The organism is Streptomyces sp. NPDC104581 (assembly GCF_055583685.1).
Window position 1 is genome coordinate 164,760 of record NZ_JBVJNN010000001.1, and the last position, 104,424, is coordinate 269,183.

Annotated in this window: 86 protein-coding genes, 1 pseudogene and 1 riboswitch (1 of these 88 cut by a window edge); of the genes and pseudogenes, 45 read left to right on the forward strand and 42 right to left on the reverse strand. The window is 72.1% G+C overall.

Annotated features, from left to right (window positions below; all coding sequences use genetic code 11):
- On the forward strand, window positions 1–793 hold the 3' portion of the coding sequence (locus tag ACZ61E_RS00715; protein WP_469696636.1) for a CE1758 family FMN-dependent luciferase-like monooxygenase. 305 nt of this gene lie to the left of the window's left edge; 793 of the gene's 1,098 nt are visible here — the last part of the coding sequence; its start codon lies off the left edge, out of view; it ends in the stop codon at window positions 791–793.
- A gap of 89 nt (window positions 794–882) precedes the next feature.
- Entirely contained in the window at window positions 883–1,506 is a 624-nt protein-coding gene (locus ACZ61E_RS00720; protein WP_469696360.1) for a CE1759 family FMN reductase, read from the forward strand.
- A 35-nt stretch (window positions 1,507–1,541) separates the two neighbouring features.
- Here the strand turns inward: ACZ61E_RS00720 and ACZ61E_RS00725 are convergent, their stop codons facing one another.
- Window positions 1,542–2,309: an SDR family oxidoreductase gene (locus tag ACZ61E_RS00725; RefSeq protein ID WP_469696361.1), complete on the reverse strand. Its 768-nt coding sequence runs from the start codon at window positions 2,307–2,309 to the stop codon at window positions 1,542–1,544.
- A 68-nt stretch (window positions 2,310–2,377) separates the two neighbouring features.
- Between ACZ61E_RS00725 and ACZ61E_RS00730 the strand changes: the two genes are divergently transcribed.
- Window positions 2,378–3,010 carry a TetR/AcrR family transcriptional regulator gene (locus ACZ61E_RS00730; protein WP_469696363.1) on the forward strand — a complete coding sequence of 211 codons (633 nt, stop codon included), beginning with the start codon at window positions 2,378–2,380 and terminating at the stop codon, window positions 3,008–3,010.
- A 39-nt stretch (window positions 3,011–3,049) separates the two neighbouring features.
- Here the strand turns inward: ACZ61E_RS00730 and ACZ61E_RS00735 are convergent, their stop codons facing one another.
- Complete coding sequence (locus ACZ61E_RS00735; RefSeq protein ID WP_469696365.1) at window positions 3,050–4,270, reverse strand: erythromycin esterase family protein; 1,221 nt, start codon at window positions 4,268–4,270, stop codon at window positions 3,050–3,052.
- Window positions 4,271–4,328: 58 nt separating this feature from the next.
- On the opposite strand from ACZ61E_RS00735, the gene ACZ61E_RS00740 reads away from it, so the two are divergent.
- Window positions 4,329–5,057, forward strand: a complete 729-nt coding sequence (locus ACZ61E_RS00740) for a TioE family transcriptional regulator (RefSeq protein ID WP_469696366.1) — start codon at window positions 4,329–4,331, stop codon at window positions 5,055–5,057.
- Window positions 5,058–5,162: 105 nt separating this feature from the next.
- On the opposite strand, the gene ACZ61E_RS00745 is transcribed toward ACZ61E_RS00740, so the two are convergent.
- The 3 genes from ACZ61E_RS00745 to ACZ61E_RS00755 all read right to left on the reverse strand — a co-directional run bounded on the left by ACZ61E_RS00745 (window position 5,163) and on the right by ACZ61E_RS00755 (window position 7,558).
- On the reverse strand, window positions 5,163–5,729 hold the full coding sequence (locus tag ACZ61E_RS00745) for a snapalysin family zinc-dependent metalloprotease (protein ID WP_469696368.1): 567 nt from the start codon (window positions 5,727–5,729) through the stop codon (window positions 5,163–5,165).
- Between the two features lie 135 nt (window positions 5,730–5,864).
- Window positions 5,865–6,521 carry a maleylpyruvate isomerase N-terminal domain-containing protein gene (locus ACZ61E_RS00750; RefSeq protein WP_469696370.1) on the reverse strand — a complete coding sequence of 219 codons (657 nt, stop codon included), beginning with the start codon at window positions 6,519–6,521 and terminating at the stop codon, window positions 5,865–5,867.
- Window positions 6,522–6,679: 158 nt separating this feature from the next.
- Window positions 6,680–7,558, reverse strand: coding sequence for a GNAT family N-acetyltransferase (locus ACZ61E_RS00755; protein ID WP_469696372.1), 879 nt, complete (start codon window positions 7,556–7,558; stop codon window positions 6,680–6,682).
- A gap of 154 nt (window positions 7,559–7,712) precedes the next feature.
- Here ACZ61E_RS00755 and ACZ61E_RS00760 point away from each other — a divergent pair, with 154 nt between their 5' ends.
- Window positions 7,713–9,050, forward strand: a complete 1,338-nt coding sequence (locus ACZ61E_RS00760; RefSeq protein WP_469696374.1) for a glucarate dehydratase family protein — start codon at window positions 7,713–7,715, stop codon at window positions 9,048–9,050.
- A 117-nt stretch (window positions 9,051–9,167) separates the two neighbouring features.
- The gene (locus ACZ61E_RS00765) at window positions 9,168–10,154 is read left to right on the forward strand and encodes a 2-hydroxyacid dehydrogenase (protein WP_469696376.1); all 987 of its coding nucleotides are present in this window, start codon (window positions 9,168–9,170) and stop codon (window positions 10,152–10,154) included.
- 28 nt (window positions 10,155–10,182) lie between these two features.
- On the opposite strand, the gene ACZ61E_RS00770 is transcribed toward ACZ61E_RS00765, so the two are convergent.
- From ACZ61E_RS00770 to ACZ61E_RS00790, 5 genes are read right to left on the reverse strand one after another with little or no spacing between them, the layout of a single operon-like run.
- A complete protein-coding gene (locus ACZ61E_RS00770; RefSeq protein WP_469696377.1) occupies window positions 10,183–10,896 on the reverse strand; it encodes a TSUP family transporter in 714 nt (237 codons plus the stop codon).
- Window positions 10,893–11,966: an ABC transporter ATP-binding protein gene (locus ACZ61E_RS00775; protein WP_469696378.1), complete on the reverse strand. Its 1,074-nt coding sequence runs from the start codon at window positions 11,964–11,966 to the stop codon at window positions 10,893–10,895. Before ACZ61E_RS00775 ends, ACZ61E_RS00770 begins: the two co-directional genes overlap by 4 nt.
- A complete protein-coding gene (locus ACZ61E_RS00780; RefSeq protein ID WP_469696380.1) occupies window positions 11,959–13,995 on the reverse strand; it encodes a dipeptide/oligopeptide/nickel ABC transporter permease/ATP-binding protein in 2,037 nt (678 codons plus the stop codon). The genes ACZ61E_RS00775 and ACZ61E_RS00780 overlap by 8 nt, the downstream gene beginning before the upstream one ends.
- Before the next feature lie 14 nt (window positions 13,996–14,009).
- On the reverse strand, window positions 14,010–14,939 hold the full coding sequence (locus tag ACZ61E_RS00785) for an ABC transporter permease (protein ID WP_469696381.1): 930 nt from the start codon (window positions 14,937–14,939) through the stop codon (window positions 14,010–14,012).
- Window position 14,940: 1 nt separating this feature from the next.
- Entirely contained in the window at window positions 14,941–16,587 is a 1,647-nt protein-coding gene (locus ACZ61E_RS00790; RefSeq protein ID WP_469696382.1) for an ABC transporter substrate-binding protein, read from the reverse strand.
- A 415-nt stretch (window positions 16,588–17,002) separates the two neighbouring features.
- Between ACZ61E_RS00790 and kdgD the strand changes: the two genes are divergently transcribed.
- Entirely contained in the window at window positions 17,003–17,923 is a 921-nt protein-coding gene (gene kdgD / locus ACZ61E_RS00795) for a 5-dehydro-4-deoxyglucarate dehydratase (protein ID WP_469696383.1), read from the forward strand.
- Window positions 17,920–18,897: a 2-hydroxyacid dehydrogenase gene (locus ACZ61E_RS00800; protein WP_469696384.1), complete on the forward strand. Its 978-nt coding sequence runs from the start codon at window positions 17,920–17,922 to the stop codon at window positions 18,895–18,897. The genes kdgD and ACZ61E_RS00800 overlap by 4 nt, the downstream gene beginning before the upstream one ends.
- A gap of 42 nt (window positions 18,898–18,939) precedes the next feature.
- Here ACZ61E_RS00800 and ACZ61E_RS00805 read toward each other — a convergent pair whose 3' ends face one another.
- The 4 genes from ACZ61E_RS00805 to ACZ61E_RS00820 all read right to left on the reverse strand — a co-directional run bounded on the left by ACZ61E_RS00805 (window position 18,940) and on the right by ACZ61E_RS00820 (window position 21,665).
- Window positions 18,940–19,446, reverse strand: coding sequence for a potassium channel family protein (locus ACZ61E_RS00805; RefSeq protein ID WP_469696386.1), 507 nt, complete (start codon window positions 19,444–19,446; stop codon window positions 18,940–18,942).
- A gap of 185 nt (window positions 19,447–19,631) precedes the next feature.
- Entirely contained in the window at window positions 19,632–20,540 is a 909-nt protein-coding gene (locus ACZ61E_RS00810; protein WP_469696387.1) for an aminoglycoside phosphotransferase family protein, read from the reverse strand.
- Between the two features lie 43 nt (window positions 20,541–20,583).
- On the reverse strand, window positions 20,584–21,141 hold the full coding sequence (locus ACZ61E_RS00815) for an EF-hand domain-containing protein (RefSeq protein ID WP_469696388.1): 558 nt from the start codon (window positions 21,139–21,141) through the stop codon (window positions 20,584–20,586).
- 155 nt (window positions 21,142–21,296) lie between these two features.
- Window positions 21,297–21,665: a low affinity iron permease family protein gene (locus ACZ61E_RS00820; protein WP_469696389.1), complete on the reverse strand. Its 369-nt coding sequence runs from the start codon at window positions 21,663–21,665 to the stop codon at window positions 21,297–21,299.
- 185 nt (window positions 21,666–21,850) lie between these two features.
- Here ACZ61E_RS00820 and ACZ61E_RS00825 point away from each other — a divergent pair, with 185 nt between their 5' ends.
- The 11 genes from ACZ61E_RS00825 (at window position 21,851) to ACZ61E_RS00875 (ending at window position 28,157) form a co-directional block, all read left to right on the forward strand.
- On the forward strand, window positions 21,851–22,147 hold the full coding sequence (locus tag ACZ61E_RS00825) for a gas vesicle protein GvpO (protein WP_469696391.1): 297 nt from the start codon (window positions 21,851–21,853) through the stop codon (window positions 22,145–22,147).
- 63 nt (window positions 22,148–22,210) lie between these two features.
- Window positions 22,211–22,687 (forward strand): gas vesicle structural protein GvpA, encoded by a 477-nt coding sequence (locus tag ACZ61E_RS00830; RefSeq protein ID WP_469696393.1) that lies wholly within the window; start codon window positions 22,211–22,213, stop codon window positions 22,685–22,687.
- Between the two features lie 3 nt (window positions 22,688–22,690).
- Window positions 22,691–23,404, forward strand: coding sequence for a GvpL/GvpF family gas vesicle protein (locus ACZ61E_RS00835; RefSeq protein ID WP_469696395.1), 714 nt, complete (start codon window positions 22,691–22,693; stop codon window positions 23,402–23,404).
- A gap of 43 nt (window positions 23,405–23,447) precedes the next feature.
- Window positions 23,448–23,705, forward strand: a complete 258-nt coding sequence (locus tag ACZ61E_RS00840; protein ID WP_469696397.1) for a gas vesicle protein GvpG — start codon at window positions 23,448–23,450, stop codon at window positions 23,703–23,705.
- 26 nt (window positions 23,706–23,731) lie between these two features.
- A complete protein-coding gene (locus ACZ61E_RS00845) occupies window positions 23,732–24,334 on the forward strand; it encodes a hypothetical protein (RefSeq protein WP_469696398.1) in 603 nt (200 codons plus the stop codon).
- A complete protein-coding gene (locus tag ACZ61E_RS00850) occupies window positions 24,327–25,514 on the forward strand; it encodes an SRPBCC family protein (RefSeq protein ID WP_469696399.1) in 1,188 nt (395 codons plus the stop codon). The genes ACZ61E_RS00845 and ACZ61E_RS00850 overlap by 8 nt, the downstream gene beginning before the upstream one ends.
- 36 nt (window positions 25,515–25,550) lie before the next feature.
- Window positions 25,551–25,985, forward strand: coding sequence for a gas vesicle protein (locus ACZ61E_RS00855; protein ID WP_469696401.1), 435 nt, complete (start codon window positions 25,551–25,553; stop codon window positions 25,983–25,985).
- Window positions 25,982–26,839, forward strand: coding sequence for a GvpL/GvpF family gas vesicle protein (locus tag ACZ61E_RS00860; RefSeq protein ID WP_469696402.1), 858 nt, complete (start codon window positions 25,982–25,984; stop codon window positions 26,837–26,839). The genes ACZ61E_RS00855 and ACZ61E_RS00860 overlap by 4 nt, the downstream gene beginning before the upstream one ends.
- A complete protein-coding gene (locus ACZ61E_RS00865) occupies window positions 26,836–27,129 on the forward strand; it encodes a gas vesicle protein (protein WP_469696404.1) in 294 nt (97 codons plus the stop codon). The genes ACZ61E_RS00860 and ACZ61E_RS00865 overlap by 4 nt, the downstream gene beginning before the upstream one ends.
- Window positions 27,130–27,174: 45 nt before the next feature.
- A complete protein-coding gene (locus ACZ61E_RS00870; RefSeq protein ID WP_469696406.1) occupies window positions 27,175–27,564 on the forward strand; it encodes a gas vesicle protein K in 390 nt (129 codons plus the stop codon).
- A 47-nt stretch (window positions 27,565–27,611) separates the two neighbouring features.
- Window positions 27,612–28,157 (forward strand): hypothetical protein, encoded by a 546-nt coding sequence (locus ACZ61E_RS00875; protein ID WP_469696407.1) that lies wholly within the window; start codon window positions 27,612–27,614, stop codon window positions 28,155–28,157.
- Between the two features lie 12 nt (window positions 28,158–28,169).
- Here ACZ61E_RS00875 and ACZ61E_RS00880 read toward each other — a convergent pair whose 3' ends face one another.
- The 6 genes and pseudogenes from ACZ61E_RS00880 to ACZ61E_RS00905 form a co-directional block, all read right to left on the reverse strand.
- The gene (locus ACZ61E_RS00880; protein WP_469696409.1) at window positions 28,170–28,595 is read right to left on the reverse strand and encodes an Asp23/Gls24 family envelope stress response protein; all 426 of its coding nucleotides are present in this window, start codon (window positions 28,593–28,595) and stop codon (window positions 28,170–28,172) included.
- A gap of 135 nt (window positions 28,596–28,730) precedes the next feature.
- Window positions 28,731–29,555 (reverse strand): hypothetical protein, encoded by an 825-nt coding sequence (locus ACZ61E_RS00885; RefSeq protein ID WP_469696411.1) that lies wholly within the window; start codon window positions 29,553–29,555, stop codon window positions 28,731–28,733.
- 143 nt (window positions 29,556–29,698) lie between these two features.
- Window positions 29,699–32,023: a 5-methyltetrahydropteroyltriglutamate--homocysteine S-methyltransferase gene (metE, locus tag ACZ61E_RS00890; RefSeq protein ID WP_469696412.1), complete on the reverse strand. Its 2,325-nt coding sequence runs from the start codon at window positions 32,021–32,023 to the stop codon at window positions 29,699–29,701.
- A gap of 162 nt (window positions 32,024–32,185) precedes the next feature.
- A riboswitch (cobalamin riboswitch) is annotated at window positions 32,186–32,407 on the reverse strand.
- A gap of 112 nt (window positions 32,408–32,519) precedes the next feature.
- Window positions 32,520–32,618: pseudogene (locus tag ACZ61E_RS00895) on the reverse strand (DNA polymerase III); the annotation flags it as partial.
- Window positions 32,619–32,814: 196 nt separating this feature from the next.
- Window positions 32,815–33,534, reverse strand: a complete 720-nt coding sequence (locus tag ACZ61E_RS00900) for a hypothetical protein (RefSeq protein ID WP_469696414.1) — start codon at window positions 33,532–33,534, stop codon at window positions 32,815–32,817.
- A 2-nt stretch (window positions 33,535–33,536) separates the two neighbouring features.
- Entirely contained in the window at window positions 33,537–34,148 is a 612-nt protein-coding gene (locus ACZ61E_RS00905; RefSeq protein ID WP_469696415.1) for an RNA polymerase sigma factor, read from the reverse strand.
- Window positions 34,149–34,708: 560 nt separating this feature from the next.
- Between ACZ61E_RS00905 and ACZ61E_RS00910 the strand changes: the two genes are divergently transcribed.
- Both ACZ61E_RS00910 and argB read left to right on the forward strand, forming a co-directional pair.
- Window positions 34,709–35,527, forward strand: a complete 819-nt coding sequence (locus ACZ61E_RS00910) for an SAM-dependent methyltransferase (RefSeq protein ID WP_469696416.1) — start codon at window positions 34,709–34,711, stop codon at window positions 35,525–35,527.
- Window positions 35,528–35,694: 167 nt separating this feature from the next.
- A complete protein-coding gene (argB, locus tag ACZ61E_RS00915; RefSeq protein ID WP_469696418.1) occupies window positions 35,695–36,573 on the forward strand; it encodes an acetylglutamate kinase in 879 nt (292 codons plus the stop codon).
- 68 nt (window positions 36,574–36,641) lie between these two features.
- Here the strand turns inward: argB and ACZ61E_RS00920 are convergent, their stop codons facing one another.
- Entirely contained in the window at window positions 36,642–37,175 is a 534-nt protein-coding gene (locus ACZ61E_RS00920) for a GNAT family N-acetyltransferase (protein ID WP_469696419.1), read from the reverse strand.
- Between the two features lie 276 nt (window positions 37,176–37,451).
- Window positions 37,452–37,664: an MbtH family protein gene (locus ACZ61E_RS00925; protein ID WP_469696421.1), complete on the reverse strand. Its 213-nt coding sequence runs from the start codon at window positions 37,662–37,664 to the stop codon at window positions 37,452–37,454.
- A 111-nt stretch (window positions 37,665–37,775) separates the two neighbouring features.
- On the opposite strand from ACZ61E_RS00925, the gene ACZ61E_RS00930 reads away from it, so the two are divergent.
- Window positions 37,776–38,879, forward strand: coding sequence for an alpha/beta hydrolase-fold protein (locus ACZ61E_RS00930; RefSeq protein ID WP_469696423.1), 1,104 nt, complete (start codon window positions 37,776–37,778; stop codon window positions 38,877–38,879).
- 46 nt (window positions 38,880–38,925) lie between these two features.
- Here ACZ61E_RS00930 and ACZ61E_RS00935 read toward each other — a convergent pair whose 3' ends face one another.
- From ACZ61E_RS00935 to ACZ61E_RS00970, 8 genes are all read right to left on the reverse strand, one after another.
- Window positions 38,926–40,629, reverse strand: a complete 1,704-nt coding sequence (locus ACZ61E_RS00935; protein ID WP_469696425.1) for an ABC transporter ATP-binding protein — start codon at window positions 40,627–40,629, stop codon at window positions 38,926–38,928.
- Window positions 40,613–51,658, reverse strand: coding sequence for an amino acid adenylation domain-containing protein (locus ACZ61E_RS00940; protein WP_469696426.1), 11,046 nt, complete (start codon window positions 51,656–51,658; stop codon window positions 40,613–40,615). The genes ACZ61E_RS00935 and ACZ61E_RS00940 overlap by 17 nt, the downstream gene beginning before the upstream one ends.
- A 65-nt stretch (window positions 51,659–51,723) precedes the next feature.
- Window positions 51,724–53,511 (reverse strand): ABC transporter ATP-binding protein, encoded by a 1,788-nt coding sequence (locus ACZ61E_RS00945; protein WP_469696428.1) that lies wholly within the window; start codon window positions 53,509–53,511, stop codon window positions 51,724–51,726.
- Window positions 53,512–53,555: 44 nt separating this feature from the next.
- Window positions 53,556–54,608, reverse strand: coding sequence for an iron-siderophore ABC transporter substrate-binding protein (locus ACZ61E_RS00950; protein ID WP_469696429.1), 1,053 nt, complete (start codon window positions 54,606–54,608; stop codon window positions 53,556–53,558).
- A 163-nt stretch (window positions 54,609–54,771) separates the two neighbouring features.
- Window positions 54,772–55,611, reverse strand: coding sequence for an ABC transporter ATP-binding protein (locus tag ACZ61E_RS00955; RefSeq protein ID WP_469696431.1), 840 nt, complete (start codon window positions 55,609–55,611; stop codon window positions 54,772–54,774).
- A 52-nt stretch (window positions 55,612–55,663) separates the two neighbouring features.
- A complete protein-coding gene (locus tag ACZ61E_RS00960) occupies window positions 55,664–56,851 on the reverse strand; it encodes a FecCD family ABC transporter permease (RefSeq protein ID WP_469696433.1) in 1,188 nt (395 codons plus the stop codon).
- On the reverse strand, window positions 56,848–57,906 hold the full coding sequence (locus ACZ61E_RS00965; RefSeq protein ID WP_469696435.1) for a FecCD family ABC transporter permease: 1,059 nt from the start codon (window positions 57,904–57,906) through the stop codon (window positions 56,848–56,850). The genes ACZ61E_RS00960 and ACZ61E_RS00965 overlap by 4 nt, the downstream gene beginning before the upstream one ends.
- A 76-nt stretch (window positions 57,907–57,982) precedes the next feature.
- Window positions 57,983–59,338 carry a lysine N(6)-hydroxylase/L-ornithine N(5)-oxygenase family protein gene (locus ACZ61E_RS00970; protein ID WP_469696437.1) on the reverse strand — a complete coding sequence of 452 codons (1,356 nt, stop codon included), beginning with the start codon at window positions 59,336–59,338 and terminating at the stop codon, window positions 57,983–57,985.
- 248 nt (window positions 59,339–59,586) lie between these two features.
- Between ACZ61E_RS00970 and ACZ61E_RS00975 the strand changes: the two genes are divergently transcribed.
- Window positions 59,587–60,534: a methionyl-tRNA formyltransferase gene (locus ACZ61E_RS00975; RefSeq protein ID WP_469696439.1), complete on the forward strand. Its 948-nt coding sequence runs from the start codon at window positions 59,587–59,589 to the stop codon at window positions 60,532–60,534.
- 98 nt (window positions 60,535–60,632) lie between these two features.
- Here ACZ61E_RS00975 and ACZ61E_RS00980 read toward each other — a convergent pair whose 3' ends face one another.
- Entirely contained in the window at window positions 60,633–61,292 is a 660-nt protein-coding gene (locus ACZ61E_RS00980) for a class I SAM-dependent methyltransferase (RefSeq protein WP_469696440.1), read from the reverse strand.
- 239 nt (window positions 61,293–61,531) lie between these two features.
- On the opposite strand from ACZ61E_RS00980, the gene ACZ61E_RS00985 reads away from it, so the two are divergent.
- Window positions 61,532–63,154, forward strand: coding sequence for an MFS transporter (locus ACZ61E_RS00985; protein ID WP_469696442.1), 1,623 nt, complete (start codon window positions 61,532–61,534; stop codon window positions 63,152–63,154).
- 90 nt (window positions 63,155–63,244) lie between these two features.
- Here ACZ61E_RS00985 and ACZ61E_RS00990 read toward each other — a convergent pair whose 3' ends face one another.
- From ACZ61E_RS00990 to ACZ61E_RS01005, 4 genes are all read right to left on the reverse strand, one after another.
- Window positions 63,245–63,772, reverse strand: coding sequence for a hypothetical protein (locus tag ACZ61E_RS00990; protein WP_469696444.1), 528 nt, complete (start codon window positions 63,770–63,772; stop codon window positions 63,245–63,247).
- 119 nt (window positions 63,773–63,891) lie between these two features.
- Entirely contained in the window at window positions 63,892–64,770 is an 879-nt protein-coding gene (locus ACZ61E_RS00995; RefSeq protein ID WP_469696446.1) for an ABC transporter permease, read from the reverse strand.
- On the reverse strand, window positions 64,767–65,381 hold the full coding sequence (locus ACZ61E_RS01000; protein WP_469696447.1) for an ABC transporter ATP-binding protein: 615 nt from the start codon (window positions 65,379–65,381) through the stop codon (window positions 64,767–64,769). Before ACZ61E_RS01000 ends, ACZ61E_RS00995 begins: the two co-directional genes overlap by 4 nt.
- Window positions 65,382–65,568: 187 nt before the next feature.
- Entirely contained in the window at window positions 65,569–66,936 is a 1,368-nt protein-coding gene (locus ACZ61E_RS01005) for a wax ester/triacylglycerol synthase domain-containing protein (protein ID WP_469696448.1), read from the reverse strand.
- 647 nt (window positions 66,937–67,583) lie between these two features.
- On the opposite strand from ACZ61E_RS01005, the gene ACZ61E_RS01010 reads away from it, so the two are divergent.
- From ACZ61E_RS01010 to ACZ61E_RS01040, 7 genes are all read left to right on the forward strand, one after another.
- On the forward strand, window positions 67,584–68,756 hold the full coding sequence (locus ACZ61E_RS01010) for an SDR family oxidoreductase (protein ID WP_469696450.1): 1,173 nt from the start codon (window positions 67,584–67,586) through the stop codon (window positions 68,754–68,756).
- Between the two features lie 30 nt (window positions 68,757–68,786).
- Window positions 68,787–70,370 carry a PfaD family polyunsaturated fatty acid/polyketide biosynthesis protein gene (locus ACZ61E_RS01015; RefSeq protein WP_469696452.1) on the forward strand — a complete coding sequence of 528 codons (1,584 nt, stop codon included), beginning with the start codon at window positions 68,787–68,789 and terminating at the stop codon, window positions 70,368–70,370.
- On the forward strand, window positions 70,367–76,621 hold the full coding sequence (locus ACZ61E_RS01020; RefSeq protein WP_469696453.1) for an SDR family oxidoreductase: 6,255 nt from the start codon (window positions 70,367–70,369) through the stop codon (window positions 76,619–76,621). Before ACZ61E_RS01015 ends, ACZ61E_RS01020 begins: the two co-directional genes overlap by 4 nt.
- 126 nt (window positions 76,622–76,747) lie before the next feature.
- A complete protein-coding gene (locus tag ACZ61E_RS01025) occupies window positions 76,748–83,314 on the forward strand; it encodes a beta-ketoacyl synthase N-terminal-like domain-containing protein (protein WP_469696455.1) in 6,567 nt (2,188 codons plus the stop codon).
- Between the two features lie 85 nt (window positions 83,315–83,399).
- Window positions 83,400–83,783, forward strand: coding sequence for a VOC family protein (locus tag ACZ61E_RS01030; RefSeq protein WP_469696457.1), 384 nt, complete (start codon window positions 83,400–83,402; stop codon window positions 83,781–83,783).
- Between the two features lie 110 nt (window positions 83,784–83,893).
- Window positions 83,894–84,532: a dihydrofolate reductase family protein gene (locus ACZ61E_RS01035; RefSeq protein WP_469696459.1), complete on the forward strand. Its 639-nt coding sequence runs from the start codon at window positions 83,894–83,896 to the stop codon at window positions 84,530–84,532.
- 79 nt (window positions 84,533–84,611) lie between these two features.
- Entirely contained in the window at window positions 84,612–84,887 is a 276-nt protein-coding gene (locus tag ACZ61E_RS01040; RefSeq protein WP_469696461.1) for a hypothetical protein, read from the forward strand.
- Window positions 84,888–84,964: 77 nt separating this feature from the next.
- Here ACZ61E_RS01040 and ACZ61E_RS01045 read toward each other — a convergent pair whose 3' ends face one another.
- From ACZ61E_RS01045 to ACZ61E_RS01055, 3 genes are all read right to left on the reverse strand, one after another.
- A complete protein-coding gene (locus ACZ61E_RS01045; RefSeq protein WP_469696463.1) occupies window positions 84,965–85,933 on the reverse strand; it encodes an SRPBCC family protein in 969 nt (322 codons plus the stop codon).
- A gap of 5 nt (window positions 85,934–85,938) precedes the next feature.
- Window positions 85,939–86,550, reverse strand: coding sequence for a hypothetical protein (locus ACZ61E_RS01050; protein WP_469696464.1), 612 nt, complete (start codon window positions 86,548–86,550; stop codon window positions 85,939–85,941).
- Window positions 86,551–86,640: 90 nt separating this feature from the next.
- On the reverse strand, window positions 86,641–87,096 hold the full coding sequence (locus ACZ61E_RS01055; protein WP_469696465.1) for an Asp23/Gls24 family envelope stress response protein: 456 nt from the start codon (window positions 87,094–87,096) through the stop codon (window positions 86,641–86,643).
- Between the two features lie 202 nt (window positions 87,097–87,298).
- Here ACZ61E_RS01055 and ACZ61E_RS01060 point away from each other — a divergent pair, with 202 nt between their 5' ends.
- The 9 genes from ACZ61E_RS01060 (at window position 87,299) to ACZ61E_RS01100 (ending at window position 91,885) form a co-directional block, all read left to right on the forward strand.
- Window positions 87,299–87,622, forward strand: coding sequence for a gas vesicle protein GvpO (locus ACZ61E_RS01060; protein ID WP_469696467.1), 324 nt, complete (start codon window positions 87,299–87,301; stop codon window positions 87,620–87,622).
- 41 nt (window positions 87,623–87,663) lie between these two features.
- A complete protein-coding gene (gene gvpJ / locus ACZ61E_RS01065) occupies window positions 87,664–88,128 on the forward strand; it encodes a gas vesicle protein GvpJ (RefSeq protein ID WP_469696469.1) in 465 nt (154 codons plus the stop codon).
- A gap of 3 nt (window positions 88,129–88,131) precedes the next feature.
- A complete protein-coding gene (locus ACZ61E_RS01070) occupies window positions 88,132–88,872 on the forward strand; it encodes a GvpL/GvpF family gas vesicle protein (RefSeq protein WP_469696471.1) in 741 nt (246 codons plus the stop codon).
- Between the two features lies 1 nt (window position 88,873).
- The gene (locus tag ACZ61E_RS01075) at window positions 88,874–89,128 is read left to right on the forward strand and encodes a gas vesicle protein GvpG (protein ID WP_469696472.1); all 255 of its coding nucleotides are present in this window, start codon (window positions 88,874–88,876) and stop codon (window positions 89,126–89,128) included.
- Window positions 89,125–89,520: a gas vesicle protein gene (locus ACZ61E_RS01080; RefSeq protein WP_469696474.1), complete on the forward strand. Its 396-nt coding sequence runs from the start codon at window positions 89,125–89,127 to the stop codon at window positions 89,518–89,520. Before ACZ61E_RS01075 ends, ACZ61E_RS01080 begins: the two co-directional genes overlap by 4 nt.
- The gene (locus ACZ61E_RS01085; RefSeq protein ID WP_469696476.1) at window positions 89,517–90,371 is read left to right on the forward strand and encodes a GvpL/GvpF family gas vesicle protein; all 855 of its coding nucleotides are present in this window, start codon (window positions 89,517–89,519) and stop codon (window positions 90,369–90,371) included. Before ACZ61E_RS01080 ends, ACZ61E_RS01085 begins: the two co-directional genes overlap by 4 nt.
- Window positions 90,372–90,375: 4 nt before the next feature.
- The gene (locus ACZ61E_RS01090; RefSeq protein ID WP_469696637.1) at window positions 90,376–90,585 is read left to right on the forward strand and encodes a gas vesicle protein; all 210 of its coding nucleotides are present in this window, start codon (window positions 90,376–90,378) and stop codon (window positions 90,583–90,585) included.
- Window positions 90,582–90,866, forward strand: a complete 285-nt coding sequence (locus ACZ61E_RS01095) for a gas vesicle protein K (protein WP_147874846.1) — start codon at window positions 90,582–90,584, stop codon at window positions 90,864–90,866. Before ACZ61E_RS01090 ends, ACZ61E_RS01095 begins: the two co-directional genes overlap by 4 nt.
- Window positions 90,867–91,549: 683 nt before the next feature.
- A complete protein-coding gene (locus ACZ61E_RS01100) occupies window positions 91,550–91,885 on the forward strand; it encodes a response regulator transcription factor (protein WP_469696478.1) in 336 nt (111 codons plus the stop codon).
- Between the two features lie 23 nt (window positions 91,886–91,908).
- Here ACZ61E_RS01100 and ACZ61E_RS01105 read toward each other — a convergent pair whose 3' ends face one another.
- The 4 genes from ACZ61E_RS01105 to lanKC form a co-directional block, all read right to left on the reverse strand.
- Window positions 91,909–93,801: an ATP-binding cassette domain-containing protein gene (locus tag ACZ61E_RS01105; protein ID WP_469696479.1), complete on the reverse strand. Its 1,893-nt coding sequence runs from the start codon at window positions 93,799–93,801 to the stop codon at window positions 91,909–91,911.
- Window positions 93,798–95,645, reverse strand: a complete 1,848-nt coding sequence (locus ACZ61E_RS01110; protein ID WP_469696481.1) for an ABC transporter ATP-binding protein — start codon at window positions 95,643–95,645, stop codon at window positions 93,798–93,800. The genes ACZ61E_RS01105 and ACZ61E_RS01110 overlap by 4 nt, the downstream gene beginning before the upstream one ends.
- 124 nt (window positions 95,646–95,769) lie before the next feature.
- Complete coding sequence (gene ramS, locus ACZ61E_RS01115; RefSeq protein ID WP_469696483.1) at window positions 95,770–95,898, reverse strand: mycelium formation morphogenetic lantipeptide SapB; 129 nt, start codon at window positions 95,896–95,898, stop codon at window positions 95,770–95,772.
- A 35-nt stretch (window positions 95,899–95,933) separates the two neighbouring features.
- On the reverse strand, window positions 95,934–98,744 hold the full coding sequence (lanKC, locus tag ACZ61E_RS01120; protein WP_469696485.1) for a class III lanthionine synthetase LanKC: 2,811 nt from the start codon (window positions 98,742–98,744) through the stop codon (window positions 95,934–95,936).
- Between the two features lie 355 nt (window positions 98,745–99,099).
- On the opposite strand from lanKC, the gene ACZ61E_RS01125 reads away from it, so the two are divergent.
- The 5 genes from ACZ61E_RS01125 (at window position 99,100) to ACZ61E_RS01145 (ending at window position 104,298) form a co-directional block, all read left to right on the forward strand.
- Complete coding sequence (locus tag ACZ61E_RS01125; protein WP_469696487.1) at window positions 99,100–100,470, forward strand: glycoside hydrolase family 18 protein; 1,371 nt, start codon at window positions 99,100–99,102, stop codon at window positions 100,468–100,470.
- A gap of 201 nt (window positions 100,471–100,671) precedes the next feature.
- Window positions 100,672–101,109 carry a VOC family protein gene (locus ACZ61E_RS01130; RefSeq protein WP_469696488.1) on the forward strand — a complete coding sequence of 146 codons (438 nt, stop codon included), beginning with the start codon at window positions 100,672–100,674 and terminating at the stop codon, window positions 101,107–101,109.
- Between the two features lie 149 nt (window positions 101,110–101,258).
- Window positions 101,259–101,705, forward strand: a complete 447-nt coding sequence (locus tag ACZ61E_RS01135; RefSeq protein WP_469696489.1) for a nitroreductase family deazaflavin-dependent oxidoreductase — start codon at window positions 101,259–101,261, stop codon at window positions 101,703–101,705.
- Window positions 101,706–101,924: 219 nt separating this feature from the next.
- On the forward strand, window positions 101,925–103,115 hold the full coding sequence (locus tag ACZ61E_RS01140; protein WP_469696491.1) for a Rieske 2Fe-2S domain-containing protein: 1,191 nt from the start codon (window positions 101,925–101,927) through the stop codon (window positions 103,113–103,115).
- Window positions 103,116–103,158: 43 nt separating this feature from the next.
- Window positions 103,159–104,298: a glycoside hydrolase family 43 protein gene (locus ACZ61E_RS01145; RefSeq protein WP_469696492.1), complete on the forward strand. Its 1,140-nt coding sequence runs from the start codon at window positions 103,159–103,161 to the stop codon at window positions 104,296–104,298.
- Window positions 104,299–104,424 lie beyond the last annotated feature (126 nt).

Below are 104,424 nucleotides of genomic sequence, written 5' to 3' on the forward strand. Positions count from 1 at the left end.
CGGCGGCCGGACCGATCTGATGCTGGGACGCGGGAACACCGGTCCCGTCTATCCCTGGTTCGGCCAGGACATCCGTCAGGCCGTCCCCCTGACCGTCGAGCACTACGGGCTGCTGCGGCGTCTGTGGCGTGAGGAGGTGGTCGACTGGGAGGGCCGGTTCCGTTCGCCCCTCCAGGGCTTCACCCTCGCGCCCCGACCGCTGGACGGCATCCCGCCGTTCGTCTGGCACGGTTCCATCCGCACGCCCGAGGTCGCGGAACTGGCCGCCTTCCACGGAGACGGGTTCTTCGCGAACCACATCTTCTGGCCGCCGTCGCACACGCGGAAGATGGTGGAGACGTACCGGCAGCGCTTCGCGCACTACGGGCACGGCTCACCGGAGGCCGCCGTCGTCGGCCTCGGCGGGCAGGTGTTCATGCGCCCCAACAGCCAGGACGCGGTCCGCGAGTTCCGGCCGTACTTCGACAACGCGCCGGTGTACGGGCACGGGCCGTCCCTGGAGGACTTCGGCTCGCTCACGCCCCTGACGGTCGGCTCTCCCCGGCAGGTGATCGACAGGACGCTGGGTTTCCGCGAGTACGCGGGCGACTACCAGCGGCAGTTGTTCCTCCTGGACCACGCGGGACTGCCGCTCAAGACCGTGCTGGAACAGCTGGACCTGCTGGGCGGGGAGGTGGTGCCGGTCCTCCGTGAGGAGTTCGCCGTCGGCAGGTCGCCGGAGGCGCCGGCTGCCCCCACGCACCAGTCGCTGCTGCGGGAACGTGACCAGAGAGCGGCGAAGGCGGAGCCGTGACGGGCGCGACGCGGAACTCGGCGGACGGAAGAGGGAAGCCCGACCGGAGCGCCCGCCAGGGCGCCGGCGGAAGTGGGGAGTTGACCGCGGTGACGACCACCCGACTGACGATCATCTCCGGCGGGTTGCGGGAGCCGTCGTCGACGCGCATGCTCGCCAACCGCCTCGAGGCGTCGGTGCGTGAGGAACTCGCCGCCGCCGGTGTCACGGTCGAGTCGTCGTTCGTCGAACTCCGTCCACTGGGGCACGCGATCATCGACTCGATGTTCAGCGGATTCCCCTCCCCGCCGCTGGAGAGGGCGTTCGACACGGTCGCGGACGCCGACGGGGTCATCGCGGTCACCCCCGCCTTCAACGCCTCGTTCAGCGGACTGTTCAAGTCGTTCTTCGACGTGCTCCCCGAGGAGACGCTGTCGGACATGCCGATCCTCATGGGCGCCACCGGCGGCACCGAACGGCACTCCCTGGTCCTCGAACACGCGCTGCGGCCGATGTTCTCGTATCTGCACGCCATCGTCTCCTCACGTGGTGTCTACGCCGCCACCGACGACTTCGGGCCGCGGGCGGACGGCGCCGGCCTGGGCGAACGCATCGCCCGGGCGGCGTCCGACTACGCCAGGCTCGTCCGGGGGTGCGGCTCACACCGCCGGCGTGACTCCTTCAGCGAGGACACCGCGGCCATGGAACGGCTCCTCGGCGGCGGCCGGCCCTGAGCCCGCGCCCGGCTCGTCGACACGGGTCACCGAGGTCAGACGCGCGGGCCGAGGAACAGGCCGCCCGTCACGTCGATGACCTGGCCGGTGATCCAGCGTGCGGCGTCGGAGGCGAGGAACGCCACCACGTCGGCCACGTCGTCCGGTCCGCCCAGCCGGTCGAGCGCCGTCAGTCCCGTGATGAGTTCGGGGACGCCCGGCCCGTCGAAGGACGATCCGTTGGTCGCCGTCAGGGTGGCGCCCGGCGCGACCGCGTTCACCGTGATTCCCCGCACCCCCAGCTCGTTGGCCAGGGTCATGCTCATCGTCTCGACCGCGCCCTTCGTCATGGCGAAGGACGTCTGCGTGGCGTTCGCCATCCGGGTCGCCACGGACGAGAGCGTGATGACGCGGCCACCGTCACGGAGCAGGGGTAACGCCCGCTGGATGATGAAGTAGGGCGCTCGCACGTTCACCGCGAAGAGGTGGTCGAACTCCGCCCGCGTGGTGACTCCCAGCCGCCCCGCGGGCACGGCCGCCGCGTTGTTCACCAGGATGTCGAGCGGTCGCCCCGCGAGACCCGCCTCGACTCCCGCGAAGAGCGTCTCGACGTCGTCGTCCGCGCCCAGCTCCGCGCGCACGGCGAACGCGCTTCCGCCGTCGCGTCCGATGGCGTCGACCGTCGCCGTCGCACCGTCCTTGTCGGTGCCGAAGTGCACGGCGACCGTCGCCCCCTTGGCCGCCAGCCGGGCCGCGATCGCCTGCCCGATCCCGCGCGAGGCCCCCGTCACCAGCGCCGTCCTGCCGGCCAGATCGTCAGTCATCAGAACCACCCCATTCCGGTAGTGACTACCAATCTGGTAGTGACTACCACCGAGGTAGTGTCTACCATGTGACCGACCAGCACTCAACCTTGCGGGCGCAGCGACGATCCGAGACGCAGCGCATGATCCAGGGGCACGCGGTACGGCTGTTCACCGAGCGGGGTTACGACGCCACGGCCGTGACCGACGTCGCCGCGGCCGCGGGCGTCTCCCCCATGACCGTCTACCGGCACTTCCCGACGAAGGAGGACCTCGTCCTCTTCGACCGGAACGGCGGGATCGTCGGCGAGCGGATCGCCGCGTCGTCCGCCGGGCACCCCCTGGTCCGCCGGATCGGCGACGCGCTGATCGAGTCGGCCACGATCCTGACCGGCGGCGCCCACGGGGGCGCGCCGACGGCGGACGAGCGTTTCCTGCTGGCCCGCCTGCGGCTCATGATCTCGACGCCCGCCCTGCGGGCCAAGCACCTGGACAACCAGTACGTCCTCCAGCGGGCGATCGTCGACGGTCTGGGTGACGAGGTCGGCGATCCCGACACCATGTTCCGCGCGCAGGCGGCGGCGAGCGCCTGTCTGGCCGTGATGCACATGGCAGTGATGCGCTGGGCCGAGGACGACGGGCGGACCGACCTCCCCGGCCTGATCGGGCAGGCGTTCGCCGCCGCCTTCGGTGACGGCGTCTTCGACGCCGGTCGGCGCTGACGGCTGACGGCTGACGGCTGACGGCTGACGGCGCCACTCTCACAGCACGCCCTGGCCGGCGTCCTCCGGTACGTCCTTCAGGAACACGATCCCGTCCGTCGTGGGCAGATGCGCCGGATGGAGCGGGAAGTAGCCGAAGTAGGGGGACACCCGGGGGACGGGGCGCGTGTCGCCGAGGGCGGTGGCCAGCCGGCCGGGATCGATGAGGCAGCTGTCCCCGGGGAGCCCGTACAGGACTCCTTCGAGGGTGTCCGGCGCGGGGGCGTCCACCCCCTGGTGCCGCATGGTGCCGATGCCCATGGCCAGGAAGGCGTACTCCTCGCCGAGCCGGGCGCTCACGATCGCGCCCGCGCTCCACCACTCCAGCCGCAGGCCCCCCATCCGCATCGAGCTCATCTCCCGCTGGAGATGGGCGTTGTGGGCGTGGACCAGCACCGGTCCGCGCCCGGCGAGGGCGATCAGGTTGTCGGCCATCATCTGGTCCCGCACACCGACCAGCCGGGTCATACGGCCCGGTGAGGTGTCGGCCATCCAGAAGTGGTAGCGCAGCAGGCCGAGGGCGGTCCGGCCGTGCAGACGCGCCCGGTCCCACTCCTCCCGCGAGGTCGCGGCGATCAGCTGCGGCGTCCGCTCGTCGAACAGTGACGACAGGTCGTCGGCGAGGACCCGCAGTTCGTACGCCTCGGCCGACTCCCCCGCGGACGCCGCCGGGTCCGTCATCGCGGCCGGATCGGTCCACCGGCCGTCGGCTCCGAGCAGGCGGTCGAGCGTCTCCGCGGTGCAGGGGAGCAGCTCCGGGGCCACCTCGGCGGCCAGATAGGCGTGGAGTGCGGTGAGTGCCTGCCGGGGGCTCGCGGCGCCGGTGATCTCCAGCGGACCGTCGAAGCCGGCGAACCGCACCCGCTCGGAGGCGGGCCTGCCCTCGTTGTACGCGCGTGCCCAGCGCACGAGTTCGCGGTTGGCCGCGGACGCGCCGAACCCGTGGCTGAACCCGTGCTCCATGACCTCGTCGAGGGTGCCCGTGCCCGAGGTGACGTAGTCGTCCACGACCAGGCCCCTCAGACAGTCGCTCTCGATCGCGATCGTCCGGTACCCCTCCTGTTCGACGAGCTGGCGGAAGAGGTCGTTGCGCAGGTCGAGCGGAGCGTCCACACCGTGGGTGGGCTCCCCGAGGGCGAGCACCCGGGGCCGGGACGGAAGCAGTCCCAGGACGGCGGAGGCGTCGACGGCCAGGGCGATGTCTTTACTGTCGGTGACCATGCCTTCAACGGTATCGTTGAACCTCCCATTGAAACTTTCCCGCGATATCGTGGGTCTCGTGGCACCAAACCCTCAAAACGGCAGACAGCTCAGACCGGTCGACCTGGCCCGTCGGCACGGTCTGTCCACGCAGGCGGTCAGGAACTACGAGGAGGCCGGCATCCTGCCCGCCGCCGACCGCACACCGCACGGGTACCGCGCCTACACGCCGCTGCACGCGCTGGCCCTGGCGGCGTTCCTCGCCCTGGTGCCGGGCCATGGTCACCACATGGCGACGTCGATCATGCGGGCCGTGAACGAGGGCGGGACGGACGAGGCGCTCCGCCTCGTCGACGAGAGCCACGCCCAGCTGCTCGACGACCGGCGGACGCTCCTGGCCGTGGAGAACGCCCTGCGTGATCTGGGGTCCGGGGCGCCGCCCGTGGCGGCGGCGGCCGGGCCGGGCGGCACGTTCGTCGGTCAACTGGCGCGGGAGCTGGGAATCCGGCCCGCGACGCTGCGCAAATGGGAACAGGCGGGGCTGGTACGGCCCCGCCGCGACCCGCTGACCGGGTACCGGGTCTACGACGAGGCGGATGTACGGGACGCCCGGCTGGCGCACCAACTCAGGCGCGGGGGCTATCTGCTGGAGCAGATCGCCCCGCTGCTCGCCCAGGTGCGCGCGGCCGGCGGGCTGGAGCCGCTGGAGGCCGCGCTGCACGACTGGCACGGCCGGCTGTCCGCGCGCGGGCGGGCGATGCTGAGCGGCGCCGCCGAGCTGGAGACGTACCTGCGCGAACGCCGCTGACACGACGGCGGACGGGCCGACGCCGCGCGCGACGCCGTACGCCCCGGAACGCGGATCGCGTTCCGGGGCGTACGGTCACATCCGCCCGGCGTCCCGGGTGGCGGTTCAGTCCACGAGCACGGTGTTGAGCGGCACCGCCCCGGCGTTCGGCGCGAACCGTCCGCCGAAGTTGCGCTCGACCTCGGACTTCTCGGCCGCGTTGGGGTAGGCGTTGGTGCAGCCGGTTCCCGCGCTGGAACCGGACATCAGGCTTGTGCAGGGGCCGGGCTTGCGGTCCGGCAGCCCCAGGATGTGGCCCAGTTCGTGCGATGAGATGCGGATCGTGTTGTGCCCCTCGTTCACGGCCTGACGGCCGATCCAGACGGTTCCGTTGCCCAGCGACGTGGTGAGCGCGCGGGGCCAGCCGTTGTCCGCCAGGACGCGTATGTTGGCGGACTGGCCGGACGCCACGGGCCGCAGTTCGACGGCGTCGACGCTCTCGTTCCAGATCGCCGCGCCCCGGTCGACCGCGGACCTGAACTCCGCGGAACCGCTGGCGTCGTAGGTGACCACACGCGCCGCCACCGCCCGGTCCGCTTCCGCGGTGGGAGCGGCCACGGCCTGGCCACCCAGCAGGGAAGCGGTCAGGGCCACGGCGGCGGCGAGCGCGCCGGTCAACTTACGGATGTGCATGGTCGACCTCCTTACGTCAGAGACAGTCGTGCACATGACATAACTTCCACTGCTCACTGCCCACGGACGGCCGACACCAATCCGTCAATCCGGCGCCCCGCGACACGGGCCCGAAACTCGCCCCCACACTGCGGGTCAGCCGAGCACGAACGGCATCTCCCGCCCCAGCGCGCCCAGTTGGGACTTCTCCGCATCGGTCGGGGCGCGCCGTCCGGTGCCGACCAGCAGCACGTCCGCGTCGGAGAACGACGCGGGGAACGGGGCTCCCGCGATCCGCTCCAGCGTCTCGCGGGTCCGGGCGAGCCCCTCGGCGGGCGGACCCGGCACCTGCGGCAGGTGCGCGACCAGGTCGAGGTGGTGAAGTGTCCACTCCGGTACGTACGCGCGGAGGTAGTCACCCGCGGTGAGGACCATGTCCTGGGTCGAGACCCGCAGACCCGGGTCGGCGAGTCCGGCGGCGCGGCCGGCGGCGGAGCCGACGTCGTCGAGGTGGAACTTGAGCAGCGCCGGGTCCCCGTACGCGGCGGCCAGCCGCACGGTCAGGGCGTCGAGCGGGTCGTCGCCGGCCGGCGGGGTCCGGGTGACACGCCAGTAGGTCACGGAGTCATGGGTCGGTTCCGTGCCGGCGGGGGTCACGAGGGTGATCAGGACGTCCTGGGCGTCGATGACCAGATGACAGACCAGATCCCGCACGAGCCAGCCCGCGCAGCCGGACGGCTGCGCGAAGTCCTCGTCGGCGAGTTGGGCGACCGCCGTGCGCAAGGCCGCCCAGGAGGCTGAGAATTGATCCACGTCGGCAAGGTAGTGCGGCGGCACGGCGGTGGACAAGCGGCGTCGAACCGCGCGCGTCGCCCGCCGCGCGGTCACACCGGGGGCGCTGAAGTCCTCGGCGCCGCCGGCTGCCCCGCCGTACCGGACGCCCCCTGCGGGGCAGCCGGCGGACGGAGCTCTCACAACACGCCCCGGGCGGCCCGGTACCGGTCCCGGACCTCGGGCAGGGCCACGAAGCCGGCCGACGCGTAGGTGGCCACGCCACCGGTGTTGGCGCTCGGGGTGCAGACGAGCGCGCTCGACGAACCCAGTCGCCGCAGCTCCGCGGCCGCGGCGACGGTGATCGCCGTGCCGTAGCCGTGCCGGCGGTGTGCCCGGTGCACGCCCATCGGTTCGAGCAGACCGGGCCGCCCCGGACCGGCCGACCACACCGTCACCGCGGCCACCGCTTCGCCGTGGCCGTCGTACGCGAGCAGGCACCGGGCGTCGGCGTACGGCGAGCCCCCGGCCATCGCGTGCCAGCCCTCGTCCGTGAACCCCGATCCGTCGAACGCCGCCCGGTGCACCGCGACATATGCGTGTGCCCGCTCCGGCCCGGCCACCTCGATCCGCGCACCCGGATCCTCCACCGGCGCGGTGAGGTCACGGCGCAGCGGCGTCCACGGCTCGTCGGTGTCCCAGCCCTCCTCGCACAGGAGGTCCTGGACGAGCGCGCCCATCGGCGCCTCGACGTTCACCCGTCCCCCGGGCAGCACACCGCGCTCCGGAACGGTCATGTCCGTGACCAACCGCCGGGCAAGTTCCTCGTCCTGGTGGGCGTCCGGCGCGATCGTCATCCGCAGCAGTCCGGGGCCGTCCAGCAGTCCGACGGCGAGTATCCGGCCGTCCCGGCGCCAGGTCCTGACCGCCGCCGCCGTCGCTTCCACGCCCGTCCGCCAATACCAGCCCAGGTCTCCCGGATGCAGCTGCGTGGGCGCCCCGTCGTCCTGCCACTCGCGCAGCGCGTTCACCGCCCCGGTCAGCCCGTCGGCTCCCGGTGTGTCCAGCGCGATCGTCATGCGCCCGATCACACACCACCGCACCGGCGGTCCGCATCCGGTTTCCGGGCGTCAGGGACCGTCCGACACCCCCTTGCTGCGATCTCCATAGTTTTCATTTGTGAGTGCCGTCTACACATGTGGACGAAAGACGGTTAGGCTGCGGCCGTAACCCATGCACGCCGACGGCTACCGCCCGTCGTATCCACCGGAGGTCAGGGTGCGCGACCCACAGGACAACGAGCCGCACCGGATCAGGGACATACGTCTCACGCCCGTCGCGTTCCGTGATCCGCCACTGCTCAACACCGTCGGCGTCCATGAGCCGTTCGCCCTGCGGGCCGTCGTCGAGGTCGTGACCCATTCCGGGCTGACCGGGCTCGGCGAGACGTACGGGGACCTGGCCCATCTGGAGCGGCTGCGGCTCGCGGCCGCCGAGCTGACCGGGGTCGACGTCTGGCACGTGCAGGAGATCGCCCGCCGGATCGCGGTCGTCCTGGCCGCCGACACGGACAAGGCCGGCCACGGCATGAGCGGCATGGTCACGGGAAGCCGGACCGCCGACCGCGTGCTGTCGCCGTTCGAAGTGGCGTGTCTCGACATCCAGGGCAAGGCGATCGGACGGCCGGTGAGCGACCTCCTCGGCGGAGCCGTCCGGGACCGGGTCGACTACAGCGCCTATCTCTTCTACAAGTGGGCGGGGCATCCCGGTGCGGAGCCCGACGAGTGGGGCGCGGCGCTCGATCCGGACCAACTGGTCGCGCAGGCGCGGCGGATGATCGACCAGTACGGCTTCACGGCGATCAAGCTCAAGGGGGGCGTGCTGCCGCCCGAGGAGGAGATCGAGGCGATCAGGGCCCTGCGCCGGGCCTTCCCGGGTCATCCGCTGCGGATCGATCCCAACGCGGCCTGGAGCGTGGAGACATCCATCCGGGTGGGCAGGGAACTCGACGGTGTGATCGAGTACCTGGAGGACCCGACCGCCGGGATCGGCGGCATGGCCGAGGTCGCGCGGGAGGTGCCGATGCCGCTCGCCACGAACATGTGCGTGGTGGCCTTCGACCAGCTCAGGCCCGCCGTCGCCGAGGACGCGGTGCAGGTGGTCCTCTCCGACCACCACTTCTGGGGCGGTCTGGGCCGTTCCCGTACGCTCGCCGGTGTCTGCGACACCTTCGGCCTGGGCCTGTCGATGCACTCCAACTCGCATCTGGGCATCAGCCTCGCGGCGATGACGCATCTGGCGGCGGCCACCCCCAACCTCAACTACGCCTGTGACACGCACTGGCCGTGGAAGAGCACCGACGAGGACGTCGTCGTGCCCGGCGCGCTGACCTTCCGGAACGGATCGGTCGCGGTGCCGACCGCACCGGGGCTGGGTGTGGAACTCGACCGCGACGCCCTGGCGCGGCTGCACGAGCAGTACCTCGCGTGCGGTATCCGCAGCCGCGACGACACCGGGTACTACCGCCGTACCACCGAACCGGCCTTCGACCCCACCCCGCCGCGATGGTGACGGCGCGGCGGGCCGCACCGCGAAAGGACGCACCGCGCAGGAACGCACCACGAACGACGGGGCGGCGAGCGGTCGTCGGGTCGTTCGTCCGGGGGGCGTCATGAGTGAGGAGACGCCATGAGAATCGTGCTGACCGACCCCATCCTCACCCGCTTCTCCGACGAGCTGACACGTGGCGGCACCGACGGGCACGACTGGGAGTTCCTCGCCGACCGGCCGGACACCCAGGTCGCGGGCCGGCTTCCGGACGCCGACGTACTCGTGGCGTCCCGGCTGACCGCTCCCGTGGCCGCCGCAGCCGGCCGGCTGCGGCTGGTGCATGTCACCGGCGCCGGGTACGACCGGATCGCGATGGACGCGCTGCCGCCCGGCACCGCCGTGTGCAACACCTTCCACCACGGCCCCTCCATCGCGGAGCACGTCGTGATGACCACGCTGATGCTCTCCCGCGGCGTGCCGCGCGCGGAGCGGCTGATGCGCGAGGGGACCTGGGAGTCGGTCGCCGTGGACCCGGGCGTCGCCCTGGGCACCACACTCGCGGGCCGTACGGTCGGTGTCGTGGGGCTCGGCGAGATCGGCCGGCAGGTGGTGCGGGCGACGAACGCGCTGGGCATGCGGGCGCGCGCGGTACGGCGCGATCCGCGGGCGCCCCTGCCGACCGGCGTGCGGCTGGACCGGGTCGACGGCGAGGAGGGGCTCGACGACCTGTTGGCGGGTTCGGACGTCGTCGTCCTGACCGTGCCGCTGTCGGCGGCCACGACCGGTCTCATCGGGGCGGCGCGGCTCGCCTTGATGCGCCCGCACGCCCTGCTGGTCAACGTGGCGCGCGGCCCGCTCGTCGACGAGGACGCGCTGTACGACGCGCTGTCCGCCCGGCGGATCGGCGGCGCGGGGCTGGACGTGTGGTGGGGCCACCCCAAGGACGGGGACGGCGCGCGCGGCCACACCCGCCCGTTCCACACGCTCGACAACGTCGTGATGACACCGCACCACTCCGGCCACACACGGGAGACGTTCGCCGACCGGGCGCGCGAGATCGCCGACAACGTCGGCCGGCTCTCCCGGGGCGAGCCGCTGACGAACGTGGTGCGCGGCGGGCGCTGAGTACGGCATCGGTCGACGGGCCCGTCGGTCAGAGGAACTGACGGGCCGTCAGTAGTACGGCGCCCGCCACCGCCAGCACCGTCGCGACGGCTCTGGCCCGGCCGACGTTCAGCTTGTCGGACAGCGGTCGCGCCAGCAGTACGCCCCCGGCGGCGGCCGGGGCCAGCAGCGCCGAGTAGCGCAGGCTGTCGCCGTGCACCGCGCCGACAGCCGCGAGCGCGGCCAGACTCATCAGCGAACCGGCGAGGAAGAACCCGCTCATCGTGGAGCGCAGCTCCGGCCCCGTCATGCGCTGCCAGACCAGCGCCATCGGCGGACCTCCGATGGAGGTCGCCGTCCCCATCAGGCCCGACGCCATGCCCGCCAGCGCCACGGCGCGCCTGGTCGGCGCCGGGCGGAAGCCGCGGACGCTGGCGACGACCCCCACCACGACCACACCGGCGACGCAGAGCGCCAGCCACCGCGCGGGCAGCAGGGCGACCAGCGCGGCGCCCGCGATCACCCCCGGTACCCGGCCGAGCAGCGCCCACCCCGCGCCCCGGAGGTTGACGTGCGCGCCGTCCAGCAGCAGTACGGAAGCGGTGACCGCGGTGGAAAGCAGCAGCACGACGGGGACGAGGGGCGGCGCGACCAGCGCGATCACGGGAGCGGCGAGCAGCCCGAGGCCGAAGCCGATCGACACCTGGAACAGCGTGCCCAGCAGGACGACCGCGGAGAGCAGCGCGAATACCGGCAGGCTCACCTGTCCGCCGATGCCGGGCCGGCCGCCGCTTCCCCACCGCCCGCCGGCCCGGCGACCGCCGCCCCGGAGTTCAGCGGGAAGTGGCACAGGCCCTCGTGCGAACCGTCGCGCACACTCACCGGTGGCTCCTCCTCGGCGCACTTGGCGACCGCGTGCCGGCACCGGGTACGGAACCGGCAGCCCGACGGCGGATCGAGCGGCGAGGGGATCTCCCCGCTCAGCAGTACGCGGTCGCCGCGCGGCGGCGCGCCGGAGACGTCCAGCGCGGGGGCCGCCGACATGAGCGCCGATGTGTACGGGTGGACCGGGCGCTCGAACACCTCCTCGGTGGCGCCGTGTTCGACGACCTTGCCGAGGTACATCACGGACACCCGCTCCGCGACGTGCCGGACCACCGACAGGTCGTGCGAGATGAACACGTAGGAGACCTGGAGCCGCCGCTGGAGATCGGAGAGCAGGTTGAGCACCTGCGCCTGCACCGACAGGTCCAGCGCGGACACCGGCTCGTCGCACACGATCAGATCGGGATCCAGGGCCAGGGCGCGGGCGATGCCCAGCCGTTGGCGCTGGCCGCCGGAGAACTCGTTCGGGTAGCGGAAGGCGTCGGAGGCCCGCAGCCCGACGAGGTCGAGCAGTTCGCGTACCCGGGTCTCGCGGGCCCGCGCGGTGGGTGCCAGGTCCCGGTGGCTTCTCCACGGCTCGCCGATGATGTCGGCGGCCGACATGCGGGCGTTGAGCGAGGCGAAGGGGTCCTGGAACACCATCTGCACCCGCCGGCGCCAGGCGAGCAGCTCCTTCTTCCGCAAGGAGAAGGGGTCTGTCCCGTCGAAGCGTACGGTCCCGGAGTCCGGCCGCTCCAGCAGGAGCAGCACCCGGGCCAGGGTGGACTTCCCGCAGCCGGACTCGCCCACCACCCCGAGCGTCTCACCCCGGCCGAGGCGCAGATCGACGCCGTCCAGCGCGGTCAGTCTGTTCTGTCCCGCGGCGTTGCGCGGGACGCGGAACGTCTTGGTCACCCCGGTGACCTCCAGCAGCGGGGCGGATGTCCCGGAGGCGGCGTTCTCAGGCACGGGTGAGCTCCTCGGAGAAGTGGCAGGCGACCGCGCGGCTCGCCCCGTCGTCGGACACCAGCCGGGGGCGTTCCTCGGCGCAGCGTTCCCTGGCGAGCGGGCAGCGCGCCTGGAAGACGCAGCCCGGCGGGACCGCGCTCAGCTCGGGCGGGCTGCCGGGGACGGCGGGCAACGGCCCGCCCCTCTCGGCGTGTTCGGGCACCGAGTCGAGCAGGCCCTTGGTGTAGGGGTGGCGGGGACGGGCGAACACCTCACGTACCGGGCCGGTCTCCACCACATTGCCGGCGTACATGATCGCGACGTCGTCGGCGCGTTCCGAGACCACGGCGAGGTCATGGGTGATCAGCAGGACCGCCATGTCGCGCTCGGCCTGGAGGTCCCGCAGCAGCTGCATGATCTGCGCCTGCACGGTGACGTCGAGCGCGGTGGTGGGTTCGTCGGCGATCAGTACGTCGGGGCCGAGCGCGACGGCCATCGCGATGAGCAGCCGCTGGCGCATACCGCCGGAGAACTGGTGCGGATACGAGCGGGCGCGGGCGCGCGGCTCGGGGATGCCGACGGTCTCCATCAGCTCGATCGCCTTCTCCCGCGCCAGGCGCCTGGACAGGCCGTGATGGATACGGAAGGGCTCGCCGAGCTGTTTGCCCACGGTCTGGACGGGGTTCAACGCGGTGAGCGCGTCCTGGAAGACGATCGACAGCACGGGCCCGGCGAGCCGTTTGCGTGCGGTGGTGCTCAGCCGCAGTACGTCGGTGCCGCCGACCCGGATCGCTCCGCCGACCACGTCGGCGACGGGTTCCAGCAGCCCGGCGATCGACTGCGCGGTCATCGACTTGCCGCAGCCGGACTCGCCGAGCAGCGCCAGGGTACGTCCCTTGTCGAGGGTGAAGCCGACCGAGTCGAGGGCGCGGACGGTGCCGGAGGGCGTACGGAGGTCGACGCTGAGGTGCTCGACCTCCAGCGCGCGTCGGCTGCCGCCGTCCCCGGCGGCCGTCTCGGCGGGCAGCGCGGCCCCGGACGGCTCGGGCGTCTTCGCCGTGTCCGTCGCGGACACCGGCAGGGCGGGCCGCCGCGTGCCGTCGTGCGCGGCCGGCCGCCGGCGCTTCTTCCTGGGCAGTGTCAGCCGCCAGCGCTGCGCGGGGTCCGTCGCCAGCCGCACCCACGCGGCCAGCACGGTGGCCGACACGGTGGTCAGGACGATGGCGAGTCCGGGCAGTACCGCGATCCACCAGGCCGTCTGGAGGTACTGGCGTCCCTGCGCGACCATCAGTCCCCAGCTGATGTCAGGCGGCTGGATGCCGATGCCGAGGAAACTCAGGGACGACTCGGTCAGCATGACGAAGCAGAAGTCGAGGGTGGCGACCGTGAGGAGCGTCGGCATGGCGATCGGCAGGATGTGCCGGTGGATCGTCGGCCAGGTGCCGGTGCCGAACGTCCGTGCCGCGTCCACGAAGAGACGGCTCCTGAGTTCGGCGCCCTCGGCGCGTGCGGTCCGCAGATAGACCGGTATCCGGGCCAGCGCGAGGATCAGCACGAGGTTCGTGGCGCTGGGCGCGAAGACGTAGAGGACGACGACGGCGAGCAGCAGGGAGGGGAAGCTGAGGATCACGTCGGCGACCCGCATCGCGGCGCTCTCCCGCCAGCCGCCGCGGTAGCTGGCCCACATACCGATCGCGGAGCCGATCACCAGTGAGCACACCACGGCCGGCAGGGCGACGGACAGGGTGGTCGCGGCCGCCTCGATCAGCCGGGCCAGCACGCTGCGGCCGAGGACGTCCGTGCCGAGCAGTCCGTAGAAGCCGTGGTCGAGGGAGGGCGGGCGCAGCGAGGCGGCCAGGTCCTGCCGTACGGCGCGGTCGCCGATGAGCAGGGGGCCGAACAGCGCGATCAGGAAGACCAGTGCGAGCAGTACGGCGGCGACGGCCGCGATCCGGTCCCTGCCGAGGAGCGTCCACCAGCGCGGTGGTCGGCTGCCGGGGGTGGCGGTACCGGTGGGCGGTTCGGCGGTGGCGGTGACGGTGGTGGTCATCGTGGCTCCTTGGGTCACGCCGGTACCGCCTGTCGGACGCGCGGGTCGAGCAGCGCGTAGCAGACGTCGATGAGGATGTTCAGGGCGAAGATCGTCAGGGCCGTGAGCAGGACGGCCGCCTGGAGAACGGCGAAGTCCCGCTGGAGGATCGAGTCGATCATGAGCTTGCCGATGCCCGGCCAGCCGAAGATCGTCTCGACGACCACCGCTCCGTTGACGAGCCCGATCGTGAGGTCGCCGGCGACGGTGAGGGCGGGCGTGATCGCGTTGCGCAGGGCGTGGCCGAAGATGACCCGCTTCTCGCCGGCGCCCTTGCTGCGGGCCACCTTGACGTACGGCGCGGAGAGCGCGGCGACCATGGCACCCCGCACCACCTGGACGAGCACGCCGAACGGGCGGATCAGCAGGGTGGCGATGGGCAGGATCCATACCTCGGGACCGCCGGAGACGCCGGAGGTGGGCAGCACGGCCAGGTTGACGCCGAAGATCAGCACTCCGGTGATGGCGAACCAGAAGTCCGGGATGCTGGCCGCGGCCATCGCCAGGAAGCTGGCGATCCGGTCGGCGAGGGAGTTGGGCCGGTAGGCGGCGAGGCTGCCGATCAGGATCGCGCCCAGCGCGGCGATGACCATGGTGACGGCCGCGAGCTGGAGCGTCGCGGGGAACGCGGTCAGCGCCATGTCGGCGGCCGACTGCCCGGTGCGCAGTGACGTCCCGAAGTCGAGCCGCACCACCTGGCCGAGGTAGTCCCAGAGCTGGGCGCCGATCGACTGGTCGAAGCCGTGCTCGGCGGAGAACGCGGCCCGCTGGTCGGGGGTGGCGCTCAGCGGCAGGTAGAGGTTGACGGGGTTGCCGGTCAGCCGTGCCAGGCAGAAGACGCCGAACACCACGAAGACCAGGGGGATCGCGCTCGATATGATCCGTTTGCGGAGAAAGGTCGTCATGTCAGCGGCTCTCTTCCCCGGCGCGGCCGACCGCGGCCAGTCTCAGTTCGTCACCGGTGGCGGAGTTGGGCTCGTAGCGCACCGACGACGACAGACCGAGCAGTCCGCGCATGTGCGCGAGATGGACGTACTGCGCGACGGCCTCGTTCTGGTAGGCGAACACCTCGGCGAAGGCTCTCTGGCGCTTCTCGCCGGCCAGCGCGGTCGCCGCCGCGACCCGCCGGTCCAGCTCCGGTGTTCCGAAGGTGGACTGGGGACTGCCGCTGAGCAGGTACTGACTGGCGGTGAACGCCGCGTCGCCCGCCTGGTTGCCGTGCATGATCAGCAGGGCGATCGGTCCGACGTTCTCGGGCAGGGGCCGCAGTTGGTACTGGAGGTGCGCGGCGGTGTCGGTCATGAGGATCTTGACGTTCAGCCCCAGCTGCGCCATCTGGTACTGGAGCGCCTCGGCGGTCTCGGCGACCCTCGGGAACTGACCGTTGCGCGCGACCAGGGTGATCTTCCGGTCGACGGGTACGCCGTCGGCCGCCGCCGCCTTCACGAGTGCGCGGGCGGCCCTGAGGTCGGGCTCGGTCGGGGTGAGGCCGTCGTTGAAGCCCACGACGCCCTTCGGGACGAGTTGCGCGGCGGGCTCGCCCAGTTCGCCGAAGAGGGTCTCGGAGATCGACTGCCGGTCGATGACCATGTCGATCGCCTTGCGGACCCGGATGTCGTCGAGCGGGGCCTCGCGGCCGTCGAGCCGTAGCGCCGTCGTCTCGTTGTTCGGATAGGCGACCGAGTTCTCCTCGGTGGCGTCCTTCGGGTCGAGGGCGGTCGCGAGGTCGGCCTCGCCCTTGGTGATCATCGCGGCGCGTACGCTCGGTTCCGACCGCCACACGTAGCGGGCGCGGGCGAACGCGGGCGCCTCGCCCCAGTAGTCGTCGTTGCGGTCGAGCGTGATGGAGACACCGGTCTGCCAGCCGCCGACGGCGTACGGGCCGGTCCCGACCGGCACTCTGACCTTCGCCTCGGTGCTGGTCGTGCGCGGCACCACCTCGATGAAGCTCAGCCGCAGGGGAAGGATCGGATCGGGCTTCGCGGTGGTGACCGTCACGGTGGTGTCGCCGGTGGCGCGCACCTCGACACCGGAGTCGTCGAAGACGTAGCCGTCGACGTTGCAGGAGAGATCGGAGTTGACCGCGCGGTCGATGGAGAACGCGGCGTCCTCGGCCGTGAACTCCTGCCCGTTCTGGAAGGTGACACCGGTTCGGGTGTCGAAGGTCCAGGTGGTGGGCGCCGTCTGCCGCCAGCCCGTCGCGAGCAGCGGCTGGAGTTCGCCGGTGTCGGGGTCCCGCTCGACGAGCGGTTCGGTGACGTTGGAGCGGACCACGACACCGGTGGAGGCGAGTGAGGACTCGCAGGGTTCGAGGGTCGGCGGTTCCTGATCGAGCACGATCCGCAGGGTGTTGCCGCCGGCCGCGCCGATGGCGCCGCCGGTGTCGCTGTTGGCGACCGTGCACGCGCTGGTGAACAGCAGCGCCGCGGCGGCGAGGCCGGCGACCGGCGCCCTGCCGCGGCGACGACGCCCGGCACGAGGGGCGGATGACGGGGAACGAGGGGGTTTGTACAGCGCGGAAAGCAGGGGCGATCGACGTACGGAAGACAGCATCGTCTCTCCGATGGGCTGAGTAGGTGCTACCGGAGTCGCAGAGCCAGCGAAAGCTGTCTATAAATGCGGACCCAGTCTGCATTTGTAGACGGAACCGTAGGCTTGCCCCCTGGGGCCGTCAAGGGGTGCGACAGGAGACCCCAAGGGCGCCGGCACCGGCGGCCACGACTTCCCGCACCGCGCTGAGCACGGGGTTGACGCGCTCGGCCCACCGCGGGCGACGGGCCCTCACGACGCTACGGGGCCGGGCCCGCCGGGCTTCACGGGGGCCGGGCGGAGCGGTCAGCGGCCCACCGCCGGTGCCCGATCCTGCCCTGCCATGCTCAACGGGTATCAAGTGATGCGTTCTTGGTGTTAGACAGGTATCGCCGACGCCCATACGCTCCGGTCAGTCCCTCGACCCTGGAGCACCACCATGACGCTGTTCGACCCGGAGACCCTGCGGTCCGTACTCGGCACGGGATTGCTGTCCTTCCCCGTCACCCACGCGCGTCCGGATTTCGGCTTCGACGAGGACGCCTACCGCGAACACGTCGCCCGGCAGTCCTCGCTGCCGACGTCCGGTGTCTTCGCCGCCGGCGGCACCGGCGAGTTCTTCGCGCTCACGCCCACCGAGGTCGCCCGGGTCGTACGGGCGGCCGTCGCGGCTACCGGAGACGCGAAACCGGTGGTGGCACCGGCCGGGTACGGCACGGCGCAGGCGGTCGCGATGGCCCGTGACGCCGAGGCCGCGGGCGCGTCGGGCGTCTTCCTGCTGCCGCCGTATCTGACCGAGCTGTCCCAGGCGGGGCTGATCGCCCATGTCCGCGCGGTGTGCGAGGCGACCGGCCTCGGTGTGATCGTCTACCACCGGGCCAACGCCGCGTTCGGCTACGACGCGGTGCGGGAACTCACCGACTCCTGCCCCAACCTGATCGGGTTCAAGGACGGCATCGGTGACGTCGATCTGATGACCCGCATCCACGCGCGGCTGCACGGGCGGCTGCTGTCCATCGGCGGGCTGCCGACCGCCGAGACGTACGCCCTGCCGTATCTGGAGATGGGCGTCACGACGTACTCCTCGGCGCTGCTCAACTTCGTCCCGGAGTTCGCGCTCGACTTCTACGACGCGGTGCGCGCACGCGACGCCGGGACCGTCTACCGCAAGCTCGACGAGTTCGTCCTGCCCTACCTCGACATCCGTGACCGGCAGCCGGGCTACGCGGTGTCGATCGTGAAGGCCGGGCTGAGGGCCACCGGCCGGGACCCGGGCCCCGTACGCCCGCCGCTGACCGATCTCACGGCGACGGAACTGGCCGAGCTCACGGCGCTGGTGGAGAAGGTGCTTCCGGCGTGACGGCCGCCTCCCCCGTACCGGGTGACGGAACGGTCCTCCAGGTCTGTCCGCTGCCCGCCTCACTGGAGTCCGCGCTCGCGGCGCACCACCGCACGGTGCGACTGCCCGAGGGGGCGGAATCGGCCGCGTTCCTGCGGGACCACGGCGACGAGGTGGTGGCCGCCGTGACCCGGGCGCGGACCGGGGTCTCGCACGAGTTGATGGACGCGCTGCCCCGGCTCGGCGCCATCGTCAACTTCGGGGTCGGCTACGAGACGACGGACGTCCCGCGCGCCCGCGCCCGCGGTATCCGGATCAGCAACACCCCCGACGTACTCACCGACTGCGTGGCCGACCTGGCCGTGGGCGCGCTGATCGACGTGATGCGCCGGCTCTCCGCCGCCGACCGTTATGTACGGCGGGGCGACTGGGTTCCGGGCGGCTTCCCCCTGACTACCAAGGTGAGCGGGAAGCGGGTCGGCATCCTGGGCCTCGGCCGGATCGGGCGCGCGATCGCCCGCCGGCTCGAAGGGTTCGACGTCGAGCTGAGCTACCACTCGCGTACGGCGGCGGACGACGTGCCGTACCGCTACGCGGGCTCACCCCACGCACTCGCCGCCGGGGCGGATGTCCTCGTGGTCGCCGCCGCCGGGGGTGACGGCACGCGGGGTCTGGTCTCCGCGGACGTGCTCGAAGCGCTCGGGCCCCGCGGCTATCTGGTCAATATCGCCAGGGGCAGTGTCATCGACGAAGCCGCGCTGGTCGCCGCCCTCCTCACGGGCGGGATCGCCGGGGCGGCGCTCGACGTCTTCGTCGATGAACCGCGTGTCCCGCCGGCTCTCCTGGCGCTCGACACCGTGGTACTCCTGCCGCACATCGCCAGTGGTACGCACGAGACCCGTGAGGCCATGGGGGAACTCGCCTTCCGGAACCTCCACCGGTTCATGACCGAGGGCACCCTGGTCACCCCCGTACCGGAGCCGCCCACGGGGTGAGGCCCCGGACCCGCAGCCGGTTCGGGAAGGCGCGGGGCCGGGTCAGCCGGGTGGCCCGGGGTTGTCGCCGGAGCCCCGGACCAGCAGGTGTTCGAGGCGGTCGAAGCGTGCGTGCAGGGCGCGCAGTTCGCGGGCGGCGTCCGTCTCCCCCGCCGACTCGGCGTGTTCCAGGGCGAGCGCCACCCGGCGGGCCCTGCGCGCGGCGCTCCCCACGAACCAGGTGGCCAGGGAGGCGGTGACGATGCTGAAGACCGAGATCCCGACGAGCATCACGATGCCCGCGATGACACGGCCGGGTGCGGTGACCGGGTACAGGTCCCCGTACCCGACGGTGGTCGCGGTCTCGACGGACCACCACAGGGCGAGGGGGAACGAGGTGATGGTCGCCCGGGGCGCCGACGACTCGAACGGGACGATGATCCAGGAACCGAGCAGCAGCACCACGACCACACCGATGGCCGCCCACGCGGAGGCCCGCACGTGCAGCCGCTGCCATCGCTCGTTGCCCAGCAGCTTGCGCAGTAGATAGAGCGGCGAGAGCGGAGGCATGGACCGAAACTAAGGGCTGCCGGAGCGCGCGGGGAGCAGGACACACCCGAGGGAGCCGGAGCGCGCGGGGAGCGGGACACACCCGGTGAGCAGCGGCGCGGGGCCGGGGCTCCCGGTCAGGCTCCGGGTCCCGTCGCCGGCCGCGCGTACGGGACGCCGCCGGCCCGTGGCCGGGTCCGGCCCCGTCAGGCGAACTCGTCGTGGTCCGCGAGGACTTCGGCGATCACCCCTCTGTTGGCCCGGGCCGCTTCCTCGTCCGTGTCGATGTCCCGGGACAGGACCAGCAGCGCCTTCCACAGGGCCCATCCCCGGGCACGGGCCCAGGTGCCCTCGTCCTGGCCGACCGTCCGCCGGAACGCCGCCCGGCTCTCGCCGTGGAACATCCCCCACGCGATCACCAGATCGCAGGCGGGGTCCCCGACCCCCGACGTGCCGAAGTCGATGACGGCCGCCAGCTTCCCGTCCGCGACCAGCAGATTGCCGAAGGCGATGTCGCCGTGGAACCACACCGGCTCCCCGCGCCACTCGGCGGCGAGCGCGGCCTCCCACACGGCGGCGGCCCTGGCGGTGTCCACCCGGCCGTCGAGCGCGGCGAGACAGCGGCGCGTCTCCTCGTCGTAGTGCGCGGGCGGTGTGCCCCGGTAGGCGCTGTGCTCCCCCGCGACCGGGCCGCCGGTCGCGTCACAGCGCTGGAGGGCGAGCAGGAACTCGCCCACCTCGACGGCGAACGCCGTCATGTCCCCGATCCGCTCGGGCACCGCCGTCCCGCCCGGCAGCCAGCCACGCACCGACCAGGGGAAGGGATAGCCCTCACCGGGAACTCCCAGTCCGAGCACCGGCGGTACGGCGACCGGCAGTTGGGGTGCCAGCACAGGAAGCCACCGGTTCTCCTTGGCGACGGCGGGGGCGTAGCCGGCGGCGGTGGGCAGCCGGGCGGTCATGCTCTCGCCGAGCCGGTATGTCCGGTTGTCCCAGCCGTCGACCTCCACGGGGGTGACCGGCAGGGCGCTCCACTGCGGGAACTGCGCGGCGATCAGACGTTTCACCAGGGCCGCGTCGATTCCGGCGCGGCCGTCGGGCGGAGTGGGGGGCATCCCCCGATCATCGCGCCCGGCGATCAAACCGGGCAACGGGATTTCACACCACGCCCGGGACCTTGTCGGGGAACCGGCCGCAGAGCCAGTTCCCCGGTTCCGCCGGGTCGTCGCTCATCCAGAACTGGCGCCACAACAGCGCGAACTCCGCACGGCTGAGGTGGCCGTCGCCGTTCGCGTCGAGCAGTTCGAAGACGCCCGTCATGTCCGCGGGCTGCCCGTTCCAGGTCTCGACGAGCCTGTGGTGTTCCTCCGGGGATATCCGGCCGTCGCCGTTGGTGTCCGTGGCGTCGAAGACGGTGTCGGCGGTCGCGGTGACGTCCCCGACCATGGCCGGGAGCCGGTCGACGAGCGCGAGCAGTTCGTCCAGGTCGACGGCGCCGTCTCCGTTGGCGTCCCCGACCTCGACCAGCGCCGCCCACCAGCCCATCAGCAGCGACTCCACCCGGGCGCGCAGTTCCGTGCCCGGCTCCACTCCCGGCAGCCGGCTCCAGCGGGCGACGAGCGCCTCGAAGTCCCGCTGCCGCAGATAGCCGTCACCGTCCGCGTCGAACGCGGCGAACATCCCTTTGAGCTTGCGCTCCTGAAACGCGCTGGCCATGAGCGGCCTCCCTCGACGCCGAACCCGAACCGAACCACGAACCGCAGCGACCGCCAGGCAAATGTAGGCGCAGGCGCGCCCGTATCTCCACGGGCACATACGCTCGATCGTTAACCCTCAGAGGGCAGGCGCACCGGTCCGGCCGACCGCAGGAGTCAGGTGTCGTCCTCGATCCTGATGGCCTCCCTGAGACTCTTCACAGCGGTGCCCGGCTTGCCTTCCTGGGTCTCCAGCAGCGCCGCCGCGATGGCGTCCAGCTTCAGCTGGATGGCGTGCTCCGCGCGGCGCTCGGAGTTCTTCAGCAGGGCGAGCAGCAGCAATGTCACCGCGGTCATCGACTCGCCGGCGAGCAGCAGCCAGGTCACCTCCAGCTTGGCGAAGTGCGCGCCGATGACGACGCCGACGAGGACCATGCAGACCCCGAAGAACGCCGGCGAGCTGGTGAAGTTGGAGGCGTACTCGGCAAGGCGGGCGAACCGTCCGGGACTGTCGCCACCACGTTTCGCGGGATGTTGAAGCGTCATGCGCCCGACCGTACACACGTTCTCCCCTTCCTCGGCGGGAAGCGCCGGAAGCGCTGTGTTTTCTCTCACGCATACGTTCGGATCCGATGGGCACCAGGGGGTGGCACCACGGGCGATGCCCAATCGAAATCAACCGGACAGCACGGCCGGGAAGTGTCTCCGGACGACGTACGACAGGCGGGAAAATGGCTGTGACGGACAGCAAGGAAGGCGAAGAGAAGCAGGCGCGGATCGACATCTCGACGGCGATGCGAAAAGCCGCCGGACAACTCGCCGAGCTGCTCCGCTGTGAACCCAACTCCGTGTCCGCCCTCAAGGCGACGGACGAGGGCTGGACAGCCGACGTGGAAGTAGTGGAGATCGAGAAGATCCCCGACACCACCAGTGTCATGGCCTCCTATCGCGTCTCGCTCGACGGTCAGGGGCAACTCGTGAGTTACGAGCGAATTCGCCGGTACGCACGGGGCCAGGTCGACCGCTGAGCCGCATTCGCACCGTGCTCGGGCCGGACCACGCAACAGAACTCATTGGAAGGAAGGCCGACGATGAGTCTCGTACAGCAGAGCAACGCCTCCAACACCGCCGGAAGCGGATCCGGCAATCTCTACGACGTTCTTGAGCTGATCCTCGACAGGGGGCTCGTCATCGATGCCTTCGTTCGTGTGTCGGTCGTCGGTATCGAAATCCTCAAGATCGATGTCCGTGTCGTCGTCGCCAGCGTGGACACCTATCTGCGCTTCGCCGAGGCATGCAACCGGCTTGACCTCGAATCGGGCCGCAAGGCCCCGACGCAGCTCACCGACATAGTCGGTGACTCGGTCGAGAGCGGGGCCAAGGGGAAGTCGAAAGGAGCGCTGACGGGCGCGGTGGAAGCCTTCACCGACTCGTTCCAGAGCGGCCGTTCGGGCTCGGACTCCGACTCCCGCTCCAGCTCCGACGACGACAAGGAGAAGGAGAAGCGGCCCGCGCGCAAGACCGCTTCGTCCAGCAGCCGCCGCACCACCCAGCGCCGGGAGGAGTGACCGATGCCCACATATGTCTACGCCATCACCGCGGCCGACCATCCGCTGCGGCTGGACGGTCTGAGCGGTGTCGGCGATCCTCCGTCGCCCCTGCGGACCGTGCGGACCAGGGCTCTTGGCGCCGTCGTCAGTGACACGCCGCCGGACCTGCGTGCCAAACGCCGCGATCTCGTCGCGCACCAGAGCGTGCTGGAGCGGCTGATGACCGACGGCGCCGCCCTGCCGATGAGGTTCGGCCTCGTCGGCCCGGACGACGACCAGGTGCGCGCGGCGCTGGAGGAGGACCGGGAAAGCTACACCGCCCGCCTCACCGAACTCGACGGCCGTCTGGAATACAACCTGAAGGTGTCGCGCGTGGAGCAGAGCCTGCTGCGCGAAATACTCGCCGATTCGGAGGAAGTGCGCCGACTCAGTGAGTACACGCGGGAGAATCCCGCCGCCCACGACGAGAAGGTGGCGCTCGGCGAACTCGTCTCCCGTGAGATCCAGGTCCGGAACGAGGCGGTGGCGGCGGAAATGCTCGGCGCGCTGACCGCGTCGGCGGAACGTGAATCGCGGGCCGAACCCACCAAGGCGCATTTCCTCAATGTGTCCTTCCTGGTGAAGCGTGACGAGGCCGGGGCCTTCTCGCAGGCCGTTCACGAAGAGGCCGAACGCCGGGGCGACGGCTACGAGTTCGCCCTGAACGGACCGCTGCCGCCTTACAGCTTCGTCTGACAACCGCTCGTTCGACAGGCTCCCGATGATCGGAGGATCCGTCATGGGCCTCATCACGCAGATTCTCACTCTGCCGCTCGCACCCGTGCGAGGGTCCGTCTGGGTTCTCGATCAGGTGGTGCTCGCGGCGGAACGCGAATACTACGACCCCGGTCCCGTGCGCAAGGAATTGGCCGACCTGGAGAAGGAGCTGCTGAGCGGCGGTATCAGCGAAGAGGAATTCGACCGGCGCGAGGACGAACTGCTGGACAGACTCGATGAGATCGAGGCGCAACAGCGGCGTCTGCGGGCCGATCCCTGACACGGGGAGATTGAGGTGCACAAGAGATGACAGGCAATGTCAAGATAGGTGTCGCCCTGGTGGGTGGTTACCTGCTGGGACGCACGAAGAAAGCCAAAATGGCCATCGGCCTCGGAATGTTCCTGGCAGGCAAGAAACTGGACTTCGATCCGAAGCAGCTCGGCAAACTGGTGGCGAACTCGCCCGTGCTGGGCACCCTCAACGACCAGGTCCGCAAGGAGCTGGTGGACGCCACGAAAACCGCCGCCACCAACGCCCTGACGCAGCGGGCGACCGGTCTGGCCGACTCCCTTCACCAGCGGACCCTGGGCCTTGAGGGCAAGGGCGACCCGGAGGACGTCCGCGCCGATGACCGTGAGGACCACGAGGACGACGAGCGCGACGCCGACGGCCGGGACGTCCGCGACGACGCCGACGAGGCGGACGAGCGTGACGAGCCGGACGAGAAGCCGGCGCCGCGCCGCAGGACGGCCGCCAAACGGACCGCCAAACCCGCGGCCAAGACCTCCTCCGGCTCCCGCGGGACCGCCTCGGGCCGCACCGGGGAGGCGCGCAAGAAGACCTCGTCCACGGCGCGCAAGACCGCTCCGTCGGCCGGCCGCAAGGAACGGGGTGGTGGCAATGGCTGACTCCACCTTCAGCAGGCTCAAGGACGACGTGGCGAAGAACCCGGCCACCGACCGTCTCAAAGAGGAGCTCCAGAACTACCTCAAGGCGCGCGCCACGCACGCCGTCACCAATCTCGGGCAGCGGCTCGGCGAGGGCGTCGGCAAGCTGGGCGACTCCGGGAACGGTCCCGGCGGGGCGGTGAAGTCCCTGGCCAAGGGCGGTCAGGCGCTCGGCGAGGGCAAGTCGCCCGCGCAGGCTGCCATGGCCGCCGGTACCTCCCATCTGAAGGACACCATCAAGGACAAGGTCAAGGGTTTGTTCGGCAAGGGGCGCAAGAGCGGCGGTGGCAAGTCGAAGAGCGTCACCATCACCGAGGACATCGACGTCGGTGTGCCGGTGCGCGAGGCGTACGACCAGTGGACGCAGTTCCAGGAGTTCAGCACCTTCGCCAAGGGTGTCGTGAGCGTCGAGAAGGCCGACGACACCAGCAGCAACTGGAAGGTGAAGGTCGCCAAGTCCACCCGCAGCTGGAAGGCGAACGTCACCGAACAGGTGCCGGACGAGCGCATCACCTGGACCACCGAGGGCGCCAAGGGCACGGTCAAGGGCGTGGTGACGTTCCACGCCATCACCGACAACCTGACGCGGGTGCTGCTGGTTCTCGAGTACTTCCCCAAGGGGCTGTTCGAGAAGACCGGCAACATCTGGCGCGCCCAGGGCCGCCGGGCCCGTCTCGACCTCAAGCTCTACCGCAAGTTCATCATGATGCGCGGCGAGGCCACCGACGGCTGGCGCGGTGAGATCCGCGACGGGGAGGTCGTGCTGGAGCACGACGAGGCCGTCGAGGAGGAAGAGGCCCGGGAGAGGGAAGAGGCCGAGGACGCCCCGGAGGCCGGGGCCGACGAGGAGTACGCGGAGGAGGAAGAGGAGGAACTCCCCGAGGAGGAGCGGGAGGAGCGTGCGGAGTACGACGACGAGGACGACGTCGCCGATGAGGAGGACGTCGCCGATGAGGAGGACGCTCCCGCCGACGAGGCTCGCGCCGACGAGGAGGTTCCCGTCGAGGAGGACGCACCTGCCGAGGACGAGGACGCGTACGAAGACGTGGACGAGGACGAGGACGAACTCGTCGACGGCGAGGAGGAAGAGGAGGAGCCGGCCCCGCGTCCCCGGCGCCGTACCGCCTCGGCGCGTCGCTGACACACTCCGCCGACAGCACAGACAGGGCTGATTCCAGTGACCGATTCACTGGCCGGCCGTATGGGGACCTCCTCCGGGATGTCCCCGTACGGCCAGCAAGGGTCATCCGCAAATCTCGCCGACATCCTTGAGCGTGTCCTGGACAAGGGCATCGTCATCGCCGGTGACATCCAGATCAATCTGCTCGACATCGAGCTGCTCACCATCAAGCTGAGACTGCTGGTCGCGTCCGTGGACAAGGCCAAGGAGATGGGCATCGACTGGTGGGAGCACGATCCCTCGCTCTCCTCCCGCGCCCGGCCCTCGGGGTCGGTGAACGCGACCGGCGACCGCGACGACCACGGCCCCCGCGGCGTGCAGGGCTCGTCCTCCGACGGCGGCGAGGCGGGTCCGCTGGCACTGGAGAACGCGCAACTGCGCGCCGAGCTGGCCGAGTTGCGTGCCGCGGTGGAAGAGAGGAGGGAGCGGTGAACAGCACCGACGCACGCCGTGTGGCCCCGCCGATGAGGTACGTCTACGCGGTCGGCGGCGCCGGGACGACGCTGGACTCCGCGCTGTCGGGCCGCACCGGGGCGCACGGCGGCGCGCTGCGTACGGTGCGCGCCGGAGATCTCCTGGCCCTGGTGTCGTCGGTGCCCCACGAATCGTTCGGTACGGACGGTCTGCGGGCGCAGATGGAGGACATCGGACAGCTCGAAGTGCTGGCCCGTGCGCACCATCGCGTGGTCGAGGCCGCGTACGAGAGCGCGACCGTGCTGCCCATGAGGCTGGCCACGGTGTATCTGGACGACGCCCGGGTGGCCGAGATGCTGGTCGAACGGGCCGTGGAGTTCGGTGACCTGCTCTCCCGGCTCGAAGGCCATGTCGAACTGGGCGTCAAGGTCTACGCCGACCCGCGAGAGGCCGCCGCGGCGAGCGCGGCGGCCACGACGGCCACGGGGCCGGGCGAGCCCGCCGAGACCGGCCCCGGGCGCGCCTATCTGCGGCAGCGCCGCGAACAGCGCCGTCACCACCGCGACGCCTACCAGGCGGCCGGGGCGGTCGCCGCCGAGGTACCCGCCCGGGTGGGCGCGACCGCCCGCGCCCGGCTGGCGCACCGGCTCCAGCAGGGGGATCTCGCGGCGGGAGCGGGCGAGAACATCGCCAACGACGCCTATCTGGTGGAGGCGTCCCGGGTGGCCGAGTTCCGCGCGGCGCTCGCGGGGCTCGCCGACGACGTTCCCGGCGTACGTGTCGAGATCACCGGTCCCTGGGCGCCGTACTCCTTCGCGACACCGCCGGCCGAGGCCGCCGGGGGCAGCGGCGGGAACGGCGGGCGACGGTGAACGGCGAACTGAACGAGGCCCTGCCGACGGTCGGGTTCGCCGGGACACGGGGCCGCCGGCCGCCGGGCGGCGCCGGACACGACGACGGCCCGGCCGGCTCGGACGACGACTCGATCGAGTCCCTCGCCGGACGGCCGGTCGCGCTCATCGACCTGCTCGACCGGCTGCTGACCGGCGGAGCCGTCCTGACCGGAGATCTCGTGCTCTCCGTGGCCGACGTGGACCTCGTGCACATCAACCTGCGGGCGGTCATCCGCTCGATCACACCCGACGGACCGGCCCCGTGGTGAACGGCACGGGACCGGGCGCCGCCGGCGCCCGTAAGGAGACTCTCCATGGCTGACACACCCCGCGGCGACGATCTTCAGGACGTCGCACGGGCGGCGGCGCGGGCGTTCGATCTCGTCCCGACGGGACCGGACGAGCCCGCGTCGCGTGACGGCATCGCCCAGCGCCTCGAAACCGACCCCGACACGGTGGAACGGGACCTGATCAAGCTCGTTCTCACCATCGTCGAACTACTGCGGCAGCTCATGGAGCGCACCGCCCTGCACCGGGTCGACCAGGGCGATCTCCGGGAGGACCAGGAGGAGCGCATCGGTATGACGCTGATGATCCTCCAGGACCGGATGACCGAACTCTGTGAGCGCTACGACCTCACCATGGACGACCTCAATCTGGACCTCGGCCCGCTCGGTTCCCTGCTCCCCCGCGACCCCGGCTGAGCCGGGCGTCGGCGTTTCAGGCACTGTCGAGAGGCAACACGAACGTCATGACTTCAGAGAACGAAGCGAACAAGGACGCGAACGGCACCGCCCGGAAGGCGAACGCGAACGGCGCGGCGCGAAAGGCGAACACGCCCGCCAAATCAGCCGCCAAATCGACCGCCGGCAAGGGGCGGCAGACGGCGGCGAAGCGCACCGGCGCCCCCGCCCGCAAGACGGCCAAGACGGCCAAGACCGCCGCGAGCCGCGCGAAGACGGACGCGACCGCCGCCGCGTCGAAGGCCAGGGAATCGGGGCAGGCGGCCGAGAAGTCCGTCGGGAACGGTGCGCGTACGGCGGGCGACGCCACGAAGCGGGCCGGCCAGGCGGCCGTGAGCGGCTGGGAGAGCGGGCAGCAGGCCCTCATCTCCACCGCGGGCAGAGCGGCTGCCACGGCGTCCACCGCGTGGACCGCCGTCAAGCACCGCAAGGCGATAGCGGCGGGTGCGGCGGCGGGAGTCGTCGGGCTGGCCGGCGGCGCCTTCGCCCTGGGCCGTCAGACGGCCAAGCCGCACGTCGGGCCGCTGACCCGTATGACGGGCGGACGACTCTGACGGTCGCGGGGACTACTCGCCGCTGTCGTCGTCCGACCCGGGTACGTGCACGTCGAGGACGGCGATGTTGACCTCCACGACATCGAGTCCGGTCATGTTCCCGACGGCGTCGGAGACGCCCGAGCGGATGTCGTCGGTGGTCCGGGGAAGCGGATGGCCGTACTCCATGACCACGTTCACATCGACGGCGGCCTGTCTCTCGCCGACTTCCACCCGTACTCCGCGTGAGGCGTCGTCGGAGAGGGACATCTTGTCCCGGGCGGCTCCCAGGGTCCGGGAGACTCCGCCGCCCATCGCGTGGACACCCGCCGCTTCGCGGGTCGCGACACCGGCTATGGAAGCCACCGCCGAGTCCGCGATCGTCGTTCTCCCTCTGACGTCGTGGCGGTGGTGGTGGCCGTTGGACATTGCTTTCGAGGTGGCTTCGTTCACTGTCATGACCGACCAGTCTTCCTGGGTTGTCACCGCCGGGAGAGATGCCTCCCGGGCGGTCGTCCCCCCTCACCAGGGTGCTCCGCACGTCCGGACAACGCCATTCGGGTGAGGCCCCCCGCCGAGGCACCCCCATGGGGATCAGCGTCTGTACGCGTCGCGGCGGCGGGCCGTCCTGGCGTTCCGCGCCTCGCGCTGTTCGCCCGATCCGTCGCCTCGCCTGCGTGAGCCGGTGTCCTTCGCGGGCCCGCGGGTGTGTTTGCGGGTCTTGTGGGCCTTACCTGCCGAGTCCGGCGTGACGGCTTCGCCGGTGCTCCTCCCGACGGCCTCGATGCTGTCGCCGGCGCTCCCGCCGACGTCCTTCACGGCCTCGTCGGCGCCCTCGCCCACGTCCTCCACCGCCTTGCCCGTACCTTCGCCGACGTCCTCGACAGCGGCGCCGGCGCCCCGGCCCACACTCTCGGCGGCGTCACCGGTGCCCTTGCCGATCTCCTTGACCGCTCCCCCGGCGCCCGTACCGACTTCCTCGACCGCCTCTCCCAGACCCTTGCTCAACTGCTCCAGGATTTCGGGGTTCCGGTCGATCGTCGTCAATACACGGTTGACGATGGTCGCGACGTTGTGGAGGCGGACCTTCAGCTGCGCCTGCGCCTCGACACCTTTGATGTCGAGGTCCACCGATCCCAGCGTGACGTCCGCGCCGACATTCAGCCGGACCAGATCGAGGACTTCGGCCTTCAGGGACACATGGGCCCGCAGATCCTGCACGCCGAGCTGGATCTCCTCGATGTTCAGCACCGGAACGTCCAGATAGACATCCGGTGGTCCCTGTTCGACCACCTCGCCCTCGGCGTATTCGTCGGGTTCCTCTTCCCCGTCGACGACTTCCGCCTCTTCCGCGCCGGATTCCTCTCCGTCGAACTCCTGCCGGTCGTGGTCGTCCCGGCTCTTGTCGCCCTGGGGCATACGACTCTCCCTCGCCGAGCGTGGCCCCCGCACCTCAAGTGTCATGCGCCCGCTCCGCCGCCGCAAAGAGATGGCCCGGCGCGGCGGCGGGCCGGACCCGGAGGTGTCGCTCTCCGGCCCGGCCCGCCACGGCGCCCCGCGGGTCAGGAGCCGTCGGTGGCCGGTCGTGAGCGGATCGCGCGGGCAGCTGCGACCAGGTTCTCCAGTGCGGCCCGCGTCTCGGGCCAGCCGCGGGTCTTCAGCCCGCAGTCCGGGTTCACCCAGAGCCGGTCGGCCGGGATGGCCTCAAGTCCCTTGCGGAGCAGGGCTGTGACCTCCTCGGTGGTGGGGACGCGCGGGGAGTGGATGTCGTAGACACCGGGTCCGGCCTCGCGCGGGTACCCGTGCGCGGCGAGTTCGCCGGCGACCTGCATGTGGGAGCGTGCGGCCTCCAGGCTGATGACATCGGCGTCGAGGTCGTCGATGGCCTGGACGATGTCGCCGAACTCGGCATAGCACATATGGGTGTGGATCTGGGTGTCCGGCCGTACCCCGCCGGTGGTCAGCCGGAAGGACTCCGTCGCCCACGCCAGGTAGCCGGCCTGGTCGGCGGAGCGCGGGGGCAGCGTCTCGCGGAGGGCGGGTTCGTCGACCTGGATGACCGGGGTGCCCGCCGCTTCGAGGTCGCCGACCTCGTCGCGCAGTGCGAGCGCGACCTGGCGCGCGGTGTCGGCGAGCGGCTGGTCGTCGCGGACGAATGACCAGGCGAGCATCGTGACGGGCCCGGTGAGCATGCCCTTCACCGGCCGGTCGGTGAGCGACTGCGCGTACGACGTCCAGCGCACGGTCATCGGTCCGGGCCGGGAGATGTCCCCGGCGAGGACCGGCGGGCGCACGTACCGGGTGCCGTAGGACTGCACCCAGCCGTGGCTCGTGGCGACGTAACCGGTCAGCTGTTCGGCGAAGTACTGCACCATGTCGTTGCGTTCGGGCTCACCGTGCACCAGGACGTCGAGCCCGGTCTTCTCCTGGAAGGACAGGACTTCCCGGATCTCTTCCCTGATCCGTTCCTCGTATCCGGAGGTGTCGATCCGCCCGCCGCGCAAGTCGGCCCGCGCGGTGCGCAGTTCGGCGGTCTGCGGGAAGGAGCCGATGGTGGTCGTCGGCAGCGGCGGGAGGCCGAGACGGGTCCGCTGCGCCGTGGTGCGTTCGGTGTACGGCTGGGAGCGCCGTGCGTCCGCGTCGGTGACGGCGGCGGTGCGGGCGCGCACGGCGGGGTCGCGGGTGAGGGCGGAGCCGGCCCGGGAGGCGAGCGCGGCGCGATTGGTGATGAGTTCGGCCGTGATGACGTGGGTGCCCTGCCCGAGTCCGCGTGCCAGGACCGCGATCTCCTCCGTCTTCTGCCGGGCGAAGGCGAGCCAGCGGGTGATCCCGGGGTCGATGTCGCGTTCGTCGGTGGCGTCGAGCGGGACGTGCAGCAGGGAGCAGGAGGCGGCGACGTCGACGCGGTCGGCGAGGCCGAGGAGCGTGCCCAGGGTGGTGAGGGACCTCTCGTAGTCGTTGATCCAGATGTTGCGTCCGTCGACGACGCCCGCGACCAGTCGCTTGCCGGGCAGCCCGCCGACGGCCGCGAGGGCGTCGAGGTCGGCGGCGGCCGATGCGGTGAGGTCGAGCGCGAGTCCGTCGATCGGGGCCCTGGCGAGGACGGGCAGCGCGTCCCCGAGCCGGCCGAAGTAGGAGGCGACGAGCAGTTTGGGCCGGTCGGCCGCCCCGCCCAGCTCGCGGTAGGCGCGGCCGGCGGCCTCCAGTTCGGCGGGGGTACGGTCCTGGACCAGCGCGGGCTCGTCCAGTTGCACCCACTCGGCTCCCGCCGCGCGCAGGTCGGCCAGGATCTCGGCGTACACGGGCAGGAGCCGGTCGAGCAGGGTCAGCGGCTCGAAGCCGGCGGGGACACCGGGGGCGGGCTTGGCCAGCAGGAGGTAGGTGACGGGGCCGACCAGGACCGGGCGGGCGGTGAGGCCGAGCGCGAGGGCTTCCCCGAACTCGGCGACCTGCTTGGCCGGGTCGGCGGTGAAGACGGTGTCCGGGCCCAACTCGGGCACCAGGTAGTGGTAGTTGGTGTCGAACCACTTCGTCATCTCCAGCGGCGCGACGTCCCGGGTGCCGCGAGCCATGGCGAAGTAGCCGTCCAGCGCGTCGGCGTCAACCGCCGCGCGGTGCCGTTCGGGGACGGCGCCGACCATGACGCTGGTGTCCAGGACGTGGTCGTAGTAGGAGAAGTCGCCGGAGGGCACTTCCTGGATGCCCGCTTCGGCCAGTTGCCGCCAGTTCGTACGGCGCAGCTCCTCGGCGGTCCTGCGGAGGGCGGCGGCGTCGACGCGGCCCTTCCAGTAGCCCTCGACGGCCTTCTTCAGTTCCCTGTTCCGTCCCTGGCGGGGGTAGCCGTACACGGTGGCCCGTGCTGCCGCGGCCGCGGACTTCTCTGTCACGGAACTCTCCTTCGCGAGATGTGTCCTTGAGGTCCCGGGGACGGGACGCGGGCGCGAAGGGACGACCGATCGTGCGGTCCACGCCGCGTCGTCGGACGCGCGTGCCGCTCGATATGTGCGCCGACCCGCCCACGAGGTCACCGGAACGACCGCGCGCGATCGGTCACGCGCGGGCAACGGGCAGGTCTTCGGACTCGTGGGCCCGTCTCGTACCGTTCACGAGACTCCTACTGGCCGTCGCTTCCCAGACCCGTCCGGGCCCAGTGCGTATGACGGCGGTCGTTCCCACTCACCGCTGCGGGGCAGTCCCGGATTCCCACCGGGTTCCCTCTTACGACGCACCTGCCTGGCGGACAGGGACGAACCAGCTGCACCGACCAGCCTAGAGGGCCGGGCGGCGGGCGCACACGTGTGGACCACATCGCGGACGGGGGAACGGGCGAGGCGATCCGGGCGCAGGAGGCACGACGGGTCCCCGGTGCGCGCAGGAAGGGGCGGGCCGGTCCCCGCGCTCCGCCGGCCGCACGACGAGGGCGGCGATGTTCCACGCGTCGTCGTCGCCCCGGTGGTGGCGGCCCTCCAGCGGGAGGCCGGCGCGGTGGTCCCTCGCCGGTGCCCGACAGGTCGCCTCGACGCCGACCATGCTCAGCAGGTGCCCCTCGTCGTCCATGGGGCCGGGGGAGGAACGGCCCGGTCCCCGGTCATCCGGTTTCCCGGCGGGCGGCGAGCGGCGGACGCAAAGTGGCAGGCGGCGGAAGGTGGTTGGGCGTCACCGGACGGTGCGTCGGGTCTCAGGTGCCGGCGTTCCCCGCCCGGCCGGGCGGGGCGGACTGATGGCCGTGCGGAAGGTCGCGCGTCAGGGTGGGGACGGGGCGCGGGATCGTACCGAAGTCGTTGTCCGGGTCGACGGGAAGGCGGTTGATGACCGCTTCCAGCCGGGCCGGAAGGGTGGGGCGGCTGCCGGAGCGGCACTGGGTCAGGAGTTGGTGACGGATGCTCTCCGGCAGCAGGGGGCGCGCGGCCGGGGCCGGCGGCGCGCTGTCCGGTGCGGTCAGTCTGCGGGCCTCCGCACGCCAGTGCCGGGCGTCGCTGAACTCGGCACGCCGTCCATGGGCGAGGTAGAGACAGAAGGCGGCGGTGCGGTTGCCGCCGCCGGCCGCGAACTGCCACCAGAACTGGGCGGCGTCGTGGTCACGTGCCAGATGGAGCAGCGCGCCGAAGACGACCGCGCCCTCGGGGTCCGGCCGGTCGTCATCGGCCAGCCGTGCCAGGGCCGTTGCCGCCTGCGGGGTGTCGACGATGAGGGAGACCGCGAGGTCGAGGTCGCGGGCGGCCTGCTCGTGCGCGGCGGGAGTGCGCGGCGCGCCGGAACCGGGTTCGGAGGGTACGCGGGCGGCCCTGGCCTCGACCCGTCGCCTGGCGGCTTCGGTGTCGTAGTCGGTGTAGGTGTCGACGAGGACCTCTGCCTGGTCGAGCAGGGTGCTGATGGAGGCGTGGTCGTTGGTGCGCACGGCTACCCTTCCGTCTCGGTCGGTTCGATGGCCAGGTCGAGTTCGCGTGCCAGGCGGCGGCGGGCATGCTGTGCCTGGGAGCGTACGGTGGCGAGTTCGATGCCGAGGTACTCCGCGACGTTCTCCTCGTCCTCGCCGAGGACGAACCTGAGGACGATGATGTCGTACTGACGCTCGGGCAGGTCCATGATGGCGCCGTACAGGCCGAGTTCACCTTCCAGGACGGTGAACTGGTCCCGGGTGCCGTCCCGGAGGAGTTTGGCGAGTGCCGCGTGGAAGGCGGCGGTGCCGACGAGGAGCGGCCGCAGTCCGCGTTCGTCGAGCCAGCGGTGGGTCTCCTCCTTCAGCAGCGACCAAGCGTAGCGGGAGACCGACTCCCGGGCCAGCGCGTGTTTCCAGTCCCGTTTCAGGTGCGCGCAGGCGGTGTCCACCACGGTCTCGGCCGCGGGGCGCCCGCCGACCTGGGAGTGGGCGTAGCGCATCCATAATTCGCGGTGGTAGTCGTGGAAGGCGTCGAAGGTCAGGCCCAGCCGTCCCTGCCGGGCGTCGTCGGGGGCTTCTCCGGTGCCGGGGGCGTCCGCGGCCCGTGTCCTGGGGGTACTGGCGGCCATCATTTTCCGCTCTCGGACGCGCGCGTCGGCGCGTCCGGTGTCGGGGCGGCGCCCGACGGTGTGTGGGGGGCGTACTGCGGACCTCGGAGGTGGCGTGCTCCGGCGCGCGCTTCGGTCGCCGGGCCGCTTCTCGTGGCGGTCCTCGGGTGGCCGGTGAAGACCCGGGCGAAGGTTCCGCGAACCGCCGGGGCTTCCCGATCGAGTTCCACGCATGTCCTTGGGGGGGGGTGGGGGGCACCGTGCCGCGCCACGGTGGAGCGGATCTCGGTGGAGACGGGATGTCTCACTCGACAGCCAACCGGAAGAACGGGCGTCTTGTGCAAACCTTCGGTCAATTGTCTTCGCCGACGGTAATAGTATGACTACTTAGGCGTTCGGGTGACGGTTTCGGAAACCTGTTCCCGTTCGTCCGAACAGACCGCCATGGCCCGGCGGAACGCCCCTCGCTCCCGCGGTTGTTCCGTGCGGACGGCGGGAAGTGAACCCCGGTGGCGGAGGGGGCGCCGGTACGGCGCGCACCCGGGCCGGCCGACCGGACAGCGAACCACTCCTGGGGGCGTGGCATGGCGGAGAACAGCACGGTGGACCTGAAACTCGATCAGGCGCATTCGGCCCGTATGTACGACTACTACCTCGGTGGCACCACGAACTTCCCCGCCGACCGCGAGGCGGCCGGCAAGGCCCTCGCGGCCTTCCCCTCCATCCTGGCCACCGCCCGCATCAACCGGCGCTTCATGCGGCGCGCTGCGCGGTTCCTCGCCCAGGAGGGCATGACCCAGTTCTTCGACATCGGCACGGGCATCCCCACCTCGCCCAACCTCCATGAGGTCGCCCAGGAGGTCACCCCCTCGGCGCGCGTCGTCTACACGGACAACGACCCGATCGTCCTGGCCCACGCGCGGGCACTGCTCCACAGCCACTCCGAGGGGCACACCTCGTACGCGCACGCCGATGTCACGGACCCGGCCGCGCTCCTGGCGACACCGGAGATAGCGGAGACGCTCGACTTCACCCGGCCCATCGCGCTGAGCCTCAACGCGCTGCTCCACTTCGTCACCGACGACCGTGTCGAAGGCGGCGCGCACGGCATCGTCGAGCATCTCAAGGCGGCACTCCCCTCGGGCAGCACCCTCACCATCACCCATGTCACCCCCGACTTCGATCCCGAGGGGATCGCCCGGCTCACCGGCGCCTACCGCGCCGCCGGCACCCCCGGCCAGGCGCGGCCACACGCCGAGATAGTCCGCCTCTTCGACGGCTGGGAACTTCTCGACCCCGGTGTCGTGCCCACCCAGCGCTGGCGCCCGACCGACGAGGACCAGGCCGAGAACGTCACCGACGCGGAGGCCGCCTGTTACGCGGGCATCGCCCGTAAACCCTGACCGGGACGACAACTCCCGCGCGCCGCCGGTCCGCCGCCCCCTTCGTGACCGGTACGACCCACACCCCCCTTCCGCTTAGGTTAGGCTAAGCTAACGGAGCGTCGGGGGTCCGTCTCCGGCGTGGTGCCCGGTCTCCGGACACATGGACACCACGAGAGACGGAGACCATGACCGATCGGACCGCGACGACCACGCGCACGCGCACCGTCGTCGTCAAGTTCGGCGGCAACGCCATGGTGGACGCCGGTCTGCGGCGGACGTTCGCCCGGGACGTCGTGGAGTTGCGGCACGCGGGCCTGCGCCCGGTCGTGGTGCACGGGGGCGGCCCCCAGATCAGCGCGATGCTCGACCGCCTCGGCCTGGAGACCCGTTTCGAGGCGGGTCTGCGGGTGACCACACCGGAGACCATGGAAGTCGTCCGGATGGTGCTCAGCGGCCGTGTCCAGCGGGACCTGGTCGGCCACATCAACACGCACGGGCCCTTCGCCGTGGGCATGACGGGCGAGGACGCGCACACGATGACGGCCGTACGGCGCTCCGCCCGGGTGGGCGGGCGAACGGTGGACATCGGTCTCGTGGGAGACGTCGTGGAGGTCAACCCGGACATGGTCCGCACGCTTCTCGACCAGGGCCACATCCCGGTGGTCTCCCCCGTGGCACGGGGATTCGACGGACAGGTCTACAACGTCAACGCGGATCTGGCGGCGTCGGCCCTCGCCGTGGCCCTCGGCGCCGAACGGCTCGTGGTACTCACCGATGTCGAAGGGCTGTACGCGAACTGGCCGCACAGCACGGAGGTGATCGGGCGTCTGACGGCCGACGCGCTGGACGGGCTGCTGCCGGGGCTGGCGAGCGGGATGCTGCCGAAGATGGAGGGGTGCCTGCGGGCCGTGCGCGGCGGTGTCCGGCGCGCGCACGTACTCGACGGCCGGGTGCCGCACGCGGTGCTGCGCGGCGTCCTGGACGAGACCAGCCCCGGCACCACCGTGGTCCCCGACGACCGCCCGGACCACGCCCCGGACCACCACGGCGCGAACGCCGTCTGATCACCGGACTCCCCGGACTCCCGTAACTCCCCGGCCCGCCCGGCCTGTCGGGCCGGGCGGGCCGACGGTCACAGGGCGCGCGCGAGGATCCGTGCCCCGCGCCGCGGGTCCAGGGACGCCACCCAGGACGGAGGCGCCGGGCGCGCGGCCGTGGGCGCGAACCCGTACCGGACGAAGAGCCCGCCGCCGCCGGTCGTCGCCGTGAACAGCGCGCCGAGCGACTGCGCGCGGGCGGCGGCCAGTGCGGTACGCAGGAGCCCGGCTCCCACGCCGCACCCCTGCTTCGGCCCGGCCACGCAGAAGTTGTACAGAACGCCGACGGGGCGGCGCCCCTCCCCCGGGCCCGCCGGGTGCACGCGCAGGCCCACACAGCCGTCGAGGCGGCCTCCGGGGCCCTGCGCCACGAGGAAGTCGGCGGCCCGGTCGGCGTACAGCGAGAGGGGCCGCTCCCGCAACGCCCCCGAGCGCACGAAGGGTTGGGACAGCTCGGCGAGTGCGGCGGCGTCCTGCCGGCGGGCGGGGCGTACGGGGGGCGGCGTCGGCGCGAGGAGCGGGTGCGGCGCGTGCGACAGCGGGGCGGGGGGCGGCGTAGCCGTGATCAAGGCTTTCCTTCCTCGGTTCCACGTTCGGAGAACGGCCGGTCGCCGTGTCACTCCGACGGACAAACGAAATAAGGTTAGCCTTACCTTAATTATGAGTCCAGCGCCGGCCTTCCCCGGCGGGAACGTCAGCGCCGGAAGGGCGAGTCCGCCGCCCTCCCCGTCTCGTCGCCGTCGACGAAGGTCGCCACCACCTCGATGTCCCCGATGCGCAACACCGCCACCCGCCGGGGGTCGTCCCCGAGCACGGAGCATCGCGGCCTGCCGGTCTCGGGGAGGTCAGCCGTCCGTGGACGCCGCGAGGGACCGGGGACGCAGATCGGTCCAGCGGGCCTCGATGAAGTCGAGGCAGTTGTCACGCGTGTCCTCGTCGAGGACGATCGTCCACCCTCCGGGCACCTCGGCGAAAGACGGCCAGAGCGAGTGCTGTCCCTCGCCGTTCTCCAGGACCAGGAAACGGCCTTCGGGGTCGTCGAAGGGGTTGGTGCTCATCTGTCGGTTCCTCCTCGGGGTCCACCGGAAGGAGAGGCTAACGTTAGGTTAGGCTCCCCTAATCACGGGGGAGCCTAACGTTTCTCCCTTCCCTCTCACAAGGAGACGTCCATGCGCCTCGCGGCCGACGAGGAGAGCCCCTTCGACGCTTTCGGGCTGCCGGGCGGGCCCGGCGGCGACGAGTTCTGGGCGACGGCGCGGACGCCCGCGTGGGCACCGGCCGACGGCGGCGGCACCACCGCCCTGTTCCTGTGGCGCGGATCCCCGGCGAGCGTCGTCTTCGAGAGCTGGTCCGAGCCGGTCCCGCTGCGCCGGTGGCGCGACACGGACTGCTGGTACGCCGAGGTGCCCATGCCCGCGCGACTGCGGGTGACCTACCAACTCCTCGCGGGTGACGAGGCGTTCGCGGACCCGTTGAACCCGGTGGGCACCGGCGCCGAACGGTCCCTCGCCGCGACCCCGGACCTCCCGGCGCAGCCGCACTGGCCGGTGTTCGGTGCCGGGGACGATGCCGTACCGCCCCTCCCCGGCACCCGGCTCCGCTGGAACAGCGAACGGCTCGGCGGACGGCGCACGGTGCGCGTCCATCCGGTGGGCGGTGGCGGTCCGGTGGTCCTGCTGCTCGACGGGGACGACTGGCTGTATCTGCACCCCGCGACGACCGCGTTCGACTCGGCCGTCGCCGCCGGTGAAATGCCCCCCGTCACGCTCGTCTTCCTGCCGGCCAAGGACAGGGAGGCCGAGTTCGGGTGCCGGCCCGAGGTGTGGGAGGCCGTCCGGGACGAACTGCTGCCGCTGGTGGCGGAGTCCGGGGTGCGGGCCGAACCGGACAGGCTGGTGGTCGCCGGGCAGAGCCTCGGCGGGCTGAGCGCGCTGTACGCGGCGCTGGAGTTCCCGGAGCTGGTGTCCCGCGTCGCGTGCCAGTCCGGGTCGTTCTGGTGGACACCCGGTGCCACGGCCCTGGCGGACCCCCTGGCCGGGCCGGCCGGGGGAACCCTCGCCGCGCGGCTGCGGGAGCGCCCCGGCCTCTCGGGGCTGCGGGTCGCGTTCGACGTCGGGGAGCACGAGACGCGGATGCTGCCCCACTGCGAACCGGTCGAGGTCCTCACGGAGGAGGCCGGTGCGACGGTGCGGGTCTCGCGGTCGCCGTCGGGCCACGACCGGGCGGGGTGGCGGCACGCCCTGCTCAGGGATGTCGCCTGGGCACTCGGCTGAGCCGCCCCACCGGCTCCTGACCCCGCCACCTCCCTACCTCACCGCGTCACCGCGTCACCGCGCGGCAGTACTCCTCGTCGGTGGCCAGGAGATTGCGGTGGGTGTCCTCGGCGGTGATGACTCCTTCGTCCAGGACGAGGACCCGGTCGGCGGCGTCCAGGAGGGCCGGACTGCTGGTGATCACGACAGTGGTACGCCCCCGGCGCAGCTTCGCGACATTGCGCGCGATGAGCTGCTCGGTGACCGCGTCGACGGCCGTCGTCGGGTCGTGCAGGACCAGGACGTCGCTGTCGGCCGCCAACGCGCGCGCCAGGGAGAGCCGTTGGCGCTGCCCCCCGGAGAGGTTGGCGCCCCGGTCGCGGACCGCGTAGTCGAGTCCGTCGCGGTGGAGTGCGACGACATCGGTCAGCATGGACGCCTCGACGGCCTCGGGGACCGTCCGGCTGGTGCCCGACGGGTCGATGTTCGTGCGCAGGGTGCCCGCGAAGATCTCCGCGTCGTACGGGTTCACCAGCAGGTGCTCACGGACCGCCTCGACCGACAGATCGGTGACCGCCTGTCCGCCGAGCCGCACCGCCCCCTCGTAGGCGTCCGGGGCGACGTTGAGGGCCAGGACGGACGCGAGGTCGGCCGCAGCGCGCGGCTGGTAGACGGCGACCGCCACGAACTCGCCCGCCGGCACCCGGAACTTCAGCCGGTTCAGGGTCCCGTACCGGACACAGTCCACCTCAAGGTCTCCGCCCGGTGCCGGGCGGTCCGTCCCCGGGGTCGTCACGGGCGGAGCGGACAGTACGAGCGCCATCCGCTCGGCCGACGCGCGCGCGATCATCACGTACTTCGGCATCTCCGAGAACAGCTTCAGCGGTTCGATGATGAACTGCGCGAGGCCCACGGCCATGACGAGTTCGCCGATGGAGATCCGGCCGCCGAACGCCAGCCAGCCGGCCGTCAGGGTCACCGCGGCGGCCAGCACCGCGTTGAGGGCCAGCGCGGTGCCCGCGTACACACCGTTCACCTTGGCGACGGTGATCGACCGACGCTTCGCGTCCGTGCTGACCCTCCGGTAGGAGAGGAAGGCCGCCTGGTTGCCGCCGAAGCCGTGCAGCGGGCGCAGCCCGGTGATCAGGTCGGCGACCTTCGCGCCCGCCCGCGCCACCCGGGCCTGCTGCTCACGGGTGCTGGCGCCGATCCGCTTGGACATCACGGCCAGGATCGACAGGATCGCGACGGTTCCCGCGATCACGAGCAGCCCGAGCCGGATGTCGGCCAGACCCAGCGCGACGGCCGCGACGAGCACCGCGACCAGCGAGCTGATCAGCAGTGGCACCACCTCGATGATGTCGGCGGTCTGGTCGGCGTCCTCGGTGGCGATGGTCAGCACCTCGCCGGACTTCAGGTCCACGTCCCTGGCCACCGGCTGGAGTCCGCAGGCCGCCACGCGCACCCGCCAGCGGTGCGCCTCGGTCGTGTTGGCCTTCTGAAGGGTGCGCATGCCGAACCGCCACGACAGCGACACGGTCGTGATGATCACGGCCAGTGCGCCGATCGACAGGCCGAGGGCGCCGAGGCTCCTGTCCTGCATGGTGTGCTCGACGATCAGGCCGAGCGCGATGGGGAAGGCGGTCTCCCCCGCCTGGTAGAGCCCCATCAGGAGGGTGCCGGTGGTCATGGCCCCGACGTTGCGGCGCAGCGCGGTGCGCAGGATGTCGGCCCCGGGGCGGGGCCGCTGGGTGTCAGGAGTTGTCTTCAAGGTGGCGGGCAATCGCTTCCGGGGTTCGCAGGGTCAGCAGATCACGGATCGTGACCACGGGTCCGTACTCGCGGCGGAGCAGCCCGATCAGCCGCACCGCCAGCATGGAGTGCCCTCCGAGGGACACGAAGTCGCTCACCGCGCTCACCTCGTCGTCGTCCAGGTCCAGGGCCTCGGCGAAGAACTCGCACACCACGGTCTCGGTCGCGGTCTCCGGGCCGCGCTCCCCCGCCGTGGTCAGCGCGCCGAGCGGCTTGGCCTCGGGCAGCGCCTTGGTGTCAGCCTTCCCGTTCACCGTCAGCGGGATGCCGTCGACCTGTGCGTAGTGCGTGGGGCGCAGGAAGTCGGGCAGTGCGGCGCCCACTTCGGCGGCGACCGCGGCCAACTCGGCCCCGTCCAGGACGAGATAGGCGGCCAGCCGGTGGGCGCCGTCGACCTGGGGGTCGGGCTGGGCGACGGCGGCGGCGAAGCGCACCGCCGGGTGCGCCGCGAACACGGCCTCGACCTCGCCGAGTTCGACCCGGTGACCGCGGATCTTGACCTGCTGGTCGGTGCGGCCGAGATACGTCAGGTTCCCGTCGGGCCGCCGGGACACCAGGTCCCCGGTGCGGTACATGCGCTCGCCCGGTTCGCCGAACGGGCAGGCCACGAAGCGGTGCGCGGTCTGGGCGGGCTGCCCGAGATAGCCGCGGGCGATGCCGACGCCCGACACGTACAGCTCACCGGGGACCCCGTCCGGCAGGGGCCGCAGCCAGGGGTCCAGTACGTACACCTCGGTGTTGTCGATCGCCACGCCCACCACCGGGTCCTGGCATTCGAAGGTGCCGACGCCGAGGGTGTTGATGGTGTACTCGGTGGGTCCGTAGAGGTTGTAGCCGACCGTCCCCTCCGTCCCGGCGAGCCGCGACCACAGCGAGGGGGTGACGGCCTCGCCGCCCAGCAGAACGAGCGCCGGGCGCCGTTCCGGGTTGTCGAGCAGTCCCTCGGCGACCAACTGCTGTGCGTAGGTGGGGGTCACGTTGATGACGTCGATCCCGTGCTCCAGGCAGTACTCGACCAGCCGGGGCGCGTCACGGCGCAGTTCCTCGTCGCAGATGTGCACCTCGTGGCCGTCGGCGAGCCACAGCAGTTCCTCCCACGACATGTCGAACGCGAAGGACACGGTGTGCGCGATGCGGAAGGTCCGGTGGCCGTGCTCGGCGAGCACCGGCTCGAAGATCCGGCGCTGATGGTTGATCAGCATGTTGGTGAGGCCGGTGTACTCGGTCACCACGCCCTTGGGCCTGCCGGTCGAACCGGAGGTGTAGATCGTGTACGCGGGGTGCCGCAGCCGGTCCGGGTCGTCGGGCGCGAAGGTCCGGTACGGCCGCGCGTCGGGCAGGGGCCGGTCCAGTTCGATGAGGTCGCCGGTGAGCCGGGGGGACACGGCGCTCACGGTGAGGGTCAGCCGCGGCCGGGCGTCCGCGACGATCGCCGCGATCCGCTCGTCCGGGTGGTCCAGTTCCAGTGGCACATAGGCGGCGCCGACGCGCAGGACGGCGAACAGCGCCACGATCGAGTCGAGCGAGCGCGGGATCGCGAGGGCGACATTCGTCTCGGGGCCGATGCCCCGCCCGGCGAGCACGCCCGCCAGCGCGCGGCTGCGGTCGCGGAGCGCCGCGAAGGTCATGGTGGCGCCGTCGGCGACGAGCGCGACCCGTTCGGGATCGTTGTCCGCCGCGCGGTCGAACCGGTCGACCACGGTGTCCGTGCCGATGTGCCCGCGCTCGGCGGGTGCGGGCTCCGGCCCCAGACCGCGGAGGGCGCCCACCGGACCGGCGGACCGGGTCAGGTCGTCGAGGACGCGCAGGTAGTCGTCCAGGAGCCGACGGGCGTTGCCGGTGTCGCCGTCGCGGTGTTCCAGCTTGACGGTGAGCCGGTCGCCGGGCGTGACGACCCAGGTGAAGGGGTAGTGCGTGGAGTCGTCGGCCCGGACCGACCGGATGCCGTGGCGGGCGTTCATCGCGGCGAACGCGTCCATGTCCAGGAAGTTCTGGAGCACGAACAGATTGTCGAACAGGGTGTCGTGTCCGCTGGCCCGCTGGATCTCGCCGAGTCCCAGGTGCTCGTGCTCCATCGCCTCCACCCTGGCCGCCTGTACGGCGGAGAGGTACGCGCCGACCGAGTCATCCGGGCGTGCCCGTGTCCACATGGGCACGGTGTTGAGCAGGACGCCGACGATGCCGGCCAGTCCCTCGCCCTCGCGGCCGGAGACGGTCACGCCGAAAGCGGCGTCGCTCCGCCCCGTGTGCGCGCCGAGAAGCAGACCGAAGGCGCCGGTGAGCACCGTGTTCAGCGTGACACCGTGGTCCTTCGCGGTCTCCCGCAGCCGCTGCGACAGTTCGGCGGAGACGGTGTGCGTGAGGGCGCGCGGCAGTTCGTCGGAGAGGGACGGCGCGGGACCGGCGAGCAGGGTCGGGCCGGGGAGACCGGCCAGGTGCCCGGCCCAGAACCGTTCCGACACGGCGGGGTCCTTGGCGGCGAGTGTCCTGGCGTACTCCTCGAAGCCCGGTGTGGCCGGGGACGGGTCCAGTGGCTCGCCCGCGACGACGGCCCGGTAGGCGTCGAACAGGTCCCGCAGCAGGATCTCGCGGGACCAGCCGTCCCACAGGAGCAGGTGGTAGCTGAGCAGCAGGCCGTCCCGGTCGTCGGGCAGCCGTACGACGGTCAGCCGGATCAGCGGTGGCTCGGCCGGGTCGAACCCGGTCTCACGGTCCGCCTCGCGCAGGGCGTCGACCTCCGCGTCGGCCTCCGCGCCGGTGGTCGGCCGGACGGTGCGTACGCCGACCCGCCGGCCCGCCTTGAGGCTCTGGACGGGGTTCCCGTCGTCGTCGGTGGTGAAGCCGGCGCCCACGACCGGGTGCCGGGCGATCACGTACGCCATCGCGTCGGCCAGCGCCTCGGTGTCCAGCCGCCGGTCGAAGGTGAAGTAGCTCTGCGCGACGTAGTGTCCGGCCCGGCCCGCCATCTGGGCCTGGAAGAACAGTCCCCGCTGGAGGGGGGTGACGGGCGCCGTGCGCTCGGCCGTCACGGAGGCGTCCGCGATGTGTTCGAGCGCGCGCAGCCAGTGCCCGGTGATGTCGTCGGGGACACCTTCGGCGAGGGTGAAGGCGGCGTGCAGGCTGCCGGTGGCGTCGTCGGTCCACGCGTTGACCTCGACGGCGTACGGGGTGCCCTGATCGCCGCCGGTGATGTGCGGTGCCTGGGATTCGCCGCCCCGGCCGAGGTAGTTGAACAGCACCTGCGGGCGGGCGTCCAGCAGGGGGGCCGTCTGCGGGTGGAGATGGCGGAGCCGTCCGTAGGCGACGTGTCCGCACTCGTCCGGCTGGCGCTCGGCGACCTCGCGGGCGGCGGCGACCGGGTCGGTGTGGGCGGTGAGCCGTACGGGCGCGATGGAGGTGAACCAGCCGACCGTACGGCTGTAGTCGTGGTGGTCGCGGGCGGGGACCCGGCCGTGCCGCTCCAGTTCGATCGCGAGATCGGTGGGCGCGGGCTGAACGTGTGTCAGCGCGGTGCGCAGGGCGCCGCAGAGCAGTTCGGTGAGACCCAGGCCGAGCGTGGCGGGCGCGGTACGGGTCACCAGGTCGCTGGTGCCGGGCGCCAGTACGACGGTGGTCTCGCGAGGGCGCTCGACGGCGGTCAGCAGCGCGGGTGCCCGGAGCGTGTCGATCCAGTGGCCGAGGCCGTCGATGATCTCCTCGGGTCCGGACGCGAGTGCTTCGGCGTACTCGGCGTAGGAGGTGGTCGGGGGTGGCAGGTCCGTTCCGCCCAGGGCGGTGGCCAGGTCGTCGAGGATGATCAGCCAGGACACCGCGTCGACGGCGAGGTGGTGGACGGTGACGACCAGGGTGCGGCTGGACTCCAGCCAGGAGAAGGCGATGACCTCGCCGGACTCGGGGTCGAGCCGTCCCGCGGCCTCGTTCGCCGCCGCCGTCGGGTCGGTGGTGTCCGGCCGGACGACGGTGATCTCGCGGGCGGGTTCGGTGCGCGGTGACCAGACGCCGTGTGCGACGCGCAGCCGCAGACGGAGCACGGGGTGCGCGGCCACGACGGCGTTCGCGGCCCGCCGGACATCGGCGAAGTCGGCGCCTTCGGCGACCGCCAGCGTCCTGGCCTGGGCGAACCGCGCGAGCGATCCGCCGAGTTCGCGCCGGCGCAGCATGATCGGTGTCGGGGTGAGCGGGCCGTCCTCCCGGCGGGAGGGTACGGGGGTCTCGGTCCGTGGTGTGCGCGAGGCCAGGTGCGCGGCGAGCGCCCGCGGCGTCCTGAACAGGAAGACGTCACGGGGCGCGATCGGCAGGCCGAGCGCCCTGGCACGGTTGATCACGGTGATGGCGACGATGCTGTCGCCCCCGGCCATGAAGAAGTCGGTGTCTCCGTCGACGGCGGTGGCGCCGGGCAGGGCGTCGGCGAAGACGCCGGTCAGCGCGGTGAGCGCGGAGTCGCTGTCCGGTGCGGCGGGAGCGGTGGGCTCCCCCGTCCCCACCCCCGCCTGCGCGGCGCGTTCGGCGAGGGCCTCGCGGTCCAGCTTGCCGTTGACCGTCAGCGGCAGTGCGCCGACGGGCAGCACCCGGCCCGGCACCATGTGCGCGGGCAGCTTCGCCGCCAGCCGGCCGGTGGCGTCACCGGGCACCCGGCCCACGACGTGCGCGACGAGGTGGTCGCCGCTGTCGGCGACGGTGACGGCCACGTCGACCACACCGTCCAGTTCCCGGACGGCGGACTCCACTTCACCGAGTTCGATACGGAAGCCCTTGAGCTGCACCTGGTCGTCGGCGCGGCCGGTGAACACCAACTCCCCGTCGAGCGTACGGCGGGCGAGGTCGCCCGTGTGGTACATGCGGGAGCCGTCGCCGGTGAACGGGTTGGCGACGAACCGGCCGGCGGTCAGCCCCGGCCTGCCGAGATAGCCGAGCGACACCTGGTCGCCGGCGACGTAGATGGCGCCCACCCGGCCCGGCGGCACCGGCCGGAGCCGGTCGTCCAGCAGATAGGTGGCGAGACCGGGGATCGGGCCGCCGATGGGGCTGACGTCGTCGCCGGGACCGAAGTCGTCGCCGGTCAGTACCCGGTGGGTGACATGGACGGTGGTCTCGGTGATGCCGTACATGTTCACCAGCTCGGGCGAGGCGGTGCCATGGCGTTCGACCCAGCCGCGCAGCCGGGCGGGGTCCAGTGCCTCGCCGCCGAAGATGATCCGGCGCAGCGCCGTGGCGGGCCGGTCGGCGTGCCGGTCGGCCTCGATGAACTGGTGGAACGCCGACGGGGTCTGGTTGAGGACGGTCACGCCGCGTTCGCGGACCAGCCGGTGGAAGTCGACCGGGGAGCGCGTCAGCCCGTACTCCGGCACGAGCAGCTCACCGCCGTGCGCCAGGGCGCCCCACAGCTCCCAGACCGCGAAGTCGAAGGAGAACGAGTGGAACTGCACCCAGACGTCCCTCGGCCCGAAGTCCATGCCGGGGCGGGTGTTCGCGAGCAGCGACACCACGCTGGAGTGCGGGACGACCACGCCCTTGGGTCTGCCGGTCGATCCGGAGGTGTAGATCACGTACGCGGGCTCGCGCCAGTCGGGCGCGGACACGGCCACGGGCACGGGCGCGTCGGAGGGGGCGGGCGGCGGCTCCTCGCCCTGGACGAGTACACGGGCGCGCACGCCCGCACGGGACAGCAGCGCGGTGAAGCGCTCGCGCTGTTCGCGGTCGACGAGGACGACCTGGGGGGCGGCGTCGGCGAGGACGTACTCCAGGCGTTCGTCCGGGTACGCCAGGTCGAGCGGTACGTACGCACCGCCCGCGGTGACGACGGCGACCAGGGCGACGACCTGTTCGACGGAGCGCGGGACGGCGACGGCGACGCGCCTGCCGGGCCGGACGCCGGCCGCCCGCAGTACGGCCGCCAACTCGTCCTTGGCGTCGCCCAGTTCACCGTAGGTCAGGGACCGGGTGCCGCCGTCGAGCGCGCACTGGGTGACGGCGGTCGCGGCCGGGTCGCGGCGCGCGGCGGCGTCGAACAGCCCGCCGAGGGTCGTCGGTGCGATCCGCGCGGGCGCCGGACGCGACTCGGGTGCCGGAGCGGCGACCGGGGCGTCCGGCCGGGTGAGCAGGCCGATGAGGGTCCGGGTGAACGTACGCAGGACCGCCTCGGCGCCGGCCTCCCGCAGCAGCGCGCCGTCGTGGATCAGGTTGAAGCGCGGACGCCCGTCCCCCGTCCGCTCCACCACCAGTGTCAACGGGTAGTGCGGGGCGCCCTCGTTGACGATGTCGGCGATGCGCGGCTCGTCGTCGGGTCCGCCCAGCGCCGCCACGTCGGTCGCGACGTCGAACACCACCAGGGTGTCGAACAGGGCGCCGGCGCCCACCGATCGGCCGATCCTCGCCAGTGAGACGTGCTGGTGCGGCAGTACCGCGCTCTGGTGCTCCCGGACGGCGGCGAGCAGTTCGCGCGCCGTGGTCGTCTCCGTCCAGCGGGCGCGGACCGGGACGGTGTTGATGAACAGTCCGACCATGTCCCCGATACCGGGCACGTCGGCGTCGCGTCCGGAGACCGTCGAGCCGAAGACGACGTCCCGGCCGTGCAGGATGCCGCCCAGGGTCAGGGCCCACGCGCTGTGCACCGCCACGCTCAGCGGCACACCGGCCGACCGGACGGCCGCGTCGATGTCCACGCCCTCACGGCCGGGCTCCACCGCCGTGTCGGCGAACCGGTCGGAGGGCGTGTGGCCCTCGGCGACCAGCGACGGTCCGGGCAGCCCGGCGAGTTCCCCGCGCCACACCCGGTCGCTCTCGTCCTCGTCGCGTCCGGCGAGCCAGTGCAGATAGTCGGAGAAGCCACCCAGCGGGTAGACGGTGCCCGGGGCGTGGTACTCGGCCAGCAGGGCGCGGAGCATCGGGGGGACCGACCAGCCGTCGGCGACGATGTGGTGCACGGTCTGCACCAGGACGTTCCGGCCGGCTCCCGCGCGGATGAGGGTGTAGCGCGTCAACGGGCCGGTGGCCAGGTCGAATCCGGCGCGGCGGTCCCGCTCCGCGAGGTCACGGATCTCGTCGTCCGTGATGCCGGGACGCTCCAGCGTGGTGAAGGGCGCCCGCACGCCCGCCTCCTGGACGGCGACCACGCGGCCGTCGGCGAGCGCGGTGAACCGCGCGGCCAGGTTGGGGTACAGCGTGAGCAGTCGGGTCGCCGCCGCCGCGAGCCGGCCGGCGTCCACGTCGCCGTCCAGCGTGATCAGTTGCTGCTCGACATAGCTGCCCGCCGAGTCGTCGTCGAAGACGGAGTGGAAGTACAGGCCCTCCTGGAGGGGGGTCAGCGGCAGGATGTCGCGCAGCGCCGGGCCGTCGAACGCGTCGACGTCGGCCTGGGTGAGCGGCACCAGGGGGAAGTCGCTGGGTGAGTGACCGCCCTGGTCGAGCGCGGCGAGCCCGGCCAGGGCTCCGCGGAAGTACTCGCCGAGGGTCGTGATGTCGTCGTCGGTGAACATCCCGTCGGGCCAGGAGATGGTGGTGACCAGTTCGTACGCGCCGGACGGGGCGGGTTCGGCGATCGCGTTGAACTCCAGGGCGCGTGGCAGGCGCATCCTCGGGTCCCTCTTCTCGCCCAACTGATCGGTGGAGCCGCTCAGTTGCCAGTCGCCCGAGCCTCCGGCACCGAAACGCCCGAGGTAGTTGAAGAGCACCTGCGGTGCGGGCGCGTCGAACTCGGAGTCGGCCAGGTACCGCAGGGCGCCGTAGGAGACGCCGTTCTCCGGTACCCGGGCGAGGTCCTCCTTCACCGCCTTGAGCGCGGCGGCCAGATACCCGGGCTCGGTGAGGTCGGGCGCGGCGCCGGGGTCCACGGTCACCGGGAACAGGGTGGTGAACCACCCCACGGTGCGCGAGAGTTCCGGTTCGAACCCGGCGGAGCCCGCGACGAACCGGCCCTCGCGGCCGTGCCCTTCGAGCTCGATGTGGGCGTAGGTCTGGTCCTGGCCGAGATCGCGGCGCCACCGGGCGAGGGAGACGGCGAGCGCGGTCAGCAGCACGTCGTTGACGCCCGCGTGGAACTTGGCGGGGATCTCACCCAGCAGCGCGGCCGTGACCTCGGGTCCGGCCGTGACGGTCCGGGTCCGCTCCCGGGCGACGGTGTCGGCCTCCGACAGCGCCCGCCTGCCGATCGGTCCGTCCGCTCCCGGCAGGGGGCGGCGGTAGTAGGAGCTGTCCGCGTCGAACGCGGCCCGCTCCAGCAGCTGTGTCCAGCGGCGGAACGAGGTCCCCACCGGGGGCAGCTCCACGGGGGCGCCCGCGGTGAACTGCCGCCAGGCGGTGGCCAGATCTTCCATCAGGATCCGCCAGGACACACCGTCGACCACCACGTGGTGGACGGCCACGACCAGCTGGCGTGCTCCGGGGCGCCAGACCGCGCGCAGCATCGCGCCGCTGTCGGGGTCGAGCGCGTCGGTGGCGAGCGTGACGCACTCGTCGAGGGGACGGTCGCTCTCCAGCCACACGGTGTCCGACCGGTCCGGGGCCGGCCGCGCGGGCGCCTCCGGGATGTCGAAGCTCCAGCGCTCCCCCCGTACGAGCTTGGCGCGCAGCATGTCGTGCCGGCCGGTCACGGCGCCGAGGACGGTGTCGAGGGCGCCGGCGGTCAGCTCGGCCGGGGTGTTCAGCACCACGGACTGCACGAAGCCGTCGATCGCGTCCGTGGTCTCGCCGAGCCAGCGCACGATGGGCGATCCCGCGACGGAGCCGGTCGGCACGTCGCGGTGGTCCACGGTGGTGACGTCCTCACGGCTCGCGACGGCCGCGAGCGCGCGCACGTTGCCGTTGGTGAAGATCTGGCGCGCCGTGACGTAGAGGCCCGCCTCGCGCAGCGCGCCCATGAGCGAGATCGCCAGGATGCTGTCCCCGCCGAGCTGGAAGAAGTCCTGGTCGACGCCGACCTCGTCGAGCCGCAGCAGCGCCGCGACGGCCGCGCAGACCACGCGCTCGTCCTCGGTGGCGGGCGGCAGGACCGTGCCGGTGCCGGTCCTGGGTTCCGGCAGCGCGTTCCGGTCGACCTTGCCGTTCGCGGTGAGCGGGAACTCCTTCAGCACGACGGTGTGGGCGGGCACCATGTACTCGACCATGTGGCCGGCGGCCCAGGCCTTGACCTCGTCGGCGCGCAGATCCTCGCTGCCGGCGGCCGGGATGACGTAGCCCACCAGATAGGTGCCACCCGCCGCGTTCTTCTTCGCGACGACGCATGTGTGCCGTACCGAGGGGTGTTCGGCGAGACCGGCCTCGACGTCCTCGATCTCCAGCCGCATGCCGCGGATCTTGATCTGGTTGTCGGCGCGGCCGAGGAAGTCCAGTGAGCCGTCGGGGGCGAACCGGGCGAGGTCGCCGGTGCGGTAGAGCCGCGACCCGTCGTCGGCGAACGGGTTGGCCACGAACCGGGACGCCGTCAGTCCGGGTGCGTTCACGTATCCGCGGCCCAGGAGGAATCCGCCCGCGTACAGTTCGCCGCCGACGCCGACCGGGACGGGGCGCAGTTCGTCGTCGAGCACATAGAGCTGGGTGTTGGGGTTGGCCCTGCCGATCGATGTCGACAGGCGTTCGGCCGCGCCCCGGTAGATGACGTGCGAGACGCCGATGGTCGTCTCGGCCGGGCCGTAGCCGTGGTAGAGGGGGATGTCGAGCTTGGCGCGGAAGCGTTCGTACAGCTCCGGGGTCAGCACCTCGCCGCCGCACCACACGTGCCGCAGGCTGTCGAGCCGTCCGGTGTCGCCGGCCATCTCCAGCAGGACGTCCAGCATGGACGACACCAAGTACGTGAACGTGACGCGCTGTTCGGCGATCACGCTCAGCAGATGGTGCGGGTCGCGTTCGCCGCCGGGCCGCAGGACGACCAGCCGGCCGCCGGAGACCAGGGGCAGGAAGATCTCGTTGATGGAGATGTCGAAGGAGAGCGGTGCCTTGAACAGCGAGGCGTCGTCGTGGCCGAAGCCCAGGATCTCGTCGACCTGCCACAGCAGGCGTTCGCTGATCGCCTCGTGACGGATCATCGCGCCCTTGGGGCGGCCGGTGGAGCCGGAGGTGAAGATCACGTACGCGAGGGCCGCGCCGGGGACGGATATCCCGGTCTCCCCGGTGGGGTGGGAGCCGAACGCCCAGTCGTCGAGGTCGACCCGCTCGGCGTCCGGTTCACCGGGACCGGGCTCGCCCGTGGCGTTGAGCTGGAGCACGACCCGGGCGTCCTCGACGACGACGGCGCGGCGGGCCGCGGGCCACCGCGGGTCGAGCGGCACGAAGGCGCAGCCCGCCCTGAGTACGGCGAGCAGCCCGACGACCATCTCGGCGGAGCGGCCCAGCGAGATACCGACGACCTGTTCGGCGGTGAGTCGGCGTTCGACCAGGCGGTGCGCCAACTGGCTGGACAGCTCAGCTGTCTGACGGTAGGTCAGCGATCGGCGGTCGTCCACGACGGCGACGGCGTCCGGCCGGGTCCGTGCCTGTTCGAGGAACATCTCCACGATGGTCGGACGGTCCCGGTGGGCCGTGTTGTCGTTCCACTCTGTGAGGGTCCTGAGCCTGGCCGCCGCGCTGGTGGGGGCGATGGTGCCGAGGGGCCGGTCGGGGAAGTCGGCGAGGTCGTCCAGCGCGAGCTGCGCGTCGGCCGGTGCCACACCGGCCGGGACGGCGATGCCCCAGCCCCGTGAACCGCCGCCGGAGCCGCCGTCCGGACCGTCGCGCCGACCGGTGTCCGGTCCGCCGGCCGGGCCGTCCGCCCCGATCGCGGCGGTCTCCCAACCACCGGGTCCGGCACCGCCGTTGTCGATCCAGCCGAGCACATCGGCGAAGAGCGTGCCGGGGGTGAGCTCCAAGCCTTCGGGGCTCCGGCCCGTCGCCCAGTACGACAGCCCGACGGCGCACGCTCCCGCGATGGTCCGGTCGGAGTGGTCGCCGGTCCGCCGGCGTACACCGGCCAGACGCGCGGGCGAGAGAAGTACGAGACGAGCGCTCGGTTCCAACATCGAAGACTCAGCATCCCTTCCAGAAAGTTAGCCCAGCCTAACTTAGGCTTACCTAACTCGGGAATCTAACTACCTTCTCGCCAGGCCCGCCACAGCCGTGCGTACCGGCCGCCCAGAGCCACCAGCTCCTCGTGGGTGCCACGCTCCACCACACGCCCCGCGTCCAGCACGGCGATCCGGTCGGCCGCCATCGCCTGGGTCAGCCGGTGCGCCACGAACAGCGTGGTCCGGCCGGCGCACGCGGCCAGCACGGCGCGCTCCAGCTCCGCGGCGCCCTCGCTGCCCGCCTCCGCGGTCGACTCGTCGAGCACCACCACCGGTGAGCGGCCCAACACCAGCCGGGCCAGGGCGATCTGGGCGACCTTGGTGGCATCCAGCCGCTCACCGCCCTCACCCACCAGGGTGTCGAGCCCGTCGGGCAGCGCGTCGAGCCAGCCGCCCGCGCCGACGGTGCGCAGCGCGTCCGTCAGCTCGGCGTCGGTCGCCCCGGGCGCGGCGAGCCGCAGGTCGTCGGCGAGCGGACCGGAGAACACATGCGTCTCCTGCGTGAGGATGCTCACCAGGGCCCGCGAACCGGCCTCGTCCATCCCGGCGAGGTCGTGCGGCCCGATGCGCACCGACCCGGCCCGGGGTGTCCCGATACCGGCGATCAGCGCGGCCAGGGTGGACTTGCCCGCACCGGTCGCCCCCACCAGCGCGAGCGAACCGCCCGCCGGAATCGTCAGATCGACGTCCATGAGGACCGGTTGGCCGGTGCCGGGATAACTGAACGTCAGCCCCTCGACCGTCACCGCGTACGGCGCGGCGTCCGCCGGGGCGACCGAACGGTCACCCACCAGACGCTCCTCGGTGTCCTCCGCCAGCACCCCGACGAGCCGGGTGAGGCTCGCGCCCGACTTCTGCGCCTCGTCGAAGGTGAACATGATGGCGCCCAGCGGGGTGAACAGCCGGTGGAACATCAGGGGGGCCGCCGACACCTCGCCGAGGGTGGCGGCATCGGCCTCCAGCAGGGCGTACCCCACCACGAGGATCAGGACGAGCCCGATGAACTCGGCGCGGTTCTCCCGGCCGACGAATCTGCCGAAGAACCGGAACACCTCGACACCGAGATCACGCACCCGCCACGACTCCCGGGTGACCGTCTCACGGACGGACTCCTCCAGCCGGTACGCCCGTACGGTGTCGATGCCGTTCAGTCCGCTGATCAGGGCCTGCGCGCGATCGGCCTGGGCCACCCGCTGCCGGCGGTAGAGGGGGGCCGACCGCGGGAGGTACCAGCGCAGCGCGAGCGCGTACGCGGGCAGTGCGCCGGCGCCCGCCAGGCCGAGCCGCCAGTCCAGTCCGAACATGCCGACCGTGGCGATGAAGACCAGCACTCCGGCCGAGAACACGGTGGGGACGGCCGTCCGGATGCCCTTGGACAGCACGGCCACGTCGTCGCCGACGCGGGAGAGCACATCGCCCCGGCCGACCTGTTCGATCCGTTCGCTCGGCATTCCGAGCACCGCGCGCACGGCGTGTTCGCGCAGCCGCGCGAGCAGGTCCGCGCCGAGGCGCCCGATCAGATACGTCGACGCGGCGGTGGCCGCCGCGCCGAGCAGCGCGGCGGCCCCCATCAGCGCACCGACCGTGACCAGGACCGAGCGGGACTGGCCCTCGACCACCCCGTCGACCACCCTGCCCAGCAGGAGAACCGGGAGCACCTGGAGCGCCGCCCCGGCCACGGTGCTGAGCACGGTGGCGAACGTCAGCCACGGTGCCTCGCGGCAGTGCGCCAGGACCCACCGGGTGGCCTCGCCCCCGGTGGCCGTGCGCAGGGTCGCCGGGGCCGCGCGGATGCCGGTGGCGCTCACCCGGACATCGGGTCTCGTCGCTGACTGATCACGGTCGTCATTCCTTACTTGGCCGACTTGACGAGTTCGTCGATCGCGTACGGCAGGGAGGGCAGGGTGCCCTGGGACATGGCCGCGCCGACCGCCGGGCCCTCACTGTCCAGCAGGTAGGACACGTTGCCGTTCTTGACCGCGGGCAGATTGGCGAACAGCTCGAACTTCTTCAACGCCTCGGTGTCCGCCTTGTCGTTGACGACGAAGATGCGGTCGACGTCGATCAGATCGATGCGCTCGGGGGACAGTTCGGTGGAGAAACCGCCGTCCGCGATGTCGTCGATCTTCGTCTGGTACTTGAACCCGGCGCCGGTCACCAGCTGACCGCGTACGTCGGTCGAGGTGAACGGGGCGATGGAGTCCTTGTACCAGGAGATGACGACCGCGGTCTGGTCGGCGAACGCGGGGTTGTCCTTCTTCGCCGTGTCGAGCTTCGCCTGGATGCCCCGCACCATTTCGGTGCCCTCGTCCTCCTTGCCGAGCGCCTTGGCGATATGGGCCGCGTTGTCCTGCCAGGGAGCGCTGAAGGGCTCCTTCTCGGCCTTGGTACGGCCCACGGTCGGGGCGATCTTGGAGAGCTTGTCGTAGCCGGCCTGGTCGATCTCGGAGTAGACCGCGATGATCAGATCCGGGCGAAGGGCGGCGATCTTCTCGTAGTTGGGGCCCGGGTCACCGTTCTTCATGATGACCTCGGGACGCGCGTCGCCCCACTTGTCCTTCACCCACGGCCACTGGGTGTTGATGTCGGGGGACGTGCCCTCGGGGTTCGGGTACTGGTCGACCATGCCGACCGGCTTGATGCCGAACGCCAGGACGGCCTGGTCGTCCGTGTAGCCGACCGTGACGACGCGCTCCGGAGCCTCGGTGACCTCGGTGGACCCGAACGCGTGCTCCACGGTGACCGGGAACGCGCCGCCCGCGGCCGCGGCCGGGGCGTCGTCCTTCGGCTCGTCCGCCGAGTCGGAACCGCAAGCCGTGAGGAGGCCGATGCCGAGGGCGGCGGCGGACAGTGTCGCCGCCAGTCGCCGCCGTGGCTTCGCGAGCGTCGTTCTGTGGAAGAGCATCCGAGAGTCCCTTGTGATCGCGCTGTCCGCTGCGCCCTTGTCTTAGGGCAGCCAAACCTTATCCCGAGCAGGTGAGGTTAGCCTAGCCTAACTTATGAAATCCCTTGATCCGCACTGAGGTTGGACCGGGCACTTCGGACGAGGGCGACAGCCGCGGCCACGGCTAGACGTGCGTACGGCCGAGCGGCACGATGATCGGGCTGTCGCCCACCGGGGCGTCGATCACCTGGGCGCGCAGCCCGAACGCCTCGCGCAGCAGTTCGGCGGTGACCACATCGCGCGGATGCCCCTGCGCGAGGATCGACCCCTCCCGCATCACGATGAGGTTGTCGCTGTAACGCGTCGCCAGATTGAGGTCGTGCAGCACCATGACGACGGTGCACCCGCCCTCGTGCAGATCGTCGACCAGATCGAGCACGTCGATCGCGTGCGCCAGGTCGAGATACGTGGTCGGCTCGTCCAGCAGGAGCAGATCGGTGCCCTGAGCCAGCGTCATCGATATCCAGACGCGCTGCCGCTGGCCGCCCGACAGGGAGTCGACCGGACGGTCGGCCAGATCGGCCACCCCGGTCATGGCCAGCGCGCGCGCCACGACATCGGCGTCGTCCGACGACCACTGCCGCAGCCAGCTCTGGTGCGGATGACGCCCCCTGGCCACCAGATCGGCCACCGTCAGCCCCTCCGGGGCGACCGGCGCCTGCGGGAGGAGACCGAGCTTCTTCGCCACGTCCCTGGTCCTGAGCCGGGCGATGTCGTCGCCGTCCAGCACGACGGTTCCCCTGGCGGGCTTGAGCAGGCGGGTCAGGGTGCGCAACAGGGTCGACTTGCCGCAGCCGTTGGGGCCGATGATCGTGGTGATCACCCCGGGCGGGATCGTCACGTCGAGATCGTCTATGACGGTCCGGTCGCCGTACCCGACGGTGACGCCCCTGGCGGCCAGTCGTGCGTCGCCCCCGGCGCCGGGAGCGCTCGCGGACCGGGCCCCGGACTCCGACTTCAACATGCTGGACCGAGTGGCCACAAGCCCCCCTTATTAGGATTGCCTAACCTTTTTATCATCGATCCGTCCGTCTGAGGTTCGCCCTCACCAGCAGATGGACGAGGAAGGGCCCGCCGATCGCCGCGGTGACCACACCCACCGGCAGAGAGACCGGCAGCGCCGCACGCGCGACCAGGTCCGACCCGATCAGCAGCAGCGCGCCGACCAGGCCGGAGGCCACCATCGGCGGTGTCGGGTACCGCAGCAGACGCATCGCCACCTGAGGCGCCACCAGCGCGACGAACGCGACCGGGCCCGCCGCGCTCACCGCGACGGCGGCCAGCAGCACCGCGCACAGCAGCAGGAGCGCCCGCACCCGTGAATGGCGGACCCCCAGCCCCGCGGCGACCTCGTCACCGAGGTGCATCGGCTTGAACTGGAAGGCGGTGGCCGCGACGACGGCCAGGAGGACGAGCGTGCACCAGAGCGCCACCCGGACCTCGTCCCACGAACGGTTGTCCAGCGAGCCGACCAGCCAGACCTGTGCCCGCGCCACGTCCCTGATGTCGGCGTTGACGAGCAGCCAGGTGGTGATGGCCTGCATCACCGCGGTCACGGAGATACCGATGAGGATGAGCCGGAAGCCGTCGATCCCGCGCCGCCAGGCGAGGAGGTAGACCAGCAGCCCCGTACCGAGGCCGCCCACGAGGGCCGCGGCGGAGAGACCCAGGGAGCTGACGACGGCGGTCGCGGTGCCGCCCGACACCGTGACGAGGAAGACGGCGACGGCTCCGGCGCCCCAGGTGATCCCGAGGATGTCCGGGCTGGCCAGCGGGTTGCGCGCGACGGACTGGGTGATCGCGCCGGAGACTCCCAGCGCGATGCCGACGACCAGACCGGCGAGGGCACGTGGCATCCGCAGATCCATGATCACGAACTCGTCGACCTGCTCGCCCCGGCCGAGGATCGTGGCGATCACACGGGACAGCCCGATGGGGAAGTCGCCGACCGCGATGGACACGCAGAACACCAGGAAGGTCGCCGCCGCCAGCACCAGCGTGACCAGCACCATCCAGGGGCGCCAGACGAAGGAGAGCCGGCCCAGCCGTACGCCCGGCGCGACAGAGTGTCCACCCGCGTCCGGGACGCCGTCCGGCGCGACGCCCCTCCCGGCTTCCCCGGCGTCCCTGACCTTCCCGGCCTTCCCGCCGTTCGCTCCGGGGCCCGTTCCGGCGCCCGTCGTCCCGACTCCGCCGCCACTCATGCGCTCTTGAACTTTCCTCGCCACACGAGCACCGCGAAGAACGGGGCTCCGAGAAGGGCGACGACGACGCCCGAGTCCAACTCGCCCGGCCGCACCACCAGTCGCCCCACGATGTCGCAGACCAACAGGATCAGGGCTCCGAGCAGACCGGCGTACGGCACCAGCCAGCGGTAGTCGGGTCCCGTGAGATAGCGGGCCACATGGGCCACCATCAGACCGAGGAAGGCGATGGGACCGCACGCAGCCGTCGCCGCTCCCGCCAGCAGCGTGATGGCGAGGATGCCGACCGTCCGGCTCAGCGCGATGTTCACACCCAGCCCGCGCGCCACGTCGTCGCCCAGGTTGAGCAGATTGAGGGAGGGCAGTGTGGTCAGCGCGAGCACCAGGCCGGCCGCGACGAACGCGGTCACCGGCCAGATGACGTCGAATCCGACACCCGTGACCGAGCCCGAGTTCCAGAACCGGAGCGCGTTCAGCGACTTCTGGTCCGACAGGGAGATCGCCGTGGTCATCGCCGCGAGGAACACCGTCACCCCTTGCCCCGCCAGCGCGAGTGTGAGCGGGTTGCCGGCCCCTCTGCCGATGCTCGCGAGGCCGAACACGACGACACCGGCGACGGCCGCACCCAGGAAGGCGAACCAGACGTAGTGGAACGGGTTGGTGAACCCGAACACGGCGATCGCCGTCACCACGGCGAACGAGGCTCCGGAGTTCACCCCGAGCAGGCCCGCGTCCGCGATCGGGTTGCGCGTGTACCCCTGGATCAGCGCCCCGCCGATCCCCAGGGCGACACCCGCCACGATCGCGAGCACCGTCCGGGGGACACGCACGGTCCGCACGATGAGCCTGATCTCGGTGAGCCGCTGATCGGCGTCCGGCGCCGCGAACAGCCCGTGCCAGACCTCGGTGGGACTCAGCGCGCGTGCGCCGACGGCCAGCGAGACCACCCCCGTGATCAGGAGGATCACCATCAGTGCGCCCAGTCCCGTGCCACGGTGCCCGCGGGCCGCGGCTCCGCCCCTGGGCAGCGGGCGCTCCACTGCAGTCGTGCTCATGTCGACGTACGTTATCCCTTTGATCTACGCGGGTGGCACGGCCGGTCGGGCGTCTCGCGCCCCCACCGGCGGCCCCTCAGCGGGCGGCGCTGCCTGTTCCGTCGGCGACCTGACGGGCCACGCCCGACACGGACTTGACGCCTCGGCCGAGCAGTGAGTCCAGGATCTCGCCGACCCGGATCGCGGTGTTGGACAGCAGGGACGACGTGATGCCGTGCGTGTGCTCCGTACCGCCCTGGAGGTAGATGCCGCAGCGCAGGCCGGGGTCGGTCGCGACCCGGTAGTCGCGCTCGACGCGGACGCGGCCCTCGTCGTCCCGCAGGCAGCGGTCGGCGACCTCGCCGAGGAGGCCGACCGGGTCGGCGGGGCCGTAACCGGTGGCGAAGACCACGACGTCGGCGTCGAGGAACGACTCCTCACCCGTGACCAGGGACTTGACCGTGGCACGGGCCCTGTCCGGCGTCTCCTTCACGTCGACCAGCCGGGACACGTTGAGGAAGCGCAGCCGTTCGGTACCGAGGACCTTCTCCCGGTACATCTCGCGGTAGAGGTCGTCGATCAAGTCGATGTCGACCACGGAGTAGTTGGTGTTCCCGTGGTAGCCCATCAGCCGGCCCTTGACGTCCTCGGGGGCGGCGAAGTACTGGTCGACCGCCTCGGGGTCGAAGATCCGGTTGGCGAAGGCACTGTCGTCGGCGGGGCTGTAGCCGTAGCGGGAGAAGACCGCGCAGATCTCGGCGTCGGGAAAACGGCGGTGCAGGTAGGCGACGTTCTCGGCGGCGCTCTGCCCGGCGCCCACCACCACGAACCGGGAGGGTGCGGTGCCCTCGATCGCGTCGACCTTCTTGAGGAGTTCGGAGTTGTGCCAGACACGGTCGCCGCGCTCGACGCCCTCCGGCATCTGCGGGCGCAGCCCGGAGCCGATGACGAGGTTACGGGCCCGGTGGACCGCGAGTCCCTCGGCCGAGCGGACCGTCACGTCCAGGTACTCGACGGCTCCGTCGCGGACCACCTGGGTGACGCCGACGACCTCGTGGCCGTAACTGACCATGTCGTCGACCTTGGCCGCCGCCCACTCGAAGTAGTCGTGGAACTCCACCCGCAGTGGGAAGAGGTTCTTGTGGTTGATGAAGTCGATCAGCCTGCCCTTGCTCTGCAGGTAGCAGAGGAAGCTGAACTCACTGGTCGGGTTCCGGAGCGTCACCAGGTCCTTCAGGAAGGACACCTGCATGGTCGCGTCGTCGATCAGCATGCCGCGGTGCCAGCCGAAGGACGGCTGCTGCTCGAAGAAGTGGGCGGTGACCGACTCCTGCCTGCCGACGCGTGCGTTGTGCTCGCTGACCGCGATCGACATCGCGACATTGGACGGCCCGAAGCCGATGCCGATGAGGTCGTAGACCGGTGCTGCGTCGCCAGGAAGAACCTGTGACATGTCACTCCCATTCATACGGGGAAGCCGCCTGTCAGGCGTGGGGGGCAGGTGGGACATACGAAAGGTGGGCACGCAGAGAAAGCGACCCCACCCGAAACTTAGGTGAGCCTAAGCTAATCCCTGACGGCTGTCGAGTGGCCGGGCGGGGGCACCACGCTCCGACTGGGCCGCCAAATCGGGCAGTTGCAAACTAAGGTAAGCCTTGCTTAACTACCCTCGGTCATTCCCTGCTCTGAGGAGGAACCCCCATGCGGGTCGTCATGTTCGGTTACCAGACCTGGGGGCACCGCACCCTGCAAGCCCTTCTGGAGTCCGAGCACGACGTGGTCCTGGTCGTGACACACCCCAAGAGCGAGCACGCGTACGAGAAGATCTGGAGCGACTCCGTCGCCGACCTCGCCGAGGAGCACGGCGTCCCGGTACTGATCCGCAACCGCCCCGACGACGAGGAGCTGTTCGAGCGCCTCAAGGAGGCGGACCCGGACATCATCGTGGCGAACAACTGGCGCACCTGGATCCCCCCGCGGATCTTCGGCCTCCCCCGGCACGGCACGCTGAACGTCCACGACTCGCTGCTGCCGAAGTACGCCGGCTTCTCCCCGCTGATCTGGGCGCTGATCAACGGCGAGTCCGAAGTGGGCGTCACCGCGCACATGATGGACGACGAGCTCGACGCCGGCGACGTCGTGCGCCAGGAGTCGGTCCCGGTCGGACCGGCGGACACCGCCACCGACCTCTTCCACAAGACCGTCGGCCTCATCGCGCCGGTGACCGTCGGCGCGCTCGGCCTCATCGCCGCCGGGCAGACGGAGTTCACCAAGCAGGACCGCTCGCAGGCCACGTTCTTCCACAAGCGGTCCGCCGAGGACATCCGCATCGACTGGAACTGGCCGGCCGAGGACCTCGAACGCCTGGTCCGCGCCCAGTCCGAGCCGTACCCCAGCGCCTTCACCTTCCACAAGGGCGGGCGGCTCGAAGTCCTCGCCGCGGTGGTGTCCGAGGGCCGCTACGGCGGTACGCCCGGCCGTATCTTCTACCGCGAGGGCGAGGGCGTGGTGATCGTCGCCGGATCCGACGCCCGCACCGGCCGCAACCACGGCCTGGCCATCACCCGGGTACGGACCGAGGACGGCCGGGAGCTGGCGGCGACGGAGTACTTCACCTCCATGGGCGGCTACTTGACGAGCCGCCCCTGACACGCGACGGCCGTTCGCTCACGAGACACCTCGGGACGGTGACCGAGCCGGTGCACTGACTTGATCTTTGACCCCGAGGACCGAACGGGTCCTCGGGGTCAAAGATCAAGTCGGGCCTTGCGGGCGAGCAGTTGGACCTCGCGGAACTGGCGTCTGTCCGAGGGCTGGGGCTCGCGGAGCGTGCGGGTCAGCTCGGACAGGCCGGACTCGCGGAGCAGCGCGGCCAGATGGTCGGGACACCAGCGGTAGGCCGGTGCCACCGCGTGGTCGAAGACCTGTGTCGGGTGCGACGGGTCCTCGCTCGCCGAGAAGCCGATCAGCAGGTGGCCGCCGGGTGCCAGCACGCGGTGGAACTCCGCCAGGACGGCCGGGAGTTCCGGCGGCGGCGTGTGGATGACGGACCAGCGCGAGAGTACGCCGTCCAGCGCGCCGTCGGCGATGTCCAGCTCCGTCATCGACCCCACGTCGAACCGCAGGCCCGGATGTGCCTGCCGGGCCAGTTCGATCATCACCGGTGAGGCGTCGACACCGAACGCGGACAGCCCCAACTCGCCCAGGTGCGCGGTGATGTGACCGGGTCCGCAGCCCAGGTCCGCGACCCGGCCCCCACCGCCCGCGCCGACGACCTCGGCGAAGTGCCCGAGGACCGCGCGGTCGAGGGGGCTGTCGCGCAGGGAGTCGCTGAACAGTTGCGCGTAGGTGACGGCAGCGGCGTCATAGGCGTCGCGGGTGGCGCTGAGGGCATCGTGTCGGACCATCCCGCGACAGTAGTGCCCGACCCGCCCGGCCACCGGCGGGGGCCGGACCTCGTCGCGTACATGATCAACAGGCCCCGCGTCCGGTTCACGGTCGGCCGAAACGGAGGCCGTCACCCGATCCGGTGATGCCACGGCTCACATTCGCCCGGCTGGCCCGCGACGGGCGGACGGCCGGAGGCACCCGGAGGGGATAGTCGGTGGGACGGGCACGCCCGTCGGGCCGAGAAGAGGGAATGACCATGCCTGAGAACGAGCCGGACGGCTCCCGTCCGCCCCGCGCCGCGGGCGCTTCCGGAACCGGCCCGCACGAGCGCCATCGCGGCGAACGCCGGGCCGGCCGCACCCCGACCGCGCTGAACAAGTGGTGGACGCTGACCGCCGTCTGCCTCGGCACGTTCATGCTGCTGCTGGACATCACCATCGTGAACGTCGCGCTGCCCGACATCCAGCGGTCACTGCACGCCAGCTTCTCCGACCTCCAGTGGGTCGTCGACGCGTACTCCCTCACCCTGGCCTCCCTGCTGCTCACCGCGGGCAGCCTGGCCGACATGTACGGCCGCAAGAAGCTCTATGTGATCGGGCTGGCGATCTTCAGTCTCGCCTCGCTGCTCTGCGGCCTCGCCGGCAGCCCGCTGATGCTGCAACTCTCCCGCGGTATCCAGGGGGTCGGCGGCTCCATCATGTTCTCGGTCTCACTCGCCCTGCTCGCGGACGCGTTCCGCGGCAAGGACCGCGGTGTCGCCTTCGGTATCTGGGGCACGATCACCGGACTCGCGGTGGCTGTCGGGCCCCTGCTCGGCGGTGTGCTCACCACGGGGCTGTCCTGGGAGTGGATCTTCTACGTCAATCTGCCCATCGGCGCGATCGCCGTCGCGATCACCCTGGTCAAGGTCGCCGAGTCCCGCCAGCCCGGGGCCCGGCACCCCGACTGGCCGGGCTTCGTCCTCTTCACCGCCGCCCTGTCGAGCCTGGTGTACGCGCTCATCCAGTCCAGCCACGATTCGTTCTCCGACCCCGTCGTCATCGCGTGTCTGACCGCGGCGTTCGTCCTGATGATCGCCTTCCTGGTGGTCGAGTCCCGGACCGCTCAGGCGATGTTCGACCTGTCGCTCTTCCGGAAGCCGACCTTCACCGGCGGGCTGGTCGCGGCCTTCGGTCTCAGCGCCTCGATCCTGTCGATGCTGCTGTACCTCGTGCTCTACCTCCAGGACGTCCTCGGATACAGCGCCCTGGGCGCCGGTGTGCGGCTGCTGCTGATCTCCGCGGGCATCCTGGTGGTGTCCACGATCTCCGGACGGCTCTCCTCAAGGATGCCGGTGCGGTTTCTGATCGGACCGGGTCTGCTGCTGATCGGCGGTGGGCTGCTGTGGATGCGTGGCCTCAACGCCTCCAGCGACTGGACGCATCTGATCCCCGGCATGATCATGTCCGGAGCCGGTCTGGGCCTGGTCAACCCGCCGCTGGCGTCGACCGCCGTCGGTGTCGTCCAGCCGGCCCACGCGGGCATGGCGTCCGGCATCAACTCCACGTTCCGTCAGATCGGTATCGCCACCGGCATCGCGCTGCTCGGCACCCTGTTCTCCAGCAAGGTCAAGTCCTATGTGACCGACCACATCGGTGCCATCCCCGGTGTCGGTGACTTCGGCCCGCAGATCTCCACCGCCGTCCAGTCCGGCACGGTGACCCAGGCTCTCGGGTCACTTCCGCCGGAGGTCCGCGCACCCGTGAAGGACCTCGCCACGGCGGCCTTCACCGCGGGCCTGAACGAGATCCTCCTGATCGCGGCGTTCATCGCCCTCGTCGCCGGTGTGGTCTCCTTCGCCACGATCCGTACGAAGGACTTCGTCCAGGCCCCTTCCTGACGGCACGGACACGGCCCCCGCCCGGTCCCGGGCCCCGCCCACGGAACGCGGGGCCCGAGGCGGACGGGGGACGATGTCCGACCGGGCCGGCTACCAGCCTGTCTTCACCCCGTTGTAGGCCCGGCGGCAGTCGGCGTTGGTGGCCTCCACGGAGAGCTTCCCCATCACGTTCTGCCAGACCTTTTTGGCGACCTTCTCCAGCTCCCGTGTCTCGGCGGGAACGTTCGGGGCGTACTTCTTGATCGTCCCGATGGCGGAGGTGGTGAACTTGCTGCACACCGGCCCGGCTGCGTTCCGGTAGCGGGTGTCCAGGTCCGTGGCCACCGCCTGGCCGTTCCTGTCGGCCCAGGTGTTCCAGGCCGCGCACGCCTTCTCGGTGAAGGCCCGCTGGTCGGCCTCGGTCAGGCTCCCGACCTCGTCCAGCATGCCGCTCTGGACCTTGTCGGGAACCGTGAAGTCCGCGACGGGGAACTTGTCGAGGGTGGTGAGCAGCGCTTCCTGACACGCCGGCGGCAGCGGAGCCGCCTGCGCCTGTGCGGGAGCGGGGAGGGCCAGGGCGGCGGCGGACACGAGAGCGGTGGTGAGGACCGTGCTCCGGACGGTGCGGGAAAGGGTCATGGGGGCGTGCTCCTTGCGTGGGAACTGGTGGTCGGGCGGCGGATCGGCGCCCGGTTCCAGAACGATCTCCGCCTCCCGCAGGTCACGCGGCGACGGGGCGAACGGGGGTGGCCGGCTGGTCAGTTGGGCCGTACGGGCCGCGCGACCGCGCCGGCCCCCGCACCCGTGTCCGCGCCGGCCCCCGCGTCCGTGTCCGCACCCCGACCTGATCGGTCCGGCACGCGCCGCTTCCGTTCCGGTGGGAGCGCGTCGCGGGTACGCCGGCGGAAGACGGTGAACGCGGCCAGCGCCGCCGCCAGGAGCCAGAGCAGCTGGATCGCGAGACCCTCGGCCACCGGCGCGGTGGAGAAGGCCGCGGACATGCCGGCCTGTACGGCTCCGTACGACGGCAGGAAGCGGACGACGGCGCTGTCCGACCCGGAGCTGGACAGGGGGTTCTGAAGGGCGACATCGATGATGCTGATCATCAGAATGGCGAACATGCCCTCGACCTCTCGGCGGAGCACCGAGCCGAAGACCACGCCGAGCGCGCCGTAGGTCAGGGCGGCGCAGAACAGCGCGGCCATGAGCATGAGGGGCTGCCGGGGCGACCAGGCGAAGCCGGCGGCGACCGTGGCGTACGCGGCGACGGCCGCGCAGACCAGGGTGAGCGCGGAGAGCTTGGCGAGTACCAGGTGGTGACGGGGGTACCCCGCCATGGCCAGGCGCCGGTCGAAGGCGCCGCCCGTGAAGGTGGCGGCGAACATCATGAACCCGGCGATCAGGGTGACCGCGTTGAGCGCGCCGGTGATCTGGGTGAGGTGATTGCCGGGCGGCGTCAGCACCTCCCCCGTGGCCCGCAGCCGGAACGGCGCCGCGCGGTCGGGAATGGTGACATAGGCCAGGGCGATCCACACGGGGATGTAGACCACGACCAGCAGCATGGCGAACCGGTTGCGGGCGTGCCCGATCAGCGCGTACCGGGAGGCCGTGACGAACAGGGACCAGTGCCGTCTCATGCCGCCGCCTCCGCGCACCGGTCCCGGAGGTGGAGGCGCCCGTCCTCCAGCCGCCACAGCTGGTCCAGCCTCTCGACGTCGTACGCCAGATGGGAGACCACCAGCACCGAGCGCCCGGCGTCGCGCAGCCGGGTCGCCAGCTCCCAGAAGCGCAGATACGTCTCCCAGTCGAAGCCCTGGTAGGGCTCGTCGAGCAGGAGTACGTCCGGGTCGTGCATCAGGGCCAGGGTGAGGTTCAGCTTCTGCCGTGAGCCGCCGCTGAGCAGCCCCGCGCGCTGGTCGAGGTACTCGGTGAAGGCCAGGGTCTCCATCACCTCCTCGGCCCGCCGCAGATCCGCCAGTCCGAAGGCGTGCCGGAAGAGGTCCAGGTGCTGGCGGACGGTGAAGGAGTCGTCCAGGACCACGGACTGCGGGCAGTAGCCGAACCTGCCGCTGTGGCGCACCGAGCCCCGGTCCGGCCGGAGTTCGCCGGCGAGGATCCTCAGCAGTGTCGTCTTGCCCGCGCCGTTCTCCCCGACGACGCCGGCGAGGACCCCTGGCCGCAGCCGCAGGTCGACGCCCCGTAGGACGGCGCGCTGCCGGTAGGAGTGGTGCACATCTGCGACGTCCATCGCGCTGCTCCGTGGTGCCGTGGTGCGAGGTCTTCGGGGTGGCCACGGAAGCGGTGGGTGTCTTCCGGCGGCCGGCGGAACCGGCCTGCCACTCTCCGGGGAAACGGTCCGCCCTTTCCCAACGAGCGGACGGCGCGGGGGAAACGGTGACCGGGCGGCTGCGCCGCACGCGTTGCCGGCGTGGTCTTCACATCGGCGTGGATCCTCGCTCCAGTTCGCGCACGGCCCGCTCCCACAGATCCGGAAGCGTCTCCCCGGACGGCAGGGCACTGTCGGCAACGAAGGACGTCTCGGCCCAGTCGCCGAAGTACGACAGCCCCACTCCGAAGAGGTGTCCGGGGACCAGGAGGGGGAGCAGGGCGACGCCCGTCACCTGGCCGTTCCCCAGACTTCCCTTGTCGGCGACCGGCATGGACGTGGCCATGACGTCGGTGACGCGCGGGGAGAGCATCCTCCGCAGGTACCAGGCGGTCGGACGGTCCGGCATGTACCGCACCAGGTCCTGGACGGCCTGCCGCCAGGTCTCGCCCCGCAGCCTGCGGGTCGTGGCCATGACGTGCTCCAGTCGCCACAGGGGTGAGCCCTCGTCATGAGGTCCGGTCCCGGGTGCCGGGGCCGCGCGCACGGGCAGGTCCAGCGGCAGGGCGAAGCAGCGGTTGCCCCAGGTCTGTTCCTCGTCCGGGCGCCGGGCGTCCACGGGCAGCAGCGCCCTCACCCGCGGAAGCGGTACGCCGGACCGGGCCGACCAGGCCGCCAACGCCCCGGCGAGCGCGGCCAGATGGACGTCGTGGGCCGATCCGCCGTGGGGCGCGGCGATCCGGCGCAGGGTGTCCGCGGGTACGCGGCCCCGCCACAGCCGCCGCTCTCCCGTGGGCACGAAGGGGACGGAGGGACGCCGGGAGCGAACGGAGAGGGAGCCGGCCAGGAATTTCGTGGCCAGCCCGACCGCCGTACCGACCCGCCGGGGCAGACCGGTCACGCGGCCCTCCCCCGGCACCGGGCGGGCCGACGGCTCCCCCTCGCCCAGCACGGTGCGGAACGTCATCGCGGCGGCCGAACCGTCCTGGCAGACGTGGTGGAAGCGGTAGCAGACGGCGTACGCGTCGGGCACCTGGCCGTGGACCAGCCAGAGACCCCAGCGCGCGCCGGGCGTGAACGGCGCGTCGAGCGCGGTGCGCAGGGCCGTGTCCCACCCGCCGGGTCCGTCCGCGACCACCTCGTGGACGTGCCGTTCGAGGGCGAAGTCCGCGTCCGGGAGCCAGCGGGGACGCCGTGAACCGCCCTCGATCCGGCTCATCAGCAGGGGCAGCCGGCCCAGGCGTGAGCCCACGTACGCGCGGAAGTCCGCCAGGCTCGGCGGCGGACCGCTCAGATACGCGACGCCGCCGCCGTCCCACCGGACGTCGGGGTGACGGCGCTCCAGGTCGAGGAACGCGCGGTCGACCGAGTGGAAGGGGTTACCGGGAGACGCCTCGGGCCGCCCCGGACCGGCAGATGGGCGGACCGACTCGCGGGCCGGGGTACGGGCCGAGGGGCCGGCTGGCGGATCGGACACGGGCATCGGGTCGGCTCCAGTTCGTGCCAAGGGGCGTGCGGGCGGGGCCGGGCCGTGACGAAACCGGCCGTCACCCCGCTTGGTTGCGTACGGTTTATATCCGGCCGCGGTGAGCGGCGATTCCCGCCCGCGGGGCCCCGTGTACGCGCTCCCCTCCAGCCCCACCGGGACCGGCTGCCGGCCGTCACTCGCGAGGTCACCCGAAAGGGGGATGGTCCGCCGGGCGGCCCGGCCCGGTCCCGACCGCTCCCGGTGCGTACGCCCGCACGGCGCCCCAGCTCACGGCGGAGGACCACCGGCCACCCCCCGCCACCACACCGGTACTGCATTCGGGTGAGCGGGTGGAATCGGGGGCTTCATCACCGTCCGCCGTCTGACACTGTGTGCCGTGCGCCAGTGGTCATCAAGCCCGGCAGCGGGCCTGAGCACCCCCGGCGGGGCCGGAGGAACCGGACGAGCGGCGGCCGCCCTTCGTACCGGACCGACCGGGCGAGCCGGGCCGCGCACACCGCCACCGCGGGTGTCATGCCGCGCTGCGGGACAGCCACCGCGTCCCGCCTCCACGGCCGTCGCGACGGCCCCGGCGCTCCCGCCCTCGCACGCGCGGTCGCCGTCCTGTCCCTTCCGGAGCCCTTGGAGCCAAGGTCATGCACGTCGCCCTCACCGGCGCCACCGGATTCCTCGGGCTGCGCCTGCTGCGCCGGCTGCTCGACACGCACCGGTCGGTGACGGTCCTGGTCCACGCCGGGTCGGGTGACGCGCTGCACCGCATCACCCGGTTCCTCGCACTGACCGGGTTGCCCGAGGCGTCTCTCGCCGGGCTCCCCGGCCGGCTGCGGGTGGTGGAGACCGAGCTGGAGCACCCGGGACTGGGGCTCTCCCGGCGCGCGTTCCGGGAGCTGGCCGACGGTCTCGGGACGATCTGGCACAGCGCGGGCAGCATCAACCTGGCGGGTGACCTGTCCGAGTTGCGGCGGACCAATGTCGAAGGAACCCGGCACGTACTGGAGTTGGCCGCCGCCGGACGTGAGAGACCCGTGGTCCACCACGTGAGTACCGCGTTCGTCGCCGGGAGCCGGCGTGAAGGGGTGGCGTACGAGGACGAGCTGGACGACTCGTACGGATTCGAGAACGCCTACGAACGCTCCAAGTACGAGGCGGAGGTGCTGATCCACGCGTGGGCGCGCGAGCACCGCCGCCCGGTCGTGGTGCTGCGGCCGAGCATCCTCGTCACGGACCTGCCGCCGCACCCGGACCTGCCCGCGCATCCGCTCCAGGTGGTGGAGCGGATCCTGCGCGACGCGCGACGCACCGCCGGTCCGGGCCGTCCCGGCGGCTCTGAGGACCCCGAGGGCCGTCCCCGCGTCCGGCTGGTGGGCCGTGCGGACGGCCGGCTGAACCTGCTTCAGGTGGACCACGCGGCCGGGATCATGCTGCGGCTGGCCGGCCGTACGCCTTCGGGCGGGGTCGACACGTACCACGTCGTCCACGACCGGGACGTGCCCGTGCCGACCATCACGACCCTGCTGGAACGGCTGGTCGGGCTGTCCATCGAGCTGGTCGCCGATGAGCCGGATGACCCGTCCGCGCTGGAGGCGCTGGTGGACTGCTATCCGGACCTGACGACCTATCTGACCCACCGGCGGCGCTTCGACGACACCCGTGTCCGGACCCTGTTCGGGCCGTCGGCGGCCTCCCACCGGGTGGACATCGACCATCTGTGGTCCGGTCTGGCCGCGACGTGCCCGGACCCCACCGGGCCCTCGCCGACCGCCGGGCCCTCGCCGGCCGCCGCGTCCTCCTCCGTCCGCCACGTCTGACCCGCGCATCTCCTCTCCCTGGAGTCCTCCGTGTCCGTCCTCTCCGCCCCCGCCGCCCCCGCCGCCTCGCCGCCGGTCTTCTCCCCCGAGGGGATCGCCGCCAGGGCCCGGCGCATCCGGGAACCCGTACACATCGTCTGCGGGCCGACCGGCCGTGAACTCGGGGTCGCGGCCGGCCCCGTGCCGGACGGCCCGGTGCTCGGGACGCTGCCGCCGCTGTACCCCGAGTGGCTCGGCGGGCGTACCTTCTGCGAGGCGCACGGGGTCCGGTTCCCGTATGTGGCGGGCGAGATGGCGAACGGCATCGCCACCACCCGGATGGTGTCCGCGATGGCGCGGGCGGAGATGCTCGGGTTCTTCGGCGCCGGGGGGCTGGCGTACGCCGAGGTGGAACGGGCGGTACGCGCGCTGGCCGGCGAGCTGCGGTCGCGTTCGAACTGGGGCGTGAACCTCATCCACTCACCGGCGGAGCCGACGCTGGAGTTCCGCGTCGCCGAACTGCTGCTGAGCTGCGGTGTGCCCCGGATCTCGGTGTCGGCGTTCATGGAGCTCACCCCGGCCGTCGTGCTCTGCTCGGCCCGGGGGTTGCGCCGCGGGGCCGACGGCTCGATCGTCCGGCGTACGCGGATCATCGCCAAGGTGTCCCGGCCCGAGGTGGCGGAGAGATTCCTGTCGCCCGCCCCGGCCGGGCTGCTGGACCTGCTCGTCGGCCGGGGGAAGCTGACACCGCAGGAGGCCGGGCTGGCGGGCCTGGTACCGGTGGCCGAGGACATCACCGTGGAGGCCGACAGCGGAGGTCACACCGACAACCGGCCGCTGTCGGCCCTGCTGCCGAGGATCGGCCTGCTGCGCGACGCGCTCTGCTACCGGTTCGGTTACCACCGGCCGGTCAGGATCGGCGCGGCGGGCGGGCTCGGCACCCCGGCCGCGGTGGGCGCCGCCTTCGCCCTCGGCGCGTCCTACGTCGTCACGGGGTCGGTGAACCAGACGGCGACCGAGGCGGGTCTGTCCGACGAGGCCAAGGCGATGCTCTGCGAGGCGGATGTCGCCGATGTGGCGATGGCACCCGCGGCGGACATGTTCGAGCTGGGTGTCACGCTCCAGGTCCTGTCCCGGGGAACGATGTTCGCGCAGCGCGCCACCAGGCTCCACGCCGCCTACCTCGCCCACGGGTCGCTGGAGGAGATTCCGCCCGCGCTGCGGGCCGTGCTCGAACAGAACGTGCTGCGCGCGTCGTTCGACGAGATCTGGCAGCACACACGCGCGTTCTGGGAGCGGCGCGACCCCTCGGAGATCACGCGCGCCGAGGCCGATCCGAAGCACCGTATGGCGCTGGTCTTCCGCTGGTACCTGGGCAGTTCCAGCCGGTGGGCGATCACCGGCGAGACGGCCCGGCGTACCGACTACCAGATCTGGTGCGGTCCGGCGACGGGCGCGTTCAACCGCTGGGTCGCGGGCACCTTCCTGGCGGAACCGGCGAACCGGTCAGTGGTGCAGATCGCCCTCAATCTGCTCGAAGGCGCGGCGGTGCTCACCCGCGCCCATCAACTGCGCACCTACGGAGTTCCGTTGCCTTCCGAGGCGTTCGCCTATGTGCCGCGCGGGCTGGCATGAGCGGCCCCGGCACCCCGGAGGTGCCAACCACCGCCGCGCGGAGCGGACATGACGCGGCGTCGGCCGGCGTCCGGGGGCATCGGCAGACGCCGGTCGCCGTGGTCGGTGTCGGCGCCCTGGTGCCCGGCGCGACGGACGCGGCCGGTTACTGGCGGATCCTGACCGGCGGCCGTGATCTGATCACCGAAGTCCCGCCCGGTCGCTGGCTGCTGACGGACCATTACGATCCCGACCCGGCCGCCCCCGACAAGACGTACTGCCGCCGCGGCGCCTTCCTGCCCGAGGTGGACTTCGACCCGATGGCGTACGGGGTGCCGCCCGCCACGCTGCCGGCGACGGACACCGCCCAACTGCTCGCCCTGATGGTCGCCGACCAGGTGCTGACCGACGCCGGTGGTCTGCCGGGCCTGGACCGGGACCGGGTCGGAGTCGTCCTCGGCGCGGCCTCCCTGGAACTGCTCCCGCACATGTACGGGCGGGCGCACCGCCCGGTGTGGCTGAAGGCACTGCGGGAGAGCGGTCTCACCGAGGCCGAGGCGGGAGCCGTGTGCGACCGGATCTCCGGGCACTTCAGCCCGTGGCAGGAGTCGACCTTCCCCGGTCTGCTCGGCAATGTCGTCGCGGGGCGGATCGCCAACCGGTTCGACCTGCACGGCACCAACCACACCACCGACGCCGCCTGTGCCAGCTCCCTGGCGGCCCTGTCCACGGCGGTCGGCGAACTGACGCTCGGGCGCGCCGACATGGTGATCAGCGGCGGGGTGGACACCGGGAACGACATCGGCATGTTCCTGTGCTTCTCCAAGACGCCGGCGCTCTCCCGTACCGGTGACTGCCGTCCGTTCTCCGACGCCGCCGACGGCACCATGCTGGGCGAGGCGGTCGTCATGTACGCACTGAAGCGGCTGTCGGACGCGGAGCGGGACGGCGACCGCGTCCACGCGGTGATCCGCGGCATCGGTACCTCGTCGGACGGCAGGAGTACGGCGATCTACGCGCCGCTTCCGGACGGTCAGGCACGGGCACTGCGCCGCGCCTACGAGGAGGCGGGCTACGGTCCGCGGACCGTGGAGCTGGTCGAGGCCCACGGGACCGGTACGAAGGCGGGGGACGCCGCCGAACTGACCGCGCTGCGCGAGGTGTTCGGGACTCCGGGAGGCGGTGACGCGCGGTGGTGCGCGATCGGGTCGGTCAAGTCGCAGATCGGCCACACCAAGTGCGCGGCGGGCGCGGCCGGACTGCTCAAGGCGGTCATGGCCCTGCACCACAAGGTGCTGCCGCCGACGATCAAGGTGGACAGCCCGGCGCCGGCGGCCGGTGCCCCGGACGGACCGTTCTACGTCAACACCGAGGCCCGGCCGTGGGTGCGGCCCGCCGGCCATCCGCGCCGCGCGTCGGTGTCGAGTTTCGGCTTCGGGGGGAGCAACTTCCACGTCACGCTGGAGGAGTACGTGCCCTCGGGCACCCCGGCCCGGGTGCCGGCGCGCCACCGCTCCGCGCCGAGCGAACTCGTCCTGTTCAGTGGCGCGTCGCCGTCCGATCTGCTGCCGTCCGGCCTCCTGTCGACGGAGACGTTCGGCGACCGTACGCTGGCCGCGCTCGCGCGGGAGAGCCACGGCGCGTTCTCGCCGGCCGATCCGGTGCGGCTGGCCGTGGTCGCCACGGACACCGAGGACCTGAGGGAGAAGTACGCGCGGGCGCTCACACTGATCCGGCAGCGGCCCGGCACGGCGTTCTCGGCACCGAACGGTGTGCGGTACGCGTGCGGGGAGCCCGCGCCGGGCCGTCTCGCGTTCCTGTTTCCGGGGCAGGGGTCCCAGTACGTCGGGATGGGCGCCGGCCTCGCGATGCTGTCACCGGCCGCCCAGGACGTGTGGGACCGGCTGGGCGGCACGGACTTCGGCGGCCGGCCCCTGCACCGGCTGGTGTTCCCGCCGCCCGCCTTCACCGACGAGGAACGCGCCGCGCAGGCGGCGGAGTTGGCTGCCACCGAGTGGGCGCAGCCCGCGCTCGCGGTGCAGGCGCTCGCCGCACTGGCCGTACTGCGGGATCTCGGGCTGCGACCGGACTGCGTGGCGGGCCACAGCTTCGGTGAGCTGGTGGCGCTGCACTGTGCCGGCGCCCTGGACGCCGGCACACTGATCGCGCTGGCCCGCAGACGCGGTGAGCTGATGCGGGACGCGGCCGGCGTACCGGGCGCCATGCTGGCGGTGGCGGCGGACCGCGCACACGTGCGGGCGGTACTGGACCGCGACGCGATCGGCGACATCTGGCCGGCCAACCTCAACTCCCCGCTCCAGGTGGTGCTTTCGGGCACGACGGAGGCGGTGGCGCGGGCCGGGAAGGCGTTCGCGGCCGAGGGTGTCGCCACCCGTCGGCTGACCGCGTCGACCGCCTTCCACAGCCCGCTGGTCGCCCCGGCCGTGGAGCCGCTCAGCGCGTTCCTGCGCGGCGTCCCGGTCACGGAGCCCCGGATCGAGGTGTTCGGAAACGCGGACGCGGCGCCGTATCCGTCCTCGCCCGACGAGGTACGGCGCCGGATCGCCGGCCATCCGGCCGCGCCCGTGCTCTTCCAGGAGCAGATCGAGGCGATGTACGCGGCGGGGGTGCGGACCTTCGTCGAGGTCGGCGCGGGCGCCGCGCTGACCGGACTGGTCGGCCGGATCCTGGGCGACCGCGAGCACACGGCCGTCCCCGTGGACCGGGGGGACGGGTGCGGGGTCGGCGCCCTGCACACCGCGCTCGGTGAACTCGCCGTACGCGGCGTCCCGCTGGACCTCGAACCCCTCTGGGCGCCGTACGCCGCGCCCGAAACCACACCGAAGGAGCGCGAGCCCCGGATGACCGTGCAGATCAGCGGAGCCAACTACGGTCAGCTCTACCCGCCCCGCACCGACGACGCTGCCGACGCCGCACCCCGGCTGCCGGACCCGGCCGCGCCGGAACACCACCCGCTCCCCGCCGGCGCACCGGAGCCGCCGGCCCATCGGGCGGCCACCGCCGGGGAACCGGAGCCGGCACACGGAGCCGAGCGGGCGCACCGATCCGCGGCAGCGACCGCGACCGGCGGCGGGGCCGCCTACCAGCCTGAGTCCGCGTACCGCGCCGAGGCGGCGTACGACGCCGGGCCCGATGCCCCCGTCGGCGCCGAGTGGTACGCGGCGGTGGAGAGCGTCCAGCGGCAGACGGCGGAGGCCCACGCGGCCTGCCAACGCATGCTGACCGAGAGCCATCTGGCGTTTCTGCGGATGACCGAGACCACGCTGGCCGCGATGCTCGGGGCACCGGGCGCCGGGCCCGTGTCCGGTGCCCCGGCGCCCACACCACCGATGCCGCTCCCCCGCCCTCCGGCACTCCGGCAGGCCCCGGCGCCCACGACGTCTTCCCCGCCCCCGGCGGCGGTGGCCGTTCCCGCCCCCGTGCCCGCCGTGGTGTCCCCAGCCGCGACCGTGCCCGCCGCCGTCGCCGCTGGGCCCCGTGAGGCGCCGTCGCCCGCGCCCGTCGATACCGGGGAGCGGGCCCCGGCGGCCCCGGCGGCCCCTCCGGCACCGGCGGGCGACGGCGCCCCCCTCTCGGCGGCGGAACTGGCGGAACTGCTGCTCTCGGTCGTGGCCCGGCTCACCGGCTATCCGACCGAGATGCTCAACCTGGACATGGAGTTGGAGGCGGATCTCGGAGTCGACTCGATCAAGCGCGTCGAGATCCTGTCCGCCGTACGCAGGACGGTGGGCGACCTGGCGACGGGAGACATCGGCCGGCTGGGCAGGCTCCGTACGCTGCGCGAGATCGTCGAGGCGCTCGCCACGGCCGCCCGCCCCGCGGGAGCCCCGGCGCCGGGCTCCCCGGCCATGACCGCCGCCGCCACCGCTGTCACCGCCGTCACCGAGAGCCCCGCCGTCCCGGAGGTGCTCCCCGTCCCGGAGGGGCCCGCGGTCCCGGAGATCCCCGCCATGCGCGCCGGACCGGGTCAATCGCCCCCGCTGACAAGGCTGGTGACGCGTGCCGTGGAGTCCCCGGCGTCCGGCCTGGCGACGGCCGGGCTCCTGGACGGGCCGCTCCTGGTGGCGGGCGGGGACGCCGACGGCGACGCCATCACCGCCCTCGTCGTGCGGAAGCTGGCGGAGTACGGCGTGGACGCCACCGCCGTGGCGGAGGTGCCCGGGGACGCGCGCTCGGTCGTGCACCTCGGCGGACTGACCGGCGACGGCACCCCGGAACACGCGCGGGAGGTCCACCGGTCGGTGTTCCGCGCCGCGCGGGCGGTGGCGGCACAGGCAGCGGAGCGGGGCGGACTGTTCGTGACCGTGCAGGACACCGGGGGCGACTTCGGGCTCGACGGCCACGCACCCGGCCGCGCGTGGCTGGGCGGTGTCGCCGCGCTGACCAGGACCGCGGCGAAGGAGTGGCCGGGCGTCTCGGTCAGGGCCGTCGACTGCGAGCGGGGCGGCCGGAGCGACGAGGAGGTCGCCGGGGCGATCGTGCGCGAACTGCTGGAAGGCGGCCCCGACCCGGAGGTGGGTCTTCGCGCGGACGGTACCCGCACCACCCCGCGGACGGTTCCGGCACCGGTGGTGCGGGGCGACGTCAGGCGGATCACCCCGGAGTCCGTGATCGTGGCCACCGGAGGGGCCCGCGGGGTGACCGCCGCCGCGCTGCTGGACCTGGCCAGGACGCACCGACCGCGCATCGCGCTGCTCGGCAGGACGGCGCCTGCCCCAGAGCCTCCGGGGCTCGCGTCGGCCACCGACGAACCGGCGCTCACCCGGCTGCTCGCCGGGCTCCCGGCCGCGGCCTCGGCCGGGGCCTCGGCGGACCCCTCACCCGCCAAGGTCGCGGCGCGGGCCCGAGAGATCCTGGCCGCGCGCGAGGTACGGGCGACGCTGGCGGCGCTGGAAGCGGCGGGGTCCCCCGTCCGGTACGTCCAGGTGGACGTCCGCGACGGCGACGCCGTCGCGGACGCGCTGCGCGAGGTACGCGAGGTGTGGGGGCCGGTCACCGGCGTCGTGCACGGTGCGGGAGTCCTGGCCGACAAGCGGATCGCCGACAAGACGGACGAACAGGTCGAGCGGGTGATGTCGACCAAGGTGGACGGTCTGCGCGCGCTGCTCGCGGCGACATCGGACGATCCGCTGGACGTGATCTGTCTGTTCTCCTCGGTGGCCGCCGTCTTCGGCAACGCGGGGCAGAGCGACTACGCCATGGCCAACGAGGTCCTGGGGCATGTCGCTTCGGCGGAGCAGGCCCGCCGCCCCGGCTGTCTGGTGCGGTGCGTCGCGTGGGGGCCGTGGCACGGTGGCATGGTCACACCCGCGCTGGCCGGGCATTTCGGCCGGTCAGGTGTTCCGCTGATCCCGCTGGAGCAGGGGGCGGCGGCCTTCACTGCCGAGCTGGACGGCGCGGCCGGTGAGGCCCGTGTCGTCCTGGTGGCCGGGGACGACCCGGCGGCGATGTCCCCGGCCGGCGATCCGCGTCGGGCGGAGCTGCTGGTACGGGGGGACAGCCTGCCGCAGCTGGCCGACCACGCGCCGGCCGGGGTTCCCGTGCTGCCCGTGGCGATGGTGCTGGACTGGTTCGCGGGGGCGGCCACCGCCTGGCTGCCGGAAGCCGGTTCACTCGTCCTGCGGGATCTGAGGGTGTATCAGAAGTGCGCACTGCCCGAGCTGGCGGGCCGGGGCCACCGGCTCACCGTGCACGGCAGCCGGGGTGCGGCCGGTTCGACGACGGGGCTGGAGGCGGAGCTGCGCGGGGAGAGCGGGGTGGCCCACTTCCGGGCGGTGCTGGACACCGGGGCCGGGGCGCCGGATCCGGCGGCGTGGGCCGCTCCGGACGGCCTTGAGCCGCTGGGGCGCGCCGAGTTGTACGACGGCGAGAGCCTCTTCCACGGCCCCCGGTTCCACAGCGTCCGCTCGCTGCTCGGTGTCTCGGAGCACGGGGCCGAGGCGACCGTCGCGGGGGTGCGCGCCCTGCGCTGGCCGGGCGGGATCCGGCCGCTCGACCCGGCCGCGGTCGACGGCGCTCTCCAACTCGCCCTGATCTGGGCGCGGGAGGCGCTCGGTGCGGCGACGCTGCCGATGGCGGTCGCGGAGTGCGTGGTGTACCGGCGCGGTCCGGTGGACGGCACGGTGCGGTGTGCGCTGCGCGGCCGGAAGGCGCACAGCACGGGGGCACGCTGCGATGTGGCGCTGATCGACGCCGACGGGGGCGTCCGGCTGGAACTGCTCGGTGTGGAGCTCGTCCGCCGCCCCTCCTGAGCCGGAGCGCCTCGCGACCGGCCCCCTCCCCGACCGGCTTCCTCCCGACCGGCCCCGGCCCCCGGCCGCACCGGCACCCGCCCCCCCGGCCCGAATCAGCCCGCCGCAGCGTGAAGTGAGACCCCTATGGAATTCGAACCGATCGCCGTCGTCGGCCGGGGCTGTGTGCTTCCCGACGCGCTCGACCCGGACACGTTCTGGGACAACGTGGCCGCGGGGCGCTCCAGCCTGTCGTCCGTCCCGGAGGAGCGGTGGCGGCTGCCGCGCCGCTGGGCCATGGGCTCGGTGGACGACCACCTGGACCGCACCTGGACCGATGTCGGCGGGTACGTGCGGGGGTTCGAGTCCGTCTTCGACCCCGGCGGTCTGCTCATCCCGCCGGAGCGGCTCCTGTCGCTGGACCCGCTCTTCCACTGGGTCGTGTACGGGGTCCGGCAGGCCCTCACGGAGGCGGGCCGCGACGGTGCGCAGCCACGCGCGGGGCTGGTGCTGGGCAACCTGTCCTATCCCACCCCCACCGGGGCGGCTCTCGCCGAGCACGTCTGGCTGTCCGCCCAACGGCCCCCGCTGCGCGACGCGTTGCTGACCGGGGAACACCGGCCGCGCCCCCATGCCCTCAACCGCTTCTCGTCCGGGCTGCCCGCCACGCTCGCGGCCCGGGCGCTCGGGCTGGGCGCGGGAGCGTGGTCGCTCGACGCCGCCTGCGCGTCGTCGCTGTACGCCGTCAAGCTGGCGTGCGACCGGCTGCACGACGGCACGGCGGACCTGATGGTGGCCGGCGCGGTCAGCCGGGCGGACCCCCTCTTCCTGCACGTCGGCTTCTGCGGGCTCTCCGCGACGAGCCGTACGGGGCGCAGCCGGCCCTTCCACCGGGACGCGGACGGGCTGGTACACGGCGAGGGCGCGGGGTTCGTCGCCCTGATGCGGCTGTCCGAGGCGCGGGCCGCCCGGCTCCCGGTGCTCGGTGTGATCCGCGGTGCCGGACTGTCCAACGACGGGCGCGGCGGCGGGCTGATCAGCCCGGCGGAGGAGGGTCAGATCCGGGCGATGCGCCTGGCGTACGACACGGCGGGCGTGGCGCCCGACACCGTGTCGCTCGTGGAGTGCCATGCGACGGGGACGCCGGTCGGTGACGCGGTGGAGGCCCGTGCCATGGCCCGTGTCTTCGGGGCCGGTGACGACGTGCCCATCGGTTCGGTGAAGTCGAACGTGGGGCATCTGCTGGCCTCGGCGGGCGTGGCCGGGCTGTTGAAGGTGCTCGGCGCGCTGCGCGCGGGGGTCCGCCCGGCGACGCTCGGCGCCCACCGGCCGCTGGAGGCGCTGGCGGGTACGCCGCTGCGGGTGCTGACCGCGCCGGAGCCGTGGTCCGGGCCGCGCAGGGCTGCGGTGAGCGCGTTCGGGTTCGGCGGGACCAACGCCCATCTGGTGGTGGACCTTCCGGACGGTGATCCGGTGTCCGCCGTACGGCGGCGCCGGGGCCGACCGGCCGCGGCCGTGACCGTCCCGGCGGCCGGGGTGAGGGAGTCGCGGGGTGGCCGTACGCCGGTGGCGATCGTCGCCGTCGGCGCGCGGGTGGGCGACGGGAGCGGTACGGAGGACTTCCGGCGGGCGGTGCTGGGCGGTGAGCGGCGCGGGCCCGCCGCCGGGGTGGCGGTGGAGCTGACGGACCTGTGTTTCCCCCCGGTGGGCCTGGACCGGACGGTGCGCCATCAACTGCTGGTGCTGGAGGCGGCGCGCGAGGCCGTGCGTCCGGTGTCGTTGCCCCGGGAGCGGACGATGGTGGTCGTCGGGATGGGGGTCGACCCGGAGGTGGCGCGGGCGGGTGCCCGCTGGCGGGTGCCCCACTGGCTGGAGCGGGCGGGCCTCGCGGCCACGCCCGGGTCGGCGGGCCCCGCCCGGGACGCGTTCCTGCCGCCCGTGACGGCGGAGGGTGTGGTGGGGACCCTGCCGAATCTGGTGGCGAGCCGGATCAGTACCCAACTGGACCTGGCCGGGCCGGGGTTCGCGGTGTCGGCGGAGGAGGCGTCGGGGCTGGTGGCGCTGGAGCTCGCGGCACGGGCCCTGCGGTCGGGGGAGGTGGACGCGGCGCTCGTCGGTGCCACCGACCTGTCGTGCGAGGCGGTGCACCGCGACGCCCGGCGGGAGTTGGGCGACGAGACGGAGCCGGGTGACGCCGCCGTCGTCCTGGTCCTCAAGTCGCTGGACACCGCGCGCAGAGACGGTGACACGGTCGTCGCCCTGCTGGACGAGGACTCCACCGACGAGCCCGACATGGTCGTCGGGGACGTGCCCGACGCGGTGTTCGACCCGGCGTCGTCCTTCGGGCGCGCGCACGCCGCGTACGGGCTGGTCTCCGTCGCGGTCGCGGCGCTCTCGCTCCAGCACCGGGCGGTGCCGCGTCCGGGCCTTCCCGCGGACACCGCCGCCGGCGCGCACACCGCGAAGGTCGCGGTGACACCGCTGGAGGGGCCGGCCGCGAGTGTGCGGCTGCGCGCGGCGGACGCCCGGCCGTGGCTGCGGGGCCCGGCTCCCCGCCTGCACGTGTTCTCCGGGGCCGACCGCCGGGAGGTGCTTGCCGCGCTGGAGTCCGGTGCGGAGTCGGTCGCCGGACCGGCCCGGCTGGCGCTGGTGGCCGACGACGAGACGCTGGCGGACCGGACGGAGGCGGCCCGCCGCTGGCTGGCCGGGGGCGGCGCCCGGCCCGCCGATGTGCTGTACCGGGACGGGCCGGTCACGGGGCGGACCGCGTTCGTGTACACCAACGGCTCGGCGGCCTACCCCGGTATGGGCCACGAGCTGATGCTCGCGCTGCCGTCGCTCGGCGCGGGCGTCCGTGCCCGGCACGGGACGACCGGCGCACGGCTGCGGTCCGGGACGGCCGACGGGGTGCTCGGCCAGATCTGGGGCGCCGCCGAACTCGCCGTCCACCACACCGTGTTCACCCGTGAGCTGCTCGGTCTCCGGCCGGACGCGGCTCTCGGGTACTCCTCGGGCGAGTCGGCCGCCCTGGTGGCGCTGGGTGCCTGGCCGGACGCGGCGGGGCTGTACGACGCCACCCGGGACAGCGGTCTGTTCACGACCGAACTCACCGGTGAGCTGCGGGCGGTGCGGCGCCACTGGGAACGGCTGGGCATCGAGGGCCGTCACTGGTCGAGCCATCTGGTCAGCGCGCCGCTGGAGACGGTCCGTGCCCGGCTCGCCGGCGAGGCCGCGGTCCATCTGATGGCGGTGAACGCTCCCGGGGTCTGTGTCATCGGCGGGGAGTCCCGGGCGTGCGCGGCCGTCGTGGCGGACATCGGCGCCGACAGCGCGATCGAACTGGACTACGACATGGCCGCCCACGCACCGGAGTTGGCGGAGGTCCGCGATGTGTGGCGTGCGGTCCACCGCCGTCCTACGGTGGACGTGCCCGGTGTGCGGTTCTACAGCGGGGCCACCGGCCGGTCGTACCGGCCGACGGCCGAGCGGGCCGCCGAGGCGCTCACCGCGCAGGGCCTCAACACGATCGACTTCGCGGCCACCGTCGAGCGGGCGTGGGCGGACGGTGTCCGGGTCTTCGTGGAGCACGGGCCGCGCAAGCTGTGCACCGGCTGGATCAAGCGGGTGCTCGGCGACCGTGAGCATGTGGCCGTCGCGCTGGACGCGCCCGGGGACACCCGGCTGCGGGGAACCTGTCTGGCGGTGGCGGAACTCGTCGTCGCGGGCGTGCCCGTACAGGCCGACGGGTTCTTCTCCCGGCTCGCGGAAGCCGCGACGGAGGTTCCGCGCCCCGGCCCCACCGTCACCGTGCCCGTACTCGCGCCTCCGGTGGTGCCGTCGCCGGAGCCGGCGGTGGTGACCCTGCCCCGGGCACCCGAGCTGGCGCCGGTGCCGGACCGGGAGGCCGGCCCGTGCCGCGCCGCCGTGCCCGCACCGGGCACCGGGGAGCCGCGCCCCGTGCCGGAGACCCGGCGGGCACGCTCGGACGGGCGCGACCCGCGGGCGGCGGGCGCCCTCGACGCGGTCCTGCGGCAGAGCCGGCGGGTCGCCGCGCTGCACCAGGAGATCACCGCCGGGCACGTCGAGGCCCATCAGCGGTTCCTGCGGACCTCCGCCCTCGCCGTCACCGCGCTGCGGACCGCCGGGCCCGTCCCCGTACCGCCCACGCCCCCCAGGGCGTTCCCGACCGTTCCCCCGCCGGACACGGCGTCCGGGGCCGCCGCTCCCCCGCCGGACAGGGCGTCCGCGCCACCGCCCAGGCCGGGGCCGAAGTTCGACCGCGCGCAGTTGGAGCATCTCGCCTCGCGGGAGATCTCCGTGCTGTTCGGCCCGCGTTTCGCCGAGCAGGACGCGTACGCGGTACAGACCCGGATGCCGGGCCCGCCGATGCTCTTCGCGGACCGGGTCACCGGTATCGACGCCGTACCGGCGGCGCTGGCCGCGCCCGGCCCGGTGCGCACCGACGGGGTGATCTGGACGGAGACCGATGTCCGGGCCGACAGCTGGTACCTGGACTCCACCGGACGTATGCCGCCCGGGATGCTCATCGAGGCGGGCCAGGCGGATCTGCTCCTGCTGAGCTGGCTGGGGGTGGACCTGCTCAACCGGGGGGAGCGCGCCTACCGGTTGCTGGGCTGCGAGGTGACGTACCACGGCGGGCCGCCGGAAGCGGGCGACACCCTGTGCTACGAGATCCACATCGACGGCCACGCCGAGCACGACGGCGTCCGGCTGGCCTTCTTCCACTACGACTGCTACGTGGAGGGTGAACTGCGGCTCAGTGTCCGCGAGGGCCAGGCGGGGTTCTTCACGCCCGAGGAGCTCGCCGGTGGCGGCGGTGTGCGGTGGGACCCCGCCGGGCGGGCGCCGGGCGACGAACTGCCGCTCGACCCGCCCGTGGTGCGCTGCGAGCGGGCCCGCTTCGGCGCGGACCGGGTGCGGGCCCTGGCGCAGGGCAGGCCGGCGGAGTGTTTCGGCCCCGGCTGGGAGGCGACGGCGGCCCATGTCCGCCCGCCCCGGCTCGACGACGGGAGGCTGCGGCTGATCCACGAGGTGACCGCGTTCGACCCGGTCGGCGGCCCGTGGGGCCGCGGCTATCTGCGGGCCGAGACACCGCTCTCGCCGGACGACTGGTTCTTCGCGGGGCACTTCAAGAACGACCCCTGTATGCCGGGCACCCTGATGCTCCAGGGCGGTCTTCAGGCGATGGCGTTCCATCTGGCGGCCCTGGGCCACACCGTGGACCGGGACGGCTGGCGCTTCGAACCCGTCGACGACCACCCGTGCCGGGCGATGTGCCGGGGCCAGGCGACCCCGGCGGGCGGGCGGGTCGTCTACGAGGTGTTCGTACGCGGGGTGTCGGCCGGTCCGTTGCCGACGCTGTACGCGGACATCCTGGGCTCGGTGGACGGGGCGAGGGCGTTCCTGGGCCGGGACGTGGCGCTGCGGCTGGTACCCGACTGGCCGCTCTCCCACTGGCGGGGCTCGGGCCCGCCCGTCGTACAGGAGAGTGGTGTGCCGGTGCCGCTCCCCCTGCTCGGCGGGCTGGCCGGGCACCGGGAGCGGGCGCCGGTGGCGAGGGCCGCCGACGGTTTCCCGTTCGACTACGCCTCGTTGCTGGCGTGCGCCTGGGGCAGACCGAGTGAGGCGTTCGGCACGGCGTACGAGCCCTTCGACGGCGTTCGCGGGGTCGCGCGGCTGCCCGGTCCCCCGTACCACTTCATGAGCCGCGTCGTCTCGGTGGACGGTCCGCAGGGCGGTCTGCGGGAGGGCAGCGTGGTCGTCGCGGAGTACGACGTGCCCGCGCGGGCCTGGTACTTCGAGCAGAGCGGCGGCCGTGCGATGCCGTTCGGGGTCCTGATGGAGATCGCGCTGCAACCGTGCGGCTGGCTCGCCTCGTACGTGGGCAGCGCGCTGACCACCGACGCGGATCTGCTGTTCCGCAACCTCGACGGGGCGGGCACCGTCACCGGTGAGGTCACTCCGGCGACGGGTACGGTCCGCACCCGTGCGGAGCTGACGCGGGTCTCCCGGAGCGGGGACATGATCATCGAGTCCTTCGAGGTGAGCTGTACGGCCGGCGGCGTACCGCTGTTCGCGCTCTCCACGGTCTTCGGCTACTTCCCGCCGTCTGCCTTCGAGGACCAGCAGGGCCTCACGGTGTCGGCCCGGGAGCGGGCGCGACTCGACGAGCGCTGCGACCGGGTGGTCGATCTGACCGCGCCGTCCGCCCTCCGCCGCACCGGCGAACCGCGGCTGCCGGGCCCCATGCTGCTGATGCTCGACCGGATCACCGGCTGGTGGCCGGAGGGGGGCGGCAAGGGGCTCGGGCGGCTGCGGTCGGAGAAGGACGTGGTCGCGGGCGAGTGGTTCTTCCGGGCCCACTTCTTCCAGGATCCGGTGCAGCCGGGATCGCTGGGTGTGGAGGCCATGTGCCAGCTGCTCCAGTACCACCTGCTGGAGAGCGGCGCGGCGGACGGCGTGCCCTGTCCGCGGTTCGAACCGGTGCTGCCCGGCCGGGAGACGGTCTGGACGTACCGCGGCCAGATCACCCCGGCCAACCGGCTGATCCGGATCGACATGGACATCGTGGAGCGCGGTACGGACGAGCGGGGCCCGTACGCGCTGGCCGACGCGTCGCTGTGGGGGGACGACACCTGTATCTACCGGGTGCGCGGGCTCGGCGTGCGCGTGGTGTCGGACACCTCTGGCTGACCCTCACGCGGGTGGCACGGCACGATTGACGGGAGGGGCGGGAACCCGCTGGCATTCGCAGGGGAGATCAGGAAGGCTCGTGCGCATGGTCTCGGTACTGCAGAACGTGGCGATCGACTGTGCGGACGCCTATGAACTCGCCCGCTTCTGGAGCGGTGTGACCGGCCGGCCCCTGCACCCGGAGGACCGGCCCGGCTCGCCGGAGACCCAGGTGCTGCTGGCGCAGGGCCCGGTGCTGCACTTCAACCAGGTGCCCGAGAGCAAGACGGTCAAGAACCGGATCCATCTCTGTCTGCGCCCCGAGACCTCGCGCGACGAGGAGGTGGAGCGGCTGCTGGGACTCGGTGCCGCCTTCGTCGCCGACCACCGGAATCCCGACGGCTCGGGCTGGGCGATCCTCGCCGACCCCGAGGGCAACGAGTTCTGTGTGCTGCGCAGCGAGTCCGACCGGGCGGCGGCGCATCCCTGAGCGGTACGAGTCTCAAGTGCCACGGAAAAGATGCGCGCGGGATGTCGATCCGGGCAGGCTCCGTACGACGTGGAGGTGAGAGAGCAACACCCATACGAGAGGTGAAGGCCATGCCCAAGGTCCGCGTGCACAACGTGACGATCTCCCTCGACGGCTTCGCGGCCGGAGTGAACCAGCGGCTGGACGCCCCGTTCGGCGACGGCGTCGGCTGGGGGGACGACCTGCACAGCTGGTTCGTGTCCGCGACGGAGGACGCCGCCGCGGGGAGGACCGGCACCGATGTGGAGTACTTCGTCCGCGGCGAGCGGAACGTCGGCGCGACGATCATGGGCCGGAACATGTTCGGGCCGCAGCGCGGGCCGTGGGAGGACGAGTCCTGGCACGGCTGGTGGGGGGACAACCCGCCCTACCACCACGACGTTTTCGTGCACACCCACCATCCGCGCCCGGCACTGGAGATGGCCGGCGGGACCACCTTCCACTTCACCGACGAGCCGCCGGAGGCGGTGCTGCGGCGCGCGTTCGACGCGGCGGACGGCAAGGACGTCCGGATCGGCGGCGGGGCCGCGGTCATCCGGCAGTATCTGCGCGCGGGGCTGATCGACGAACTCCATCTGGTGATCGCGCCGATCCTCATCGGGCGCGGCGAACGGGTGCTGGACAACCTGGGTGACGGGGTCGACGGCTACCGGGTGGCGGAGCTGGTCAGCTCACCGAACGTCACCCACGCGACACTGGTCCGCCGCTGACACGTCCGAGCCGCGCGGCGGGGCAGGGCAGCGTGCGTGGGCCGTGCCGGTTGTCGGTAGCCACCGGCACACTGGTGGAGTGAAGCTTCCCCGTGTGAACTGCGCCGCCTGCCACCGTGCGATCGCGGCCGGGCCGGTCGCCGGCCGGCCGAGGAGGGGCCGCGTATGGCGGCACGACGCGCCGGGGGCGCGCCGTGATCCGGACGGCTCGCTGGTGTCCTGCCCCGGATCCCTCGCCGTCGTGGATCTGCCGATGCCCGGCGAACAGCCTCTGTTCGACCTGCCCGGGCCCGGCGCCGAGGAGGGCGAGGGGGCCGGGGAGTCCGAGGAGGATCCGGTTCTGTTCACGATCTAGACGTACGGTGACGTCCCGGTACGGGGAGGCCCGCTGTTCACGGGCGTACGGGCGTACGGGCGCGGGGCCGGTGGCCCTCACCTCCGCTCCTCGTCCTCCTCGTCCGGCTCCTCCTCGTCCGGCTCCTCCTCGTCCTCGTCCTCTTCTTCCTCGTCGTAGTCGTCCTCGGCTTCGTCCTCGGGCTCCTCCGGGCCCTCGTCCTCCTCCTCTTCCTCTTCCTCCGGTTCGTCGTCCTCCAGCCCTTCCTCGTGGCTCCGGACGACCTCGCCCTCGCGGATCTCGCCGCGCCAGCCCTCGACGTCCTCGTCGTCGGTGAGTGTGGCGTACCGCTGGAAGTGTTTGAGGTCCAGACGCAGCCGGCGTCCCTGGGCACGCCAGATGTTGCCGGTCTTCTCGAAGAATCCGGACGGGGTGTACTCGACGACGGCGACGATGCGGGTCAGGCTCGGGGCCAGTTCGTGGAAGGTGATCGCGCCGTGCGTCGTGCCCTGGGCGCCCTCGGACGTCCAGACGATACGGTCGTCGGGGACCTGCTCCTGCACGGTGGCCTTCCAACTGCGGTTGGAGAAGGCGACCTTGAGCTTCCAGTCGCTCTCGATCTCGTCCGACTGGGACACGTCGGTGACGCCCTTGGCGAAGGAGTTGAACTCCTCGATCTCGGTCCAGCGGTCATAGACGGTGCGCAGTGGTTTGCCGACGTCGATGGCCTCGATGATGTTGGTCACCTTGGGACTGCCGGACTTTCCGTCCCCGCCGCCGAAGGCGCTCTTGACGGAATCCACGGCCTTGTCCTTCATCGACCCGGCCTTCTCGCCAACGAGGGCCTTGACCGGATTCTCGCCGCCGAGCACCCGCTTCCCGACGCCCAGGACGCCGTCGGCCCCTCCTCCGCCGCCGTCCCCGAGTCCCTGCGCGAGGTCGGCCAGTCTGCCTCCGGCGGAGTCCAGCAGCCGCTGCCCCCGGGCCCCGACGTAGGCGGACAGCTGTTCCTTGACCCTGTCCAGTCCGGAAGTGCCCGTGTCCTTGGCGTTGTCCTGTCCTGCCATGAGAGTCACCTCCTCCGGCCGTCGCGGTGCGCGGACTTCTTCGCGGCGGACTTCTTGGCCGCCGCCGTCTTCTTGGCGGGCGCCTTCTTCGCCGGTGTCTTCTGGGCCGCGGTCTTCTTGGCCGGCGCCTTCTTCGCCGCCGGGCGTTTCGCCGGACGACGACGGGGGCGCTCCTCCTCGTCGTCCCCGGCGTCGTCCGCCCCGGGCTCCTCGTCCCTGGGCTCGTCCTCCTCCTCGTCGTCGAACTCCTCCTCGTCGCCTTCGTCTTCCTCGGCTTCCTCGTCCTCGTTCTCTCCGAGCGGGACGTCGAGCAGTGCCTCGGTCCGCTGCTGGAGCGCGTCGGCGACCGCTTCCAGGCGACGGTTCGCCGTCGCGGACAACGCCGAGCGGCTCGCGTCCAGCAACTCACCCCGCGCCTGCTCGACCAGCGGTCCCACCGTGGGGTTCTCCGCGAGCTTGCGCATCGCCAGGATGACCAACTCCCTGGGATTCATGGGCAGTTGCTGCCCCGCGACCAGAGGGGCGAGGCCGAGTGCCAGCTTCCCCTTCTTGGTCCGGCCGAGGACGTAGCCCGCCGCCACAGCGGCGGCGAGACAGACCTTCTTGCTGTTCTCCATGAGTGCCTCGCATTGCTGGGAGGACGTACCGCGTGCCCTTCGGGCCGCGGGAGCGGACCGGGTGGAACGGAGCGAACGGCCCGGACGCCGTTACTGGACCCGGCCGCGACCGCCGTCGTCCTCGTCGTCCGATCCGGGCAGATGGACGTCGAGCACGTTGATGTTGATCTCGACGACCTCAAGGCCCGTCATCGTCTCCACCGCGTCCGTCACACGGGTGCGGATGTCCTTGGCGTCGTCCGCGATCGGTTCGCCGTACTCCACGATGACGTCCACGTCGACCGCGGTCTGTGTCTCTCCGACCTCGACCTTGACTCCCCTGCTGGGGTCGGGGGCCTTGGACATCCGGTCCTTCACCGACCCCAGGGCCCGCGAGGCGCTGCCGCCCAGATCGTAGATTCCGTCGGACTCGCGGACCGCTATGCCCGCGATGGTGGCCACGACGCTGTCCGCGATCGTGGTCGTGCCGCCGGGCCCCCCGTTCTTTGTGCTGGTGCCGCTCGCGTGGGTGGTGGTGGGGCGGCTGCTGGTGTCGGTGCTGGCCATCGGATCCTCCAGAGAAGAAGAGGGCGGAAATCTGCGAGTGGCCCGGCGACGTGGCAGCGAGCGCTGTCCGCGTCGCGGTGGGCACTCCTCTCTCCACTGTGCTCCGGACCTCGCCGAGCCGCCATTCGTGTGGTTTTCACGGGCAGCCCGTTCGGTCCACCACCGCGTGCGGAGCGGTCACGCGGCCGCAAGGCTGTGGAGCATGTCAGAGCAGCGCGCCGGGCGAGCCCGGACTTCCCGATCCGCCCGCTCCGCCACGGGTGGGGAACACGTGGGCGGAGCGGAGGAGGCGGCCGAGCGCGCGTGCCAGAGCCTGCGCAAGCTGATCAGGCACCGGCCGGAGGGCGTCTCGGCGGTCTCGCGGACCGACGACGGCTGGCAGGTCGACGTGGACGTGCTGGAACTCCCGCGCATCCCCGACACCACCAGCCTGCTCGCGACGTACGAGGTGGACATCGACGAGGACGGCTCACTGCTGCGGTACCGCAGAGTGCGTCGCTACCGCCGAGGTCAGGCGGACACGTGAACGCCCGGAACTGGAGCCAGATCCCGAGAGACGGTCATACCTTGAGCACATACAGTGAGGAAGTTGTCCGCGTTCCCCGCGCCGGCACCCTCTACGACGTCCTGGAACTCATCCTCGACCGCGGCATGGTCATCGACATCTTCGTCAGGGTGTCCCTGGTCGGCATCGAGATCCTGAAGATCGACGCGCGGATCGTGGTCGCCAGTGTCGACACCTATCTGCGGTTCGCCGAAGCCTGCAACCGGCTGGACCTGGAGACCGACTCGACCAGCAGGACGGTGCCGGAGCTGTTCGGCGGCGGTATGACGAAGAGCGTCGGCAAGGCCGGGGCGAAGAAGGCCGCGCGTTCCGTCGGAGAGAAGGTCAAGAAGGCCGTGGGCCCCGGTGGTGACGACGACGAGGACGAGGACGAGCGGGAGGAAGAGGAGCGCCCCCGCAGGTCCTCGACGTCCCGCTCCAGGAGCGGCGGAAGCGAACGGACCCGACGCCACAAGGAGGAGCGCTAACCCATGACCGCTTCAGGTATCTATGTCTACGGCATCGTGGGCGGCTCCCATCCGCTTCCCCCTTCCGCCGACGGCATCGGCGAGCCGCCGGAACCGGTGCGGCTGCTGCCGGCCGGGGACCTCGCCGTCGTGGTCAGCGCCGCGTATCCGGGACTCAGGGCCCGGCGGCGGGATCTGATGGCGCATCAGAAGCTGCTCCTGGCGCTGGCCGCCGCCGGCCCCGTGCTGCCGATGCGCTTCGGCATGGTGGCGCCGGACGAGGCGACGGTGCTGGCGGCCGTCGCCTCGCGCGCCGGCGAGCACGCCGCCGTACTGGAGCGGCTGGACTCCCGCGTCGAGATGAACGTGAAGGTCATGCCCGTACAGGACGACCTGGCCGCGCTGATCCGTGAGGACGCGGCGGTCCGGCGGTTGCGCGAGGAGACGCGCCGCCGTCCCGGCTACGAGGCGAACGTCCGGCTCGGCCGCGCCGTGGCGGAGGGCCTGCGGCGCAGAGCGGCCGAGGCGGCGGCCCTGCTGTCGCCGCGATTCGCGGGGATCGCCGACGACATGTGCCCGGGACCGGACGTGGAGGGCTGCGTACTGAACGCGTCCTTTCTCGTACCGCGCCGCGAGGAAGGGCGTTTCCGGGGTGTCGCCGAGCGATTCGCGGCGGAGCATCCGGACCGGGTCGAGCTGCGGGTGACCGGCCCGCTGCCCTGCTACAGCTTCGTGGCTCCGCAGCCCGTCCCGGCCAGGGCCTGACATGGGTCTGCTCTCCGGGGTGCTCCTGCTGCCCCTGGCACCGGTACGCGGCGTGGTCTGGATCTCGGACCGGCTCGTCGACGCGGCGGAGGCGGAGCTGTACGACCCGGCGGTTATCCGCGTCCAGCTCTCCGAACTGAACCGCGCCCTGGACGAGGGTGATATCGACCTCGCGCGCTTCGAGCGCGAGGAGGAACGGCTGCTGGACATTCTCGACAGGACATCACCGGTACCCGCACCTGGAGTGAGGCCGTGACGGAACTCGGCAGCTGGACCGCGGAGTCCCGGTCGCATCCGCCCGCCACGGCCAATCTGGCCGAGATCCTGGAGCGGGTGCTGGACAAGGGCATCGTCATCGCCGGCGACATCAAGATCGATCTGCTGGACATCGAACTGCTGACCATCCGCCTGCGGCTGTTCATCTCGTCCGTGGAGACGGCGAAGAAGGCGGGCATCGACTGGTGGGAGACCGATCCCGCGCTGTCGTCGCGCGCCGCGCACGACGCCCTGTACGAGGAGAACAAACGGTTGCGCGAACGGATCGAGGCGCTGGAGGACGAGGACTCCCGGGAACTGGAGGGCGGGGAATCCCGGGGCGCCGGCAGCGTCCCGAGGGCGGGCGCAGGAAGGGAGCCGCGCCGCCGATGACCTCCACTCCGCGCCCCTCCCCCACGGCTCCCGCCGGGTATGCCGGCTCCTGGGCCACCTATGTCTTCGCCGTCTGCCGGTCGGACCATCCCGGGTCCCTCTCCTCGGCCGACGGGCACCCGGGCGGCGGGCCGCCGCGGCTGCTGGCGGTGGGCTCGCTGTGCGCCGTGGTCCAGGACGTACCGGCGGCCGGGTTCTCCGAGACGGCGCTGCGTGAGCGGCTCACCGACGCGGCCGAACTCGAACGGTGCGCACGTGCCCACCACGGCGTCGTCAGCGCCGCCGCCGCGGGCGGACCCACCGTGCCGATGCCGCTGGCCACGATCTGCCTCGGTGACGAGCGCGTGCGCGCGGCCGTCGGGGAGAACCGCGAACGCTTCGCTCTGGCGCTGGAGCGCGTCGCGGGCCGGGCCGAATGGGCGGTCAAGGTCCATCTGACACGGACCGGCACGGGGGCCGGGTCCGGTGCTCCCCGCGCCGGGGAGCCGGCCGCCCCCGGCCGCCGTGTCTCGGGCCGTGACTACCTCGACCGGCTGCGCAGCCGCCAGCACCTGCGCGAACGGCACCGGGAGAGCGCGCTGGCCGCCGCCGAGCGGGTGGACACCGCCTTGCGGAGGCTGGCGGTCGCCACGGTCCCCCGCCGGCCGCACGGCCCCGAGGTCACCGGCAAGGAGCGCACACAGATCATGAACACGGCCTATCTGATCGCCGAGGACACGAGCGAGGAACTGGCCGCCACGATCGGCCGGTTCCGCGCGTCCCCGGAATTCGACGGGATCGAGATCGACGTCTCCGGGCCCTGGGCCCCCTACTCGTTCACGGACGGAGGAGAACTTGCAGGCCACCCGTGACCCCGTGCCGTGGCAGGGCCCGGAAGCCACGGCCCCCATCGGCGTCCCCCTGGTCGACCTGCTCGACAGGGTGCTCGGTACCGGAGTCGTCATCAGCGGCGATCTCGTGATCGCCATCGCGGACGTTCCGCTGGTCCGGCTCTCCCTGCACGCCCTGCTGGCCTCCGTCAGCGAGCGCGTTCCCGCGCCGTGGGCCGACAGCGGGCCCCTGTGAACGACACCCGGGTGGACATCGATCCGCACAGCGCGGCCGGCGATCTGGCGTCCCTGGTGCTGACCGTCGTGGAGCTGCTCAGACAGCTGATGGAACGGCAGGCGATCCGCCGCTTCGACAGCGGTGAGCTGACGGAGGAACAGGAGGAGCGCGTGGGGACCACCCTGATGCTCCTCGACGAGCGCATGACGGAACTCTGCGAGCTGCACGGCCTGCGCCGTGAGGACCTCAACCTGGACCTCGGCCCGCTCGGCAACCTGCTGTCGCACGAGACACGGTGACGCGCCGCCGGTCCGCTCCGGCGCCGTGTCCGCCGACGGTATCGCGCCACGCCGGGAGCGCGGCCCGGCACTCCCCGGTTCCGGATCCGTCGGGTCCGGTCCGGCCCATTCCGGTTGCGGCGGGCATATGCGATTGAGCGGCGAGGATTGGCCGCCTTCTCAATTTCGACTTGATTCAATCGCCCAATGACCGGAAGTATCATTCCCTTTCCCTCAGCCGGGTCGATGTGACAACTTTCCAGAGGGGACGGGGACGTGGGAAAAAGCTGGGGGGCGTACTGGGGAGCACAAGCGCATGCCGGGGGCACACGGCAATCCGAAAAGTGCCTCAGCTTCCGGCGGACAAGAAGTTCCCATCGCCGCACGACGGGCACGGTGATGCCGACCGGCCACTACCACCTACAAGGGGGACGCGCATGATCCATGTTCAAGTCGTACACAGGGTCGGACTGTTCCGTTCAGCTCTTGTCGCACTGTTGCGTTGCGAGGAGACGCTCCAGGTTTCCGCGTCCCCCAAGCCTCCCGCGCATCAGGAGGCACTCTGCCCATCACCGCACGTCAGCGTGATCGATATCGACTGTCTCGATGACCCGGCGCGCACGGGAATGCCCGGATCGGGCAACGGGCAGGGCGGTATGGGAGCGTTATTGGTGCTCACCTCGGAAAGAAAACCAGGGGCGCTGATGAGAGCATTCGAGGCGGGGGCGCTCGGCTATGTCAACAGGGACGGCGACCCCAGCCGGTTGATCGAGGGAATTCACCGCGTCGCACGCGGAGAGCGGTATGTGGACGACTCGCTGGCCTGTGATTTCCTCCAGGCCACCAAACTCCCGCTGACGCCAAGGGAGTTGAGCGTTCTGGCGCTCGCGGCGGAGGGCTCGCCGATCGGCGACATCGCGGCCTCGCTGCATCTGTCCAGCGGGACGATACGCAATTACCTGGCTTCCGCGATACGGAAAGTCGGTGCGCGCAACCGTATGGACGCCGTGCGCATATCCCAGGACGCGGGATGGCTCTAGTGCGGGCTCCGGCCCCCGGCCCTTCAGCGGACGGCGGGCGGCGGCGTGTGCTGCCAGTGGCCGAATAGGTCCCGGTAGAGCGCCGAGCTCGTCAACAGCTCCTCGTGCGTGCCGAACCGCGGCGTCGTGCCGTCCAGTACGAGCACCCGGTCCGCCCGGCGTGCCGACGACAGCCGGTGGGCCACGACGATCAGGGCGCCGTCACGGGCACGGCTCCCGTGGGCACGGGCCCGCTCGGCGAAGGCGCGTTCGACGCGCGCCTCCGTGGCGGGGTCCAGATGGCAGGTGGCCTCGTCGAGCAGGACGAGGGGCGCGGCGGAGAGATGGGCACGGCACAGCGCCAGGAGCTGGCGCTCACCGTGGGACAGGCTCCGGGGGTTGAGTACGGCTTCCGGGCCGCCCAGCCGGCGGACGAGGGATTCGGCCCCCAACGTCCGCACCGTGCGGTCCAGTTCGCCGCCGGTGGCGTCCGGCCGCAGATACAGGAGGTTGTCGCGGACACTGCCGGTGAAGACATACGCCTGCTGCGGGATGAGGACACGTCGGCCGGCCAGATCCTGAGCGCTCCGGCCGGTCACCGGTTCGCCGCCGAGCAGCACCGTTCCGTCGTCGGGGGTCACGAGCCCGGAGACGACACCGGCGAGCGTCGACTTGCCGATGCCGCTCGGGCCGACGACGGCGATGTGCTCACCGCGCCGGACGGTGAGATCGAGGCGTTCGAGCACGGGAGCCGAGTCGGGGCCGTAGGCGTGGGTGACGTCGCGGACCTCGACCGCCGGCCCGGTGCGCGAGGAGCGCCGGCCGTGGGAGTGGCTCGGGTGGCGCGGGCGGCCGGCGCCGGCGGCCGGTGCGGGGGCAGGGGCGGGCGCCTTCGCGGGTACGGGAGCGGCGGTGGCGTCCTGGAACCGGTCGACCACGACCAGCAGCCTGGTCCCCGCCGCCCCCAGCGCGGTCATCATGCTGTGCAGCGCGGGAAGCAGCGCCTGGAGCAGATACGTCAGCGCACCCGCCAGGGCGCCGGTCGTCACCCCCTGACGCAGAAGCCACGGAGTGGTGACGAGCAGGAGCAGCACGGGCAGTTGGCCGGCGACGCCGAGCGCCACGGTACGCAGCGCGGCCCAGCGTGCCAGCACCCGCGAGGTCCGCTCGGCGTCGTCGATGAGCCGCCCCGTACGCTCCGCCGCGCCGGTCTGCGCTCCGCAGGCCACGAGGTCACGGTGGCCGGCCGACACCGCGCCCACGCCCTCGGCCACGGCCTCGTCGGCGTCCAGGAAGTCGCGCTGTGCCGAGGCCATCGGGAGCAGTGTGGCCAGGAAGAGCGCGATTCCCAGGACGAGCGGGGGCAGCACGACGAGGAGCAGTTCGGGGGCGAGGGCAAGCAGGCCGATCAGCGCGCCGGCGGCGTTGAACACGAACGCCCGCACGGTGAGGACCAGTCCGGCGAAGCTGTCGCGGACGATCTCGGTCTGATGGGTGAGCCGTGAGACGGCGGCGGTGTCCGAGCGGTCGTCGGTGCGGGCCGGGTCGGTGACGGCCCGGCGCAGCGCCTGCCGGACCGCGCGCCGTACGAGCGCGTCCCGCAACGGCTCGGTCAGCTCCGCCAGTTGGGCGAAGACACCGCGCATCGGGGGTCCGGCGCCGAGGATCGAGACGGCGGCGACGGCGAGCCAGAGAAGGCCCGTCCCGGTCTGTCCGGCGAGGAACCCGCGGTCGAGGGCCTGCGCGAGGCAGTACCCGCCGAGGAACGTCTGCGCGGACTCCAGCAGCGACCACCCGCCGAGCCGTACCAGGACCCGCTTCCTGCCCGCGAGAAAACGCAGCGCGGACGGCAGGTTCCGGCGGAGCGCGCCCCTGCCGGGGGACGCTCCGGCGACCGGCGGCCCGGCGGCGGACCGCGGCTTCGCGGGGGCGCTCACCGGTCGGCCCGCTCGGCCGGGGTGGGGCCGGGAACGGCGGCGGACGGGTGGGGGCCCGCCGGCGGGGTGGTCGGTGTGAGATCCGCGGCCTCCCGCCCCTCGGGTGCGGAGCGCGGGTGCGGGGGTTCGGTTTCCGGAGGCGCGAACAGGGCGCGGTACTCCTCGGAGCGCCACAACTGCTCGTGCGTCCCCGTCGCCCGCACCCGCCCCTCCTCCAGCCACACCACCAGGTCGCAGCGGGCCGCCGAGGAGAGGCGGTGGGCGACGATCACCCGGGTGCCGTGCCGGACGTCCCGTGCCAGGGCCCGCTCCACCTGACGCTCCGTCACGGTGTCCAGGCTCGATGTCGCGTCGTCCAGCACCAGGAGCCGTCCGGCTCGCGCGAACGCCCTTGCCAGTCCCAGGCGTTGCAGTTCTCCACCGGAGAGCGGCGCGGCATGCGGCGCGGTCGCGTAACCCTGTGGCAGGAGCCGTACGAACGGGTCCGCGCTCGCGGCGCGCGCCGCCGCGCGGACCCGTTCACCGGTCATCGGCGAGCCGCCCGCCAGGGCCTCGCCCAGCGTGGCGCCGAAGAGGACGGGACGTTCGAAGGCATGGCCCACCTCGCGGCGCAGCTCCTCCCGCCGGAGGTCACCGAGCGGCACGCCGTCCAGCAGTACGGTCCCCCCGTCCGGCTCCGTCAGCCGCCCGGCGACCGCCGCCAGCGTGGACTTCCCCGCCCCCGAGCGGCCGACGACCGCCACGGAGGTACCGCCGTCAATCGTCAGGTCGACCCCGGCGAGTACGGTCCGGTCCCCGTGCTTCACACTCACGCCGCGCAGTTCCAGCGTCCCGCGTCCCTCGGCCGGCAGGGTCCGGGCACCGTGCGTCATGGCGGGCAGCGCCATCAGGACGGCGGCCCGGCGGGCCGCCGAGCGGCTGCGGATCAGGGAACCGAGCAGTCCGGCGGCCGTACCGACGCCGGCTGCGAGCGCCGCGTACCGGCTGGCTGCCAGCAGTTCACCGACGCTCATGTTCCCGGAGGCGAGCCTGATGCCACCGACCGCCAGGACCGCGACGGTGAGCAGCGGCATGAGCACACCGCTGCGCGCGACGGCGGCGCCGTGGATCCGCCACATCCGGGTGCCCTGCGCGGCCAGTTCGGGCAGCGGGGCGAGGATTCGGTCGCGGTCGCGTGCCTCGGTGCCCGCTGCGGCGATGGTGCGCGCGCCGGCCAGCGCCTCGACCAGCCGTGTGGCGATGTCGGCCTGGACGTGCTGGTAGCTCGCGACGCTGTCGGAGGAGCCGCGGGCGAACGCCCGCAGGACGAGCATCAGCAGCGGGAGCCCCGCGAGGAACGTGAGGGCGATCCACGGGTCGATCAGGAACAGCGCGACGACCGCCCCGACGGGCGCGAGCAGCGAGGCCCCGAGCGTGGCGGCGGAGACGGGCGCGGTCGACGCCTCGGTGGCGTTCGCCGTGAGCCGGACGGCCACGTCGCCGGGCGGGAAACGGGAGGCGTGGCCGGGCCACGCGCCGAGCAGCCGGGCCACGCCCCGGGTGCGGAGCCAGGCGGCGGAGCGGGCGCTCGCCGTACCGCCGAGCAGGGCCACCGACGCGTCCAGCAGGACTTCGGCGACGATCAGGGCCGCGCAGGCGAGCAGCCAGGGGTCGGCGTCCGGGCTGCGCCGGAGCAGGAGGTCGAGTGTGCGGCCGAGGACGGCCGGCAGTGCGAGGGACGCGGCGGCCGAGGCGGCCGAGCAGAGGAAGACCGCCGTGGTCCGGCCCGCGTTGTGGCGCGCGGCGCCCAGCAGGAGACCGGCGGCTGTCGCTTCACGGTCGTCCGGTACGGGCGGCGTCTTCAAGAAGGGTCCCCTCGGTTCGGACTGCTCGCGGCGTGAGCGGGGACCGACGCCCGCGAGCGCCGGACGGGCTCGGAAGCCCGTCCGGCGCCGCACCAGGTCATCGGCCTGCCGACGACCAGCGGTGTCAGTTACAGGTGGTGACGCTCAGGCTGCTGTCACCGCAGAGCAGCAGGCTCGCCCGGCTGCCGGTGGCGACGTCGCCCGTGGCCTCTTCCTTGGGGGTCTCCATCGACTGCAGGTCAAGAAGGTTCATGACAGTACCTCTCTTTTATGGGGACGATGTGCTGGTCACGACTCCAGGAGGAGCCGGTTCATGGGCCGCTTCTTCAGCGGCGGGAGGAACGGCAGTCGCGCGGGGCCGTCCGCGTGGGCGGCGGCGACTGCCAGCAGACAACCGGCGGTGCCGGTCGCGAGGTCCATGGAGAGCCTCATCATCTGCTCCCCGGGGAAGGCGAGATGGCCGCGGTAGGGCAGTGCGTGCCAGGCGAGCGCGCTCATCTGCCGTGCGATGTCGGCCGGTTCGGTGCCGGGGCCCGTCACGGACGTACGGCTGAGGTGGAGCACCATGCCGGCGGCGCCGCGGAAGAGTCCGGGCTGCGCGTAGAAGGTCGCCTGGGCCGCCCGCACGATGTCGCCGCGCGCCTGCGCGAACCGTTCGTCGGCGCGGTGGACGAGGTAGTCGTCGAGGACCATCCCGATGCCGACGCTGCCCGCGCCCAGGTAGGGCATGGTGCGCCAGCCCTCGTCCACCTGGAGCGTGCCGCCCGCGCTCTGTACGCAGCGGTCCAGGTCGTTGTTGAGCGCCCTGGCCGCGAGGTCGAGCAGCGCGGTGTCGCCGGTGCGTTCGTACAGGCGGATGAAGAGGAGGGCGGTGCCCGCGCCGCCGTACAGCAGCCCGGCCCGGCGCGTGGTGTCGGAGGCCGGTCCCTCGGACGCCGAGTCCGTGGTGCGGGCGGCGAGTTGGGCGCAGCGCATGGCACCGTCGGCGAGTTGGCTCTCACCGGTCGCGGCGCCGAGGGCGTCGAGCGCGAGGCCGAGGCCGGCGGCGCCGCCGTGCAGATCGGCGGGCAGCTCGTCCCAGGGCTGACGGAGCGCCAGCTCGGCGAGTTCCAGGGCACGGTGGGGATGGCCGAGCCGGTGCAGGGTCCAACTGAGGCCCGCGAGACCGTCGTAGAAGCCCAGCGGGGTGCCCGAGTCGGGCTGCTTCGTCCGCTCCAGCAGCCATTCCTCGGCGCGTGGACTGGGGGCGGCGCCGCTCTCGGCGAGGGCGTAGAGGACGCCGGCCGCGCCGTATCCGAAGGAGAGGCCGCCGCCGGTGGTGGCGAACTGGGCGATGTCACCGGGGAAGTAGCGGTCGTCGCGTTCGGGGGTCGCGGAGGCCAGGATCGCGCGGACCATGGAGTCGCGGCTGCGCGGCCAGTCGCCGGGCTCGGCGGGCAGGTAGGGGCGGGACGCGGCGGGGCTCGGGGTCCGGGTTGCCGTCGCCCGGGACCCCGACCCGGATCCGGACGTCGAAGCCGTGCCGGTCGCCTCGTCGGCCACGGCTGGCGTACCGGCTGTCCCGGCCGTACCGGTGCTCGCGTCCCGGCCCGGCTCGCGCAGGATCTCCGCCACGGCCGCGTCCAGGAAGCCGCGGTCGACGGGGAACTCCCGCGCCACCACGTCCGCCAGATGCGCGGCCTTGCCCCGGTCGATGGCGAAGAGACTGGTCAGCGGTATGAAGAGGGCAAGACGCAGACAGGCGAGGGCGTAGCGGTCGACATCGAAGCCACGCCGGCCCGCGGGAGCGACGAACGCCGGATTGGCGACGGTCTGCCGCCCGTTGTCCGCGGCGGGGGCCGCGGCCTCGAAGTCCAGCAGGACGACGGAGGACTCGTCCTCGGAGACCATGATGTTGAACAGGTGCAGATCGTTGAAGACGATCCCCCGTGCGTGCACCGCCTCGACGGCCTGTTCCACCAGCCCGTACAGGCGCAGGGCCCACGCGGTGTACTCGGCGAGCCGCTCCGCGCCGGGGTCGGCGTCGATCAGGGGATGCCTGCGGGCGAAGAAGGTGTTGAGGGGTCTGCCCTCGACGAACTCCAGCACCAGGAAGTGGTGGCCGCCGAGTTCGAACGTGTCGAGGACCTCCGGGGTGCAGGCGAGCCCCGACAACTGTTCCAGCGCGTACCGCTCCCGGGCGAGCCGGGTCACCGCGTCGGCGCCGTCGGCCGCCAGACCCGCGTGCGGCCTGGCCTCCTTGAGCACCACCTTCGCGCCGGTCCTGCTGTCGCGGCCGACGTACACACCACCGCCGTTGGAGAAGTGCAGGGCCTGCTCGACGACGTACGGCGACGCCGCGACGGTCGTGGCGGCGCGCGCTTCGAGGTGGGGTCGCAGGACGTCCGGCGGGGTGATCCAGTCGGGTGTGCGGAAGACGGGGCCGCGCGGATCGGGTACGAGTCTGCCCTCGGCGTTCTCGATCGCCGGGCGCAGCATGCCGTCGGCGTAGCAGTCCCGGCGCGTGAAGCTGCCGTAGCGGACATGGACGGGGCCGGCGTTCCACCGGAGGTCACTCAGGATGTACGGGCCCGGCTCACCGGCCAGGAGTTCGTCGAGTTCACTGGCTATGCGCCCGAACTGCTCGTCGTCCACCGGGTAGACGGTGATGAATTTGCCGCTGGCGCCGCGGTCGGCGTATTTGGCGTTCCGCGTGTGCAGCAGATATCTGCTCGGCACGAATTTGAAGGCGATACGGCGGTCGACGCAGTAGACCATCGTGCGGTCGAGAATCGACTCGGCGTTGTCCAGACAGGCGGAGACATGAATCTTCCAGCCCTGGGCGGGCAGTTCGTGCTCGACCGGACGGAATGCCAGCCAGTCACCGCTGTGATGACGCTGCCAGCCCTCGGGCACCGGGCGCCGGGCGGCTTCGTACCACTCGCCCGTCCGGGCCGGGGAACGGCCCGCCGATGCCGGGGCTCCCGCCGATTCGGCGGTTCTGTCCGCATCGTCGGTCGCGTCTTCGGTTCCGGCCGGTTCGGCGGTGGGGGAAAGGTGGTGGGGTGAATCGTAGAATTGCCGGTCCGCGTCGCAGAACACGGCGTAACCCTTGTTCACACACCCTCCCTCGTCGGCGACAGCGCCAACGTTGCCACGGTGGTGAGGGCGGCCCATAGTCGCCGATGTCACCGACACGACGTGCATTACGCACAAGTAACAAGCGTGTTTCGCAGAACGTCATTCCGTAGCCGGGGAGGCCGCCGCACCGGGCCGCGTGGCGCCCCGACCGCGTGGGCGAGAGCCGGCCCCGACCGTGACTTCGGCGCCCGTACGCCGGACCGGCGGAGCGCGGAAGCGCCGGAGCGGCACTTACCCACGGTAGCGATGCCGAACATCTTGACGTTAATGGTCCAGACCAATACGTTCCTGTGCGCACCGCTCCCTTCCGGCACGCGCACAGGAAACGAGCCTCATGCCTCGAAAGAACCTTTCCCGGCTGGCCATCGCCGCCCTCTCCCTCGGCCTCGTGGCCACACTCGCCCCCTCCGCCGGTGCCGAACCCGCCGCGCGGGGCGACAAGCACGGCTCGCACCCCTCGCACCCGTCCAACAACTCGTACAAGCGGGTCGGCTACTTCGCGCAATGGGGTGTCTACGGGCGGAACTACCAGGTCAAGGACATGGACACCAGTGGAGCGGCTGCCAGGCTGACCCACATCAACTACGCCTTCGGGAACGTGAGCGCCGAAGGGAAGTGCTTCACCGGCAACATCCCGGGAGAGGCGGACGCCTGGGCCGACTACGCGCGCCCCCTCGACGCGGCCGGCTCCGTCGACGGCGTGGCCGACACCGACGACCAGCGCCTCGCCGGCAACTTCAATCAGCTGCGTGAGCTGAAGGCGAAGCATCCCGGCCTCAAGGTCCTCATCTCGCTGGGCGGTTGGAGCTGGTCGAAGCACTTCTCCGACGCGGCCCTCACCCCCGCCTCCCGCCGCGCGCTGGTCTCCTCCTGCATCGACCTCTACATCAAGGGCAATCTGCCCGTGGACGGCACCCGGGGCGGCGCGGGAGCGGCAGCGGGTCTCTTCGACGGCATCGACCTCGACTGGGAGTGGCCCGGTTCGGCAGGCGACGTCGGCACCGTGTTCCGTCCCGAGGACAAGGAGAACTTCACAGCGCTCGTACGGGAGTTCCGCAAGCAGCTCGACGCGTACACCAAGTCCCGCAAGGGCCATGAGAAGCGCAAGCACTACGAGCTGACCGCGTTCGTGCCCACGGCCCCGGCGAAGATCGACGCGGGCTTCGAAGTCTCCAGGATCATGCGGGACTTCGACTTCGTGAACCTCCAGGGCTACGACTTCCACGGCACCTGGGAACCCACGACCGCGCAGCAGTCCGCGCTCTTCGCCAAGTCCGACGACTTCAGCGTCAACCAGACGGTCGACGACTGGCTGCGGCGCGGCGCGCCGGCGCGCAAGCTCGTGGTCGGCATGCCCTTCTACGGCCAAGGCTGGACGGGCGTCACGGGCGGCGGCACCGGCATGGGGCAGCCCGCGACCGGCCCCGCCCCGGGCACCTGGGCGAACGGCAACGAGGACTACGAGGAGCTGAAGAAGCTCGCGGACTCGGGCACGTACAAGGTGCACCGCGATCTCAGGAACGGCCACGCCTGGCTCTTCGACGGCAAGACGCTGTGGACGTACGACGACCCGCAGGTGCTGCGCGTCAAGTCGGCGTACGTCCGCGCCAGGGGACTCGGCGGCGCGATGTTCTGGTCCCTGGACGGCGACACCCCGGACGGCGAGCTGATCAAGGCGGTGGACCGCACCCTCGGCCGCCGCTGACGGCCTGAGATCCGGAGAACCGCTGATTCGGATCACGACCACGGGATCCCCGGCCTTCGAAGCCGGGGATCCTTCGGCTTCCCGCTCGCCGCGCCCGGGCCGGGCCGTGACCGTCGTCACAGGCCGGGCTGTGTCGAGAATGGCGCGCCGGCTCCGTCCCAGGAGCAGAGCGGCCACGACGGCCGCCCGGCAGAGGAGGAAATGATGATCTACCGGATGGATCACGTCGGTTTCGTGGTCGAGGATCTCGCGGCCGCTGTCGCGTTCTTCGTCGAACTGGGCCTGGAGCTGGAGGGCGAGACAGCGGTCGAGGGGGAATGGGTGGACCAGCTGGTCGGGCTGGACGAGGTCCGGGCGGACCTCGCCTTCTTGCGGACCCCGGACGGCCACAGCCGGGTCGAGCTGTCGACGTTCCACTCGCCGGTGGCCACCGGCGAGGCGCCGAGGGCGCCGGTCAACACCCCGGGCATCCCGCGCCTCACGTTCGCCGTGGACGCCGTCGACGACGTCCTGCACCGGCTGGGCCCGCACGGCGCCGAACTCGTGGGCGAGGTCGCGCGGTACGGGGACGTGTACCGGTACTGCTACGTCCGCGGCCCCGCCGGCGTCATCATCGGGCTCGTCGAGAAGCTCGACTGAGACCGCTCACCGGTCAGCACGTTCCGAGTCCGGACCGTGCCGGACCTCCTTGCCCGCCTCCCCCGAACCGGAGCCCGTTCCCGGACCCCTGTCAGGACTTCCGTCCGGACCTCCCTTCCGGTCTCGCGTTCCAGAGAGGACCCTCCGTCATGGCTGTCGCCGATGACCTCGACCGCGCCACCGACTCCCCGTGGGAGTGGGTGGCCGAGCAGACTCGTACGTATCTGGCCTCCGGTGGCACCGAGGGGCACGAGTCGAACGGCGTCCGCATGCTCGTGCTCGCGACGACCGGGCGCCGGACCGGCGTCGCGCGCCGTACGTGCCTGATCTACGGCACCGCGGGCGACGACTTCGTCGTCGTCGCCTCGAAAGGCGGTGCCGACGAGGATCCGGAGTGGTTCAGGAACCTCCGGGCGGATCCGAGCGTCGGGGTGCAGGTCGGCGCGCGCCGGTTCACCGCCCGGGCCCGGATGGCGTCCCCGGCGGAACGTGAGTCCCTCTGGCCGCGGATGACGGGCATCGTCCCGCTGTACGAGGAGTACGCGCGGAAGACCGACCGCGAGATCCCGGTCGTCCTGCTCACCCCGCGTAACTGAGCCGACGCCGGCGCCGCCCTGGTCCTCCGCAACTCCACCGGATGCGCAAAAGGTGCTGCCGCCGCCGGTGGCCCGTTGGATGGGACAGGCTGCCCGAGATCGCCGGTCGCGCGTCGTCCGCGACTTCCGCGATACGCGCGACACGCACGGTCTCCGCGATCGTCCGCGGTCCGGGGCAGGGCGCACACCTGGAACGACCCGCGGGCGAGGGAGACTCGTATGACCGAGACGCAGTCGGCACAGGACGGGACCAACGAACCCGGAACGGCGAACGAGCGACAGGCCGTACGCTCCCCCTCCCCCGGCGTGGCCGACCTTCGCCGGACCGGCATCAATCCCGACTACTGGTATCCGGTCGCGGTGTCCGGGAGCGTCCGGAAGAACCGCACTTTCGCCGCCCGTTTCGCGGGTGAGCGGATCGCGCTCTACCGCGGCGGCAGCGGCACCGTGTACGCCTTGGAGGACCGGTGCGCCCACCGCCAGGTGCCGCTGAGCATGGGTGTCGTGGAGGGTGAGTCCCTGCGGTGCTGCTACCACGCCTGGGCCTACCGGGGCAACGGCCGCATCTCGCAGATCCCGTACCTGCCGAAGGGAGTGGACCGGCCGCCGCGGGGCGTGCGCGCCTACCCGGTCCGTGAGGCGTACGGACTGGTCTTCGTCTTCCCCGGCGACCCGGAGAAGGCCGTCGGCACCCCCTTCCCCGATCTGCCCGCGTACGCCTCGGGCGAGCACCGGACGATGACGTTCTCGCGCACGGTGCGGTGCCACTACTCGTTCATGCACGAGAACCTGCTCGACATGAACCACCAGTTCCTGCACCGGGGCGTCATCGGGCGGATCCGGCCGGAACTGCTCGGCCAGGACACCGGTCCGCACTCCGTGGAGGCCCGGTACCTGTTCACTCCCGGCGGGGGCAAGAAGGACCGCGGCGCGGGGCTGCTCTCCGCCGAGGGCATCGGTGGCGGCGACTCTCCCGACGTCATCACCATCCGTACGCAGTACCCGTACCAGACCCTTCAGGCGCTCCCCGAGAAGGCCGACCTCCCGGCGTTCTCACTTTGGGTGGCATACGTGCCGGAGGACGCCGAGCAGCGCACGAACCATGTCTACGGTCTGCTGATGATCCGGAAGCCGTCCGTCCCCGGTGCGCTCCACCTGGCCTGGCCGTTGATCCGGCGTTTCACCGAGCGGGTGTTCGCGGAGGACCGGATGGCGGTGGAGGCGGAGCAGCGGGCCTGGGACGAGCAGGGCTCGGACTGGAACCAGGAGGTCTTCCCGCTGATCCAGGACGTCCGGCAGGTACTGCGCTCCAACGGTGTTCCCATCCGGTCGAAGGCGGACCTGTGCGCCGCCTCCACGCTCTGCGGGGCCGCCGGCCCCCTTGACGGCCGCTCATCCGGTGGTAAGTAGGTGAGAGCGCTTTCTGTCGTGGACATGATCAGGAGGAAACCTGATGTCCCCCACCCGATGGCTCGCCAACATCGTCTCCCTCGGACTCGTGGGCACATTCGCCTTCGGGCACGTGACCACCGCCGGACCCGCCGAAGCCGCCGGACCCGCCGGCCCCGCCGAAACCGTTGAAGCCGCCACCACGGCGACGGACGACCAGCCGTCCACGCTCGGCCGCCCCCTCGTCGGCGGCGCCGACCCCAGCGTCATCAAGGTCGGGGACCTCTACGTCTCCGCCAAGTCCGTGGACGGCGGCATCGCGGTGCGGTCGGCGTCCACCATGGAGGGCGTCGCCACCGCGCCCAAGCACCAGGTGTGGCGGGACACCGCCAACCTCGGGGAGGTCTGGGCCCCCGAGATCGTCCACCACGACGGTCAGTACCGCATCTACTTCGCCGCCGGCACCGGTGCGGCCCACCGGACGTACCACATCAGCTCGGTCAGTCCGGACAGCGGCTACTCCGCCGCCACCAAGGTCGCCCTGCCCGACGACAAATGGGCCATCGACGGGGTGCCGTTCACCTTCGGCGGCCAGCGCTGGTTCGTGTGGTCCGGCTGGGCCGGCGACACCAACGTCGAGCAGAACCTCTACATCGCGCGGATGAGCAGCCCCACCACGACCACCGGCGGCCGTTACGTCATCTCGCAGCCGCGCGAGCCGTGGGAACGGGTCGTGGGCAACCCGTACATCAACGAGGCACCGCAGCCGATCGTCGACCCCGGCGGGCGGCTGCACGTCACGTACTCCGCGAACGGCAGCTGGAGCAACCAGTACTGCATCGCCGACCTGCGGCTGAGAGCGGGAGGCGACCCGACGTACGTGTGGGACTGGTACAAGAGCAACGGCTGCCTGTTCGGCTCGCACGCCTCGACCATGATGTCCGGCTGGGACCCCACACTGAACGTGGACGGCCCCGGCCACCACACGTTCGTCCTGCCGCGCGGTGACGTCGCCGCCGGCCCGCCGTCCGGCAACCGGTTCCCGACCATGTTCCACGCGGTCGCCAAGGGCACGCCGTACTCGTGGGCCAACCGCCACTGGTACAGCGGCACGGCCGTCTGGTGGGGCGACACCACGTACCGCCGGGCCAACGTCCCCGGCGCCAACACCGACGTGGGCTTCAGCCTCAAGTTCTTCGAATGAGCACGTCGGCACGGCACCAACCGCCATCGGCACAGCCGTGGGGGGGGGGGGGGGGGGGGGGGGGGGGGGGGGGGGGGGTGGGGGGGGGGTGGGGGGGGGGGGGGGGGGGGAGAGCGGGGGGGGGGG

What these genes read in the sequence shown, in the direction of transcription:
- ACZ61E_RS00725 (WP_469696361.1), bottom strand. Translation starts at nt 2,309, where the DNA reads ATGACTGACGATCTGGCCGGCAGGACGGCGCTGGTGACGGGGGCCTCG.
- ACZ61E_RS00735 (WP_469696365.1), bottom strand. Translation starts at nt 4,270, where the DNA reads ATGGTCACCGACAGTAAAGACATCGCCCTGGCCGTCGACGCCTCCGCC.
- ACZ61E_RS00745 (WP_469696368.1), bottom strand. Translation starts at nt 5,729, where the DNA reads ATGCACATCCGTAAGTTGACCGGCGCGCTCGCCGCCGCCGTGGCCCTG.
- ACZ61E_RS00755 (WP_469696372.1), bottom strand. Translation starts at nt 7,558, where the DNA reads ATGACGATCGCGCTGGACACACCGGGAGCCGACGGGCTGACCGGGGCG.
- ACZ61E_RS00760 (WP_469696374.1), top strand. Translation starts at nt 7,713, where the DNA reads ATGCACGCCGACGGCTACCGCCCGTCGTATCCACCGGAGGTCAGGGTG.
- ACZ61E_RS00765 (WP_469696376.1), top strand. Translation starts at nt 9,168, where the DNA reads ATGAGAATCGTGCTGACCGACCCCATCCTCACCCGCTTCTCCGACGAG.
- ACZ61E_RS00780 (WP_469696380.1), bottom strand. Translation starts at nt 13,995, where the DNA reads ATGACCACCACCGTCACCGCCACCGCCGAACCGCCCACCGGTACCGCC.
- ACZ61E_RS00785 (WP_469696381.1), bottom strand. Translation starts at nt 14,939, where the DNA reads ATGACGACCTTTCTCCGCAAACGGATCATATCGAGCGCGATCCCCCTG.
- ACZ61E_RS00790 (WP_469696382.1), bottom strand. Translation starts at nt 16,587, where the DNA reads ATGCTGTCTTCCGTACGTCGATCGCCCCTGCTTTCCGCGCTGTACAAA.
- kdgD (WP_469696383.1), top strand. Translation starts at nt 17,003, where the DNA reads ATGACGCTGTTCGACCCGGAGACCCTGCGGTCCGTACTCGGCACGGGA.
- ACZ61E_RS00805 (WP_469696386.1), bottom strand. Translation starts at nt 19,446, where the DNA reads ATGCCTCCGCTCTCGCCGCTCTATCTACTGCGCAAGCTGCTGGGCAAC.
- ACZ61E_RS00810 (WP_469696387.1), bottom strand. Translation starts at nt 20,540, where the DNA reads ATGCCCCCCACTCCGCCCGACGGCCGCGCCGGAATCGACGCGGCCCTG.
- ACZ61E_RS00815 (WP_469696388.1), bottom strand. Translation starts at nt 21,141, where the DNA reads ATGGCCAGCGCGTTTCAGGAGCGCAAGCTCAAAGGGATGTTCGCCGCG.
- ACZ61E_RS00820 (WP_469696389.1), bottom strand. Translation starts at nt 21,665, where the DNA reads ATGACGCTTCAACATCCCGCGAAACGTGGTGGCGACAGTCCCGGACGG.
- ACZ61E_RS00825 (WP_469696391.1), top strand. Translation starts at nt 21,851, where the DNA reads ATGGCTGTGACGGACAGCAAGGAAGGCGAAGAGAAGCAGGCGCGGATC.
- ACZ61E_RS00830 (WP_469696393.1), top strand. Translation starts at nt 22,211, where the DNA reads ATGAGTCTCGTACAGCAGAGCAACGCCTCCAACACCGCCGGAAGCGGA.
- ACZ61E_RS00835 (WP_469696395.1), top strand. Translation starts at nt 22,691, where the DNA reads ATGCCCACATATGTCTACGCCATCACCGCGGCCGACCATCCGCTGCGG.
- ACZ61E_RS00840 (WP_469696397.1), top strand. Translation starts at nt 23,448, where the DNA reads ATGGGCCTCATCACGCAGATTCTCACTCTGCCGCTCGCACCCGTGCGA.
- ACZ61E_RS00845 (WP_469696398.1), top strand. Translation starts at nt 23,732, where the DNA reads ATGACAGGCAATGTCAAGATAGGTGTCGCCCTGGTGGGTGGTTACCTG.
- ACZ61E_RS00850 (WP_469696399.1), top strand. Translation starts at nt 24,327, where the DNA reads ATGGCTGACTCCACCTTCAGCAGGCTCAAGGACGACGTGGCGAAGAAC.
- ACZ61E_RS00870 (WP_469696406.1), top strand. Translation starts at nt 27,175, where the DNA reads ATGGCTGACACACCCCGCGGCGACGATCTTCAGGACGTCGCACGGGCG.
- ACZ61E_RS00875 (WP_469696407.1), top strand. Translation starts at nt 27,612, where the DNA reads ATGACTTCAGAGAACGAAGCGAACAAGGACGCGAACGGCACCGCCCGG.
- ACZ61E_RS00880 (WP_469696409.1), bottom strand. Translation starts at nt 28,595, where the DNA reads ATGACAGTGAACGAAGCCACCTCGAAAGCAATGTCCAACGGCCACCAC.
- ACZ61E_RS00885 (WP_469696411.1), bottom strand. Translation starts at nt 29,555, where the DNA reads ATGCCCCAGGGCGACAAGAGCCGGGACGACCACGACCGGCAGGAGTTC.
- ACZ61E_RS00905 (WP_469696415.1), bottom strand. Translation starts at nt 34,148, where the DNA reads ATGATGGCCGCCAGTACCCCCAGGACACGGGCCGCGGACGCCCCCGGC.
- ACZ61E_RS00910 (WP_469696416.1), top strand. Translation starts at nt 34,709, where the DNA reads ATGGCGGAGAACAGCACGGTGGACCTGAAACTCGATCAGGCGCATTCG.
- argB (WP_469696418.1), top strand. Translation starts at nt 35,695, where the DNA reads ATGACCGATCGGACCGCGACGACCACGCGCACGCGCACCGTCGTCGTC.
- ACZ61E_RS00925 (WP_469696421.1), bottom strand. Translation starts at nt 37,664, where the DNA reads ATGAGCACCAACCCCTTCGACGACCCCGAAGGCCGTTTCCTGGTCCTG.
- ACZ61E_RS00930 (WP_469696423.1), top strand. Translation starts at nt 37,776, where the DNA reads ATGCGCCTCGCGGCCGACGAGGAGAGCCCCTTCGACGCTTTCGGGCTG.
- ACZ61E_RS00940 (WP_469696426.1), bottom strand. Translation starts at nt 51,658, where the DNA reads ATGTTGGAACCGAGCGCTCGTCTCGTACTTCTCTCGCCCGCGCGTCTG.
- ACZ61E_RS00950 (WP_469696429.1), bottom strand. Translation starts at nt 54,608, where the DNA reads ATGCTCTTCCACAGAACGACGCTCGCGAAGCCACGGCGGCGACTGGCG.
- ACZ61E_RS00955 (WP_469696431.1), bottom strand. Translation starts at nt 55,611, where the DNA reads ATGTTGAAGTCGGAGTCCGGGGCCCGGTCCGCGAGCGCTCCCGGCGCC.
- ACZ61E_RS00960 (WP_469696433.1), bottom strand. Translation starts at nt 56,851, where the DNA reads ATGAGTGGCGGCGGAGTCGGGACGACGGGCGCCGGAACGGGCCCCGGA.
- ACZ61E_RS00965 (WP_469696435.1), bottom strand. Translation starts at nt 57,906, where the DNA reads ATGAGCACGACTGCAGTGGAGCGCCCGCTGCCCAGGGGCGGAGCCGCG.
- ACZ61E_RS00970 (WP_469696437.1), bottom strand. Translation starts at nt 59,338, where the DNA reads ATGTCACAGGTTCTTCCTGGCGACGCAGCACCGGTCTACGACCTCATC.
- ACZ61E_RS00975 (WP_469696439.1), top strand. Translation starts at nt 59,587, where the DNA reads ATGCGGGTCGTCATGTTCGGTTACCAGACCTGGGGGCACCGCACCCTG.
- ACZ61E_RS00980 (WP_469696440.1), bottom strand. Translation starts at nt 61,292, where the DNA reads ATGGTCCGACACGATGCCCTCAGCGCCACCCGCGACGCCTATGACGCC.
- ACZ61E_RS00985 (WP_469696442.1), top strand. Translation starts at nt 61,532, where the DNA reads ATGCCTGAGAACGAGCCGGACGGCTCCCGTCCGCCCCGCGCCGCGGGC.
- ACZ61E_RS00990 (WP_469696444.1), bottom strand. Translation starts at nt 63,772, where the DNA reads ATGACCCTTTCCCGCACCGTCCGGAGCACGGTCCTCACCACCGCTCTC.
- ACZ61E_RS00995 (WP_469696446.1), bottom strand. Translation starts at nt 64,770, where the DNA reads ATGAGACGGCACTGGTCCCTGTTCGTCACGGCCTCCCGGTACGCGCTG.
- ACZ61E_RS01000 (WP_469696447.1), bottom strand. Translation starts at nt 65,381, where the DNA reads ATGGACGTCGCAGATGTGCACCACTCCTACCGGCAGCGCGCCGTCCTA.
- ACZ61E_RS01010 (WP_469696450.1), top strand. Translation starts at nt 67,584, where the DNA reads ATGCACGTCGCCCTCACCGGCGCCACCGGATTCCTCGGGCTGCGCCTG.
- ACZ61E_RS01020 (WP_469696453.1), top strand. Translation starts at nt 70,367, where the DNA reads ATGAGCGGCCCCGGCACCCCGGAGGTGCCAACCACCGCCGCGCGGAGC.
- ACZ61E_RS01025 (WP_469696455.1), top strand. Translation starts at nt 76,748, where the DNA reads ATGGAATTCGAACCGATCGCCGTCGTCGGCCGGGGCTGTGTGCTTCCC.
- ACZ61E_RS01030 (WP_469696457.1), top strand. Translation starts at nt 83,400, where the DNA reads ATGGTCTCGGTACTGCAGAACGTGGCGATCGACTGTGCGGACGCCTAT.
- ACZ61E_RS01035 (WP_469696459.1), top strand. Translation starts at nt 83,894, where the DNA reads ATGCCCAAGGTCCGCGTGCACAACGTGACGATCTCCCTCGACGGCTTC.
- ACZ61E_RS01045 (WP_469696463.1), bottom strand. Translation starts at nt 85,933, where the DNA reads ATGGCAGGACAGGACAACGCCAAGGACACGGGCACTTCCGGACTGGAC.
- ACZ61E_RS01050 (WP_469696464.1), bottom strand. Translation starts at nt 86,550, where the DNA reads ATGGAGAACAGCAAGAAGGTCTGTCTCGCCGCCGCTGTGGCGGCGGGC.
- ACZ61E_RS01055 (WP_469696465.1), bottom strand. Translation starts at nt 87,096, where the DNA reads ATGGCCAGCACCGACACCAGCAGCCGCCCCACCACCACCCACGCGAGC.
- ACZ61E_RS01060 (WP_469696467.1), top strand. Translation starts at nt 87,299, where the DNA reads ATGTCAGAGCAGCGCGCCGGGCGAGCCCGGACTTCCCGATCCGCCCGC.
- ACZ61E_RS01070 (WP_469696471.1), top strand. Translation starts at nt 88,132, where the DNA reads ATGACCGCTTCAGGTATCTATGTCTACGGCATCGTGGGCGGCTCCCAT.
- ACZ61E_RS01075 (WP_469696472.1), top strand. Translation starts at nt 88,874, where the DNA reads ATGGGTCTGCTCTCCGGGGTGCTCCTGCTGCCCCTGGCACCGGTACGC.
- ACZ61E_RS01085 (WP_469696476.1), top strand. Translation starts at nt 89,517, where the DNA reads ATGACCTCCACTCCGCGCCCCTCCCCCACGGCTCCCGCCGGGTATGCC.
- ACZ61E_RS01100 (WP_469696478.1), top strand. Translation starts at nt 91,550, where the DNA reads ATGAGAGCATTCGAGGCGGGGGCGCTCGGCTATGTCAACAGGGACGGC.
- ramS (WP_469696483.1), bottom strand. Translation starts at nt 95,898, where the DNA reads ATGAACCTTCTTGACCTGCAGTCGATGGAGACCCCCAAGGAAGAGGCC.
- ACZ61E_RS01125 (WP_469696487.1), top strand. Translation starts at nt 99,100, where the DNA reads ATGCCTCGAAAGAACCTTTCCCGGCTGGCCATCGCCGCCCTCTCCCTC.
- ACZ61E_RS01130 (WP_469696488.1), top strand. Translation starts at nt 100,672, where the DNA reads ATGATGATCTACCGGATGGATCACGTCGGTTTCGTGGTCGAGGATCTC.
- ACZ61E_RS01135 (WP_469696489.1), top strand. Translation starts at nt 101,259, where the DNA reads ATGGCTGTCGCCGATGACCTCGACCGCGCCACCGACTCCCCGTGGGAG.
- ACZ61E_RS01140 (WP_469696491.1), top strand. Translation starts at nt 101,925, where the DNA reads ATGACCGAGACGCAGTCGGCACAGGACGGGACCAACGAACCCGGAACG.
- ACZ61E_RS01145 (WP_469696492.1), top strand. Translation starts at nt 103,159, where the DNA reads ATGTCCCCCACCCGATGGCTCGCCAACATCGTCTCCCTCGGACTCGTG.